Annotated in this window: 114 protein-coding genes and 1 pseudogene (2 of these 115 running past the window's edge); 51 read left to right on the top strand and 64 right to left on the bottom strand. The window is 64.7% G+C overall.

Annotated features, from left to right (window positions below; genetic code table 11):
- Together cysS and AC3G2C_RS01055 are read left to right on the top strand one after the other, a co-directional pair.
- A protein-coding gene (gene cysS / locus AC3G2C_RS01060) for a cysteine--tRNA ligase (RefSeq protein WP_488382752.1) crosses the window boundary here: on the top strand, window positions 1–788 show its 3' portion. Its footprint begins 601 nt before the window's first position; 788 of the gene's 1,389 nt are visible here — the last part of the coding sequence; its start codon lies beyond the left edge, outside the window; it ends in the stop codon at window positions 786–788.
- A gap of 83 nt (window positions 789–871) precedes the next feature.
- Complete coding sequence (locus AC3G2C_RS01055; RefSeq protein ID WP_488382751.1) at window positions 872–1,306, top strand: SufE family protein; 435 nt, start codon at window positions 872–874, stop codon at window positions 1,304–1,306.
- A gap of 108 nt (window positions 1,307–1,414) precedes the next feature.
- Here AC3G2C_RS01055 and dksA read toward each other — a convergent pair whose 3' ends face one another.
- Window positions 1,415–2,536: an RNA polymerase-binding protein DksA gene (dksA, locus tag AC3G2C_RS01050; protein WP_488382750.1), complete on the bottom strand. Its 1,122-nt coding sequence runs from the start codon at window positions 2,534–2,536 to the stop codon at window positions 1,415–1,417.
- A gap of 125 nt (window positions 2,537–2,661) precedes the next feature.
- On the opposite strand from dksA, the gene yidD reads away from it, so the two are divergent.
- The 3 genes from yidD to AC3G2C_RS01035 all read left to right on the top strand — a co-directional run bounded on the left by yidD (window position 2,662) and on the right by AC3G2C_RS01035 (window position 6,028).
- Window positions 2,662–2,922, top strand: a complete 261-nt coding sequence (gene yidD / locus AC3G2C_RS01045) for a membrane protein insertion efficiency factor YidD (RefSeq protein ID WP_488382749.1) — start codon at window positions 2,662–2,664, stop codon at window positions 2,920–2,922.
- Window positions 2,912–4,249, top strand: a complete 1,338-nt coding sequence (locus AC3G2C_RS01040; protein ID WP_488382748.1) for a dihydroorotase — start codon at window positions 2,912–2,914, stop codon at window positions 4,247–4,249. Before yidD ends, AC3G2C_RS01040 begins: the two co-directional genes overlap by 11 nt.
- A 234-nt stretch (window positions 4,250–4,483) precedes the next feature.
- A complete protein-coding gene (locus AC3G2C_RS01035) occupies window positions 4,484–6,028 on the top strand; it encodes a methyl-accepting chemotaxis protein (protein WP_488382747.1) in 1,545 nt (514 codons plus the stop codon).
- A 39-nt stretch (window positions 6,029–6,067) separates the two neighbouring features.
- Here the strand turns inward: AC3G2C_RS01035 and AC3G2C_RS01030 are convergent, their stop codons facing one another.
- From AC3G2C_RS01030 to efp, 8 genes are all read right to left on the bottom strand, one after another.
- Window positions 6,068–6,532, bottom strand: a complete 465-nt coding sequence (locus AC3G2C_RS01030; protein WP_488382746.1) for a YbaY family lipoprotein — start codon at window positions 6,530–6,532, stop codon at window positions 6,068–6,070.
- Window positions 6,533–6,595: 63 nt separating this feature from the next.
- Window positions 6,596–7,549, bottom strand: a complete 954-nt coding sequence (gene folE2, locus AC3G2C_RS01025; RefSeq protein WP_488382745.1) for a GTP cyclohydrolase FolE2 — start codon at window positions 7,547–7,549, stop codon at window positions 6,596–6,598.
- A 113-nt stretch (window positions 7,550–7,662) separates the two neighbouring features.
- Window positions 7,663–8,502 carry a squalene/phytoene synthase family protein gene (locus AC3G2C_RS01020; RefSeq protein WP_488382744.1) on the bottom strand — a complete coding sequence of 280 codons (840 nt, stop codon included), beginning with the start codon at window positions 8,500–8,502 and terminating at the stop codon, window positions 7,663–7,665.
- Window positions 8,499–9,170, bottom strand: coding sequence for a phosphoglycolate phosphatase (gene gph, locus AC3G2C_RS01015; RefSeq protein ID WP_488382743.1), 672 nt, complete (start codon window positions 9,168–9,170; stop codon window positions 8,499–8,501). The genes AC3G2C_RS01020 and gph overlap by 4 nt, the downstream gene beginning before the upstream one ends.
- A complete protein-coding gene (ubiG, locus tag AC3G2C_RS01010) occupies window positions 9,167–9,889 on the bottom strand; it encodes a bifunctional 2-polyprenyl-6-hydroxyphenol methylase/3-demethylubiquinol 3-O-methyltransferase UbiG (protein ID WP_488382742.1) in 723 nt (240 codons plus the stop codon). Before ubiG ends, gph begins: the two co-directional genes overlap by 4 nt.
- A gap of 31 nt (window positions 9,890–9,920) precedes the next feature.
- Window positions 9,921–10,175 (bottom strand): YciI family protein, encoded by a 255-nt coding sequence (locus AC3G2C_RS01005; protein WP_488382741.1) that lies wholly within the window; start codon window positions 10,173–10,175, stop codon window positions 9,921–9,923.
- 10 nt (window positions 10,176–10,185) lie between these two features.
- Window positions 10,186–11,526, bottom strand: coding sequence for a TRZ/ATZ family hydrolase (locus AC3G2C_RS01000; RefSeq protein WP_488382740.1), 1,341 nt, complete (start codon window positions 11,524–11,526; stop codon window positions 10,186–10,188).
- Window positions 11,527–11,848: 322 nt separating this feature from the next.
- Window positions 11,849–12,418: an elongation factor P gene (gene efp, locus AC3G2C_RS00995; RefSeq protein ID WP_488382739.1), complete on the bottom strand. Its 570-nt coding sequence runs from the start codon at window positions 12,416–12,418 to the stop codon at window positions 11,849–11,851.
- A gap of 83 nt (window positions 12,419–12,501) precedes the next feature.
- Here efp and epmB point away from each other — a divergent pair, with 83 nt between their 5' ends.
- From epmB to AC3G2C_RS00980, 3 genes are all read left to right on the top strand, one after another.
- Complete coding sequence (gene epmB / locus AC3G2C_RS00990; RefSeq protein WP_488382738.1) at window positions 12,502–13,512, top strand: EF-P beta-lysylation protein EpmB; 1,011 nt, start codon at window positions 12,502–12,504, stop codon at window positions 13,510–13,512.
- 159 nt (window positions 13,513–13,671) lie between these two features.
- The gene (locus tag AC3G2C_RS00985) at window positions 13,672–15,720 is read left to right on the top strand and encodes an EAL domain-containing response regulator (protein WP_488382737.1); all 2,049 of its coding nucleotides are present in this window, start codon (window positions 13,672–13,674) and stop codon (window positions 15,718–15,720) included.
- A 139-nt stretch (window positions 15,721–15,859) separates the two neighbouring features.
- Entirely contained in the window at window positions 15,860–16,657 is a 798-nt protein-coding gene (locus AC3G2C_RS00980) for an alpha/beta fold hydrolase (RefSeq protein ID WP_488382736.1), read from the top strand.
- 72 nt (window positions 16,658–16,729) lie between these two features.
- On the opposite strand, the gene rplS is transcribed toward AC3G2C_RS00980, so the two are convergent.
- From rplS to ffh, 5 genes are all read right to left on the bottom strand, one after another.
- Window positions 16,730–17,125, bottom strand: coding sequence for a 50S ribosomal protein L19 (rplS, locus tag AC3G2C_RS00975; protein ID WP_488382735.1), 396 nt, complete (start codon window positions 17,123–17,125; stop codon window positions 16,730–16,732).
- A 32-nt stretch (window positions 17,126–17,157) separates the two neighbouring features.
- Window positions 17,158–17,928, bottom strand: a complete 771-nt coding sequence (trmD, locus tag AC3G2C_RS00970; protein WP_488382734.1) for a tRNA (guanosine(37)-N1)-methyltransferase TrmD — start codon at window positions 17,926–17,928, stop codon at window positions 17,158–17,160.
- A 34-nt stretch (window positions 17,929–17,962) separates the two neighbouring features.
- Complete coding sequence (gene rimM / locus AC3G2C_RS00965; protein ID WP_488382733.1) at window positions 17,963–18,478, bottom strand: ribosome maturation factor RimM; 516 nt, start codon at window positions 18,476–18,478, stop codon at window positions 17,963–17,965.
- Between the two features lie 2 nt (window positions 18,479–18,480).
- Window positions 18,481–18,735, bottom strand: coding sequence for a 30S ribosomal protein S16 (gene rpsP, locus AC3G2C_RS00960; protein ID WP_199096083.1), 255 nt, complete (start codon window positions 18,733–18,735; stop codon window positions 18,481–18,483).
- A gap of 142 nt (window positions 18,736–18,877) precedes the next feature.
- Window positions 18,878–20,260 carry a signal recognition particle protein gene (gene ffh / locus AC3G2C_RS00955; RefSeq protein WP_488382732.1) on the bottom strand — a complete coding sequence of 461 codons (1,383 nt, stop codon included), beginning with the start codon at window positions 20,258–20,260 and terminating at the stop codon, window positions 18,878–18,880.
- A gap of 131 nt (window positions 20,261–20,391) precedes the next feature.
- Here ffh and AC3G2C_RS00950 point away from each other — a divergent pair, with 131 nt between their 5' ends.
- The 3 genes from AC3G2C_RS00950 to AC3G2C_RS00940 are packed head-to-tail and all read left to right on the top strand — an operon-like array spanning window position 20,392 to window position 22,671.
- Entirely contained in the window at window positions 20,392–21,189 is a 798-nt protein-coding gene (locus tag AC3G2C_RS00950; RefSeq protein WP_488382731.1) for a cytochrome C assembly family protein, read from the top strand.
- Window positions 21,186–22,046, top strand: a complete 861-nt coding sequence (gene purU, locus AC3G2C_RS00945) for a formyltetrahydrofolate deformylase (protein ID WP_488382730.1) — start codon at window positions 21,186–21,188, stop codon at window positions 22,044–22,046. The genes AC3G2C_RS00950 and purU overlap by 4 nt, the downstream gene beginning before the upstream one ends.
- A 13-nt stretch (window positions 22,047–22,059) precedes the next feature.
- Window positions 22,060–22,671, top strand: coding sequence for a glutathione S-transferase family protein (locus tag AC3G2C_RS00940; RefSeq protein ID WP_488382729.1), 612 nt, complete (start codon window positions 22,060–22,062; stop codon window positions 22,669–22,671).
- 7 nt (window positions 22,672–22,678) lie between these two features.
- Here the strand turns inward: AC3G2C_RS00940 and AC3G2C_RS00935 are convergent, their stop codons facing one another.
- From AC3G2C_RS00935 to AC3G2C_RS00895, 9 genes are all read right to left on the bottom strand, one after another.
- Window positions 22,679–23,242 (bottom strand): hypothetical protein, encoded by a 564-nt coding sequence (locus AC3G2C_RS00935; RefSeq protein ID WP_488382728.1) that lies wholly within the window; start codon window positions 23,240–23,242, stop codon window positions 22,679–22,681.
- A 116-nt stretch (window positions 23,243–23,358) separates the two neighbouring features.
- The gene (radA, locus tag AC3G2C_RS00930) at window positions 23,359–24,738 is read right to left on the bottom strand and encodes a DNA repair protein RadA (protein WP_488382727.1); all 1,380 of its coding nucleotides are present in this window, start codon (window positions 24,736–24,738) and stop codon (window positions 23,359–23,361) included.
- 268 nt (window positions 24,739–25,006) lie between these two features.
- On the bottom strand, window positions 25,007–26,095 hold the full coding sequence (gene alr, locus AC3G2C_RS00925; RefSeq protein WP_488382726.1) for an alanine racemase: 1,089 nt from the start codon (window positions 26,093–26,095) through the stop codon (window positions 25,007–25,009).
- Window positions 26,096–26,286: 191 nt separating this feature from the next.
- A complete protein-coding gene (locus AC3G2C_RS00920; RefSeq protein ID WP_488382725.1) occupies window positions 26,287–26,439 on the bottom strand; it encodes a DUF3309 family protein in 153 nt (50 codons plus the stop codon).
- A gap of 145 nt (window positions 26,440–26,584) precedes the next feature.
- Complete coding sequence (locus AC3G2C_RS00915) at window positions 26,585–28,030, bottom strand: replicative DNA helicase (RefSeq protein ID WP_488382724.1); 1,446 nt, start codon at window positions 28,028–28,030, stop codon at window positions 26,585–26,587.
- Between the two features lie 207 nt (window positions 28,031–28,237).
- On the bottom strand, window positions 28,238–28,687 hold the full coding sequence (gene rplI, locus AC3G2C_RS00910; RefSeq protein WP_488382723.1) for a 50S ribosomal protein L9: 450 nt from the start codon (window positions 28,685–28,687) through the stop codon (window positions 28,238–28,240).
- Window positions 28,688–28,790: 103 nt separating this feature from the next.
- Complete coding sequence (rpsR, locus tag AC3G2C_RS00905) at window positions 28,791–29,021, bottom strand: 30S ribosomal protein S18 (protein ID WP_111983860.1); 231 nt, start codon at window positions 29,019–29,021, stop codon at window positions 28,791–28,793.
- A 15-nt stretch (window positions 29,022–29,036) separates the two neighbouring features.
- Entirely contained in the window at window positions 29,037–29,438 is a 402-nt protein-coding gene (gene rpsF / locus AC3G2C_RS00900; RefSeq protein WP_488382722.1) for a 30S ribosomal protein S6, read from the bottom strand.
- Window positions 29,439–29,609: 171 nt separating this feature from the next.
- Complete coding sequence (locus tag AC3G2C_RS00895) at window positions 29,610–29,936, bottom strand: HesB/IscA family protein (RefSeq protein ID WP_488382721.1); 327 nt, start codon at window positions 29,934–29,936, stop codon at window positions 29,610–29,612.
- A 134-nt stretch (window positions 29,937–30,070) separates the two neighbouring features.
- On the opposite strand from AC3G2C_RS00895, the gene asnS reads away from it, so the two are divergent.
- The 7 genes from asnS (at window position 30,071) to AC3G2C_RS00860 (ending at window position 36,147) form a co-directional block, all read left to right on the top strand.
- Entirely contained in the window at window positions 30,071–31,486 is a 1,416-nt protein-coding gene (asnS, locus tag AC3G2C_RS00890; RefSeq protein WP_488382720.1) for an asparagine--tRNA ligase, read from the top strand.
- A gap of 15 nt (window positions 31,487–31,501) precedes the next feature.
- Window positions 31,502–32,371 carry a MalM family protein gene (locus AC3G2C_RS00885; RefSeq protein ID WP_488382719.1) on the top strand — a complete coding sequence of 290 codons (870 nt, stop codon included), beginning with the start codon at window positions 31,502–31,504 and terminating at the stop codon, window positions 32,369–32,371.
- Window positions 32,372–32,406: 35 nt separating this feature from the next.
- Complete coding sequence (locus AC3G2C_RS00880; protein WP_488382718.1) at window positions 32,407–32,721, top strand: hypothetical protein; 315 nt, start codon at window positions 32,407–32,409, stop codon at window positions 32,719–32,721.
- A 24-nt stretch (window positions 32,722–32,745) separates the two neighbouring features.
- A complete protein-coding gene (locus tag AC3G2C_RS00875) occupies window positions 32,746–33,534 on the top strand; it encodes an SDR family NAD(P)-dependent oxidoreductase (RefSeq protein ID WP_488382717.1) in 789 nt (262 codons plus the stop codon).
- A gap of 63 nt (window positions 33,535–33,597) precedes the next feature.
- Window positions 33,598–35,049 carry an aldehyde dehydrogenase gene (locus AC3G2C_RS00870; RefSeq protein WP_488382716.1) on the top strand — a complete coding sequence of 484 codons (1,452 nt, stop codon included), beginning with the start codon at window positions 33,598–33,600 and terminating at the stop codon, window positions 35,047–35,049.
- A 10-nt stretch (window positions 35,050–35,059) separates the two neighbouring features.
- Window positions 35,060–35,728, top strand: coding sequence for a carbonate dehydratase (gene can, locus AC3G2C_RS00865; protein WP_488382715.1), 669 nt, complete (start codon window positions 35,060–35,062; stop codon window positions 35,726–35,728).
- Window positions 35,725–36,147: a RidA family protein gene (locus AC3G2C_RS00860; protein WP_488382714.1), complete on the top strand. Its 423-nt coding sequence runs from the start codon at window positions 35,725–35,727 to the stop codon at window positions 36,145–36,147. The genes can and AC3G2C_RS00860 overlap by 4 nt, the downstream gene beginning before the upstream one ends.
- A gap of 61 nt (window positions 36,148–36,208) precedes the next feature.
- Here the strand turns inward: AC3G2C_RS00860 and AC3G2C_RS00855 are convergent, their stop codons facing one another.
- The 4 genes from AC3G2C_RS00855 to AC3G2C_RS00840 all read right to left on the bottom strand — a co-directional run bounded on the left by AC3G2C_RS00855 (window position 36,209) and on the right by AC3G2C_RS00840 (window position 40,195).
- Complete coding sequence (locus tag AC3G2C_RS00855; protein ID WP_488382713.1) at window positions 36,209–36,463, bottom strand: hypothetical protein; 255 nt, start codon at window positions 36,461–36,463, stop codon at window positions 36,209–36,211.
- A gap of 186 nt (window positions 36,464–36,649) precedes the next feature.
- Window positions 36,650–37,429, bottom strand: coding sequence for an N-formylglutamate deformylase (gene hutG / locus AC3G2C_RS00850; protein WP_488382712.1), 780 nt, complete (start codon window positions 37,427–37,429; stop codon window positions 36,650–36,652).
- Window positions 37,430–37,530: 101 nt separating this feature from the next.
- On the bottom strand, window positions 37,531–38,877 hold the full coding sequence (gene gorA / locus AC3G2C_RS00845; protein WP_488382711.1) for a glutathione-disulfide reductase: 1,347 nt from the start codon (window positions 38,875–38,877) through the stop codon (window positions 37,531–37,533).
- Between the two features lie 58 nt (window positions 38,878–38,935).
- Complete coding sequence (locus AC3G2C_RS00840; protein ID WP_488382710.1) at window positions 38,936–40,195, bottom strand: NAD(P)/FAD-dependent oxidoreductase; 1,260 nt, start codon at window positions 40,193–40,195, stop codon at window positions 38,936–38,938.
- Between the two features lie 53 nt (window positions 40,196–40,248).
- On the opposite strand from AC3G2C_RS00840, the gene AC3G2C_RS00835 reads away from it, so the two are divergent.
- The 4 genes from AC3G2C_RS00835 (at window position 40,249) to AC3G2C_RS00820 (ending at window position 43,206) form a co-directional block, all read left to right on the top strand.
- Window positions 40,249–41,580 (top strand): hypothetical protein, encoded by a 1,332-nt coding sequence (locus AC3G2C_RS00835; protein WP_488382709.1) that lies wholly within the window; start codon window positions 40,249–40,251, stop codon window positions 41,578–41,580.
- Between the two features lie 88 nt (window positions 41,581–41,668).
- Window positions 41,669–42,238: a C40 family peptidase gene (locus AC3G2C_RS00830; protein WP_488382708.1), complete on the top strand. Its 570-nt coding sequence runs from the start codon at window positions 41,669–41,671 to the stop codon at window positions 42,236–42,238.
- Between the two features lie 76 nt (window positions 42,239–42,314).
- The gene (locus AC3G2C_RS00825; protein WP_488382707.1) at window positions 42,315–42,773 is read left to right on the top strand and encodes a MarR family winged helix-turn-helix transcriptional regulator; all 459 of its coding nucleotides are present in this window, start codon (window positions 42,315–42,317) and stop codon (window positions 42,771–42,773) included.
- A 4-nt stretch (window positions 42,774–42,777) separates the two neighbouring features.
- On the top strand, window positions 42,778–43,206 hold the full coding sequence (locus tag AC3G2C_RS00820; protein WP_488382706.1) for an organic hydroperoxide resistance protein: 429 nt from the start codon (window positions 42,778–42,780) through the stop codon (window positions 43,204–43,206).
- Window positions 43,207–43,304: 98 nt separating this feature from the next.
- Here AC3G2C_RS00820 and AC3G2C_RS00815 read toward each other — a convergent pair whose 3' ends face one another.
- A complete protein-coding gene (locus AC3G2C_RS00815) occupies window positions 43,305–43,790 on the bottom strand; it encodes an FKBP-type peptidyl-prolyl cis-trans isomerase (protein WP_488382705.1) in 486 nt (161 codons plus the stop codon).
- A gap of 49 nt (window positions 43,791–43,839) precedes the next feature.
- Window positions 43,840–45,087: an MFS transporter gene (locus AC3G2C_RS00810; protein ID WP_488382704.1), complete on the bottom strand. Its 1,248-nt coding sequence runs from the start codon at window positions 45,085–45,087 to the stop codon at window positions 43,840–43,842.
- Window positions 45,088–45,236: 149 nt separating this feature from the next.
- Here AC3G2C_RS00810 and AC3G2C_RS00805 point away from each other — a divergent pair, with 149 nt between their 5' ends.
- The 3 genes from AC3G2C_RS00805 to AC3G2C_RS00795 all read left to right on the top strand — a co-directional run bounded on the left by AC3G2C_RS00805 (window position 45,237) and on the right by AC3G2C_RS00795 (window position 47,346).
- Entirely contained in the window at window positions 45,237–45,545 is a 309-nt protein-coding gene (locus tag AC3G2C_RS00805; protein ID WP_488382703.1) for a class I SAM-dependent methyltransferase, read from the top strand.
- A 37-nt stretch (window positions 45,546–45,582) separates the two neighbouring features.
- Complete coding sequence (locus AC3G2C_RS00800; protein WP_488382702.1) at window positions 45,583–45,891, top strand: class I SAM-dependent methyltransferase; 309 nt, start codon at window positions 45,583–45,585, stop codon at window positions 45,889–45,891.
- A gap of 132 nt (window positions 45,892–46,023) precedes the next feature.
- Complete coding sequence (locus AC3G2C_RS00795) at window positions 46,024–47,346, top strand: DEAD/DEAH box helicase (protein WP_488382701.1); 1,323 nt, start codon at window positions 46,024–46,026, stop codon at window positions 47,344–47,346.
- A 22-nt stretch (window positions 47,347–47,368) separates the two neighbouring features.
- Here AC3G2C_RS00795 and rimJ read toward each other — a convergent pair whose 3' ends face one another.
- The 3 genes from rimJ to AC3G2C_RS00780 are packed head-to-tail and all read right to left on the bottom strand — an operon-like array spanning window position 47,369 to window position 49,566.
- Complete coding sequence (gene rimJ, locus AC3G2C_RS00790; RefSeq protein WP_488382700.1) at window positions 47,369–47,923, bottom strand: ribosomal protein S5-alanine N-acetyltransferase; 555 nt, start codon at window positions 47,921–47,923, stop codon at window positions 47,369–47,371.
- Complete coding sequence (gene fghA, locus AC3G2C_RS00785) at window positions 47,920–48,768, bottom strand: S-formylglutathione hydrolase (protein ID WP_488382699.1); 849 nt, start codon at window positions 48,766–48,768, stop codon at window positions 47,920–47,922. Before fghA ends, rimJ begins: the two co-directional genes overlap by 4 nt.
- A 48-nt stretch (window positions 48,769–48,816) precedes the next feature.
- On the bottom strand, window positions 48,817–49,566 hold the full coding sequence (locus AC3G2C_RS00780) for an SDR family NAD(P)-dependent oxidoreductase (protein ID WP_488382698.1): 750 nt from the start codon (window positions 49,564–49,566) through the stop codon (window positions 48,817–48,819).
- Window positions 49,567–49,687: 121 nt separating this feature from the next.
- Here AC3G2C_RS00780 and AC3G2C_RS00775 point away from each other — a divergent pair, with 121 nt between their 5' ends.
- Window positions 49,688–51,559, top strand: coding sequence for a DEAD/DEAH box helicase (locus AC3G2C_RS00775; RefSeq protein ID WP_488382697.1), 1,872 nt, complete (start codon window positions 49,688–49,690; stop codon window positions 51,557–51,559).
- Between the two features lie 129 nt (window positions 51,560–51,688).
- Complete coding sequence (locus AC3G2C_RS00770) at window positions 51,689–52,489, top strand: dioxygenase family protein (RefSeq protein WP_488382696.1); 801 nt, start codon at window positions 51,689–51,691, stop codon at window positions 52,487–52,489.
- Between the two features lie 76 nt (window positions 52,490–52,565).
- Here the strand turns inward: AC3G2C_RS00770 and AC3G2C_RS00765 are convergent, their stop codons facing one another.
- Both AC3G2C_RS00765 and AC3G2C_RS00760 read right to left on the bottom strand, forming a co-directional pair.
- Window positions 52,566–52,880 (bottom strand): cupredoxin domain-containing protein, encoded by a 315-nt coding sequence (locus tag AC3G2C_RS00765; RefSeq protein WP_488382695.1) that lies wholly within the window; start codon window positions 52,878–52,880, stop codon window positions 52,566–52,568.
- On the bottom strand, window positions 52,877–53,812 hold the full coding sequence (locus AC3G2C_RS00760; RefSeq protein ID WP_488382694.1) for a metallophosphoesterase family protein: 936 nt from the start codon (window positions 53,810–53,812) through the stop codon (window positions 52,877–52,879). Before AC3G2C_RS00760 ends, AC3G2C_RS00765 begins: the two co-directional genes overlap by 4 nt.
- Before the next feature lie 147 nt (window positions 53,813–53,959).
- Here AC3G2C_RS00760 and AC3G2C_RS00755 point away from each other — a divergent pair, with 147 nt between their 5' ends.
- Together AC3G2C_RS00755 and AC3G2C_RS00750 are read left to right on the top strand one after the other, a co-directional pair.
- Window positions 53,960–54,523 carry a sigma-70 family RNA polymerase sigma factor gene (locus tag AC3G2C_RS00755; protein WP_488382693.1) on the top strand — a complete coding sequence of 188 codons (564 nt, stop codon included), beginning with the start codon at window positions 53,960–53,962 and terminating at the stop codon, window positions 54,521–54,523.
- Window positions 54,510–55,286, top strand: coding sequence for an anti-sigma factor family protein (locus AC3G2C_RS00750; RefSeq protein ID WP_488382692.1), 777 nt, complete (start codon window positions 54,510–54,512; stop codon window positions 55,284–55,286). The genes AC3G2C_RS00755 and AC3G2C_RS00750 overlap by 14 nt, the downstream gene beginning before the upstream one ends.
- A gap of 3 nt (window positions 55,287–55,289) precedes the next feature.
- On the opposite strand, the gene AC3G2C_RS00745 is transcribed toward AC3G2C_RS00750, so the two are convergent.
- A complete protein-coding gene (locus AC3G2C_RS00745) occupies window positions 55,290–55,682 on the bottom strand; it encodes a YkgJ family cysteine cluster protein (RefSeq protein WP_488383204.1) in 393 nt (130 codons plus the stop codon).
- Window positions 55,683–55,813: 131 nt separating this feature from the next.
- Complete coding sequence (ypfJ, locus tag AC3G2C_RS00740) at window positions 55,814–56,674, bottom strand: KPN_02809 family neutral zinc metallopeptidase (RefSeq protein WP_488382691.1); 861 nt, start codon at window positions 56,672–56,674, stop codon at window positions 55,814–55,816.
- A gap of 109 nt (window positions 56,675–56,783) precedes the next feature.
- Between ypfJ and AC3G2C_RS00735 the strand changes: the two genes are divergently transcribed.
- A complete protein-coding gene (locus AC3G2C_RS00735; protein WP_488382690.1) occupies window positions 56,784–57,179 on the top strand; it encodes an MAPEG family protein in 396 nt (131 codons plus the stop codon).
- A gap of 16 nt (window positions 57,180–57,195) precedes the next feature.
- Here the strand turns inward: AC3G2C_RS00735 and AC3G2C_RS00730 are convergent, their stop codons facing one another.
- Window positions 57,196–58,752 carry a TerC family protein gene (locus AC3G2C_RS00730; RefSeq protein ID WP_488382689.1) on the bottom strand — a complete coding sequence of 519 codons (1,557 nt, stop codon included), beginning with the start codon at window positions 58,750–58,752 and terminating at the stop codon, window positions 57,196–57,198.
- Between the two features lie 209 nt (window positions 58,753–58,961).
- Between AC3G2C_RS00730 and AC3G2C_RS00725 the strand changes: the two genes are divergently transcribed.
- Complete coding sequence (locus AC3G2C_RS00725) at window positions 58,962–59,774, top strand: CPBP family intramembrane glutamic endopeptidase (protein ID WP_488382688.1); 813 nt, start codon at window positions 58,962–58,964, stop codon at window positions 59,772–59,774.
- 192 nt (window positions 59,775–59,966) lie between these two features.
- Here AC3G2C_RS00725 and AC3G2C_RS00720 read toward each other — a convergent pair whose 3' ends face one another.
- From AC3G2C_RS00720 to AC3G2C_RS00680, 9 genes are all read right to left on the bottom strand, one after another.
- On the bottom strand, window positions 59,967–60,536 hold the full coding sequence (locus AC3G2C_RS00720) for a Maf family protein (protein ID WP_488382687.1): 570 nt from the start codon (window positions 60,534–60,536) through the stop codon (window positions 59,967–59,969).
- Window positions 60,537–60,565: 29 nt separating this feature from the next.
- Window positions 60,566–62,077, bottom strand: a complete 1,512-nt coding sequence (gene scpC, locus AC3G2C_RS00715) for a succinyl-CoA:acetate CoA-transferase ScpC (protein ID WP_488382686.1) — start codon at window positions 62,075–62,077, stop codon at window positions 60,566–60,568.
- A 107-nt stretch (window positions 62,078–62,184) separates the two neighbouring features.
- Entirely contained in the window at window positions 62,185–62,634 is a 450-nt protein-coding gene (locus AC3G2C_RS00710; RefSeq protein ID WP_488382685.1) for a GNAT family N-acetyltransferase, read from the bottom strand.
- Between the two features lie 113 nt (window positions 62,635–62,747).
- The gene (gene rlmH / locus AC3G2C_RS00705; RefSeq protein WP_488382684.1) at window positions 62,748–63,218 is read right to left on the bottom strand and encodes a 23S rRNA (pseudouridine(1915)-N(3))-methyltransferase RlmH; all 471 of its coding nucleotides are present in this window, start codon (window positions 63,216–63,218) and stop codon (window positions 62,748–62,750) included.
- Between the two features lie 84 nt (window positions 63,219–63,302).
- Window positions 63,303–63,647 carry a ribosome silencing factor gene (gene rsfS, locus AC3G2C_RS00700; RefSeq protein ID WP_488383203.1) on the bottom strand — a complete coding sequence of 115 codons (345 nt, stop codon included), beginning with the start codon at window positions 63,645–63,647 and terminating at the stop codon, window positions 63,303–63,305.
- A 122-nt stretch (window positions 63,648–63,769) separates the two neighbouring features.
- The gene (locus tag AC3G2C_RS00695) at window positions 63,770–64,837 is read right to left on the bottom strand and encodes an NAD(P)H-dependent flavin oxidoreductase (protein ID WP_488382683.1); all 1,068 of its coding nucleotides are present in this window, start codon (window positions 64,835–64,837) and stop codon (window positions 63,770–63,772) included.
- A gap of 105 nt (window positions 64,838–64,942) precedes the next feature.
- Window positions 64,943–65,266, bottom strand: coding sequence for a hypothetical protein (locus AC3G2C_RS00690; RefSeq protein WP_488382682.1), 324 nt, complete (start codon window positions 65,264–65,266; stop codon window positions 64,943–64,945).
- Between the two features lie 477 nt (window positions 65,267–65,743).
- On the bottom strand, window positions 65,744–66,403 hold the full coding sequence (locus AC3G2C_RS00685) for an NrsF family protein (protein WP_488382681.1): 660 nt from the start codon (window positions 66,401–66,403) through the stop codon (window positions 65,744–65,746).
- A gap of 5 nt (window positions 66,404–66,408) precedes the next feature.
- On the bottom strand, window positions 66,409–66,933 hold the full coding sequence (locus AC3G2C_RS00680) for an RNA polymerase sigma factor (RefSeq protein WP_488383202.1): 525 nt from the start codon (window positions 66,931–66,933) through the stop codon (window positions 66,409–66,411).
- A 262-nt stretch (window positions 66,934–67,195) separates the two neighbouring features.
- On the opposite strand from AC3G2C_RS00680, the gene AC3G2C_RS00675 reads away from it, so the two are divergent.
- Together AC3G2C_RS00675 and msrB are read left to right on the top strand one after the other, a co-directional pair.
- The gene (locus tag AC3G2C_RS00675; RefSeq protein WP_488382680.1) at window positions 67,196–68,917 is read left to right on the top strand and encodes a cytochrome c biogenesis protein DipZ; all 1,722 of its coding nucleotides are present in this window, start codon (window positions 67,196–67,198) and stop codon (window positions 68,915–68,917) included.
- A gap of 27 nt (window positions 68,918–68,944) precedes the next feature.
- A complete protein-coding gene (gene msrB, locus AC3G2C_RS00670; protein WP_488382679.1) occupies window positions 68,945–69,565 on the top strand; it encodes a peptide-methionine (R)-S-oxide reductase MsrB in 621 nt (206 codons plus the stop codon).
- Between the two features lie 5 nt (window positions 69,566–69,570).
- On the opposite strand, the gene nadD is transcribed toward msrB, so the two are convergent.
- From nadD to AC3G2C_RS00640, 6 genes are all read right to left on the bottom strand, one after another.
- On the bottom strand, window positions 69,571–70,227 hold the full coding sequence (nadD, locus tag AC3G2C_RS00665) for a nicotinate-nucleotide adenylyltransferase (RefSeq protein WP_488382678.1): 657 nt from the start codon (window positions 70,225–70,227) through the stop codon (window positions 69,571–69,573).
- Window positions 70,227–71,234, bottom strand: coding sequence for a DNA polymerase III subunit delta (gene holA, locus AC3G2C_RS00660; RefSeq protein ID WP_488382677.1), 1,008 nt, complete (start codon window positions 71,232–71,234; stop codon window positions 70,227–70,229). Before holA ends, nadD begins: the two co-directional genes overlap by 1 nt.
- A 6-nt stretch (window positions 71,235–71,240) precedes the next feature.
- The gene (locus AC3G2C_RS00655) at window positions 71,241–71,804 is read right to left on the bottom strand and encodes an LPS-assembly lipoprotein LptE (protein WP_488382676.1); all 564 of its coding nucleotides are present in this window, start codon (window positions 71,802–71,804) and stop codon (window positions 71,241–71,243) included.
- A gap of 5 nt (window positions 71,805–71,809) precedes the next feature.
- Window positions 71,810–74,449, bottom strand: a complete 2,640-nt coding sequence (gene leuS, locus AC3G2C_RS00650; RefSeq protein WP_488382675.1) for a leucine--tRNA ligase — start codon at window positions 74,447–74,449, stop codon at window positions 71,810–71,812.
- A gap of 127 nt (window positions 74,450–74,576) precedes the next feature.
- A complete protein-coding gene (locus AC3G2C_RS00645) occupies window positions 74,577–75,188 on the bottom strand; it encodes a PqiC family protein (RefSeq protein ID WP_488382674.1) in 612 nt (203 codons plus the stop codon).
- The gene (locus AC3G2C_RS00640; RefSeq protein WP_488382673.1) at window positions 75,185–76,867 is read right to left on the bottom strand and encodes a PqiB family protein; all 1,683 of its coding nucleotides are present in this window, start codon (window positions 76,865–76,867) and stop codon (window positions 75,185–75,187) included. The genes AC3G2C_RS00645 and AC3G2C_RS00640 overlap by 4 nt, the downstream gene beginning before the upstream one ends.
- 355 nt (window positions 76,868–77,222) lie before the next feature.
- Here AC3G2C_RS00640 and terL point away from each other — a divergent pair, with 355 nt between their 5' ends.
- From terL to AC3G2C_RS00615, 5 genes and pseudogenes are all read left to right on the top strand, one after another.
- On the top strand, window positions 77,223–77,837 hold the full coding sequence (terL, locus tag AC3G2C_RS00635) for a phage terminase large subunit (RefSeq protein ID WP_488382672.1): 615 nt from the start codon (window positions 77,223–77,225) through the stop codon (window positions 77,835–77,837).
- A 725-nt stretch (window positions 77,838–78,562) separates the two neighbouring features.
- Window positions 78,563–78,895: pseudogene (locus tag AC3G2C_RS00630) on the top strand (glycoside hydrolase family 24 protein); the annotation flags it as partial.
- A 148-nt stretch (window positions 78,896–79,043) separates the two neighbouring features.
- Window positions 79,044–79,184, top strand: a complete 141-nt coding sequence (locus AC3G2C_RS00625; RefSeq protein ID WP_488382671.1) for a hypothetical protein — start codon at window positions 79,044–79,046, stop codon at window positions 79,182–79,184.
- Entirely contained in the window at window positions 79,181–79,738 is a 558-nt protein-coding gene (locus tag AC3G2C_RS00620; RefSeq protein ID WP_488383222.1) for a hypothetical protein, read from the top strand. The genes AC3G2C_RS00625 and AC3G2C_RS00620 overlap by 4 nt, the downstream gene beginning before the upstream one ends.
- Window positions 79,632–79,931: a tyrosine-type recombinase/integrase gene (locus AC3G2C_RS00615; protein WP_488383201.1), complete on the top strand. Its 300-nt coding sequence runs from the start codon at window positions 79,632–79,634 to the stop codon at window positions 79,929–79,931. The genes AC3G2C_RS00620 and AC3G2C_RS00615 overlap by 107 nt, the downstream gene beginning before the upstream one ends.
- A 123-nt stretch (window positions 79,932–80,054) precedes the next feature.
- Here AC3G2C_RS00615 and AC3G2C_RS00610 read toward each other — a convergent pair whose 3' ends face one another.
- Window positions 80,055–80,678 (bottom strand): paraquat-inducible protein A, encoded by a 624-nt coding sequence (locus AC3G2C_RS00610; protein ID WP_488382670.1) that lies wholly within the window; start codon window positions 80,676–80,678, stop codon window positions 80,055–80,057.
- Entirely contained in the window at window positions 80,675–81,316 is a 642-nt protein-coding gene (locus tag AC3G2C_RS00605; protein ID WP_488382669.1) for a paraquat-inducible protein A, read from the bottom strand. Before AC3G2C_RS00605 ends, AC3G2C_RS00610 begins: the two co-directional genes overlap by 4 nt.
- Window positions 81,317–81,458: 142 nt before the next feature.
- Between AC3G2C_RS00605 and trxA the strand changes: the two genes are divergently transcribed.
- On the top strand, window positions 81,459–82,325 hold the full coding sequence (gene trxA / locus AC3G2C_RS00600) for a thioredoxin (protein ID WP_488382668.1): 867 nt from the start codon (window positions 81,459–81,461) through the stop codon (window positions 82,323–82,325).
- Between the two features lie 63 nt (window positions 82,326–82,388).
- On the opposite strand, the gene AC3G2C_RS00595 is transcribed toward trxA, so the two are convergent.
- From AC3G2C_RS00595 to acnD, 3 genes are all read right to left on the bottom strand, one after another.
- The gene (locus AC3G2C_RS00595) at window positions 82,389–84,389 is read right to left on the bottom strand and encodes an alpha/beta hydrolase family protein (RefSeq protein ID WP_488382667.1); all 2,001 of its coding nucleotides are present in this window, start codon (window positions 84,387–84,389) and stop codon (window positions 82,389–82,391) included.
- A 154-nt stretch (window positions 84,390–84,543) separates the two neighbouring features.
- The gene (gene prpF / locus AC3G2C_RS00590) at window positions 84,544–85,734 is read right to left on the bottom strand and encodes a 2-methylaconitate cis-trans isomerase PrpF (protein ID WP_488382666.1); all 1,191 of its coding nucleotides are present in this window, start codon (window positions 85,732–85,734) and stop codon (window positions 84,544–84,546) included.
- A 177-nt stretch (window positions 85,735–85,911) separates the two neighbouring features.
- A complete protein-coding gene (gene acnD, locus AC3G2C_RS00585) occupies window positions 85,912–88,506 on the bottom strand; it encodes a Fe/S-dependent 2-methylisocitrate dehydratase AcnD (RefSeq protein WP_488382665.1) in 2,595 nt (864 codons plus the stop codon).
- Window positions 88,507–89,069: 563 nt separating this feature from the next.
- Between acnD and AC3G2C_RS00580 the strand changes: the two genes are divergently transcribed.
- Window positions 89,070–89,573: a DUF4442 domain-containing protein gene (locus AC3G2C_RS00580; protein WP_488382664.1), complete on the top strand. Its 504-nt coding sequence runs from the start codon at window positions 89,070–89,072 to the stop codon at window positions 89,571–89,573.
- Here AC3G2C_RS00580 and AC3G2C_RS00575 read toward each other — a convergent pair.
- Window positions 89,531–90,193, bottom strand: a complete 663-nt coding sequence (locus tag AC3G2C_RS00575) for a hypothetical protein (RefSeq protein ID WP_488382663.1) — start codon at window positions 90,191–90,193, stop codon at window positions 89,531–89,533. The genes AC3G2C_RS00580 and AC3G2C_RS00575 overlap by 43 nt on opposite strands.
- Window positions 90,193–90,717: an RNA polymerase sigma factor gene (locus AC3G2C_RS00570; protein ID WP_488382662.1), complete on the bottom strand. Its 525-nt coding sequence runs from the start codon at window positions 90,715–90,717 to the stop codon at window positions 90,193–90,195. The genes AC3G2C_RS00575 and AC3G2C_RS00570 overlap by 1 nt, the downstream gene beginning before the upstream one ends.
- A 179-nt stretch (window positions 90,718–90,896) precedes the next feature.
- Here AC3G2C_RS00570 and AC3G2C_RS00565 point away from each other — a divergent pair, with 179 nt between their 5' ends.
- Window positions 90,897–91,571, top strand: coding sequence for a DUF502 domain-containing protein (locus AC3G2C_RS00565; RefSeq protein ID WP_488382661.1), 675 nt, complete (start codon window positions 90,897–90,899; stop codon window positions 91,569–91,571).
- A gap of 199 nt (window positions 91,572–91,770) precedes the next feature.
- Here the strand turns inward: AC3G2C_RS00565 and AC3G2C_RS00560 are convergent, their stop codons facing one another.
- The 4 genes from AC3G2C_RS00560 to AC3G2C_RS00545 all read right to left on the bottom strand — a co-directional run bounded on the left by AC3G2C_RS00560 (window position 91,771) and on the right by AC3G2C_RS00545 (window position 96,645).
- Complete coding sequence (locus AC3G2C_RS00560) at window positions 91,771–93,393, bottom strand: multicopper oxidase family protein (RefSeq protein ID WP_488382660.1); 1,623 nt, start codon at window positions 93,391–93,393, stop codon at window positions 91,771–91,773.
- 342 nt (window positions 93,394–93,735) lie between these two features.
- On the bottom strand, window positions 93,736–95,424 hold the full coding sequence (locus AC3G2C_RS00555; RefSeq protein WP_488382659.1) for a phospholipase C: 1,689 nt from the start codon (window positions 95,422–95,424) through the stop codon (window positions 93,736–93,738).
- A 131-nt stretch (window positions 95,425–95,555) separates the two neighbouring features.
- On the bottom strand, window positions 95,556–96,245 hold the full coding sequence (locus tag AC3G2C_RS00550) for an LrgB family protein (RefSeq protein WP_488382658.1): 690 nt from the start codon (window positions 96,243–96,245) through the stop codon (window positions 95,556–95,558).
- A complete protein-coding gene (locus AC3G2C_RS00545; protein ID WP_488382657.1) occupies window positions 96,235–96,645 on the bottom strand; it encodes a CidA/LrgA family protein in 411 nt (136 codons plus the stop codon). Before AC3G2C_RS00545 ends, AC3G2C_RS00550 begins: the two co-directional genes overlap by 11 nt.
- 77 nt (window positions 96,646–96,722) lie before the next feature.
- On the opposite strand from AC3G2C_RS00545, the gene AC3G2C_RS00540 reads away from it, so the two are divergent.
- The 3 genes from AC3G2C_RS00540 to AC3G2C_RS00530 all read left to right on the top strand — a co-directional run bounded on the left by AC3G2C_RS00540 (window position 96,723) and on the right by AC3G2C_RS00530 (window position 101,357).
- A complete protein-coding gene (locus AC3G2C_RS00540; protein ID WP_488382656.1) occupies window positions 96,723–97,607 on the top strand; it encodes a LysR substrate-binding domain-containing protein in 885 nt (294 codons plus the stop codon).
- Window positions 97,608–97,732: 125 nt separating this feature from the next.
- Window positions 97,733–99,862, top strand: a complete 2,130-nt coding sequence (locus AC3G2C_RS00535; RefSeq protein ID WP_488382655.1) for a M13 family metallopeptidase — start codon at window positions 97,733–97,735, stop codon at window positions 99,860–99,862.
- 229 nt (window positions 99,863–100,091) lie between these two features.
- Window positions 100,092–101,357, top strand: a complete 1,266-nt coding sequence (locus AC3G2C_RS00530) for a patatin-like phospholipase family protein (RefSeq protein WP_488382654.1) — start codon at window positions 100,092–100,094, stop codon at window positions 101,355–101,357.
- Between the two features lie 330 nt (window positions 101,358–101,687).
- On the opposite strand, the gene panE is transcribed toward AC3G2C_RS00530, so the two are convergent.
- A complete protein-coding gene (gene panE / locus AC3G2C_RS00525; protein WP_488382653.1) occupies window positions 101,688–102,608 on the bottom strand; it encodes a 2-dehydropantoate 2-reductase in 921 nt (306 codons plus the stop codon).
- A 285-nt stretch (window positions 102,609–102,893) separates the two neighbouring features.
- On the opposite strand from panE, the gene AC3G2C_RS00520 reads away from it, so the two are divergent.
- The 7 genes from AC3G2C_RS00520 to AC3G2C_RS00490 all read left to right on the top strand — a co-directional run.
- Window positions 102,894–105,197, top strand: coding sequence for a catecholate siderophore receptor Fiu (locus tag AC3G2C_RS00520; protein ID WP_488382652.1), 2,304 nt, complete (start codon window positions 102,894–102,896; stop codon window positions 105,195–105,197).
- A gap of 40 nt (window positions 105,198–105,237) precedes the next feature.
- Window positions 105,238–105,915 (top strand): Fe2+-dependent dioxygenase, encoded by a 678-nt coding sequence (locus tag AC3G2C_RS00515; protein WP_488382651.1) that lies wholly within the window; start codon window positions 105,238–105,240, stop codon window positions 105,913–105,915.
- Window positions 105,916–106,206: 291 nt separating this feature from the next.
- Entirely contained in the window at window positions 106,207–106,809 is a 603-nt protein-coding gene (locus AC3G2C_RS00510; protein ID WP_488382650.1) for a GspH/FimT family pseudopilin, read from the top strand.
- The gene (gene pilV, locus AC3G2C_RS00505) at window positions 106,806–107,336 is read left to right on the top strand and encodes a type IV pilus modification protein PilV (RefSeq protein WP_488382649.1); all 531 of its coding nucleotides are present in this window, start codon (window positions 106,806–106,808) and stop codon (window positions 107,334–107,336) included. The genes AC3G2C_RS00510 and pilV overlap by 4 nt, the downstream gene beginning before the upstream one ends.
- A gap of 5 nt (window positions 107,337–107,341) precedes the next feature.
- The gene (locus AC3G2C_RS00500; protein ID WP_488382648.1) at window positions 107,342–108,076 is read left to right on the top strand and encodes a PilW family protein; all 735 of its coding nucleotides are present in this window, start codon (window positions 107,342–107,344) and stop codon (window positions 108,074–108,076) included.
- A 46-nt stretch (window positions 108,077–108,122) separates the two neighbouring features.
- Window positions 108,123–108,695, top strand: coding sequence for a pilus assembly PilX family protein (locus tag AC3G2C_RS00495; RefSeq protein WP_488382647.1), 573 nt, complete (start codon window positions 108,123–108,125; stop codon window positions 108,693–108,695).
- Window positions 108,695–111,043, top strand: partial view of a PilC/PilY family type IV pilus protein gene (locus AC3G2C_RS00490; protein ID WP_488382646.1) — the 5' portion only. 1,770 nt of this gene lie beyond the right edge of the window; the window shows 2,349 of its 4,119 coding nt (coding positions 1–2,349); the start codon lies at window positions 108,695–108,697; its stop codon lies off the right edge, out of view. Before AC3G2C_RS00495 ends, AC3G2C_RS00490 begins: the two co-directional genes overlap by 1 nt.

Genomic DNA, 111,043 nt, shown 5'->3' with positions numbered 1-111,043 from the left:
GCCGCCCCGGCTGGCACATCGAGTGCTCGGCCATGAGCGAAGCGCATCTGGGCGAGACCATCGATATCCATGCCGGCGGCGTGGACCTGCAGTTCCCGCACCACGAGAACGAGATCGCCCAGTCCACCTGCGCCCACGGCGGCAAGGTGTTTGCGCGCTTCTGGCTGCACAACGGCATGCTCACCTTCAGCGGCCGCAAGATGTCCAAGTCGCTGGGCAACGTGATGCTAGTGCACGAGTTGCTCAAGGAGCATCCGCCCGAGGCGCTGCGCCTGTTGCTGCTGCGCGGCCACTATCGCCAGCCGTTGGATTGGTCCGATGCCGCCCTGACCCAGGCCATCAGCACCCTGGACGGCTGGTATCGCGTGCTGCGCGATCTGGCCCACGTGACCGTGGACGCTGGCGATCTGCCGATACCCGCCGCCGTGGAAGCCGCGCTGTGCGATGACCTGAACACGCCGCTGGCGCTGGCCGAACTGTCTCACCTGGCCGATATCGCCCGCCAGGCGGACAATGATGATTCCCGGCGCCACGCCAAGGCGGCCCTGCTGGGCGCCGGCGCCCTGCTCGGCCTGCTGCAGCAAGACCCTGAAGCCTGGTTCAAGCAGGCGGGCGGGGACACCACGGTGGACGAGGCCCGCGTCGAGGCCTTGCTGCAGGAGCGCCGGTCGGCACGCGCGGCACGCGACTTCAAGCGGGCCGATGCGATCCGCGAGGAACTCTCGGCCATGGGTATCGTGATCGAAGATGGCGCCCAGGGCACGCGCTGGAGCGTCGCCAAGGGCTGATCCGCCCCACCTTGGCAGGCATGGCCCTTTTCCGTCGAAGGGCCATGCCGGCGAGGATGAGCCAAACGCGCGATAATGCGCAGATGAATGCGATTGCCACCTCCAGCGCCGAGCAGGCGCAGCAAGATATCGTCGAAGAGTTCGCTTTCTTTGGCGATTGGACCGAGCGCTACCAGTACCTGATCGATCTGGGCAAGCAACTGCCGCCCTTTCCCGAAGAGCTCAAGACCGAGGATTTCCGCGTACACGGCTGCCAGTCGATGGTGTGGCTGGTGCCGAGCGGAAGCGCCGAGCGCCTGCATTTCCAGGCTGCCAGCGATTCGGCGATCGTCTCGGGCCTCATCGCCCTGGTGCTGCGCGTGTATTCCGATCGCCCCGCCAGTGAGATCGTGGCTACCGAGCCGCGCTTTATCGAAGCCATTGGCCTGGCCAAGCACCTCTCCCCCACCCGCTCCAACGGCCTGGCAGCCATGCTCGCCAAGCTCAAGGCCTACGCGGCCGCGTCGCTGAAGGGCTGAAGTTCGCCCCTCAACCCACGCAGGAAGCACCTCGCTATACCCAAAAACGACAAGGCCCCGCTCGATGGCGGGGCCTTGCGTTAGCGCGAGAGCAGCGATGAGGCGCGATCAGTCGCCCATCTGCTTCTGCAGGTGCTCCCGACGCTCCTGAGCGTCGAGCGAGAGGGTGGCGATGGGACGCGCGTCGAGGCGCTCCAGGCCAATCTCCTCGTCGGTCTCTTCGCAGAAGCCGTAGCGGCCTTCTTCGATGCGGCGCAGTGCCTTGTCGATCTTGGAGATCAACTTGCGGTAACGGTCGCGGGTACGCAGCTCCAGCGAATTTTCCGTTTCGCGCGTGGCACGCTCGGCCTCGTCGCCCACATCGCGCACTTCGTCACGGAGGTTTTCCATGGTCTGGCGCGACTCTTCCACCAACTGCTCGCGCCATTCGCGCAGCTTGTTGCGGAAGTAGGCGAGATGCTTGGGGTTCATGTACTCCTCGTCATTCGAGGGGCGGTAACCCTTGGGCAGATCGATCGTGGTGGTGGAAGGCAGCGCGTAACGGCCGTCTTCGCGGGTGATGCCATTGTCGAGAGTTGCAGATTTGTTCATCGAGGACTGCTGGGCTTTCTGTGTCTTGATGGGGGTGTGACGCGCGGTCGCACTGGCTACTTTACCTGCAAGCAGGCTTGCTGCGGGCGTAACCGGCGCGATGGGGACCGGCGCCGCCTTGACCGGAGCCGGAGTCGCCTGCCGCGCCGCGGCGGGCTTAGCTGGCGCGGGCTTCGCGGCCACAGTTTTCTTTTCCACCGGTGCGGGCGTCGCCTTGGGGGCGGGCTTGACCGGCACCGCCGGCTTGGCCACGGCCTTGGGCGGCTGCTTCTTCACCGGCGCCGGAGCCGCTTTCTTGGCGACCGGCTTCGGAGCGGGCTTGGCCGCCGGCTTGGCGACCTTTTTTGCGGGAACCTTGGCTGCCACCGGCTTCTTGACCGGCGCGGCCTTCTTGGCGATGGGCTTGGGCGCCGCTTTCTTGGCGGCTACCGGCGCTTTCGCCACCTTTTTCACGGCGGCCTTCTTGGGCGCCGCCTTCTTGGCGACGACTTTGCTGGTCACGGCTTTCTTGACTGCTGCTTTCTTGGCCGGCGCGCTCTTGGCGGCGGCCTTCTTGCCGAGCTTGACGTCTTTTACCTTGCCGGCAGGCTTTCCCTTCTGCGGCTTGGTGGCTGTCGCACTACGCGTCGTTTTCGCCATTTCCCTTCACCATTTTGGCCTTGGCGGCCCGGTGTTATAGCCCATGCGGCTTACACCAGCAACCATGCTTCTGGAATACTTGTGGCACTACAAGCCGCAAGCTGTCTCGGCAGCGTCAATCCGTCGTGACCCGACTATTACTTTTACTGCTCGGCTTCTACAAGCGCTGGCTCAGCCCACTGCTGGGTCAACGTTGCCGCTTTTACCCTAGCTGCTCGGATTATGCACGGATTGCAGTCACCCGCTTTGGTCCATTGAAGGGCAGCGCGCTGGCCGGCTGGCGGCTGCTGCGCTGCCAACCCCTGTGCGAAGGGGGCGAGGACCCCGTCCCCGAGCAGTTCACTTTCCGCCGCTGCCGCCCCCCTGGAGAACATCATGTCCACTGACTGGCTGATCAAGAACGCCGAACTGGTCAACGAAGGCCGCCGCTTCCACGCCGATGTGCGTGTCCGCCAAGGCCGCATCGACGCCATCGGCGGCGACCTGAACGCCCGCCCCGGCGAGCAGGTGGTCGATGCCAGTGGCCTGTGGCTGCTGCCCGGCATGATCGATGACCAGGTGCACTTTCGCGAGCCTGGCCTGACCCAGAAAGCCGACATCGCGCACGAGTCGCGCGCCTGCGCCGCCGGCGGCATCACCAGCTTCATGGAGATGCCCAACACCAAGCCGCCAGCGCTCGATCGCGAGACTCTGGAGGCCAAGTACGCGCGCGCGGCGGAAACCTCCGCCGTGAACTACGCCTTCTACATGGGCGCCAGCAACGACAACTTGGAGGCCATCCGCCGCCTCGATCCGCTGGCCGCCCCGGGCATCAAGGTGTTCATGGGCGCCTCCACCGGCAACATGCTGGTGGACAACCCTGAAGTGCTCGATGGCATCTTCCGCGAGGCGCCCACGCCGATCATCACGCACTGCGAAGACACGCCGATGATCGATGTGAACCTGGCCAAGGCGCATGAAAAGTACGGCGACGCCATTCCGGCTTTCGAGCATCCGCTGATTCGCTCGCGCGAAGCCTGCATCAAGTCCACCCGCCTGGCGATCGAGTTGGCGCGTCGCCACAACAGCCGCCTGCATGTGCTGCACATTTCCACCGCCGACGAACTGGCGCTGTTCGAGCCGGGCCCGATCAAGGGCAAGCGCATCACCGCCGAAACCTGCGTGCACTTCCTGCATTTCGACGATCGCGACTACGAGCGCCTGGGCTTCCTGATCAAGTGCAATCCGGCGATCAAGACCGCCGCCGACCGTGAAGCCATCACCAAGGCGCTGGCCGAAGGTCGCCTGGACGTGCTGGCGACGGATCACGCGCCGCACCTGCTTGAGGAGAAGGCCCAGCTGTACGACAAGGCACCCAGCGGCCTGCCGCTGGTGCAGTTCGCGCTGCAGGCAGCCCTGCAACGCGTGTTTGAAGGCAAGCTGACCCTGGAGCGCGTGGTCGAAGCGGTCACGCATGCGCCGGCCACGCTGTTCGACGTGAAGGAGCGTGGCTACCTGCGCGAGGGCTACGCGGCCGACTTGGTGCTGGTTAACCCCAACAAGCCGCACACCGTACGCCGTGAAGAGGTGCTCTCCAAGTGCGGCTGGTCGCCGTTCGAGGGCTACACGTTCAACACCTCCATCGCCGCGACGTTCGTAAACGGCCATCGCGTGTGGGATGGCAACGCCGTCGACCAGGGCGTGCGCGGCCAGCGTCTGGCCTTTGATCGCTGAACATCCCAGGCCGGCGCGCCATGCGCCGGCTTTCCCGCTGCCTGCGGCCGCATGACGCAGGCAGCGCGGCTCAAGAACCGGCCACACGCCGCCGAAAATCCTGAGAGCCTGCTCACGCGCGTACACCGAACGTATGCAGGCGATAGCCCGTCTATGGGCGCGACGCCGCAAGTGGATTGACCGCAAGTACGGAGCTCATGGACGCGGCACAGCCGTCTCTCGAGGATTCCAGTCATGCGCAACAACCAGCCGGTTACCCAACACGAATTCGTCGTACCTGACGACGCCACGCTGATGTCGGTCACCGACCCGCACAGCCACGTCACGTACGCCAACGCCGCCTTCGTGGAGGTCAGCGGCTTTTCCCAGGATGAGATCCACGGCCAGCCGCACAATCTGGTGCGCCACCCCGACATGCCGCGCGAAGCCTTTGCGGACATGTGGGCCACCATCAAGGGTGGCGAACCCTGGACCGCACTGGTCAAGAATCGCCGCAAGAACGGCGATCATTACTGGGTGCGCGCCAATGCTGTGCCGGTCGTGCGGGAGGGCAAGCAGGTCGGCTACATGTCGGTGCGCACCAAGGCATCCCGCGAGGAGATTGCCCGCGCCGATGCCCTGTATCGCGACTTTCGCGAGGACAAGGCCGGCGACCGGCGCTTTCACAAAGGGCTGATCGTGCGCAGTGGATGGCGCGCCGTCGCCTCGCTACGCCAGACCATGTCCGTGCGCTGGCGCATCCGTTCCGCCCTGCTTGCCACCGTGCCGTGCATGACGCTGGCCGCCTGGCTGCTCGGCACGACGCCAGGCCGTATCGCCGCGATAACCGCCATCACCGCCGCCATGGCGGCACTCGTTTCCTGGTGGCTGGAGCGGCAGATCGCGCGTCCATTGGAAAGCATGCTGCAAGAGGCACTGCAAGTCGCCACCGGCGCCAGTCAGCAATGCGCCCACCTCGATCGCGTGGACGAGATCGGCATGACCCAGCGCACCATTGGCCAATTGGGCCTGATGTTTCGCTGGCTGATCGCCGATGTCGCTCACCAGGCCATCGCCGTGCGCTCCGCCAGCAGCGATATCGCCGATGGCCACGCGGACCTGCATGCCCGCACCGACCAGGCAGCCGATCACGTGCAAACCACGGCGGCATCCATGACGCAGATGTCCGCCACGGTCAGCGGCAATGCCGATACCGCCGCGCAGGCCAGCCAGCTCTCGGCGGCCGCCAGCCAGGCGGCCGCACAGGGTGGACAAGCCGTTGCCGAGGTGGTCGACACCATGAACGGCATTCGCACCAGCTCCCATCAAATTGCGGAGATCATCGGCGCCATCGACAGCATCGCGTTCCAGACCAATATCCTCGCGCTCAACGCGGCGGTGGAGGCGGCGCGCGCCGGCGAGCAAGGGCGTGGCTTTGCCGTGGTGGCCGGCGAGGTGCGCGCGCTCGCCCAGCGCAGCGCGCATTCGGCGCGCGAGATCAAGGCGATCATCGGCGCCAATGTAGAGCGCGTGGAGGCCGGCGCACGCCTGGCCGATGAGGCGGGCCAGGCCACCGGAGAGATCGTGACCCAGGTGCGTCGCGTGACTGAATTGCTGGCCGAGATCAGCGCCGCCACGGATGAACAGAACAAGGGCATCACCCAGATCGACCGCTCGGTAAGCGACCTGGATCGCATCACCCGCCACAACGCCGCCCTGGTGGCCGACGGCGCGTTGGCTTCCGATGGTCTCAAGCAGCAGGCTGGCCGCCTGGCCGAAGCGGTCGGCGTATTCCGCTGAACCACGCCGTCGTCCCTCGGGGCGACGGCGCCTGCGCTGTTACGGCACCGCCTTGAGCAGCACGCTCACCGGGCCGTTCTCACCGGAACGGCCCAGCACGCTGATGCGCGTATCGTTGATCGCCAGCAGCTTGTCGCCTTGCTGCAGGCGAACGTTGATGGCGAAATCCACCCCGTCGCGCAGTTCGGCCGGGTCATAGGCGATCAGGAAATCCACCGGCGATGCGCCCACGGGCTGCACGCGCTCCTCGGCCACGGTGCGCGCCGGCGCATCCTGCATACTGACATCGGCTAGCGTAATCAGCAGCACCGCATCGGCAGGCACCGGCTGCGGCAACTCATAGCGCACATCGCCCACGATGGATTTCATCAGTGTCTGGTGCACCAGCGGTGCCTGCGTGGCAGCTGCGGCCGGGGCGGCGTCCTTGGCGGCGCGATGCGGGAGCCAGGAGCAGCCCGCCATGGCGACCAAGGCGACGGCGAGCAGGGAAAGACGGGGCGACATGCATTTCTCCATGAGGGGTCCAACAGACGCCCTCATGCTAACAGCCGCCCCTTGAACGTCGACTCAGGCGCAGCCTTTGCCGGCGAAACCACCTTCCACGCCCTTGCTGGCATAGGCCACGGCATCGTGCGGATGCAGGCTCTCCTGATGCTCCACGCGAATGTGGAAGTCGCTCAGGCTGGCGTCGGCATCCAGCGCCTTCTGCAGGCGGCGGGCGGCATCTTCGCAGAACATCAGGTTGCCACCGTTGGCGCGGGCAAAGGCTTGTTCGTCCTCGCGCTTCACGGCGGTCTGCACGGGCGTACCCAGGGCCTGCTCGGCCTCATCGATCAGGTGGATCAGGTTGAAGCTGGCGCCTTCGGCCAGGCGCACCCGCAGGCGCGCCACGCTGCGCTGGGCATGCGGCGTGGCCACGATGCCCTTTTCGCTGCCCAGCCACGCCAGCACGGCGGCGTGATCCACGGGCTGGCCGGCGTCGAAATCCTTGGCAAACTGATCCTGGATCAACTGGCGCGACAGCGCCGCCGAGGCCGGACAGGTGGAGGAGTAAACCACCTCGGTGCCGAACTCCAGCAGCAGCTCATCACCCACCATGCTGGCCTCGATGCACACCGGGTAGGCACGCCAGCCACTGTTGCCGCTGCGCAGCGCGGGACGGCGCACGAGGTGCTCGAAGCGGATGCTCAGGCAGGCGCGATCGGAGAGATCCTTGTGCGAATCCAGGAAGGCGCGCAGCAGCTCGCGCAGCGAGCCAACGCTCAGCGTCTGCGTGCTCAACGCCTGCTCGACCAGCAGGTACAGGCGCGACATGTGGATGCCGCGCTTGTCGGGACGGCGCAGGTTGACGAAGGCGCCGACACGCGCGCTCGCGCGCTGCACGTCGCCATCGCCGGCGTCGAAGCGCACCGGCACCTCGATGCCGTTCATGCCAACCCAATCCAGTTCGCCCGCCAGGTGAGGCTGGGCATGTACCGCCACGTCGGGGAGCAAGCGGGCGGTGTTTTCCTCGGTATGCATGGGAAATCCTGTCATTCAGCGGGCGACCGGGTCGCCGCGTGAGCCAACAATCTTGGGGCAGCGCACCGTGCTCGCAATAGTGGCGTGGGGGAAACGCTGCGTCCCTGCGACGCTCAATCGACCTGCCGGCGCCACGCCCGGGCCGCCCGCCAGGCCTGCCAGACCACGCCCGGCCCCTGCCGGCCCTGGCCCTTGCGCAGCACCTCGAGCGGCGCCTTGGCCTTGCGGGCTTGCGCCACGAGGGTGCGGCCATGACGCGACTCCAGCCCGCGGAAGGCACTCAACGGCCCCGGCAGGCGGTCGGCCTCGCGCCAGGCCGCGTGCAGGTCATCCAGCTGGGCGCGGATGGCCTCGTCGCGGGCCGGGCTGGCCGTTCGCAACTGGTTGCGGCTCAGACCGTGCCGGGCCAGTCGCGCCATGGGCAGCGCCAGGCGATCGCGCTCGGCGTCTTCTTCCAGGCGCAGCAGGGCAAACAGCAGATGCGACAGCGTCGCCACCCGGGTGGCGCGCTCCGAAGGAGCCGCCTCGCCAAACCACCAGGCCGTTTCCAGCCTGGCGATGGCGCCATGCAGCAGCGCACCCGCCGCCAGTTGGGCCGGGAAATCGGAGGCCGTGCCCTCTTCCAGCTGCGCCATGGCGGCCAGCACCGGGTCCACCCAGCGTGCACTGGGCAGGGCATGGGCGCGCTCGTCATCGAACAGCACCTGGGTCAGCGGATGCCGCCCGCCGCTGGCGGCGGCGGCGGAAAGCTCCTCCGCCCACCAATTGAGCTTGGTCGCCGCCACCTGGGGCTCACGGATGCCGTAGGCCGCCGCCAGCCACTCCTGCTCCAGGGCGGCCAGCGCGATATGCCCGGGGTAAGTCTGCTGATCGACAAAGACCAGCGCGAGACGCTGCTGCGGCTGCACCGCCAGCCACTTGTCGATATAGCTCTGCAGCGCGGCCTCGCTCATGCGATGACCTGCAGGCGACTGGTGAGGTCCACCGGGTGATCGAGCACCATATCCGCGCCCCATTCGTGGGGATTGCCACCGTCGAGGTAACCCCAGCGCACGGCGACGGTGTAGAGGCCAGCCGCCTCGCCCGCCATCACGTCGCGCCGATCATCGCCCACGAACAGGCAGCGTGAAGGATCGAGCCCGGCCTGCTCGCAGGCCAGCAGCACGGGGGCGGGGTCAGGCTTCTTCACCGGCAGCGTGTCGCCGGACACCACCGCCGCGGCACGCGACGCCCAGCCGATGCGCTCGACCAGTTCGTCGGTAAGAAAACCCGGCTTGTTGGTCACGATGCCCCAGCGCAGGCCCTGCCCTTCAATGGCCGCGAGCAGTTCGTCGATGCCGTCGAACGGATGCGTGTGTTGCGCCATCACGGCCTGGTAGAGCTCCAGGTAGCGCGGCACCAGTTCGAGCAGCTCGGCATCGGTGACATCGGGAAAGGCGCAACGCAGGATGGCGCGCGAGCCACGCGACACCACTTCGCGAACCATCGCGTAAGGAGGGGCTGCCACGTTGCTCTCATCGCACTGCGTTTTCAGCGCGGCGTAGAGATCAGTGGCGCTGTCGAGCAAGGTGCCGTCCAGGTCGAACAACACACCTTGCAGGGAAACGGGAAACGACTTCATGCGGGCTTGCGTGCGCTGATCAGGTAATTGACGGCGGGGATGCGGCTGAGCCATGCCTTGCGGCTGAGCGGGTTGTATCCCAGGCCCGAAACGTCATCCACCTCCAGGCCGGCGTGGCGCATCAGGCGCCCCAGCTCGGACGGCTTGAGAAACTGGGCGTAGTGATGCGTGCCACGCGGCAGCATGCGCATGATGTATTCGGCGCCGAGAATCGCCGCGCCAAAGGCCGCAGGCGTGCGATTGAGGGTGGACATCACCACCACGCCACCCGGCTTGACCATGCGCACGAGGTCCTGCACCAGCGCGGCCGGATCGGGCACGTGCTCGATCAGCTCCATGCAGCACACCGCATCGAAGCTTTCCGGTTCCGCCGCGGCCAGTTCGGCCGAGGACTGCACGCGGTAATCGATGCTCAGGTCTGGGGAATTCAGTCGCGACTCGTGCAGATGCAGGCGAGCGATCTCGATGACCTTTTCACCCAGGTCGATGCCGGTGACCTGGGCGCCGGCCTTGGCGAGCGCCTCGCTGAGCAAGCCGCCACCGCAGCCCACGTCGGCCACGCGGGCGCCGCGCACATTCAAACGCGCAGCCACGTATTCGGCGCGCACCGGGTTGAGGTCGTGCAGTGGACGGGACTCACCGTCCGGATCCCACCAGCGCGCGGCGAGCTTGCCGAAACGGGCGATCTCTTCGGGACTTACATTGGCTGCGGCTTGCATCGAAAGCATCCTCGGAAGCTGGGCACGGAGCTTAACGCGCCTGCCATTCGTAGACGGTGATGTCCCAGCCGCCACTGGTGTGGGCCGGGTCCTGGTGGGCGATGGCCAGCGCCTGCTCCATCGACTCCGCGCGCATCAAATAGGCACCGCCGGACTTGTCGCTGAAGCCGCCGGCCATTTCCAGCGTGCCGCCGGCGCGCAGTCCCTCAAGGAAGTCCTTGTGGGTCTGGACCACGGCGGGATCGAAATGCGGACGGCGCATGGCCATCACGAGGTAACGGTTCATGGGGTGCTCCTCAGCCGGCGTCGATGGCGGCGATGCGCTCGCGCCAGGCATGGGTCTTGGTCAGCACGGCATCGGTGTCGATGTCGGTGAGCTGGCGATCGGCGAGCTTGCGTACGCCGTTGATCCACACATCGCTCACCTGGTGGCGACCGGTGGCATAAGCCAGTTGCGAGGCGATATGGAACAGCGGCTGGGTTTCCAGGTCGGACAGGCGCACCGCGGCAAGATCCGCGCGCTTGCCCACTTCGATCGAGCCGATGCGATCTTCCAGGCCCATCGCGCGCGCACCGTTGAGCGTGGCGGCACGCAGCGCATACGCCGCATCGAACGCCGCTGCGTCGTTGGCCACGGCCTTGGCGAGCAAGGCGGCGGTGCGCATTTCCCCGAACATGTCCAGATCGTTGTTGGAGGCGCAGCCATCGGTACCAAGCGCCACATTCACGCCGGCGCGGCGCAGCTTTTCGGCGGGACAGAATCCGGAAGCCAGCTTGAGGTTGGATTCGGGGCAATGCACCACCGACACCCCGGCTTCGGCGCAGGCAGCGATTTCAGCGTCAGTGAGCTGGGTCATGTGCACGGCGATCAGACGGTCATTGACCAAGCCAAGTTTTTGCAGGCGCTGGAACGGACGCAGGCCGCTCTTGGCCTTCTCCTCTTCCACTTCGTGCGCCGTCTCGTGCGTGTGCAGGTGCACCTGAATATCGAGCTGGTCCGACAGCACGCGGATGCGCTCAAAGCTCTCGTCGGACACCGTGTAGGGCGCATGCGGCGCAAACGAGGTGCTGACCAGCGCGTCGCCGAGGAAGCTGTCGTGCACCTCGATGGCGCGATCGAAATATTCGTCCTGGGTCTTGGCCCAGGACGTGGGAAACTCGATCACCGGCAGGCCCACCACGGCACGGAAACCCATGCGGCGATAGGTGGCGCCGATCACGTCGGGGAAGAAGTAGTTTTCGTTGGCGCAGGTGGTGCCGCCGCGAATCATTTCCGCCACGGCCAGCTCCACGCCATCGCGCACGAACTCCGGCCCGATCACCTGGCCTTCCACCGGCCAGATGTGCTTTTGCAGCCACACCATCAACGGCAGGTCGTCCGCCAGGCCGCGCAGCAGGGTCATCGGGTTGTGCGTGTGCGTGTTCACCAAGCCCGGAATAAGCACATGCTCACCCAATGCCACGCGCTCACGCGGTGCATAGGCCGTATGCGCATCGGCCTGGGGCAGCAGCGCCACGATGGCGCCTTTGTCCACGGCCACGGCGTAGTGCTCAAGCACGACACCATGCGGCTCTACGGGCACGACCCAGCGCGCTTCGATCAACAGGTCGATGGTTTGCGGGGCGTTCTGGCTCATCCGTTGGCTCACTTTTCGATATTGGATATGACATGGGGCGGATCACCTTGCGGTGGCCGCCCCATGCTTGCCTGATTTCATGACGCTTCAGGCATCGTCGCTCCAGAGAGGCGCCCTTCAACTACCGGGGCGCGAATCAAGCTGGCATGTCGCCCGTCAGGCCCGCGCACCCCCAGCCGGGGGCAAAGGCCGGAATCCAGTGAGTTTCCGTTGCATGGTGTGAAGAGCAGGCCATGTGCTTGGCACACCATGTTTCACTGGACCCCTGCCCATGCAGGGACGACTAGCCGACAAAGGCGCAGGCATGGCCCGCGCCGACTCGTCACTTGCCGACGCGACTGACGTATTCGCCCGTGCGGGTATCGACCTTGATCACTTCGTCCGTGCTCACGAACAGCGGCACGCGCACCACGGCACCGGTTTCCAGGGTCGCCGGCTTGCCGCCGCCGCCCGAGGTGTCGCCACGCAGGCCCGGATCGGTCTCGGTGATCTTCAGTTCGACGAAGTTCGGCGGCTGCACGGCGATGATTTCGCCGTTGAACAGCGTGACCACGCACTCTTCCTCGCCCTTGAGCCACTTGGAGGCGTCGCCCATGCCGACCTTGCTGGCCTGGTGCTGCTCGAAGCTTTCCTGGTGCATGAAGTGCCAGAACTCGCCGTCCGAGTACAGGTACTGCATGTCGGTGTCCACGACGTCGGCGACTTCGAAGGAATCGCTGGACTTCATGGTCTGTTCGGTGGTGCGGCCGTTCTTCAGGTTGCGGATGAAGATACGAGTGAACGCCTGACCCTTGCCGGGCTTGATGAAGTCGGCGTCGGTAATGACCCACGGGTCATTGTTGTGAAGGATCTTCATTCCCTTCTTGACGTCGTTGAGACCGACGGTGGCCATGCGCTCTGCTCCAGATGTAGCGCCGCCGGGAGGCGGCTAGAATAGGGGTTTGCCCGGGCCTTCGGCCCGACTCAAGACCCCCTATGATAACCGCAAGCCCCGCTGCCCGCCTATCTCCGCCCGGAACCGACTGGCGCACGCTCTGGCGTGCCGCCATCACCGACCCGCGCGAGTTGCTGGAGGCCGTTTCCCTGGGCCACCTCGCCGGACGCCTGCCGCCGGGCGATGCGGGCTTCGCCCTGCGCGTCCCGCGAGGTTTCGTGGCCCGTATGCGGGCCGGCGACCCAACCGATCCCTTGCTCCTGCAGGTGCTGCCCCAGCTGGCCGAACTGGACCAGGTGCCCGGCTTTGCCACCGATGCCGTGGGCGACATGGCGGCCCGTTCCGCCCAGGGCGTGCTGCACAAATACCAGGGGCGTGCCCTGCTGATCGCCAGCGGCAGCTGCGCCATCAATTGCCGCTACTGTTTCCGCCGTCATTTCCCCTACGGAGACGAGATGGCCGCAGCCGGCCAATGGCGCAAGGCGCTAGAGCACGTGCGTCAGGACAGCTCGATCAGCGAGCTGATCCTCTCCGGCGGCGACCCACTGTCCCTGGCCACCAGCAAGCTGGAAGAACTCAGCAAGGGCCTGGCCGAGATTCCGCATGTGACCCGCCTACGCATCCACACCCGGCTGCCGGTGGTACTGCCCGAGCGCATCGATGATGCGTTCATCCAGTGGCTGTCGGCCTTGCCGCTGCAGAAAGTGGTGGTGCTGCACGCCAACCACGCCAACGAATTCGATGCCTCAGTGGACGCCGCCTGTGCCCGCCTGCGCGAGGCGGGAGCCACCCTGCTCAACCAGGCCGTACTGCTGCGCGGGGTGAACGACCACGCCGACACCCTCGCCGCACTCTCCGAGCGACTGTTCGCCGCCGGTGTACTGCCCTACTACCTGCATCAGCTCGATCGCGTGCAGGGCGCGGCGCATTTCGAGGTGGCCGACGCCGACGCGTTGGCGCTGGTGGAATCCGTGCGTCACTACCTGCCCGGCTACCTGGTGCCCAAACTGGTGCGCGAAGTGGGTGGCGAACCCTCCAAGCGGCCACTGTAACGAGCACGCATTCGCCGTAGCCCACAGTTGTGGGCCATGTCACCTCCGGAATATTTCCGCTAGCAGAGACTGGCGGAATCCGCTAAAACCTTGCATGGCCGCAGCCCTGCTGTCACGGCAGGCTTGACTCGGCAGCGGCAACTCAATGGATAGCCCGACGTGCCCACCAAAACCGACCAGGTCATCAAGATCCTTTTCGTTGAAAAGTCGATCGAAGACGCGGAACAAATCATCAGTCTGCTGCGCAACAGCGGCATCGCTGTTCGGCCCGCGCGCGCCACGAGCGCCGAACAGATCACCGCTGCCCTGGACGAACTAGGACCGGACATCGTGCTGTTCGACCCCGCCGTGGGCACGCTGGAGCTGCGCGAAGTCGCCCGCCTGCTCGACGCCCATGGCCGTGACCTGTCACTGATCGCGCTGGTCGGCCAGGTGGACAACGCCATCATCACCGAGCTGTTCGTTAATGGCGCCCGCAGCGTGGCGCTGCGTCCGCAGCCCAAGCAGCTGATGGCCGTGATCCAGCGCGAGTTCGATGCGCTCAACGCGCGTCGCCAACTGCGCCGCCTGGAAACCGCGCTGCGCGAGTCGGAGCGTCGATGCGACGCGCTGCTGGACTCATCCACCGACGCCATCGCCTACGTGCACGAAGGCATGCACGTGCGCGCCAATCACGCTTACCTCGAAACCTTCGGCTACACCGAGTTCGATGACCTGCTCGGCTTGCCCGTGCTGGACATGGTCGGGCCCAGCGACGCCGAAGAGTTCAAGAACACACTCAAGGGATTATCCCGCGGCGAAAAGCCCAATGGCCCGATCGAGCTTCAGGCGCGCCGTGCCGATACCAGCACCTTCAAGGCCAGCGTGGAATTCGCCCACGCCACCTTCGAAGGGGAACCTTGTCTGCAGGTGGTGTTCCGTCGCCAGCAGATCGACGCCAACGTGATCGAGCAACTGCAGCGCGACCAGGTTACGGGCCTGTTCAATCGCGCACGCATGGTCGAGTGCATCGACCAGGCGGTGGCCGCCGCCACCGAGGGCACCAAGGGCCAATCGCTGCTACTCATCGAGCCGGACAACTGGCAGGCCATCGTCGGCGGCATCGGCCTGGCAAAAGCCGACGAGCTGCTGGCGGCGTTTGCCGCCCGAGTGGAAGGCCAGCTTGGTGCGCACGACACAGCCGGCCTGCTCGCCGAACACACCATCGGTGTGCTGCTGCATACCCGCAACGACGACGCCATCAAGCAATGGATCGCCACGCTGCAGCAAGCCATCGCCGGCGGCATCTTCGATCTGGGCACGCGCTCCATCACCGTCACCGCCAGCATTGGCGGTAGCCTGCTGGGCGAGAAGAACGCCAATACCGAGCTGTTGCTCAACCAGGCCAGCCAGGCCCTGCGCAATGCCCAGAGCCAAGGCGGCAACCGGAGCGAGCTGCATGACCCGGCAGCACGCGAGAAGGCCGACGAGGAGCGCGAGCGCTACTGGCTCAACGTGCTGCAGCAGGCGCTGACCCAGAACGATTTCGTGCTGTATCACCAGCACACGATCAGCCTGCAGGATGCCGAGGGCGAGTTCTCGGAGATCCTGCTGCGACTCAATGGCCCTCAGGGCGAAGTGCTTCCCGGCTTCTTCATGCCCATTGCCGAGAAGCACAACCTCACGCCGGCCATCGATCGCTGGGTGCTCAACCAGGCCATCGAAGCCCTGCGCGCGCGCGACCGCATGGGCACACCCACCACGTTCTTCGTCAAGCTCACGTCCAGCTCACTGGAAGACGCCGAACTGCTGCCCTGGCTCGGTCAACGTTTGAAGGACGCGGCACTCAAGCATGGCCAATTGGTGCTGGAAACCACAGAGAGCAAGGTGGTGACCGCGCTGCGCCCCGCCCAGGAGTTCATTCGCGCCTGGAAGAAGCTCGGCGGCCAGTTCGCGCTGGAGCAGTTCGGCTCGGGCCTCAACTCGTTCCAGTTGCTCAACCATATCGATGCGGACTATCTGAAGATCGACCGCAGCTACATGGCCGACCTGCCGCAACAGCAGGAGAGCCAGAAGAAGGTCGCTGAGATCTGCCGCCAGGCGCGCGAACTGAAGAAGCTCACCATTGCCGAATGGGTCGAGGATGCCGCCAGCACCTCGCTGCTCTTCGCCTGCGGCGTGGACTTCGTGCAAGGCAACTTCCTGCAGGAACCGCAGCGACTGATGTAAGCGTCCAGCCCTGGGCGTGTGCGCCATTGATACGGCGCACGCCAGCCAGTACGATGGCCCCGCTTTCAGCACGCCCTTCCGGACCACCGGGAGGGCGTTTCTTTTTTGGTTCCTCCACACCAAAAAAGGAACGCTGCCCATGCATCCTCACGACCACTCCGCCCTCGCCTCGGCCACCGGCCTTGGCTTTACGTCACACGGCACGGGGCCCGAGCACGTTCTCGTGCTGCACGACTGGTTGGGCGCGCACGATACCTACGATGCCATTCGGCCCTATCTCGATGCCGAGTACTTCACCTATGTCTTCGCCGACCTGCGCGGCTACGGGCATTCGCTGACCCTGCGCGGGTGCTACTCCATCGAGGAGATTGCCAGCGATTGCCTCGCGCTTGCCGATCGCCTCGGCTGGCAGCGCTTTCATCTGATGGGGCACTCGATGACAGGCATGGCCGCGCAGCGGATCGCGGCGGACGCGCCCGCGCGCATCAAGAGCATCGTCGCCACCTGCCCGCTTTCCGCAGCCGGCAACCCACTCGGAGAGGATGCCCTGGCCTTCTTCGCCAGCACACGTGACGACGACGACGCTCTGCGCCGCCTGTTTCGCTTCGTGGGCGGAGATCTCGGGGAATCCTGGGTCAACGCCAAGCTACGCCAGCAGCGACGATCCGTGGCGCGCGAATGCGTGCATGGTTATCTGCGCATGTTCACCACCACGCATTTCCTGGAGGACGTGCGCGGGCTGGCAACGCCGATGCTGGTAATCATCGGCGACAAAGATCCAGGGCTAGGCGAAGAAGCCATGAAGGCCACCTTTCTGGCTTGGCACCCCGGTGCGCGGCTCGTGATCATGCCGCACTGCGGGCACTACCCCATGCAAGAGCGCCCGCCCTACTACGCGCAATGCGTGGAGGGCTTTCTGCGCGAGCACGCCGACTGAGCAGCGGGCTCTAGACAACAAAAAACCCGCGGATCACTCCGCGGGTTTTTCTTGAACCGATAAGACGTCCGATTACTCGGCGGCAGCGGCGGCCTTCTTGGCGGCCTTGGCAGCCGACACGGCGGCGACGTCTTCCTTGATGCGGGCAGCCTTGCCTTCCAGGTTACGCAGGTAGTACAGCTTGGCGCCACGCACCTTACCCTTACGCTTCACTTCGACCGAGTCGATGGCCGGGCTGTGAGCCTGGAACACGCGCTCCACGCCGGTGCCGTGCGAAATCTTGCGCACGGTGAAGGCCGAATGCAGGCCGCGGCTACGCTTGGCGATGACGATGCCCTCGAACGCCTGGACGCGCTCGCGGTTACCTTCCTTCACCTTGACGTTAACCACCACGGTGTCGCCAGGGCCGAATTCCGGCAGCTGGCGGGTGATCTGCTCGGCTTCGAACTGTTCGATGATCTTGTTCATGGCAACACCTGTCTAAATTTCAGTACCTGCGGTCACTGCTCGGCCGCGTCGTGGAGCCGCGTCTGCCGTACATGCTCGCGGCGGAATTCTTCTAGCAACGCTCGGGATTCCGCATCCAATTCGCGCTGCGCCAATAGATCGGGACGCCGCAACCAGGTACGTCCCAGCGATTGCTTCAGGCGCCAGCGGCGAATGGCCGCGTGATCACCGGAAAGCAGAACCTCCGGCACGTCTCCCAGTGCGTCATGCACCGGTTTCGTGTAGTGCGGGCAATCCAGCAAGCCGTCCGAAAACGAATCCTGCTGCGCCGACTGTGCATCGTTCAATGCACCGTCCTGTAAGCGGCCCACGGCGTCAATGATAACAGCCGCACCCAGCTCACCGCCGGACAGCACATAATCGCCGATAGAAAGCTCTTCGTCGACCTCGTGCGCCAGCAAACGCTCGTCCACACCTTCGTAACGTCCACAAAGCAAGGCGATGCGCGGCAACTTGGCCAGTGCTTCCACCCTACCCTGCGTCAGCCGCGCACCTTGCGGGCTGAGGTAAATCACATGCACCGGTTCGGGTGCTGCCTCGCGCATGGCCTTGAGAGCGTCGCGCAAAGGCTGAATCAGCATCACCATGCCGGGGCCACCGCCACAGGTGCGGCCGTCCACGGTGCGGTAATTGTCGGTGGCGTAATCGCGCGGGTTCCAGGTTTCCACCTGCAGCAGCTCGCGCTGCTGAGCACGCCCCACGACACCAACGGCAGCGCACTGACGCATGAAGTCGGGAAACAGCGTGACGACATCGATGCGCATGAACCCTCAACCCTTTAGACCGCGCCAGGCGCGTTTAGAATTCAGGATCCCAATCCACCACCATGCGCCCGCCGGACAAGTCCACCGAACGCACATAAGAACCCTGGACGAAGGGAATCAGCCGCTCGCGCGTGCCGTCCTTCACTACCACGACGTCGTTGGCGCCGGTGGCGAACAGGTGACTGACCCGCCCCAACGCCACGCCTTCCGTGGTGACGACCTCAAGACCCTCGAGATCGACCCAGTAAAACTCATCCTTGCCGGGGGGCGGCAACAACTCGCGGGCGACGTAGATGTCTTGTCCCACCAGTGCTGCCGCTGCGTCTCGATCATCGATGCCGGGCAACTGGGCGATAAGCCCTTTGCCCTGCGGACGACCCTTGACTCCCGTGATCTCCTGCTCCATACCCGGCGCCGATGTAAGCAGCCAGGGCTGGTAACTGAAGATCCGCGTGCGGGGCTCGGTCCAGGATTCGAGCTTGACCCAGCCCTGCACGCCGTACAGCCCGACGATGCGCCCAACCAGGACGCGCCGACCGGCTGCCGTCATGCTCAGGCAGCCTGCTGCTTGCCGGCTTCCTTGACCAGGGCGGCGACCTTGTCGGTCAGCTGCGCACCCTTGCCCACCCACTCCTGCACGCGGGCGAGGTTCAGCTCAAGGCGCTTGTCCTTGCCCGAAGCCACCGGGTTGTAGAAGCCCACGTTCTCGATGCTGCGACCGTCGCGCTTGCTGCGCTGGTCGGTCACGACGACGTGGTAGAACGGACGGCCCTTGGCGCCGCCGCGCGAAAGACGAATCTTGACCATAAGTAAAAGCTCCAGAGTTGCCGGATGCCGGCAGCACGCACGAGTGCCGTGCGCGGTAAACGCGGCATTTTAATGAATTTTGTGGAAAAAGGAAGAGCTGACGGATAAATCCGGCCAAACCAGCTGACCAGACCGTTCAGCCTCAGCGCATCGGGGGGAACCCGCCGCCCATGCCGCCCATGCCCTTCATGGCACCGCGCATCTGCCGCAGCAGGCCCTTGGTGCCGCCCTTGGAGAGCTTGGACATCATTTTTTCCATCTGCATGTATTGCTTGAGCAGACGGTTCACGTCAGCCGGCTGCACGCCCGCACCACGCGCCACGCGGGCGCGGCGCGAACCGTTGAGCAGGTCCGGATGACGGCGTTCTTTCTTGGTCATCGAATGGATGATCGCGACCATGCGCTTGATCTCACCATCGTTGACCTTGGATTTGACGTTGTCGGGCAGGCCGGAGACACCCGGCAGCTTGTCCATCAGGCCGGCCAGGCCGCCCATGTTGGTCATCTGCTCGAGCTGGTCGCGCATGTCGTTGAGATCGAAGCGCTTGCCCTTGATGACCTTCTCGGCCAGCTTCTGCGCCTTCTCGTGGTCGACCTTGCGCTCGACCTCTTCCACCAGCGACAGCACGTCGCCCATGCCCAGGATGCGCTGGGACACACGGTCGGGGTGGAACGGCTCCAGCGCATCGGTCTTTTCGCCAGCGCCGAGGAACTTGATCGGGCGACCGGTGACATAGCGCACCGAAAGCGCCGCACCGCCACGGGCGTCACCGTCGGTCTTGGTGAGCACCACGCCGGTGAGCGGCAGCGCCTCGGCAAAGGCCTTGGCCGTGTTGGCGGCATCCTGGCCGGTCATGGAGTCGACCACGAACAGCGTTTCGATCGGGGTGATCGCGGCGTGCAGCGCCTTGATCTCCGCCATCATGGCCTCGTCCACGTGCAGGCGGCCGGCGGTATCAACCAGCAGCACGTCCACCACTTCGCGGCGCGCCGCGGCAATGGCGTTCTTGGCGATATCGACCGGGTTCTGGCCTGCCTCTGACGGGAAGAACTTCACGCCCACCTGCTCGGCCAGCGTGCGCAACTGCTCGATGGCGGCCGGACGGTACACGTCGCAGCTCACCACCATCACCTTTTTCTTTTTGCGCTCCGTGAGAAAGCGCGCCAGCTTGGCCACCGTGGTGGTTTTACCGGCACCTTGCAGGCCCGCCATGAGCACCACGGCCGGCGGCTGCTGGGCCAGGTTGAGCTCGCTGTTGGCGGTACCCATCACCGCGGTCAGCTCGTCGCTCACCACCTTCACCAGGGCCTGGCCCGGCGAGAGGCTCTTGAGCACTTCCTGGCCAACCGCACGCACCTTTACGCGCTCGATCAGCGCCTGCACCACCGGCAGGGCCACGTCGGCCTCCAGCAGGGCAATACGCACCTCACGCAGCGACTCGCGGATGTTCTCCTCGGTCAGGCGACCACGGCCGCGCAGGCGGTTGACGGTGGCGGAAAGGCGTTGGCTGAGCGACTCGAACATAAGCGGCGGATGACCTAAGAGGATCGCAGAGTATAGCGGACCTTGGCCCCCGGGCAGGCAAGCCTGCCCCAACCGCGTCAGATGGCCGCCGGCTGCACAGGAGGCGGGCTTACCCCCTACACTCCGGCCCCATGGCCATTACCGTCTTCACTCTGCTTGCCATCGTGCTCTACCTCACCGCCGCGGCCGGATTGGCGCGGCCGCTGCTGAGCGGTGGCCAGCCGCTCAATCGCATGGCGCTGGCGTTGGCGGGATCGGCGGTGCTGATTCACTCGGGGCTGCTGCTGAGCATCCATCGCGGCTCGGTGGACCTGCACTTTTTTTCGGCCTTGTCGCTGGTGGCCTGCGTGGTATCGGCACTGACACTGGTGGTGAACGTGTCACGCCCGGTGGCGGCCCTTGGGGTCATCGTGTTTCCGCTCACCGCCCTGCTGCTGGCCGCCGACACCTTCCTTGCGCCCACCACGCTGCCCGAACCGCTGGGCTGGCAGATCAAGCTGCATGTCACTGTGGCATTGCTGGCCTTCAGCGTTCTCTCCATCGCCGCCGTCCTGGCCCTCTTGTTGGCCGTGCAGGAGCGCGCCCTGCGCCATCGGCAGCTCGGCCCATGGTTGCGTGCACTGCCGCCGCTGACGCTTACCGAAATGCTGCTGTTCCGCCTGATCGGCGCGGGCTTTGTGCTGCTCACGCTCACGCTGCTCAGCGGCATCCTGTTCGTGGACAACCTGTTCGGCCAGCACTTGGTGCACAAGACGGTGTTGTCGATCATCGCCTGGCTGGTGTTCGGCGCGCTGCTGTTCGGCCGCTGGCGCTACGGCTGGCGCGGACGCCGCGCGGTGAACCTCACGCTCTTCGGCATGGGCGTGTTGCTGCTGGCCTTCTTCGGCACCAAGCTGGTGCTTGAACTGATACTGCATCGCACGCCATGAGCGGCATGGGCCAGTACGTGCTCACCCTGTCCTGCCCGGATCGCTCGGGCATCGTGGCGGCGGTGTCCAACCACTTGGCCCAGCAAGACTGCAACATCCTCGAAGCCCAACAATTCGGTGATGCGGAAACCGGCCGATTCTTCATGCGCCTGGTGTTCGACAGCGCCAGCCTCTCCATGAATGCGCTACGTGATGGGTTGCACGCATTCGCGCCGGCCCTGCAACTGCAATGGACGCTGCGGGATCGCGCCGAACGGCGCCGCGTGCTGCTGCTGGTATCGAAGTTCGATCACTGTTTGGCGGACATTCTCTACCGCTGGCGTATCGGCGAACTGCCCATGACGATTGTCGGCGTGGTCGCCAACCATCCACGCGAAACGTACCGCCACCTGGACTTCGACGGCATCCCGTTCCATTACCTGCCGGTGGATCGCGCGTCCCGCGAGGCGCAAGAAGCGGCGCTGTGGTCGCTGATCGAACAAAGCGGCGCCGAACTCGTGGTGCTTGCCCGTTACATGCAGGTGCTGTCCACGTCGCTGGCGCAGCGCCTGCAGGGCCGCTGCATCAACATTCATCACTCGTTCCTGCCCGGTTTCAAGGGCGCGCGCCCGTATCACCAGGCGCACCACCGCGGGGTCAAGCTGATCGGTGCCACGGCGCATTTCGTCACGCCCGACCTGGACGAAGGCCCGATCATTGAGCAGGACATCGAGCGCGTGACGCATGCCGATACGCCCGACGACCTTATCCGAATCGGCCGCGACATCGAGCGGCGCGTGCTGGCCCGCACGCTCAGGCTGTACCTGGACGACCGCATTCTTCTCAACGGCGGCAAGACCGTCGTTTTCCATTCCTGACCGGGAGCACCCTGTGGAACTGATCGGTATGCTCGACTCGCCCTTTGTGCGACGTGCGGCGATTTCGCTGCACATGCTGGGCCTATCCTTTACGCATCGGTCGCTGTCTGTCTTTCGCAACTTCGACGAGTTTCAGTCCATCAACCCGCTGGTCAAGGCCCCCACACTGATCGGCGACGATGGTGAACTGCTGGTGGATTCGTCGCTCATCATCGAATGGGCGGAATCGGTGCGCACCGCCCCCAGCCTGATGCCGAGTGCCGCGGATGAGCACTTGCAAGCGCTGCGACTGATCGGCACTGCGCTGACCGCCAGCGAAAAGTCCGTGCAGATCGTCTACGAGCACAAGCGAGTACCCGAGCGACGGGACGTCGACTGGCTGGCTCGCGTACAAGGCCAACTGTGCGCGGCTTACGACACACTGGAGCGCCACGCGGCAGCCGCCAACGGCCATTGGCTGGTCGCCGGCACCTTCAGCCAAGCCGACCTGAGCACCGCCGTCGCATGGCGCTTTACCCAGCTGGTGGCGCGCGATGCGCTCGGGCAACGAACGTATCCAGCCCTGGCCGCCCTCTCGATGCGCGCCGAGCAGCTGCCCTCATTCCAGGCGCTACCGCCGGAGTGAGTACCGCTCAGCGTGCCAGATGCGACGCCATGGCGCCGTAGAAACGCTCGTAAGTTGCCGCATCACTGAGCACGCTGGTCCGAGCGTCGCCGTTGCTGTCCCACACGGTTCGACGAAAACGCGTGCGCGCCAGCACGCCATGCCCATCGGTGGCAGGCATGAGTAACACGAGCGCTTCTGTGGTTTGGTGATCGGGCTTGCCGGGCAAGGACATCTTCGACTTGAGAACGCCGCGAAGAATCTCCCGCCCCTTGCTGATCAGCACTTCGTCGTGGCGCGCTTCGATCAGGTGAAACTCCCGGTCTACCGTGGTCGCTTCGTAGCCCTGCTCTCGCAAGGTCGCCAGCACGGCATCCAACGCTGGATCCAGGCGGGTGTCGTAGCGATGATCACGAACGCGCTGGTAGGTCTGCTTATCCTGCTCGGTCAAACCCACGTCCACTTGGGTGGAGCTGTAATGCAGCAGGCGCCCGCCGCTGCCGGTGACCTGCTCGTCAGGCTTGGGCGCATCCTCGCTGCATGCCGAACCAACGAAGGCCACACCGGCCAGCGCGACCATCCAACCTGCCATTGCGCACGTCCACTTGCGATACATACAGCATCCTGCCTGATCGACCTGGGGAAGCGCAGGCTACACGTTCCTTGATGGCGGCTCGCTTGCCGTCGCCATGGTCGCTTGCTCCGCGTTCAGCGAACTGCGTCGATGGCCTGCGAGAGACGCTCCACCGGCACCACCTCCATATCGCCGACCCTGCCCTTCTTGGGCGCATTCGCCTTGGGCACGACGGCCTTCTGGAAGCCATGGTGCGCGGCTTCCTTGAGGCGCTCCTCGCCATTGGGCACCGGGCGGATCTCGCCGGAAAGGCCCACTTCGCCAAAGGCAATGGTCTTCTCCGGCAATGGCCGGTCACGCAAGCTCGACAACACCGCGAGCAACACCGGCAAGTCAGCCGCGGTTTCCTGCACGCGAATGCCACCGACCACATTGACGAACACGTCCTGGTCGTACGCGGCCACGCCACCATGGCGATGCAGCACCGCCAACAGCATCGCCAGGCGGTTCTGCTCCAAGCCCAGCGCCACGCGGCGCGGGTTGCCAAGCGAGGATTGATCCACCAAGGCCTGCACTTCCACCAGGAGCGGCCGTGTTCCCTCGCGGGTGACCATCACCGCGCTGCCCGAGGTCGGGCCGCTGTGCGCCGAAAGAAAGATCGCCGACGGGTTGGGCACTTCGCGCAGGCCCTTTTCCGACATGGCGAACACGCCCAATTCATTCACCGCACCGAAACGGTTCTTGAAGGCGCGCAGCACGCGGAAGCGACTGCCCGACTCGCCCTCGAAATAGAGCACCGCATCGACCATGTGCTCCAGCACGCGCGGGCCGGCAATGCCGCCCTCCTTGGTCACATGACCCACGAGAAACACTGAAGTGCCCGTTTCCTTGGCGAAGCGCGTGAGCTTGGCGGCCGATTCGCGCACCTGGCTCACCGAACCCGGGGCCGCCGTCAGCAGTTCGGTCCAGATTGTCTGGATGGAGTCGATCACCAGCACACGTGGCTTGCTCGCCAGCGCCTGCTCGATGATGCGCTCGATACAGGTTTCCGCCAGCGCATGCAGCGGCCCCAGCGGCAGATCCAGACGCTGAGCGCGGGCGGCCACCTGGGCCAGCGATTCTTCGCCGGTGACATACACGCTGGGCACCTGCGCGCCCAGTGTGCCCAGCATCTGCAGCAGCAGGGTCGACTTGCCGATGCCGGGATCACCACCGATCAACACTACCGACCCATCGACCAGCCCTCCACCGAGCACGCGATCCAACTCGCCAATGCCGGTGAGCGTGCGCGTTTCGGCCGTGAGCGCCACCGCCGTCAACGGCGTGACCTTGGGTGAGCCCGCTGCGCCGCCCGCATAGCCGGTACTGCGCGCGGCACCGGCCGACTTCACCGCCGGCTGCAGCACGATTTCGCTTAGCGTGTTCCAGGCATTGCACTCCAGGCATTGGCCCTGCCACTTGGAATGCTCCGCACCACAATCGGTGCAGACATAGGCGGTCTTGGCTTTGGCCATGCGTGGAATCCTGGGCAACGATGCGATAGCGAGAGCTTAACCGGCCGCCATCGCAGACGGCGAGACGCCAAGCGAACCTCAGAGCCTCTTCACCATCTCTGCGTGGCCCGCGCCGGAAGCAATGTGCCGGCAGATCAAGCAAGAATGACGGTTGTACTTCCGTCCACAACTGAGTAGTGACGCGGAATTGCGGGCAAAGCACCCCGGCCCCAAGGGCTGCGCGGGTATGCCCACGCAACACGGCCACGCGGAGATCGTGAGCGGGCTGCTAGCCCTCGTCCTCAACGAACAACACGCGTCGAGTCATACCGCAGGTCAGGTCGTAGGAGATTGTACCGGCATGCGCGGCGATGACCTCGACCGGCAACTCCGGCCCCCACAGGGTGACGCTGTCACCGACCTTGGCCTCAGGGGCGCCACGCAAATCAAGCGTGATCAAATCCATCGATACCCGACCGATCAGCGGCACCCGCTGCCCACCCACCAGCACCGGTGTGCCGGCGGCGGCGCTGCGCGGGTAGCCGTCGCCATAACCCACGGCGGCCACGCCCACCGGCATGTCTTCCGGACAGGTCCAGGTGCCGTTATAGCCAATCCGCTCGCCGCGACCGATGTGGTTGATGGCGATCAGGCGGGTACTCAGCGTCATGGCGGGCCGGAAGCCGAAATCAGCACCGGACTTGCCATCCACCACGGAAAGACCGTACAGCAATCCACCCGTGCGCACCCAATCGCCACGCGCGGCCTCCCAGCCGAGCACAGCGGCGGAGTTGGACAAGGAGCGCGGCCCACGAAGACCTTGCGTGGCCGCGGTGAAGCGCTCGATCTGGGCGGGCGTCTGCACGCCATCGAACACTTCCGACTCAGAGAAATGGGTGAGCAAACCGATATCCGGATCGATCCCGGCCATGGTGGACAACTGCCCGTGCACAAAGGGCACGGCCTCCGTCGCAAAGCCCAAGCGATGCATGCCGCTGTCCACCTTCAGCCACACGCGCAATAAGCCTCGCGAAGGCGAAGCCTCGCGCAGCCACTGCAATTGCGCCTCGTGGTGAATGGCTGCATCCAGGTTCAGTCGCTGCATCTCCGCGATGTCGCTGGCCCGATCCGGGCCCGACAGCACCACGATGCGCTGCCGATGCCCAGCCGCCCGCAGGCGCAGGCCATCACCCAGGGCCGCAACCGCAAACGCATCGGCCTCGCCATCCAGCGCGCGCGCCACACGCTCCAGGCCATGCCCATAGGCATCGGCCTTGACCACTGCCATTACCTTGGCCGGCGACGCCATGGCCTTGATGCGGGCGAGATTGTGGCGCAGTGCGCCCAGATGGATGGTGGCGACGGTTGTACGACTCATGCCTTTAGGTGGCGCCACGCGTGCGCAAGATGTTTGGAGTGAAAACGACGAACCGCCGTACTGAACCAAGCACCAAGCTTAGCAGCCAGCCCAAACAGCGATCCGTCTCCCGCACTCAGCATAGCCGGAAAAGCGGGCCATCTCAGGGTAATGCCCTGGCAACCCCGAGACAGCCCATCGTCTGCATGCCCTTAGACCACACCAAGCACCAGCAGCACGATCACGATGATCAGCACCAAGCCCAAGCCACCACTCGGGCCGTAACCCCAGTTGCGACTGTACGGCCAGGACGGGAGTGCACCAAGCAGCAGCAAGACGATGACAAGCAGCAGAAGCAGCGACATGGCGGATCCTCGCGTGGGAAACAGGAGCCCACGGTGCACGGCATGTCGTGAACGTCAGTGCGCCGTTATGTGTACGGCATGCATAGAGCGGCCATGGAGACAGGCGACGTTCCGCTACTGGAACGTCGCCTGAAGAACTGCCTGCTTACTCAAACGCACCGACGAAGGAATCGGGCGCGTAGTTCTCGAACTTTGTGTAGTGACCCAGGAAGGTGAGCTTCACCGTGTCGGTGGGGCCATTACGCTGCTTGCCGATAATGATTTCGGCCAAGCCCTTATCCGGCGATTCCTTGTTGTAGTACTCGTCGCGGTAAATGAACATGATCACGTCCGCGTCCTGCTCGATAGCGCCTGATTCGCGCAGGTCGGACATCATGGGGCGCTTGTCGGCGCGCTGCTCCAGCGAGCGATTCAACTGCGATAGGGCGATCACCGGACAATTAAGCTCTTTCGCCAGGCCCTTCAGCGAGCGCGAGATCTCCGAGATTTCCGTCGCGCGATTTTCCTTCATGCCTGGCACCTGCATGAGCTGCAGGTAGTCGATCACGATGAGGCCAAGGCCACCGTGCTCGCGATGCAGGCGACGAGAGCGCGAGCGCATTTCCACTGGCGAGAGGCCCGGCGTGTCGTCGATAAAAATCTTCGCCTCGGACAGCAATGCGATGGCATTGGTGACGCGCGGCCAATCCTCTTCGGCCAGATCGCCGTTGCGCAGGTGCTGCGCATGGATGCGACCTACGGACGAAATCATTCGGAAAGCCAGCTGCGAGGCTGACATTTCCATCGAGAAAATGGCCACGGCCTTCTTGCCACGCATGGCCGCGGCTTCGGCGATGTTCACCGAGAAAGCCGTTTTACCCATGGAGGGACGTGCCGCCACGATGATCAGGTCCGACGGCTGCAGGCCGGACGTAAGCTCGTCGAGGTCGGAAAAGCCGGTCGAGATACCGGTGAGCTGGCCGCGATTTTCATAGCGTTCGGAGAGGATGCGGAAAGCGTCCTTTACCGCATCGCGCATGGACACGGTGTCCTTCTTGCCGCGCGCGCCCGACTCGGCGATTTTGAACACGCGCTGTTCGGCACGCTCCAACACCTCCTGCACGGTCTTCCCGTCAGGCAGGTAGCCGTCCTCGGTGATTTCGGTGCCGGCGTCGATCAGCATGCGTAGCACGGACTTTTCGCGCACGATCTCCGCGTAGGCCGCGATGTTCGCGGCGCTCGGCGTAGTGTTGGCGAGCTCAATCAGATAAGCCGCGCCACCGACCATTTCGGCCAGGCCGTTGGCCTCGAACCAATCGCCCAGGGTCACCGCATCACAGGGCATGCCCTTGGTGGCCAGCTCGGTGATGGCGCGCCAGATCATGCGATGGTCGCGACGATAGAAATCCTGCTCGCCCAGGCGGTCAGCCACTTTGTCCAGCGAATCGGGGGACAGCATCAGGCCGCCCAGCACCGCCTGTTCCGCCTCGATGGAGTGCGGCGGCATACGCAGAGCGTCGAGCTGTGGAGAGGACTTTCGCTCGCCGCGACCACGCCTGTCGGAACGCCCGGGGCGTTCGGGTCGGTCGGAAGAGTCTGGAACGAAAGACATCGCGATTCCTCGCAGCTTGCCGGTGAAGGCCACCAGCGGCATGACGTTGGGTCAAGAGCATACGCGGCGCCATCGCAAGCCGCGAGACAATAACTCTGTGGATAACCTGTGTGTGACGGGCCAGGCACGGATGGAGCCCCGTGCCGCCGCCAAAACAAACGGGCGCCCGAGGGCGCCCGTCTGGGTGTTGCAAGCGAGCGGGCGGGCTTACTTCTCGCCGACCACGATCACCTTGATCTGCGTCTGCACGTCAGCGTGCAGGGCGATCACGACGTCGAACTCGCCGGTGTTGCGGATCGGGCCTTCGCCCTGGATCACTTCGTTCTTGTGCACGTCGTAACCGGCGGCTTCCAGAGCCTCGGCGATTTCGCGCGGACCGACCGAGCCGTACAGCTTGCCTTCCGGGCTGGCGTTCACGGTGATGGTCACCGAGACGTCTTCCAGCTTGACCTTGCGGCCTTCGGCGCCCGTCAGGGCGGCAGCAGCCTTGGCCTCGTACTCGGCGCGGCGCTTCTCGAAGGCTTCGAGGTTGGCAGCGTTGACCGGCACAGCCTTGCCCTGCGGCAGGAGGTAGTTACGGCCGTAACCCGGCTTGACCTTGACCTTGTCGCCCAGGTTGCCGAGGTTGCGGACTTTTTCGAGAAGAATCAGTTCCATGGTGGTTCCTTTTCGTTAGCGCCGGTGTGGCCCGACGCAGCCGTGGACGGTTGTCCGAAGAGTGGGACTGCGCGCCAGGCCGAGGCCCGGCGCGCGCCACGACTTAGACGTCGTGGTTGTCGGTATAGGGCAGCAGGGCCAGGAAGCGGGCGCGCTTGATAGCGGTCGCCAGCTGACGCTGGTAGCGGGCCTTGGTACCGGTGATGCGGCTCGGCACGATCTTGCCGTTCTCGGTCACGTACTGGCGCAGCGTGTTGAGATCCTTGTAATCGATCTCTTTCACGTTTTCAGCCGTGAAGCGGCAGAACTTGCGGCGGCGGAAGAACTTGGACATGGCTTAGGCTCCTGATCAGTCGTCGCTGTCGCGATCGTTGTCGTCACGCGCTTCGTCATCGCGGCGACGCGAGGACTTGGCGTCATCCTTTTCCTTGGACTTCAGGATGAAGGACTGCTCGGTATCAGCGGCATCGCGCTTGATGACCAGGTGACGCAGCACGGCGTCGTTGAAGCGGAAACCCGACTCCAACTCGTTCAGCGCGTTCTGGCTCACTTCGATGTTGAGCATGACGTAGTGAGCCTTGGCCAGGTTCACGATGGGGTAAGCCAGCTGGCGGCGGCCCCAGTCTTCCAGGCGGTGGATCTTGCCGCCGTCGGCTTCGATCAGCACCTTGTAGCGGTCGATCATGGCCGGGACCTGCTCGCTCTGGTCAGGGTGGACCAGGAACACGACTTCGTAATGTCGCAGGGACATTTTGTGGTAACTCCTTGTGGATGCGGCCCTTTTGGGGCCTGACAGCCTCCCGCACTATGCGGTGAGGCAAGGTTCCATCCCGACCCAAGGGGCCTGGACAGAAGCGGAAGTGTAAGAGATTTCAGGCGTTTGGGGCAAGCGGCTTGCTGCCGACACCCCTGGAGCCGGCGTTCAGCCGACCGTGAAGCTCTCGCCGCAACCGCATTCGCCGGTGGCATTGGGGTTGTGGAACACGAAGCTGGCGTTGAGGCCCTGGCGCTGGAAATCGATCACCGTGCCATCGACAAGCGGCAGGCTCTTGCTGTCCACGATCAGGGTCACGCCGTCGATCTCGACCCGCTGGTCGTCCTCGCCCAGGGTGCTGGCTAGATCCACGACATAGCCGAAGCCCGAGCAGCCGGTGCGCTTGACGCCAAAGCGCACGCCAGCGGCGCCGGGAGTACCGGCAAGGAAGCTGCGCATGCGTTCGCTGGCGGCGGGAGTAATGGTGATGGTCATGGACGATGCAACTTGCTGAAGGGTTCAAGGGTCCGAAAGGAGGCGAAAGGGTCGCTACCTGAACGAAACGTTCGTTATTATGCCCCATTCGACTTATGCGCCCGATATGCGGCGCCCAGCAGGAGTTTCAATCCATGGCGGTGGTTAGCCCGATTCTATCGAGCGTGAAGCAGGCACTTTCCGGCAGCATCGAGGCCGGCAGTGTGGTCACGGTGCGCGGCTGGGTGCGCACGATCCGTGATTCCAAGGGCGGCCTGTCCTTTGTGAATGTCACCGACGGCTCCTGCTTCGACCCCATCCAGGCGGTCGTGACCGACAAGGTGGGCAACTACGAGAGCGAAGTGAAGCACCTCACCACCGGTGCCGGCGTGATCGTCACCGGCACGCTGGTGCCTTCGCAGGGCAAAGGGCAGCGTTTCGAAATCCAGGCCGATACCGTCGAGGTGACCGGCTTCGTGGACGATCCGCTGACCTATCCGATCCAGCCCAAGCCGCACACCATGGAGTTCCTGCGCGAAGTGGCGCACCTGCGCCCGCGCACCAACTTGTTCGGCGCGGTGACCCGCGTGCGCCACACCATGATGACGGCGATCCATCGCTGGCTCACCGAGCAGGGGTTCTTCTGGATCAACACGCCGATCATCACCACGTCCGACGCGGAAGGCGCGGGCGACATGTTCCGCCTGTCCACCCTGGACCTGGCCAACCTGCCGCGCACGCCGGAGGGCAAGGTCGATTTCCGCAAGGATTTCTTCGGCCGCGAAGCCTTCCTTACCGTGTCCGGCCAGCTCAACCTGGAGGCGTACTGCCTGGCGATGAGCAAGGTGTACACCTTCGGCCCGACCTTCCGCGCCGAGAACTCCAACACGGCGCGCCACCTGGCCGAGTTCTGGATGGTGGAGCCGGAGATCGCCTTCGCCGACCTCAACGCCAACGCCGACTGCGCCGAAGGCTTTCTCAAGGCCATCTTCAAGGCCGTGCTGGAAGAGCGCGCGGATGACATGGCGTTCTTCGCCGAGCGTGTACAGCCGGATGCGATCAGCCGTCTGGAAGCCTTTATCACCCAGCCGTTCGAGCGCATCGATTACACCGAGGCGGTGGAGATTCTCAAGAACTGTGGCCAGAAGTTCGAGTTCCCGGTGGCCTGGGGCATCGACCTGCAAACCGAGCACGAGCGCTATCTCGCCGAAAAGCACGTCGGTCGCCCGGTGGTGGTGATGAACTACCCCGAGCAGATCAAGGCGTTCTACATGCGCTTGAACGACGACGGCAAAACCGTCGCCGCGATGGACGTGCTGGCGCCGGGCATCGGCGAAATCATCGGTGGCAGCCAGCGCGAGGAGCGACTGGATTACCTCGACCGCCGCATGGCTCACTTCGGCCTCGATCCGGTCACCTACAGCTGGTACCGTGACCTGCGCCGTTACGGCACCGTACCCCATGCCGGCTTTGGCCTCGGCTTCGAGCGCCTGCTGGTGTATGTGTGTGGTTTGTCCAACATCCGCGACGCCATTCCCTACCCGCGTGCGGCGGGAACGGCGGAGTTCTAACAACACGGTCAGCCCATGCGCCATCGCCCGATCCTTGCCACTGCCCTTGTCGCCGCCGCCGTGATGGTGGGCGGCTGCCACAGCGTGAAAACGCTGGTGCCGCCGAACCTGCGTGCGCCCGAAGACGCACAGAAGAGCCTGGATCAGGCCAAGAAGCAGTTGCAGCAGGCCACCCCCTGCTGCACCAACTTCGCGGATTTCTCCTACCAGAACACCCTGCCCTGGCAGCCGCGGAAATTCGTGCTCGGCCCGGGCAGCATGGTGGCGAGCCTCAATGGCGAACGCAGCTATTTCCTGGCGTTTGCTCTACCTCGCGAAACGCAGTTCCCGTATCGCATCGCCTTCAAGTCCGAGCTCAACGGGCGCTGGCTGCGCGCGAGCTATTTGTTCGCGCCCACCATCGTGCTGTTGGACGAGGCCTTCCAGCCCATCAACAGCCAGGACGTGGGCCTATGTGAGCACATGGGCTGGACCGACGAAACCACCGGCGCCTTCGGCAGCGTGGAAGTGACCGACAAGCGCGCACGCTACATGGTGCTGTACAGCTCGGCCAAACAGCAGTCGAGCAATACGTACTGGGAGCAATCGCCCGCCGCATTCTCGGCGGAAGCCCCGGTGAAAATGGCCGCGGCCGGCACGTTCAAGGTCCCCCACGGACCGGATGGCACCGTGTGGATCGGCATGATGGACAAGACCTACAAGGACGCCGTGGACAACGCCATCTGTGCCAAGCCGACGCAAGGAAACGGTGTGCTCAACACCCTGCGTGACACCATTCCGTTGCCGGGTATTGGCGAAAGCAGCAAGCCTGCCGCCACCAAGAGCGACACCGGCGCCGATGGCAAAACCCCGACACCCGTGGCAGGCAGCGCAACCAGCGGTTGAGCGCCTACCCAAGCTTCATTGGAACCCCCTCGCCCATGGTCGAGCTTTATCTATCCTTCTTGCTGGCCGGCGTGGTCTGCTTCGTGCTGCACTTTTTCGCGCAATACCGCGTAGCCGCGGTGCTGCGAAAACAGCATCCGCGCGAATGGCAGATCATCACCGACACCGAGGGCCGCCCCACCAACCCGGTGCGGACCTGGATGCGACTGCAGCTCGCCCTGCGCTCGCCCGTGTTGCCCGCACTGGAAGACCGCGCCATCACCAACTGGCGTCGCGTTTGGCGTTTCAGTCTATGGTTGGCATGGCTGTGCTGGTTCGCCGCGCTTGGCGTGCAGTTCAGCGCCCGCTAGCCCCAACCATCATCGGAGTCGCCCATGCAGTTGGACCTCAGTGGACACCACGCCCTGGTATGCGGTGCCTCGCAAGGCATTGGTCATGCCAGCGCGGTCGAACTGGCCGAACTAGGCGCCACCGTCACGTTGCTGGCCCGCTCGGCCGACACGCTTGCCGCCGCCGCGGATGCGCTGCCACGCGCGCATAACCAGCAGCATCGCTGGTTCGCGGTCGACATGCAGCAGACCGAATCGCTGCGCACGACCCTTGCGAACATCGTGGGCGAACAAGCGCAGGACATCCTGATCAACAACACCGGCGGCCCGCCGGGCGGCCCGGCGCATGTCGCCGAAGCGGCCGCGTACGAGGCCGCCTTCCGCCAGCATCTGCTGGCCGGGCAAACCCTGGTTCAGGCCCTTTTGCCCGTCATGCGGGCGCGTGGCTACGGTCGCATCGTCAACGTCATTTCCACCTCGGTGAAAGAGCCCATCGCCGGCTTGGGCGTGTCCAACACGGTGCGTGCGGCGGTGGCCGCGTGGGCCAAGACCCTGTCCTCGGAACTGGCGTCCGATGGCATCACCGTCAATAACGTGCTGCCGGGTTACACCCGTACTGCACGCCTGGATGGCCTGATCGCCGCCCAGTCCCGCGCCAGCGGCCGCAGCGAGCAGGACATCGCCCAGGGCATGCTGGCCACGGTGCCCGCCCGGCGATTCGGTGACGCCGCGGAAGTCGCCTCGGTGGTGGCCTTCCTGTGCACACCGGCGGCGGCCTACGTCAACGGCGTGAGCATCGCGGTGGACGGCGGCCGTACCCGCGCACTGAGCTGAACAGGCCAGCGCATACGGCGGCGTCCGGTGCAATTGGACGCCTCAGGCCTTAAGCTTGTACCGATGCCAAGCCTGCGCCTCGCCAACCTGATCGATGGTCGCCTGCAGGCGCCGCGCGACGACCGTTGGCTGGACGTGTACGAGCCCGCCACTGGCGAAGTCTTTGCGCGGTGCCCCGACTCCTCTTCGTTTGATGTGGACGCCGCGGTGCAGGCCGCGCGGCGTGCCGCGCCGGCGTGGAGCACCACCTCGGCCGAACAACGAGCCAGGCTCCTGCACCGCCTGGCCGACCTGATCGAAGCTCGTCTCGACGAATTCGCTGCACTGGAATCGCGCGATTCCGGCAAACCCGTCAGCTTGGCGCGTAGTCTGGACATTCCTCGCGCGGTGGCCAACCTGCGTTACTTCGCCGCCGCCATCGTGCCGTGGAGCAGCGAATCGCACGCCATGGAAACCGGTGCCATCAACTACACCCTGCGCCAGCCGCTAGGTGTCGTGGGTTGCATCAGCCCGTGGAATCTCCCGCTGTATCTCTTCACGTGGAAAATCGCCCCCGCACTCGCGGCCGGCAATGCCGTGGTGGCCAAGCCCTCGGAGATCACGCCCTGTACCGCCGCCTTGCTCGGTGAGCTGAGCATCGAGGCTGGCTTTGCGCCGGGCGTACTGAACATCGTGCAAGGACGCGGGCCGAACGTGGGCCAGGCCATCGCGGAGCATCCGCAGGTCAAAGCGGTGTCCTTTACCGGCAGCACGCGCACAGGCGCACAGATCGCCACCGCCGCGGCGCCGCAGTTCAAGAAGCTGTCGTTGGAGTTGGGCGGCAAGAACCCCGCCATCGTCTTCGAGGACGCCGACCTCAGCGACGCCAACCTGGACACTATCGTTCGCTCCGGCTTCGCCAACCAGGGCGAAATCTGCCTGTGCGGTTCGCGCCTGCTGGTGCAGCGCTCAATCTATGAGCGCTTTCGCGAACGCTACCTCGAGCGCGTGCGCGCCCTGCGGGTGGGCGACCCCAACGACCCCGGCAGCGACTTGGGCGCGCTGGTATCGCAGGCCCACTTCGACAAAGTCATGGGTTGCATCGCACAGGCCCGCGCCGAGGGTGGCCAGATCCTGTGCGGTGGCGACGCGATAACGATGGATGGGCGTTGTGCGAACGGTTGGTTCGTCGCGCCTACCGTGATCGAAGGTCTCGCCAACGACACGCTTACCAACCAGCAGGAAATCTTTGGCCCGGTGGTCTGCCTCATTCCCTTCGAGGACGAAGCCGAGGCGCTGATGCTGGCCAACGGCACCGGCTACGGCTTGGCCGCATCGGTGTGGACACGCGACTTGTCGCGCGCACACCGTTTCGGGGCGCAACTGGATACCGGCATCGTCTGGATCAACTGCTGGCTGCTGCGCGACTTGCGCACGCCCTTCGGCGGGACCAAGCAATCGGGCCTGGGCCGCGAAGGTGGCGTCGAGGCGCTGCGCTTCTTCACCGAACCGAAAAACATTTGCATTCGCTACTGAGAGTACTGCCGTGAAAAGCCCCCTCCAGAATCTGCTCGACAGCAATCGCGCATGGTCGTCCGCCGTCTGTGCGCAGGACCCGCGTTTCTTCGAACGACTCGCGCAGCAGCAAGCGCCAAAGTATCTCTGGATCGGTTGTTCCGATTCGCGCGTGCCCGCCACGCAAATCGTGGACCTGCCGCCCGGCGAGATTTTCGTGCAGCGCAACGTTGCCAACGTGGTGTCGCACACCGACCTCAACTGCCTCAGCACCATCCAGTTCGCCGTGGACGTGCTCAAGGTCGAGCACATCCTCGTCGTCGGCCACTACGGCTGCGGCGGCGTGCAAGCGGTACTGGACGAGCGTCGCATGGGCCTGGTCGATAACTGGCTGCGTCACGTGGGCGATGTGGCCCAGAAGCACTCCAAGCTGCTCACCGGCATCGACATGATGAACCTGCGCAACGCTCGCCTGTGCGAACTCAACGCGATGGAGCAGGTAGTCAACGTGTGCCACACCACCATGGTGATGGATGCCTGGGAGCGCGGCCAAAAGCTCTCCGTGCACGCCTGGTGCTACAGCCTGTTCGATGGTCATGTGAACGATCTGGGCATGCACGTGAGTTCGCGCGAAGAACTCAAGCCTGCATACGAACATGCCCTGCAGCGCTTGGGCACCATCCCCGAGTTCAATCGATGAGCGACATCGTACGCACCGATCGCGCGCCCGCGCCGGTCGGCGCGTACCCTCACGCGCGTCGCGTGGGCGACCTCTTGTTCCTCTCGGGCGTGGGGCCGCGCGAACCGGGCAGCAACGCCATCCCTGGCAACATACACGACGCCGAAGGGCGCCTGGTGGGCTACGACATCAAGGCGCAATGTCGTCAGGTGTTCGCCAACGTGCGGGCCGTGCTGGAAGCCAGTGGCGCACGCTGGGAGGATCTCGTTGACGTCACGGTGTTTCTCACCGATATGGCACGTGATTTCCCTGCCTATAACCGGCTCTACGCGGAGTATTTCGCCGGGGTGGATGCCTGCCGCACCACGCTGGGCATTACCGCGCTGCCCACACCCATCGCCATTGAGCTGAAGTGCGTGGCTGTGCTGCCGCCCCAATGATCAGCCCTGCATAAAAAAAGCCGGCGCAGAACGCCGGCTCTTTTTGCTTGACCGTAGTCGATCAGTGGCTCGGCTCGGTCGCCGGCAAGGGCGCCTTGGCGGTGCGCTTGGCCGAGTGACTACCCTTCTGCTTGGTGCTCTTGGGCTGACCGTTGTTGGACTTGTTCTTCTTGTGGTGGTGCGACGTAGATGCTGCCGGTTGAGCGGCTGCCGAAGGAGTCGCGGGCGCCGCCTGCGGAGCGGCATTCTGAGCCAGCGCGGAACCAGAGAGAGCCACACCCGCCACAAGCAGAGAAGCGATCGCGAACTTACGCATGTCGTTGAACCTCGAATCGAATGTCGCGGACCCGGCCGGAACCCGGCAAACGCGGGCGGCGCGACGGCTAAAACATGGCATGTTTCAATGCACGCCGAAACTATCCATCCGCTGCGAAGCCATGCGATTTCGGTCGCAGACGGCTTGACATTGCAAAGCCCTAACGAGTGTCGATATTTCTTGCGCTCAAGTCAGGCACTGGCGCAGTAGTTGTTCGATCAACGACTGCAATGGCGTTGCCTTGGCCTCGTCGTAAGCGAAGCTCTCCTCGTCCATGTAATTGAGCTGTGCCAACTCCAATTGCACCGCTTGCACATTGTTCCCCGGCTGGCCGTAATGGCGGGTGATGTAGCCACCCTTGAAGCGTCCATTCACGACGAAGCTGTAGCGAGACTGCGCATTCAGCACGTCCTGAAGCTTTTGCTGCAGCCCAGACGAGCAACTCGCGCCATCGGCGGTGCCGACGTTGAAGTCAGGCAACTGCCCTTCGAACAACATGGGTACTCGACTGCGAATGGAGTGACCCTCCCACAGCACGACACGCCCGTGCTCCGCGCGCAGGCGATCAAGTTCTTGCGAGAGCGCGTTGTGATACGGATGCCAGAACTCATTCACCCGCTGTTGAATTTCCTCAGCCGTCGGTTCGGCGCCCTCGAGATATAGCGGCTCTCCATCGAAACCGATGGTGGACACCAAGCCGGTTTCGCGACGCCCCGGATACAGCGCCTGCCCATCCGCGGGACGATTCAGGTCGACCACGTAGCGCGAAGCCAGTGGACGCAAAAGGCTCGCGCCCAGCGCCTTGGCAAGCGGCTCGTACAGCCGACCGACGTGCCAGTCGGTGTCCACGGAGCGGCGCGCCTGGGGTTGCATGCGCGCGGCGACGGCCTCGGGGATGAAGCTGCCGTCATGCGGCAGGCTGATCAGTAGCGGCGCTGTGCCGCGATGCAAAGTCACGAGTTCCATCCCGCCAGTCTAGAGCTTGAGGCGTGCTTCGCGTAGTCGGCAGGTACTGACCACGCGCGGCGCCGGTTGGCGATCTCCGGGCGGCCACGCAAAGATCGTGATCAGGACATCAGCACCAGCTCTTCGGCGGAACTGGGATGGATGGCCACCGTATCGTCCAGGTCTCGCTTGCGCAGGCCCATCTTCATCGCCACGGCGAAGCCTTGCAGCATCTCCTCCGCGCCAGCGCCCAGGACATGAATGCCCACGACCCGTTCGTCCTCGCCCACGCAGACGAGCTTCATCAAGCTCTTGCCCTGTATCCCGGCCACCGCGAACTGCAAGGGAGTGAAGCGGCTGCGGTATACGCGAACGTCTTCGCCGAACCGCTCGCGCGCCTCAGCCTCGCTCACGCCCACTTGCGCCAACGGTGGCTCCGCGAAAACGACACTGGGGATGTGCTCGTAGTCGAGGCGACTGTCGGGCTGGCGGCCGAACAGGCGATCGGCAAGCCGCCGCCCAGCAGCCACCGCTACCGGGGTCAATTCGACCCGCGCGGTAATGTCACCTACGGCGTAGACGCCCGCTACCGAGGTGTTCTGCCAAGCATCGGTGACCACATGCCCCCCGGCGTCCAAGGCCACACCCGCCGCGCCAAGATCCAACCGATCGCTGTTGGGGTCTCGTCCGACCGCCCACAGCACGGCGTCAAAAGGTGGGCAGTCATCAAAGGCATCGCCCTCCAGCACGCGGCTTTCGCCGTCCCGGCGCAAACCCCGCGCATGAGCGCCATGCCGAACATCGATGCCTTGGTGGCGCATGCGTTCCTCCAGCGCGTCGACCAACTCCCCATCAAAGCTGGTGAGCAGCCCCCGACGTGCGAACAGGCTCACGTCGCTGCCCAGCGCGCGCAGCAAGCCGGCGAACTCCACGGCGATGTAGCCACCGCCGACGATCGCCACGCGCCGCGGCAACACACGCATGGCAAAGATGTCGTCCGATAGCAGGCCCAGGTCAAACCCGGGGATATCCAGCCGGCGCGGGCGCCCTCCCGTCGCGATGACGATGTGCGCCGCGCAAAGCTCTTCTCCCCCGGCGGTGGCGACACGATCGGCCGCCACGAAGCGCCCGGTTTCCGCAAAGACCTGCACACCGGCGTCCGATAGCCGCGCGGCGTAGCGCTGGCGAATGCCATCGATGTATCCCTGGCGCAGCTGCCGAAAGTGCTCCCAGTCCAACGGACCTGGTTGCAAGGCGAACCCATAGTCACGCGCCAGCTGTTGTCCCTGTGCCAATTGCGCGGCGAACCACAGGGCCTTCTTGGGCACGCAGCCCACATTGACGCAGGTGCCGCCCAATGCATGTGGCTCCAGCAAGGCAACGCGCGCGCCATAGCGAGCAGCGCGCAACGCGGTAGCCAGGCCTCCGGAGCCACCGCCCAGCACGATCAGGTCAAACGTGTCCGACATCGTTCACTCCTCTCCATGCCGGTACCGTAGCGGTCGCCACGATCAGGCCGCGTCAATGTCACACGCCAAAACGTGCGGGCGCATAAGGCGCCGGGTCGATGGCCGGCGTACCGCCGCGCAGTAATGCGGCTACCAGCTCGCCCGTGGCGGCCGACATGCTCACGCCCAGCATGCCGTGGGCGGTGGCCAACATCAGGTTGGCATAGCGCGTACTCGCACCGATGATCGGCACCTCATCCACACTCATGGGTCGCCAACCCCACCATTCCTCAAGCAGCTCCGGGCCTTCTGGCTGATGCAGGCTTTGAGCCGCGCCACGTCGCAAGGCGTCCAGCCGCGTTCGGTTGAGACCTTCGGCGTAACCTGAGAATTCCATGGTGCTGCCCAGTCGGTAGCCGCTCTCCCAGGTGGTGACGCAAACAGCCGCCTCTCGCAGCACCAGCGCGTGCCGGGGCGCCAGCGATGGTCGTGAATAGGTCATCGAGTAGCCTTTGCCCGGCTGCATCGGCAACCGCAAGCCAAGCAGGCGCCCCATGAGCGGCGACCATGCACCCAGCGCCATCACTACGTGCTCTCCACGAAACACGCCTCGCGTCGTGCGCACGAAGTCGATGCGTCCGCGCTCGGCCCCGAAGTGATCGATGCGCGCAGCACTCTCGATGACGCCCCCCAAGTCGGTCACTCTCCGCGCCAGCTCGGCCACGTAGCGATCAGGCCGCAGCCGTGCGTCGCCAGGGTGGAACAACCCTCCTGCCACACCCGGTTTCAGGGCCGGCTCGCTGGCTGCCACCTCTGCTCCGCTCCAGCGTTGCACCTCTACGCCAAGACGATCGAGCAACTGGGCGTGGTGACGCTCATCCGCCTTAAGGGCACGCGTCGTGCGATAAACGTAGAGTTCCCCCTCCTCCCCGAACTCGCAATCGAGGCGCTCGCTGCGTACCAGTTCACCTAACAGGGCTCGCGAATGTTGCAGGATGGCCGAGCGTGCCCGCGCGGCGCGTTCGAAATCCCGCCAGTTGCAATGGCGCGCGAAACCGAGCAGCCAGCGCAGTCGCGGCCCGTCGAAACGAGGGTTGAGGTAAAGCGGCGCGTCGGAACGCACCATCGAGCGCAACGCCACACTGAGCATGCCGGGCATGGCCAGGGGGGCGGCGTGGCTGGGGGTAATCGTTCCACAATTGCCGTGCGAACTGCCGCAACCCGGGTTACCCTGCTCCAGTACGCGCACGGTCGCTCCGGACTTCAGCAGGTAATAAGCACAGGCCAGGCCGATAACGCCGCCGCCGAGAATCAACACATCACTGCGTGAAGCATCCATAGAGCCATTGTAGCGTCGCGACAGCCCGACCCTAACCCCGAGGGATCAGCGCAATGGATAGGACGAATGTGAAGTACGGCAGGATGTTGTATTTCCCGAGCCTCTGTCTGGGTTACGCGATGGCACTGGGCTCGGTGAATCTCGTGCATGCGCAGTCGGCGCCAGGCAGCGTCGCGGCGCCGGCTACTGCGTCCAGCGGAACGCAGGTGTCGCGCGACCTGTTCAAGGAAACGGCGCACATGAAAAACGAGCTCGAGCGCTACATTTACCTGCGTCAGGTGATGCCACAGCTCAGCCGTGACGACCGCCTCATCGACCAGCAACTGCTTGCCACCACCGAAGCGGAGCTTGGCCTCTATGACGAGGCCGTGATCGACTTTCCCTTCGACAATCGCGCCCATTCGGCCATCACGCTGCCGGTGCCCGGCGACTGGCAGGCTACCGACGCCGTGGAGCAAATCGCCCAACTGGCCATCGATCGTCACATCGTGATGATCAACGAGGCCCATCACGACCCCCACACTCGCGTGTTGACCCTTGCCCTGCTCCCCAAGCTAAGGGCCGAGGGTTTCACCTACTTCGCCGCGGAGGCGCTCAATAACAGCGACACCGGATTGACAAAGCGCGGCTACCCCACGCCCAGCTCGGGCAGCGAATACATACGAGAGCCGCTCTACGGCGACATTATTCGCGAGGCCATCCGGCTCGGTTTTCACATTGTGACGTATGAATCGGATGCCGACGTATTGGCCGATCGAGAGGCCGGCCAAGCGAGCATGCTCTACCGCAGGGTGTTCGCCAAGGATCCCAAGGCCAAGCTATTCATTCACGCCGGCTACGCCCACATCGACAAAGCACCGGGCAACCTGGGTGGCGATATCAAGCCCATGGCCATGCAGCTCAAGCAATTGAGCGGTTTTGACCCCTTGTCGGTCGATCAAACGCGTTGGCGCGACATCGGCCCCATGCCCAAGACCGATCAGTACGCACAGCTCATCGCAGCGTTTCCCGTGGATCGCCCTTCGGTGCTGGTGAGCCGGCAGTTGGGCAGTGTCTGGTCGTCGGACCCTACCCGCCATGATGTCGATGTGATCCTGCCGCCCTCTGGACACCAGCGTCGTCCGCATTGGCTGAGCCTGGACGGGGCGCGGCAAACACGGCTGGTTTCGAGCGAAATGTGCCAGCGCCAGCTGCCTTGCGTGGTGGAGGCTCGCTATGCCGGTGAAGGCGATGATGCCGTGGCGGCCGATCGCTATGTCTTTACCGCCGATAACACGGTCAACACGCTGTATCTGCGTCCAGGCGACTATCTGCTGGTGTCTTGGGACCGCGAAGGGCACACCTTGACCAAGCGCAACCTCACCGTGGGAAAACCCGGCTCATAAACGGTGAGAAAATTCAGGTGAGCACTTAATTCTTCCGCCCAAACCTTTGATTTGATAACCTCCCCTTGGCCTGAACTGGGGGAGCCCCATGAATTCGGATGATCTCGCTCCTACCTCACCGCGCAAAGCATGGGTGGCCGGACGACACGTTCTCGTAGGTACCACGGCCCTGCTGCTCGCCGCCTGCGCCAGCGGCCCGCGCAAACCTGAACCTACCTACCGTGAGTCACGCTCGAGCCTGGCCGGCCTGCCCGCCCGCGCCCCCGCAGGCAATGCGGGCACGGCCAACGACGTGCTGTTCCGCGCCATCGCCCTGGTAGGCACGCCCTATCGCTGGGGTGGCAACACGCCTGATGGCGGCTTCGACTGCTCTGGCCTGGTCGACTACATCTACCGCAATGCGGCGGGGCTGCAGCTACCGCACAGTTCGCGTGAAATGTCCCAGATGAGTGGGCAGCAAGTGCGTCAGATGGACGACTTGATGAGCGGGGACCTGGTCTTCTTCGGGGGTAACGGTGGCATCAGCCATGTCGGCGTCTACGTAGGAAAGGGTCGATTTGTACACGCCCCCAACAGCGGCGGCACCGTACGCTTGGACGACATCGACGGGCCCTACTGGCGTGACCACTTCGCTTTCGGCAAACGCCTCCTCGATTGAGTGAAAGACGGGGCCTATCGATTCAATTGGAAAATTGAATTGTACACAATTTAATTTTGAGCATAGGATGCCAAACATGAAACGGACCCCCACGCCCAACCAACTGCTACTGGACCAGCAATTGTGTTTTGCGTTGTACGCCGCCTCGCGCTCGGTTACCGGCCTGTACCGGCCACTGCTCGAACCGCTGGGGCTGACCTACCCGCAATACCTCGCCATGCTGGTGCTCTGGGAGCGCGACGGCCTCACCGTCCGCGAACTGGGTCAGCGGCTGCAGTTGGACTCGGGCACGCTCACCCCGCTGCTGAAGCGACTGCAGGCCGCCGGTCTGGTCAGCCGACAGCGTCGCGAGGAAGACGAGCGCGAAGTGGAAATCCGCCTCACCGACGCCGGCCTGGCTTTGCGTGAGCAAGCCAGCGCGGTACCCGAATGCATGGCGCAGCGGTTGCAGCTATCGATCGACCAGATGCAATCGCTACGCGATGAACTGAAGCGACTTTCACGGCAACTCCAACTCTCCCCCAGCGAGGAATAACCCCATGAACATCAGCAAGATTCTCTATACCGCCACCGCCACCGTCACCGGCGGCCGCGAAGGCCACGCCAAGAGCGACGATGGCGTGCTCGACCTGCAGTTGGTCGTACCCAAGGGCCTGGGCGGCCCAGGCGGCGCAGGCAGCAACCCCGAGCAGTTGTTCGCCGCTGGCTATGCGGCCTGCTTTGAAGGCGCGGTGCGTTTCGTGGCCCGTCAGAAGGGCGTGACGCTGAAGGATGCATCGGTCACGGCGCATGTGGGCATCGGCCCGCGCGAACCGACCGGCTTCGGCATCGCGGTCAAGCTGGACGTCAGCCTGCCGGGCCTGGACCGCGCCGTTGCGCAGGAACTGGTGGACACCGCGCACCGCGACATCTGCCCGTACTCGCACGCCACCCGCGGCAACGTGGACGTGCAGATCAACCTGGTCTGATCCAAACGGCCTGACGCAGAAACGACAACGGCGCCCAAGGGCGCCGTTGTTCGGTGAGGGGCAACCGCTCACCCGTCGTGATAGGGACGAACCCCGGCTCAGTGAGCCTCGGCGCCCGGCGGGTGCGCGTGGCCGTGCTGGATCTCTTCCTCGGTACCGTCGCGCACTTCGTTGACGGTCACGTCGAAGTTCAGCGTCTTGCCGGCCATCGGGTGGTTGAGGTCGACGTCGACGGTGCTCATGCCCACCTTCTGCACCACCACCACGCGGTGGCCGCCTTCCTTCAGGGCCAGCACGGTGGTCATGCCGGGCTTGAGCTTGGCAGCCTGCTGGAAGTACTTCTTCGGCACGCGCTGGGTGAGCCCGTCCTGGCGCTCGCCGTAACCTTCGGCCGGAGCAATCTCGGCCTGCAGGTTCTCGCCGGCTTCGCGGCCTTCCAGCGCCTTTTCCAGGCCCGGAATCAGCTGGCCGTGGCCCAGCAGAATCCACAGCGGCTCGTTGCGATCGAGGGAGCTCTCGACCTTTTCCCCGTCCACCGTCAGCGTGTAGTGAAGCGAGATGACCTTGTCCTTGCCAGCCTTCATTGCGTGTCTCGTGATGGATCTAAAAACGCGATTCTAGCACCGCTGGACGCTAAGACCCCTGGCCACCCGCCCCGCCCTGGCCAAAGCGCACCCCGTGCGCCTCCGGGCCCAGCAAGGCCAGGGCCGCCAGCAGCAACGCCACGGCAGCAATCCACAGCGACATGGCAAACGACAGATCCCCGCCGTGCCGCCCGGCGATCCAGGTCTGCGCAGTGGCCGTGATGGCCGCCAGCAGGTTGCCCATCTGGTACGCAAAGCCCGGCAAGGTCCCGCGCACCTCATCGGGGGCCAACTCGTTGAGGTGAGTGGGTACCACGCCCCAGGCGCCCTGCACCATCACCTGGATCAGGAAGGCGCCCAGACCCAGCAACAACAGCGAGCCGCCGTGCATCCACAGCGGAATCGCCGGGATGGCGAGCAAGGCCGCCAGGATGATGGCACGGCGCCGCCCGATGCGCTCCGATAGCGAGCCGAAGAACAACCCGCCCACCAGAGCGCCGATATTGAGCAGGGCCGTCAGCAGAAAGGCGGTGCCCGAGCCGCCCGGGATATGCAGATCCGACTGCAGGAAGGTCGGGTACATGTCCTGCGAGCCGTGGCTGAACATGTTGAACGCCGCCATCAGCAGCATGAGGTACAGCGCCAGCTTCCAATGGCCGCGCATGGCCTCGAACAGGCCGCGCTTTTCACGCACCGCCCGCCCCTGCAGCCAAACCTCCGATTCGGGCACCGTGCGGCGGATATACAGCACCAGCAACGCCGGCATGGCCCCCACCACGAACAGGCCGCGCCAGCCGATATGGTCGACCAGCAGCCAGTTCACCAGCGCCCCCAGGAAGAATCCGCACGGATAACCACTCTGCAGCAAACCCGAAACGATGCCGCGTGCTTTCGGCGGAATCGACTCCATCACCAGCGACGCGCCGATGCCCCATTCGCCACCCATTGCCACGCCGAACAGAAAGCGCAGCACCAGCAACATGGTCAGTGAGGTGGAAAATGCCGTGGCCAGTTCGAACAGCGAAAACAGGATCACGTCCAGCATGAGGATGGGACGCCGCCCGTAGCGGTCGGCCAATCGCCCAAACAGCAAGGCGCCTAGCGGCCGTGCCGCCAGTGTCAGGAACAAACCGAAGGTGACATCGGCCTTGCTGGCATGGAATTCGTTCGCCACCCCGATGACCACAAACGTCAGCAAGAAGTAATCGAACGCATCCAGCGTCCAGCCAAGAAAGCTGGCCATCACGGTGTGACGCTGGGTAGTGTTGAGCTCCCGCAGAGGCGCGAACGGCGACATGACAACTCCATCCGGATGATCGCGTCCGCCCGCGCGGCTCGCAGGCCGCAAGCGAACCATCAAGCCGGCCATCGCGCAAGGGCAACCTTGGGCGAGTCGTTGCAACCGCCAACACGTCTTCACTTCACGCCGTCAAGGAATCGGCTGATATGCCCAACATGGATGCGTCCACCCGTCACCGCATTGCCGACTCGTACGACCACTGGTTTCAGCGGCGCTACGTGAGCGGGAAGCTCGCCACCGACCCCGCCTACGCGGCGGCCGCCGAACTGGTGGCCCATCGCCCCATGCCCCTGCTCGACATCGGCTGTGGCATTGGGCTGCTTGGGCAATACCTGCATGCGCGTGGCGTGCTCGCCGGCTACCTGGGCGTGGATCACGATGCGCGAAAAATCGAAGCCGGCCAACGCGCCCTGCGCCATGCAGGGCTGGATCGCATGCTGACCCTGCGGCCTTGAACCGCAGCCTGTACGCGGGCATGTCGCCCTGCTCGACGTGCTGCATTACCTGCCAGCCAACCAGCAACAGGCCTTGCTGCGCCACGCCGCCTCGCACCTGGCGCCCGGCGGGCGTCTTATCGTGCGCAGCGTGTTGCGCGAACGCAGTTGGCGCTACGTGTACACCCGGATATCGGAGTTCTTTCTGCACGCCAGCGGCTGGATGCGGGTGGGCGCTCAGCACTACCCATCCGCCGCTGAACTGCGCACGGCGCTGGAAGGCATCGGCCTGTCGGTGCAGGTGCGTTCACTGCATGGCCGCACGCCGTTCGACAGCTATCTCATCGTGGCTGAACGGCCTTACTGAACGCGATTGGGCATCCATAAGGCGCAACGCACGCATTTGCGCTACAATCGGCGGCTACGGCCCCGCCGTACCCTCCCCTTTTGAATCAAGCAACGCGGTTCGATGAACGCTCCGAGTTGCACTGGAGCCTCCATGTCTTTCGAATCGCTGGGCCTCGCGCCCGCGTTGTTGCGTGCGCTTGCCGAACAAGGCTACGCCGAACCCACCCCGATCCAGGCCGCCGCCATTCCGGTGGTGCTGGAGGGCGTCGATCTGCTGGCCGCCGCGCAGACCGGCACCGGCAAGACCGCCGCCTTCTCGCTGCCCCTGCTGCAGCACCTTTCGCGCGGCGCACCCGCCACCACGCGCCGCCCCCGCGCGCTGGTGCTCACCCCTACCCGCGAACTGGCCGCCCAGGTGCATGACAACCTGCGCGACTACGGCAAGCACCTGCGCCTGACCAGCACCACCATCTTTGGTGGCGTGGGCATGGGCCCGCAGATGCAGGCACTGCGTCGCGGCGTGGATATCGTCATCGCCACGCCCGGCCGCCTGATCGACCACATGCAGCAGCGCTCGGTGGACTTGTCCGGCGTGGAAGTGCTGGTGCTGGACGAAGCCGACCGCATGCTCGACATGGGCTTCCTGCCGGCACTCAAGCGCATCCTGGCCGCCCTGCCGCGCAAGCGTCAGACCCTGCTGTTCTCGGCCACGTTCGCACCGCCGATCAAGGCGCTGGCATTGCAGTTCATGCATGAGCCGCGCGAAGTGTCGGTGACGCCGCCCAACACCATCGCCACCACGGTGACCCACCACGTGCACCCGGTGGACGCTGCCAATAAGCGCGACCTGCTGCTGCATGTACTGTCGCAGGACAGCCGTCGCCAGACGCTGGTGTTCAGCCGCACCAAGCACGGCGCGGACAAGCTCGTGCGTTACCTGGAAGCCGCCGGCATGCGTGCTGCTGCCATCCATGGCAACAAGAGCCAGAATGCGCGCACGCGTGCGCTGGCCGACTTCAAGTCGGGCCGCATCACGGTGTTGGTCGCTACCGACATCGCCGCACGCGGCATCGATATCGATCAGCTGCCCATCGTGATCAACTTCGATCTGCCGATGGTGGCCGAAGACTACGTGCATCGCATTGGCCGCACCGGCCGCGCGGGCGCCGACGGCATGGCCGTATCGCTGGTGAGCCACGAGGAATCGGGCCTGCTGCGCGATATCCGCAAGCTGCTCAAGCAGGACATCGCCGTCAGCAACGTGGCCGGCTTCGAGCCGTCGCATCCGTTGCGCCTGGATGCCGGCGCACCGCGTCCCGCCCAGGGCCAGCGACAGCCGCGCCAGGGTCGCCCGCAGGGCTCCCAGCGTCCGCATGGCTCCAGCCATGGTCATGGTCATGGTGGTGGCAGCGAGCGTCCGGCCGAAGGCAACCGCCAGCGTCGCCGTCGTCGTCGCCCGGCGGCAAAGGCCTGATCGAAACACCTGCCCCGAACGCTCAGCGTTCGGGGCGCACCAGGGCCGTGAGGATGTGATCTTCCCAGCGGCCCGCGATCTGCAGATACGCCTTGGCGTAACCTTCGCGCTCGAAACCCATGCGCTCCAGCAAGCGGCCGCTGCGCTCGTTGCGCGGCATGTAGTTGGCCATCACGCGATGCAAGCCAAGCGTGTGAAAAGCCCACGGCAACGCAGCGCCGAGCACTTCCTGCATCAACCCCTGCCCTTGCCACCGCTCGGCCACGCTGTAGCCGAGGTGACAGGCCTGGAACGAACCGCGCACCACGTTCGAGAAGTTGATGCAGGCGAGCACTTCGCCCCCGGTCAGGTCGAGTGCAAGCAAGGGGTAGGCGCGATCCTGCCGCACCGTATCGCGCATCTCCGCCAGCGTGCGCATGCAATGGTCCACGGAAAAGTAGCTCACCTCGCGCAGCGGCTCCCACGGCGCCAAGTGCTCGCGGTTGGCGATGCGGTAGCGCCACAAGCGTGACGCATCCGCAGGCTCGGCCAGGCGCACCAGCGCACGCGGCGTGGTGAGCGGCTGCAACAGGTTCACAGACGCCCCAGCGCCTGAGCGTGATGGCGCAGGTGATCCTCGATAAAGCTGGTGATGAAGTAGTAGCTGTGGTCATAGCCGGCATGGCGACGTAGCAGCAAGGGTTGCCCCGCTTCCGCGCAAGCCTGGTCGAACAATTCCGGGCGCAGTTGGTTGGCCAGGAAGCTATCGGCCTCGCCTTGGTCGATCAGGATGCTGCCGTGAAAGGTCTGCCGCCTCACCAGCTCGCACGCATCGTAGTCGGCCCAGGCCTCCTCGTTGTCGCCCAGGTAGCGCGGCAAGGCCTTTTGCCCCCAAGGCACTTGGGTCGGCGCGACGATGGGAGCGAAGGCCGAGACGGAGCGATAACGGTTGGGATGACGCAAGGCGATCGTGAGCGCGCCGTGTCCGCCCATGGAATGCCCGGTGATGCCGCAGCGGGTGTTGTCGATGGGAAACGCCCGCGCAAGCAGCGCAGGCAGTTCAGAGGATACGTAGCTATGCATGCGAAAACGCGACGACCAGGGCGCCTGCGTGGCATCCACATAGAAGCCCGCCCCTTCGCCGAACTCCCAGTCACCGGTGGCGCCGTCAATACCGGTGTTGCGGGGGCTGGTGTCGGGCATCACCAGGATCATGCCCAGCTCGGCCGCCAGCCGCTGCGCGCCGGCCTTGATGGTGGCGGTTTCCTCAGTGCAGGTGAGGCCGGCGAGGAAGTACAGCACCGGGCACACCTCGAACTCGGCCTGTGGCGGCTGGAACAGTGCAAAGCGCATCGGGCCACCGCAGCTCGTCGAGTCGTGTCGGTAAAAGCCCTGCACGCCGCCGTGACAACGCTGCTCGGAAAGGGTCTCAATGCCCGTCATCATCCTGTTCCCTGGTTGGCGAATCCGCCCATGATAGTGCGACGGAGCTCAACGCTCCTGGTCGGTCGGGCGCATCAATACTTCGTTGATGTTGACATGCGCCGGTCGCGTCACACAAAACAGGATGGTGTCAGCCACGTCGCGGCTTTGCAGTTGGCGCATGCCCTCGGCCCAGGCATTGGTGGCCGCCTGCACTTGCGCATGCTCGATATGCTCGCGCAACTCCGTTTCCACCACGCCGGGCTCGATCACGCTGACGCGAATGTTGTGCTGGTACACCTCGCGGCGCAACGCCTCGGAAAAACCGACCACGCCGAACTTGGTCGCCGCGTAACCGGCCGCATTCGGGTTGGCGGTGCGGCCGGCGGTGGAGGCGATGTTCACGATGTGGCCCTCACGGCGCGCGCGCATGCCGGGCAGCGCGGCCTGGGTGGAGGCGATGAGACTCAGCACGTTGAGCTCAAGCATGCGTCGCCAGCGACCCAGGTCGGCCTCTTCCACCGGCTCCAGATACATCACGCCGGCGTTGTTCACGAGGATATCCAGGCGTCCAAAACGCGCCTCGGTATCGGCCACCACGCGCTGCGCCTGCGTCTCATCGCCAAGGTCGGCGACCAGCACGAGGGGCTCGGCGCCCAGCGCGGCCAAGCGCTCGGCGAGCGCATCGAGGCGATCGCGCCGACGTGCGGCCACCGCCACCTTGGCGCCCGCCTCGGCCAACGCCAGCGCCGTGGCTTCGCCAATGCCCGATGAGGCACCCGTGACCAGCGCTACACGACCGTCAAGACGTCCGAACATGAATCTTCCTCTGTAAATGATGCAAAAGCCGTAAGAAAAACCCCGGCTTGACCGGGTCAGCCTGTTACAATACCGCCATTCTCCCGCATGCCGCCGTGCATGCCATGTCGAGGTTCCCCCCATGTCCTCCCCGTCTTCCGATTCCCAGCCGGCAGCCGCCGGTTTTGCTGCGCTTGGCCTTCATCCGGAGGTGCTGCGCGCGCTGACCGATGTCGGCTATGAATCTCCGTCGCCCATCCAGGCGGCCACCATCCCGCCGTTGCTGGAGGGTCGCGATGTGCTGGGCCAGGCCCAGACCGGCACCGGCAAAACGGCCGCATTCGCGCTGCCGATCCTGTCGCGTCTCGATCTGCGCCCGGGCAAGCCGCAGGCGCTGGTGCTTGCACCCACGCGCGAACTGGCCATCCAGGTGGCTGAAGCGTTCCAGCGTTACGCCGCCCACCTGCCGGGCCTGCAAGTGCTGCCGATCTACGGCGGCCAGAGCTACGGCCCGCAGCTGCACTCGCTCAAGCGCGGTGTGCACGTGGTGGTGGGTACGCCCGGTCGCGTCATCGATCACCTGGAGCGCGGCACGCTGGATCTGTCCGAGCTGAAGTACCTGGTGCTCGACGAAGCCGACGAAATGCTGCGCATGGGCTTCATCGACGACGTGGAAAAGGTGCTGCAGGCAACGCCGTCGACCCGTCAGGTCGCTCTGTTCTCCGCCACCATGCCGCCGCCGATCCGCAAGATCGCGCAGCAGCACCTGAAGGAGCCGGTGGAAGTCACCATCAAGACGGCGACCACCACCAACACCAATATTCGCCAGCGCTATTGGTTCGTCAGCGGCATGCACAAGCTGGATGCCATGACGCGCATCCTCGAAGCCGAGCCGTTCGACGCGATGATCATCTTCGCGCGCACCAAGCAGGCCACCGAAGAGCTTGCCGAAAAGCTGCAGGCACGGGGCCTGGCCGCCGCCGCCATCAACGGTGACATCGCCCAGCCGCAGCGCGAGCGCGTGATCCAGCAGCTCAAGGACGGCAAGCTCGACATCCTCGTCGCCACCGACGTGGCCGCGCGTGGCCTGGACGTGGAGCGCATCAGCCACGTCATGAACTATGACATTCCGTATGACACGGAAAGCTACGTGCACCGCATCGGCCGTACCGGCCGTGCCGGCCGCAGTGGCGAGGCGATCCTGTTCGTCACCCCGCGCGAGAAGGGCATGCTGCGCGCCATCGAGCGCGCCACCCGCCAGCCCATCGATGAGATGAAGCTACCCACGGTGGAAGCCGTCAACGACCAGCGCATCTCCAAGTTCAAGCAGCGCATTACCGACACGCTGGCGCTGGGCGAGTTGGACCTGTTCCAGCAGCTCATCGAGCAGTACGAGCAGGAACACAACATTCCCGCCATCGAGATTGCCGCCGCCCTCGCCCGCATTGCCCAGGGCAGCCAGCCTCTGCTGCTGGCGCCGCCGCCCAAGCGCGAGTTCGCACCGCGCGAGCAGGGCCGCGAGCATGGTCGCGAGCGTGGCGAGCACGAGCATCGTGGTGAGCGCGAACACCGTTCGCGCGATCGCGACAGCGCGCCGCGCGACTTCACCCCGCGTCCGGTGCGTGCGCACCAGACCGAGGAAGGCAAGCGCACCTACCGCATCGAAGTGGGCCACGAACACGGCGTGAAGCCCGGCAACATCATCGGCGCCATCGCCAATGAGGCCGGCCTGGAGAGCCAGTTCATCGGTCGCCTGAGCATTCGTGGCGAGTACAGCCTGATCGACCTGCCCGACGGCATGCCGGCCGAAGTGTTCCAGCACCTGCAGAAGGTGTGGGTGAGCCAGCAACAGCTGCGCATCAAGGCATGGGATGGTGATGACAGCGGCGCCGGTGAAGCACCGCCGCGTCGTCCGGGTGGCTTCCGCCCCGGCGGCGGCGGCTTCAAGAAGCACGGCGGCGGAAAGCCCCGTCCGCACGGCCAGGGTGGCGGCAAGCCGCCGCGCCGCAAGTAAGACCCAAGGGCTCCGCGTCACACCGGAGCCCTTTTATCGTTCCCTTGGCGCAACGATTCGTTCGCCGCGCGCACGTCGCAGGCACGCGTTAAAGCCCTAATCTTAGGGCGGTCCCCTTAGGTGTCCGCCATGAGCACGCTGCCCAGCCTCTTCATCTCCCACGGCTCCCCCATGACCGCGATCCAGCCGGGCGCGGTGGCCGAGCGTTTGGCGGAGCTTGCCGCCAGCCTGCCGCGCCCGCGCGCGGTGGTGATCGCCACGGCGCATTGGTTGGCCCGCCAGCCCACCGTGGGCGGTGCCGCGCGACCGGAAACCATCCACGACTTTTATGGGTTTCCGCGTGAGCTGTTCGAGATCCAGTACCCCGCGCAGGGCGATCCCGCGCTGGCCGCACGCGTGACCGAGCTGCTGGACAAGGCCGGCCTGCCCACCGCGCTGGACCCCACCCACGGCCTGGATCATGGCGCCTGGGTACCGCTGCGCCTGCTCTATCCCAAGGCCGATATTCCGGTGGTGCCGCTGTCGATTCAACCCCAGTTGGGGCCGACGCACCAATACGCCGTGGGCCGCGCGCTGGCGCCGCTGCGCGACGAGGGCGTGCTGGTGATTGGCTCGGGCAGCATCACGCACAACCTGCATGACTTTCGCGCGGGTTACAGCGAGGAGCGCGAAGCGCCCTACGTGCGCCCGTTCATTGGCTGGGTCGAGCAGAAGCTGGCCGAGGGCGATGTGCCCGCCCTGCTCGATTACCGCCGTCAGGCGCCGGGTGCCGAGCGCGCGCACCCCACGGACGAGCATCTGCTGCCGCTGTATGTCGCACTCGGTGCAGCAGGCGACGCTGCGCACGCGCAGCGCATCGATGCCGGCATCGAGTACGGCCTGCTGGCGATGGATACCTATCGCTTCGACAGCGCGACCAAGCCGCACTGAGAAAACGCGTCCATGCCGCGTGCACTTTCCCGACAGACGTCGGGATAGCCGCGCCATTCACGAACGACGCACCGCCTTACTGCACAACGATGGTGCCCACCATCATCGGGTGGATCGAGCAGTAGTACGCATACGTGCCCGGCTTGGTGAAGGTCACCGCATAGGTGTCGCCCGTATCCAGGGCGCGCGAGGTATCGAACTGCTTGCCGGCACTGGTGACGACATGCGGTTCGTCGTCGCGATTGGTCCACACTACGCGCGTGCCCGTCTGCACCGTGAGCTTGGCCGGCGCAAAAGCAAAGTTGCGGATGTCCACGGACACCGAGGGCGCCGCCTGTGCGACGACACTCCACGCCAGCAGCAGGGCCAAGATTCCCAGGCGCGCGCTCATGACAGCGCCTCCTCGGTGATAGCCAGTGTCTGGGTTCCGCGCACGTGCCGCACATCGCGAATGCCCAGGTAACGATGCAATGCTCCCGGCGGCACATCCTTCAACGGCCCGGGCGCGGGCGCCGTGCCCGGCGCGGGTTGTGGATATGCTGTCGAGCGTGCGGTGTAAAAGGTGATGCTGCCCTCCACCTTCTGCTGAATCTGGTGGATATGCCCATTGAGCACGCTCACCGAACCAAAGCGGCGCAGATAGCTCATGGCCTCTTCGCTATCGTCGGTGCCCCAGCCCCACGGCGTGTACAGCGGCCATAGCGGCATGTGCGCAAAAATCACCAGCGGTGTATCGGGCGAGCGACCTGCCAGGTCATTCTTGAGCCAGGCAAGCTGATCGGCACCGAGCGAACCCAGGCCGCCCGCCTTGAGGTTGAGCACATTGATCAAGCCGACGAAGTGCACGCCACGATGGTCGAAGCTGTACCAGCCACCCGCCTGCTGGCGCTCACCGAAGCGACGGAAGAATTCCGCCCCGTTGTCGCCGATCACATCGTGCTCGCCCGGCACATAAAACACTTTGCCGACGCGCGCCTCGCCCATCAGTTGCGCCAGCGTGTCGAACTCCTCGGGACGTGACAGATGCGTCAGGTCACCCGTGTGCAGCAGGAAATCCGGGCGCGTGTGCGTTGTCTGAATCTTCTGCAAGGAGGCCCGCAGCGTGGCGGCCACATCCGGGTTGGGTTCCTTGTGAAAGCCAATATGCGAGTCGCTGATCTGCACAAAGCTGAAGCTGGCATCGGCCGTCGTGTCGGCGGCGCCCAAGGGTTGGGCCTGCAACACGCCGCCTTTCATCAGCCACAACGTGCCGGCGCCGGCCCAGGCCATGCAGCCCAGGAAATGACGTCGACGTTCATCGGTAGGATCGTTGGTATCGCGCATGGCAGCTCTCCGGCAAGGGACGAAGGGCGGCGTGCCCCTCACCCACTCCTACCGCGCCGTAAGGCGACTTATTCCCTTGCCGCACCTCTTCGCATCAAGGCGACACACGTACGGAATAAAGTGGCGACCAACCAGGTATAGGTCGATATGCCCACCGATCCGCCAGCCATCAGCTCCAGCCGGCACGACACCCCGAGCGCGCGTTTCGAAGCGCAGGTGTTGCCATGGCTGGATGCAGCCTACAACCTCGCCCACTGGCTGGCCCGCAACCCCAGCGACGCGCAGGACGTGGTGCAGGAAGCCATGCTGCGCGCCCTGCGCTACTTCGACAGCTTCCGCGGCGGCGATGCCCGCGTGTGGCTATTGGCGATCGTGCGCCACACCTTCTACGACTGGCGTGCACGCAGCACGCACGAAGCGCCCTGGGACGACGAAGCACATCCGCTGGTAGACGACGGCCCCTCACCCGAAGCGCTCACCCTGCTGGCGGTGGATGTGGATGCATTGCGCGAGGCTCTGAACCGCTTGCCGCCACCCCTGCGCGAAGTGCTGGTGCTGCGCGAACTCGAAGAGTGCTCGTACAAGGACATTGCCGCCATTACGGAACAGAAGATCGGCACCGTTATGTCACGCCTCGCGCGCGGCCGCGAACGCCTGAGGGCCGAACTCACCCGGCATCCCAAGGAGGTACGTCGCCATGACGTGCGATGAGACTCAATGGCTTCTGCACGCCTACCTCGACGACGAGCTCGATGCCGCTCACAGCGCCGCCGTGGCCCAGCACATGCAGGACTGCGCGGGTTGCACCGCGCGCTATGGCACCTACACCATGCTGCGCAAGGCCATGGCGCAGCCCGCGCTCTATCAGCGCGCGCCCGATGCGCTGCGCCAGCGCTGGCAGGCGCCAGCGCCCTCCGCGCCCCCTTCGATGACTCCCGCACGGCCATCGCGTCCGCTGCTGCTGGCGGCCCTGGCCGCTGGCTTCGTGGGCGCGCTGTTGCTGACCAGCCCGCTATGGTGGAACGCGCTGCGCCCCAATGCGGGTGGCGACGCCGTGGTGGCCCAGGTGGTGTCGGGCCACGTGCGCTCGCTGCAAGGCGCGCACCTGATGGATGTGGTGTCCACCGATCAGCACACGGTGAAACCCTGGTTCGAGGGCAAGCTGGACTTTGCCCCGCGTGTGCGCGATCTGGCCGACGAGGGATTCCCCCTGGTCGGCGGGCGACTGGACGCCATCGACGGGCATACCGTGGCTGCACTGGTCTACAAGCGCCGCCTGCATGTGATCAACCTCTACCAGTGGCCTGTCGCAGCGCATGACACCACGCAGACGCTGGCACAGCGCCAAGGCTTCACGGTGATTCGCTGGAGTGCCGACGGCATGAGCTATGCCGCCGTATCCGATGTGGCCGAAAGCGATCTCAGGCAGTTCGTGCTGGCCTTCCAGAATGGCGCCAGCGCGCCACCGCGTTGATGCCTACGCTGCCGGCGTCGATTCGTCTGTCGCGGCGTTGGCGGCGGCGAACGCCACCCAATCGTCGGGCGTTAGCAGGGGCATGCCATGAGCCTGGCGCGCCCTGTCGCACTGCGAACTGGCGCGACCGAACTCCCACGACGGTTCCACCTCCCGGCATACCGACGGGCGTCGAGGGTGGATGCTGCAATAGGCGGATTTGCCCAGCTCGCCGCGCAAGGCGATGCAATGCGGCTTATAGGCCTGGGTGCCGCGCATGACCAGACGATGCGGATCGAGCGGCTCGGTAAGCTCGACCGGCACCACGCCGCCCAGCGACGGCTCCGCTTCGGACCAGTGGAACGCCACGCGATATTGGGTGCAGCAGACACCACAGGTCAGGCAAGGATGAAGCATGGATGTCAAGTATAAGCGCACCCAAGGGTGCGAAGACCGTACATTGTAGGGTGGCTATAACCTACATGCAGCAAAGTCATTCACGACTTGCCCTGGCAAAATCTCACCCCGGGACGAGACACTGATCATCCTCAAGGTGTGCCTGCGAAGGTATTGCAAGTCCCCATGTCGCCGCTTTCGAAACCCGCCTTGAACCACTTCACGCGTTGCTCCGACGTGCCATGGGTGAACGAATCGGGCACCACCCGCCCCTGCGCCTGCTGTTGCAGGGCGTCGTCGCCGATCTTGCTGGCGGCATTGAGCGCCGATTCGATGTCGCCGGGCTGCAGCCATTGCAGGCGCTGTTGCGTATGGTTGGCCCACACGCCGGCAAAGCAGTCGGCCTGCAGCTCCTGGCGCACCGAGAGGCCATCGGCGCCCTCCATGCGCGCGCCGCGACGGCGTGCCTGTTCCACCTGGTCGAAAATCCCCAGCAGGTTCTGCACGTGGTGGCCCACCTCGTGAGCAATCACGTAAGCACGGGCAAAATCGCCCGACGCATGAAAGCGGCTATCCAGCTCCTGGAAGAACGACACGTCCAGGTACACCTTCTGGTCACCCGGGCAATAGAACGGCCCCACCGCGGTGGATGCCGAGCCGCACGCAGTATTCACGCCACCGGTGAATAGGTCCAGCTTGGGGTCTACGTACTGACGGCCATGGGCGGCGAACAGGTCGCCCCAGGTCTTCTCGGTGGAACCGAGGATGGCACTGACGAAATCCTTGGTCTGCGGATCGACCTGCGCGGGCTCGCCGCTCTGCGGCGCCGCGACCTGGCCGTCGCTGCCACCCTGGCTGAGCAGCGCGGTCGGGTCCTTGAAGAACACCAGTCCGAGGATGGCCAGGATCACGATGCCGCCCAGGCCCAACCCACGCCCGCCGCCAAAGCGCGGGCCGCCACCGCCGCTGTCGACCTCGACATTCTGACTGCGCTCGCCTTTTTGCCAGTCCATCGGAGATCCCTCGACAACGCACCGCAGCGGTGCCACCCAATCACAATACCCCCTCGCCCCTCGCGCAGTCGATGGCTACAGTGGGCCACCTTTTTTCCGAGAGACCACCATGCTCCAGCACCTGCCCGCCATCGTTGTCCTGCTCACCGTTCTGCTGCAGTTCGGCACCATGTGGGCCGTGGGCCACGCCCGTGAGAAATATGGCGTCAAGGCGCCGGCGATCACAGGACACCCAGCGTTTGAGCGGGCCTGGCGCGTGCAGATGAATACGCTCGAATCCACCGCGGTGTTCCTGCCCACGCTGTGGCTGGCGGTGCAGTACGGCATGCCCCTGTGGGGCAGTATCGCGGGCTTGGTCTGGGTGTTTGGCCGCGTGTGGTACGCGGTGGCCTACCTAAAGGATCCGGCCAAGCGCGGCCCGGGCTTCATGGTGTCCAGCGTGGGCTGGGGCGCGCTGCTGTTGATGGGCGTGATCGGCCTGGTGCGCGCCCTGTTGGCGGGCTAAAACCCCAAGACGCAGGTCACTCGACCTGCGTCACCTTCAGGCGCTCGATGCGCGCGCCATCCATGGCCACCACTTCAAAGTGCAGCCCTTCACTGGTGAGCGTATCGCCCTCGCGAGGCAAACGACCCAATTGTTCCAGCACGTAACCCGCCAGGGTGGAAAAGCTGTCATCGCCGCTGAGCTTGTGGCCCAGCAAATGCTCCACGCGGCGCAGGTCCAGGCTGGCGTCCAGCGTCCAACTGCCATCAGGCGCCTGCACGGCCGAGGGGTCGCCGCTTTCCTCGCCGGGGAACTCGCCGGCGATCACTTCCAGCACATCGGTCGGGGTGACCAGGCCGAGCACGCTGCCGTACTCGTCCACCACCAGGGCCACCTGCGACGGCTGACGGCGGAACTCCTCAATCAGGCGTAGCACGCTGAGCGATTCCAGCACGGTGAGCGGCTTGCGCACCACTTGATCGGTATCGATACGGCCATGCTCCAGCAGGCTCGCCAGCAGGTCACGGGAGGAGGCCACGCCGATCAGCTGATCCAGGTCATCCCCGGCCACCGGCAGCCAGGCGTGGCTGGATGCGGTCACTTCCGCGCGCAACTGCTCGGCGCTTTCGCGCGGATCGATCCAGTTAATTTCCGGTCGCGGCGTCATGATCGAGCGCACCGGACGATGCGCCAAGTCGAGCACGCCCTGCACCATCGCCAGCTCGTCCTTGCCGAACACGGCCACGCTGCCTTCGCTGGACGACGTGGCGGCCTTGGGTGTCGCGTCTTCGTCCTCCCCGCCGGCGCCACCGAGCAGGTTGAGTACCGCCATGGCGGTACGGTCGCGCATGGTGCGCGCACTGCCCAGCAGGCTGCGCTGGCGATTGCGGCGCATGGTCTGGTTGAACACCTCGATCATGATCGAGAAGCCGATGGCCGCGTACAGGTAGCCCTTCGGGATATGGAACCCGAAGCCCTCGGCCACCAGGCTGAAGCCGATCATCAGCAGGAACGAGAGGCACAGGATCACCACCGTCGGCCGCGCATTGACGAACGCGGTGAGCGGCTTGCTGGCGCTGATCATCAGAACCATCGCCACCACCACGGCAATCATCATCACCGAAAGGTGATCGACCATGCCGACGGCGGTGATCACCGAATCCAGCGAAAACACCGCATCCAGCGCCACGATCTGCGCCACAACCAGCCAGAAGCGGGCCGGCGCGCGCTTGGCGGCGTCATGGTCGTCGCCCGCCTCCAGCCGCTCGTGCAGCTCCACCGTGGCCTTGAACAGCAGGAAGGCGCCACCCAGCAGCAGGATGATGTCGCGCCAGGAAAGCGATATCGCGCCCCACTCGACGATGGGTGTGGTCAGTTTGACCAGCCAGGACATCGCCCCCAACAAGGCCAGGCGCATGACCAGCGCCAGCGACAGGCCGAGCACGCGCGCCTTGTCGCGCTCGCGCGCCTGCAGCTTGTCAGCGAGGATCGCGATGAAAACGAGATTGTCGATGCCGAGGACGATCTCCAGCACCACCAGGGTGAGGAGACCGGCCCACGCGGTAGGGTCGGCCAGCCAGTCGAAAGCGAACATGGGTCGGCACCTAGGCGCCGGATTCCTCCTTGGAATGAGACGCCACTATACAGGGCAAGGCCGTGAACGCGGTGCAAGCTATGGCCTGCACCGTGCCAAAGGGCAGGATTGCGCCCCCGCGCTGGCAAGGGCTAGCGTTGGGGCGTCAGATGGCGAATGCGCCGCGTCCTGGCGAAATCATCATGCTGCGCCCGCTGGACCCTCCTGCCATGGATGCGAATCACCTTGACCCTGCCGTCATCTCGCCCTCCCTCGCCGCGCCGCGAGCGCCAGGGCTGTGGCCGGCGCTGGGGTTGATCGCCCTTTATTTCGTACAGCAACTGGCGGTCTACAGCCTGCTGGTCATCGCCGCGGGCTTACTCGACCTGGCGACACATGGCGGTTCGCTGCTGGACGTGCTTTCACGTGGGCACGCATGGCTCTCCCACCACGGAGCCAATGCCGTGGTAGTCATCGTCACCTTGCTGGTATCGGCCAGCATGATTCTCTACGTGACGCGACGCACCTGGCCCGCGCAATGGGCTCAACCGGCACCGCCCGGCCTGGGCTTCACTATTCCTCGACCGTTTTCCATCCTGCTGGTGGCCCTGATATTGGGTGCCCTGATGCCCATGATCGGCGGCCTGCTCACCCAATGGCTGGCGCAAGGTCACGAGGTAAGTCAGGACATCAAGCAGTTGGGCGCACATATCCCGCTCTCGTTGCGCGTGCCGCTGGCGGTACTGGTGGTGACGCTGGGGCCGTTGGTGGAAGAGGTCATGTTTCGCGGGGTGCTGCTGTCGGCCGTCAGCCGTTATGTCGGGAACGGCTGGGCGGTGATGCTCACCGCCGCGCTGTTCGCCGTGGTGCACCTGCCTGATCTTTCGTTCCTCTGGTACGCCCTGCCCAATCTCGCCCTGCTCGGCGTGATGCTGGGTTGGCTGCGCGTGCAGTCAGGCTCGATCTGGCCGGCGGTGCTGGCGCATGGCGCCAACAACCTGCTGGCCGTGGTGTCCTGGTTCGTGATGGTGCCGGGCCAGTGACGTGGGCATAGCCTGATGCGTGATCGTCATTCGTGCAAAAGCGGATACGACCGCATCGCAAAGGCCGGCTCAAAGGTACCCGTCGACCTTCGCCTGGTCGGATGACCGCGGTACGATCATCCGTCAGTCGCTGGGCTCCTTACGCCGCGCACACCTGCGCAACGCGAGCCAAGCGCAGGCCGTGGACGGCTCTCAGGCCGCGATGAGCCCGTGACTGCGCAGCAGGCGCGCAGTTTCGTATATCGGCAAACCCATCACTCCCGAATGACTGCCTTCCAAGTGCTCGATCAGCTTGGCGCCATGCCCCTGGATCGCATACGCCCCGGCCTTGCCGAAAGCTTCTCCAGTGGCGATGTAAGCGGCGATGGTGGCCTCGTCCAATGCCGGCATGTGCACGCGCGAAAGGCTGGTGTCACTCCACTCCCCTTGCGCACTCACCAGCCACACCACGGAGATCACCTCGTGCACGCGCCCGGACAAGCGATGCAGCATGGCTGCCGCGTCGGCGGCATCGGCCGGCTTGCCGAACACCTCGTCGTGCAGCACCACTTCGGTATCCGCTCCCAGCACGAAGGCGTTCGGTTCATTGAGGGTGGCCAACCCCGCCCTCGCCTTGTCACGCGCCACGCGGCTCACGTAGTCGCGCGGCGATTCGCCGGGGGCACGCTGCTCGGGAACATCCACATCCACGACGCGGAACTCCACGCCGATCTGCTCCAGCAACTGGCGACGGCGCGGCGATTGGGATGCGAGATACAGCATGGTGAGCCTTCCGGTGACCTAGGGATGCCTTACGGTCTCATATCGCCCGTGTCGAGGAAACGCTGATGCCATGAGAGCGCCTCATTCAGCAGATGCGGCGTGTGCTTGCCCCGGCTATCGCGCAGCGACCGCTCGAAATAATCCTGCAACATCGGACGATAGCTCGGATGCGCGCAGCGCTCGATGATTACCTTGGCACGCTGGCGCGGCGACAGGCCACGCAGGTCGGCCAGGCCTTGCTCGGTTACCACCACGGCCACGTCGTGTTCGGTGTGATCTACATGGCTCACCATCGGCACGATGCACGAGATGGCCCCGTTCTTGGCCGTGCTTGGCGTGAGGAAACACGAGAGGAATCCGTTGCGCGCAAAGTCGCCCGAACCGCCGATGCCGTTGATGATGCTGGTGCCGGCGACATGCGTGGAGTTGATGTTGCCGTAGATATCGGCCTCCACCATGCCGTTCATGGCGATGCAGCCGAGTCGACGCACCAGCTCCGGATGATTGGAGATCTCCTGCGTGCGCAGAATGATGCGCTCGCGGAAAAAATCGATATCGCCCAGGAACTGCTCGATGCCTGCCGGGCTGAGCGAGAACGACGTGGCCGACGCCACATCGAGCACGCCCTTGGCGAGCAGGTCGAGCATGCCGTCCTGGATCACTTCGGTATAGGCGGTAAGCCCGCGGAAGCCGCCTTCGTTCAAGCCCGCCAGCACGGCGTTGGCGATGTTGCCCACGCCCGACTGCAACGGCAGCAGCTGCGGGCTCAGTCGGCCCTTGGCGATTTCGTGGCGGAAGAACTCGATGAGGTTGCCGGCGATCTGTCGCGACGTTTCATCCGGCGGCGAAAACGCACTGTTGCGATCGGGTGCGTTGGTTTCCACCACCGCGATGACCTTGGACGGGTCCAGTCGCAGGTAAGGCTCGCCGATGCGATCGTCGGGCTTGAGCAACGGAATCGGCTTGCGATGCGGCGGCAACGCCGTGCCGTAATAGACGTCGTGCATGCCGTCCATTTCCATCGGCTGCCAGTGATTGACCTCCACGATCACCTTGTCGGCGAGATCCAGCCAGGTCTTGTTGTTGCCGACCGACGAGGAGGGCAACAGGCGACCATCCGGCATGATCGCGGTGGCTTCGACAATGGCCAGATCCAGCTTGCCGAAGAAACCGAACCAGGCGTACTGGGCGACATGGCTCAGATGGATATCGAGGTAATCCATCTCGCCACGGTTGATGCGCCCGCGCAGCTCGGGATCGGACTGGTACGGCAAACGCAGATCGATGCCATCCGCCTTGGCCAGCGCGCCATCGAGTTCAGGCGCGGTGGAGGCACCGGTGAGCACGCGCACGCGAAAGCGCTCGCCGCGGTCGTGGCTCGCCATCATGCGCGAGGCCAGCGCCTGCGGAACGGACTTGGGATAGCCCGCGCCGGTGAAACCGCTCATGCCGATCGTCATGCCCGGCTCGATCAGTTCCGCCGCCTGGGCCGCCGTCATGACCTTCTCGGCAAGTCCCGCATGGCGGATGCGCGTACTCATGGTGCTGTCTCCTGGTTGCGATCCGCCCATGGTAGCGCCCGATCACGTCAAACCTTTGGCAAGTTAGACGATGGTCGGTGGGGCCAGGCGCCAGCAAAACCGCATGCCTACCAGGTAATGGCGTACTCGCGAAACGTGGTGTCGCGCACCCAGCCCAGCGACTCGTACAACCGCTGCGCCGATTCGTTGGTGTGCGCCGTGGTAAGCGACATGCCGACGGCACCTACGGCCTTGGCGTATGCCTCCGCTTCGCGCATGAGCGCCACTGCTACGCCCTTTCGCCGTGCGGCGGGCGCCACGAACAGGTCGTTGAGCAGATACGTGCGTGCCGCGCGCACTGAGGAAAACAACGGGTACAGCTGCACGAATCCGGCGCCCTCGCCTTCGGCGTCGACGGCAAGCAGCACTACCGATTCGTGGTGTTGGAAACGCTCGCGCAGGAACGCCCGCGCGCGCGCGACATCGGGCGCTTGGCCATAGAACTGCCGATAGCCATCAAATAGGAGCGCCAGCGGCTCCAGGTCGTGAATGGTCGCTTGGCGCACGCTGATCGACATGTCTGCTGTCCCCGCCTGGATGAGTTCCATCGCAGTATCGAACAGCACGCCTCGCCCACCCTATGACCACTTTGCCGCGCCCTTGCGACCAGTACCGCCGCGTGCGCCAAGCCTCAGGCGCGGTGGTATGGATGCCCGGAGAGCAAGGTGGTGGCGCGATACAACTGCTCAGCGAGTACCAGCCGCACCAGCATATGCGGCAAGGTGAGCGGGCCGAGCGACCAGCTCTGATCGGCACGCGCAATCACGTCAGGCGCATGCCCATCGGGGCCGCCGATAAGAAACGCCAGGTCGCGACCGGACATACGCCATTTCGCCAACTGCTGCGCAAGGTCTTCACTCGACCAGGTCTTGCCGCGTCCATCCAGGGCGACCACATGAATGTCGCGCGGCAGCGCCGCCAGAATGGCCGCGCCTTCGTCCTGGATGGCGCGCGCGTCATCGCGCCCCTTGCCGCGCACGCCGGGCTTGAGTTCGATCAGTTCCAGGGGCAGCTCGTGCGAGAGCCGCTTGCGGTATTCGGCGAAACCTTCCGCCACCCAACCGGGCATGCGCTCACCGACGGCGATCAGGCGCGCGCGCATGCAGGGCCACTCCAGAACACGACAGCAAAGGAAACCGCGCGCGCCTGATACGTCGCGCGTGGCAAACACCGCCAAGGCACGGGCTCAGCCCGCGCTGACGGCTTCGGCGTCGATCTCGCGATCGCCCACGGTCCACAGCCTTTCCAGGCCATAGAACTCGCGGATGCGCGGCAGCATGACGTGGACGATCACGTCACCCAAGTCCACCAGCACCCACTCCGCTTCCTGCTCGCCTTCCACACCGAGCGGCATCACGCCCGCCTGCTTGGCGAACTTGACGACTTCGTCGGCGATGGATTTGACATGGCGCGCGGAAGTGCCGGAGGCGATGACCAGCAGATCGGCGATGGAGGTTTTGCCGCGGACGTCGATCTCGCGTACGTCCTTGGCCTTCAGTTCATCCAGCGCGTTGATGACTTGCTGGCGAATGACCGCCGTGGTGGCGGATTTGGTGTTGCGAGCTGAGGTCTGACTCAAGTGCGGTTGCCTCGATATGAATCGATGCGCGGGAGCGCGCGGCGCCAGTATAACGCCCCCGCCTCAAACCCACGTCAAGCAAAGCGCCCGCGGGCCTGCTCGTACTCCTGCAACAACTGCGCCACCAACTCGGCGGCGGGCATGGGCCGCAGCAACGACACGCCCTGGCCGCACCATTCGGAGATCAGGTCGCCCCGGCCGGCCGCCGCCGCTGCGCGGCGCAGGGGCGAGGTGAGCGCGTTCGTGACCGGATACGGCGGCAATTGCCCTTCCACGGCCGCCATGGCCTTCACATAGGTATTGTGCAGACCACGCGCCGCCCGGCCAGAGAAGCTGCGGATGGTCGTGACATCGGTGTCTTGCGCCTGGGTGAGATCCTGCTTCCAGGCCTGGGCGGCGGCTGATTCCGGGCAGGCCAGGAAGGCCGTGCCCAACTGGCTCACATCCGCGCCCATCACCTCGGCGGCCAGCATGGTGCGCCCGTTCATGATGCCGCCACCGGCGATCAGTGGCAGCGACACCGCCTGCGCGGCCTGCGACAACAGGGCAAACAGGCCGATCATGGCCTGCTCCGGTCGGTGCAGAAAACTGCCTCGATGACCGCCCGCTTCACTTCCCTGCAGGCTGATCGCATCGGCGCCACGTGCGGCCCACGCCTTCACTTCGGCCAGCGAGGTGGCGTTGCCGATAACTGCAATGTCGCGTCGCTTGAGTTCCCTTACTTGGGCGTCGCTCAGCAGGTTGAAGGTGAAGCTGGCCGCCACCGGGCGTGCCTCGCACAACGCGGCGAACTGATCGGAAAAGCGCGGCGCCCAGCGCTCCGGCAAGCTGGTACGCGCAGCCAGCCCTTCGCGCTCCATCAGCTCGTCCAGCGCGGCGCGCGCCCGGTCGATAGCGGGCTCGTCGGCATCGAACTCGTCCGGCAAGACGAACAGGTTCAGGACAAAGGGGTGATCGGTGAGGGCCCGAATCTTGGCGGCATCATCAAGAATGGCCTGCGGCGACAGGTAGCCGACGCCATGAGACCCCAGGCCACCCGCCTGCGATACGGCGGCTACCAACGCCGGCGTGGAGGCGCCCGACATCGGCGCCAAGACGAGCGGCTGGGCAACACCCAGGCGCTGCAAAAACGATGAGGGCATGGTGTGAACTCCGCAGCGTGCTGCGTCGTATTACACCATGCCCTCGATGACGCTCCGTTCAATGCAGGCTCATGCCGGCCCGCTTGCACGGATCAACGCATGACATCAGCCGCCAGCGGTGCCGGCATGTGCCGGTTCGGTCTTCTTGCCGCCATGCTGCTTCTTGTGATGCGTGCCAGTCTTGGTGCCTTCGCTCTTCATCGCGTCGCCCGACTTCATCTCCTCCGAGCTGGATTTCATCGCATCGGAGCTCGACTTCATGGCATCTGAGCTGGACTTCATCGCATCGGAGCTCGACTTCATCGCGTCCTTGCTGGTGTCCTGGGCAGACTGCGTGGGGGTCGTGCTCTGCGCCATGACCGGCGACATGGCCATACCGAAGACGACGGCGGTCGCGAGGGCGAGTACGGCGTAGCGGGAAACTTTCATGGGTGCCTATCTCCTGGAACGGTGAGGTAACCGTGCGGCCTGGCCGCACTTCCTGTGGAGCTGCCTTCGTCATCCATCATGGTCGACTCCGGCCCCGTCGCCGATGCTTCGCATCGGCGACGGTCACACCGCATCGGCCGTCCTGTCCGATGCGAGCAGTCCATCCCTGGTCCGCGCTGCTACATCCACCACCAGGCACCCACCTTGATCAGAGGCCCGGATCGGCGCAAGCGTATACCCGCACATGCCAAGGAAACGTGGCGTGCATCAATCGGCGTTCAGCCAGAATATCGACAACGACCCATGTCGATGCTCGATTGCTGCGGTGCTCACAGGGGCTCTTGTTGAGTGCCCGCACCGAGGATGAATTGCAGGGGTCTAAACGCGGCGGTTCTCTCGGCTCGCCGTGCCGACGCGTCTTTGTGACCAAGAAGAATTGTCGCAACGCAACAACACGGCAAGGGCGGGACGATGCGGCTATTTGAGTGCGGGTTGCAGCAACCGACCGCCCATGGCGGCATTGGCGAGCACCACGATACCCACCGCCAGCCCATGCATCAGCAGGTCAGTGGCCGCCACGGCAAAGCCATGGCAAATCTCCAGCAGCGCCGCCGATGCCGCGGCGCTGGCCAAGCCGATCATCACTGCGGTACGCACAGGTCGCAGCGGGCATGCACGACGCAGTAACGCGATAAGCAATACCGACAGCGGCACGGAAAAACTGATGATGAAGACCAGGCAATCGCCCGCCTGATGCGCGCTGGCCACGGGTGCAATGGGCGCCACGAGGTCACGCAGGCAACCCAGCCCGCTCGCGCCTACCCACAACATCAAGCCAGGCAAGGGCAGCCATGCCCAATGCGGCGAACGCCCGGGCACGCCCAGCGTGAAAGCCGCCCAGGCGGCGCAGACCGCCGTGATGACGGCACCGATGCCAGCCACGGCAATGTCCGGCTCCAGCGCCCAGCGATGCAGCATGTGCTCCGTGCCGTAATGCATCAGCAGACCCGCTGCGACGACGGCCACCACGAGCAACCAGCCGGCCGTGCGCAGCCACGGCGGCGGCAGGCGCCGCACCGGGGTAAGTTGCGCACCCAGCGACTGGATCATGGACTCGGGGAGTCGCGGTTCGGCCATGACGCTCAGGAATCTCCATGGAAACGGGCACGCAGCGCCTTCATGGCGCGGTGCAGGTTGACCTTGAGGGCGCCGCTCTGGCGTCCGGTTTGCGCCGCGGCCTCCGCCAACGAGTGCTCTTTCAGACCCAATTGCTCTATCGCCTCGCGCTGGCCCGGCGGCAGGCTGGCGATGGCCTCGCGCAGCCGCTGTGCCTCTTGGTGCCGCTCGGTCGCCGCGGTGGCGTCGTCCACTTCGGGCGCCGTGTCATAGGCGTGCTCATCGTGCAATTCGCGCCGCCCCCGGCGCCCTTGGCTACGCAGGGCGTCAATGGCCCGCCGGGTGGCGATGGCGCTGAGCCACGCATCGTAGGAGCGCGAGGGGTCGTAGGTGTGGCGCACCTTGTGCACGGTCAGGAGCGTCTCCTGCACCACGTCGTCGAGTTGGTCGGTTGGCACGCCCTGCCGGCGCGCCGCGACGCGAATCAACGATACGGAGTCGCCCAGCACGCGCTCGTAAGCCACGCGGTCGCCCCCCTGGGCCGCCGCCATCCAGGCCGCACGACGCCGTTCCGGCAATTCGCTGGCGCTGAGGTCGGCATCGGTCACAGAGGCGGGGATCCTGGCCCAGAAGGAAAGGCCACTATCTAGAACCATCGTGCCGGCAGTGGTCAAGCAGGAAGACATGGGCGCAGGTTAGGAGGAGTCTCCCTGGTATTCGCCCGAGCAGCGCGAGGCGTTACCTCCCGATGGCAGGTAACCGATCCGGACCCGTCAACGAATAGCTCATCGAACCCTTAAGGACGCTGCCCAAATGCTCGTGCTGATCCTCGCCTATCTCGGTGGTGTGCTGACCATCCTCAGCCCGTGCATTCTGCCGGTGCTGCCCTTTGTGTTCGCACGCGCCGACCGACCGTTCGCACGCAATGGCTTACCGATGCTGCTGGGCATGGCGCTGACCTTCGCCCTGGTGGCCACCCTGGCAGCGGTGGGCGGCGGCTGGGCCATCCGCGCCAACCAGTACGGCCGCATCGTGGCCATGGTGGTGCTGGCGCTGCTGGGCCTGACCCTGCTTTCCAGCCACCTTGCCGAATGGATCAGCCGCCCCTTCGTGGCGCTGGGTAACCGGCTCTCGCAGCGCTCGGAGGCCGATGGTGAGTCGGTCTGGTCCGCCGCAGGCCTGGGCGTGGCGACGGGGCTGCTGTGGGCGCCTTGCGCCGGCCCCATCCTGGGCCTGCTGCTCACCGGCGCCGCCCTCAACGGAGCCAGCGTGCAAACCACCTTGCTGCTGCTCACCTACGCCGCTGGTGCGGCCACGTCGCTGGCGCTGGCCCTGGCCATCGGCGGCCGCGTGTTTGCCGTGATGAAGCGCTCGCTGGGCGCGGGCGAATGGGTGCGCCGCGGCCTGGGTGTGCTGGTGTTGGCCGGTGTGGCGATGATCGCGTTCGGGCTGGATACCGGCCTGCTGACCCGCGTGTCGCTGGCCAGCACGGGTGGCATCGAGCAAAAGCTGATCGACGCCGTGCGACCGGCGCCTGCGCCGCAGCCCGTCGTGAAGGCGGGCGAACCTCTGCCGGTCGAAGGAACGCTGCCGTCGCTGGATGGCGCGACGCAATGGCTCAATACGCCGCCGCTCACCGCCAGCGCGCTGCGCGGCAAAGTGGTGCTGGTGGATTTCTGGACCTACTCCTGCATCAACTGCATCCGCTCGCTGCCCTACGTACGCGCCTGGGCCGACAAGTACAAGGATCACGGCCTGGTGGTGATCGGCGTGCATGCACCGGAGTTCGCCTTCGAGAAGGAGCCGCAGAACGTGGTGCGCGCGGTGAAGGACCTGGGCGTGAATTACCCGGTGGCGCTGGATAACGACTACGCCATCTGGAAGGGCTTCAACAACGAGTACTGGCCGGCGCACTACTTCGTCGATGCGCAGGGCCGTATTCGCCATCACCACTTCGGCGAAGGCGAATACGCGCAGAGTGAGGACGTGATCCGCCAGCTGCTCACCGAGGCCGGCCAGAAGGATTTGCCGGGCGGCTACGTGCAGCCGGGCGCGCAGGGCGCCGAGGCCGCCGGCTCGGGCGACGACACCCGCTCACCGGAAACCTACGTGGGCTATGCGCGCGCGGAAAACTTCGCCGGTGGTCAGGTGGCGCATGACGATGCGTGGACCTATCACGCGCCCGCTACGTTGATGGCCAATCAATGGGCATTGGACGGCCGCTGGACCGTGCGCGATGAAAGCGCTCGGCTCGATGCCGCCAATGGGCGCATTGTGTATCGCTTCCGCGGCCGCGACCTGCACCTCGTGCTGGGCCCGGATCACGACGGTAAGCCCGTGCGCTTTCGCGTGACCATCGACGGCAAGGCGCCCGGTGGCGATCACGGCATGGACATCGATGCCGAAGGCAACGGCACCGTGACCGCACAGCGTCTCTATCAGTTGGTGCGTCAGGCCAACGGCACGGGTGAGCGCACCTTCGAGATCACCTTCCTCGATCCTGGCGTACGCGCCTACGCCTTCACTTTCGGTTGATCGGCTTAGCTTCCGCTGGAGGTCGCCATGACCCGCATGCAGGACATTACCCGACTGGAACGCCGCCGCTTCCTGCGCGCGGCACTCACTGGCAGCGCCGCCGCAGCCGTAGGCTGGCTGGCGCTACCCGGCTTGCTTCGCCGCAGTAGTGGCAGTGGTACCGCGATGGCCGCCACGCCAGCGGCCACCGGTGGAGAGGTGTTGCTGGAATGCTTCGCCGACGACGGCCACCGCCTTGGCACCTGCCACGTACGCAAGCTGGTGCTCAACGATGCGCAATGGCATCAACGGCTCACCGATGAAGCCTACGAGGTGATGCGTCGCAACGGCACCGAACGGGCCTTCAGCGGCGCACACGAGAAGCCGCCGGTGCCCGGGCTGTACCGTTGCCCTGCCTGCGATACGGCGCTGTTCGACGCGGCCACGCAGTTCGATTCCGGCACCGGCTGGCCCAGCTTCTGGCAGCCCATCGCCAAGGCCAACGTCATCGAGACGCGTGACACCAGCTTTGGCTGGGAACGCACCGCCGTGAGCTGCGCCGGCTGCGACAGCCACCTGGGGCACGTATTCGATGACGGCCCGCCGCCGACGGGGCTGCGTTACTGCATGAATTCGGTGGCGCTGCGTTTCGTGCCGCGCACCTCGTGAATCGGCTACGCCGAAGGGCCTGCCTCGCGATACGGCGCCAGCAGCGCCGGATCGTCGAACAAGCCGCAAGGCAGCAGGTAGCGTGGATCGCGACCTTCGGCCAGCAATTCGCGAATGCGCGTGGCGGAAATCTCCAGCGGCGTCACCGCCAGCTCGATCACCCGGCCTGCCGGCAACGCACGCAAGGCACCAGCCTCGTGCACGCGACGCGGAGCCACCTCCTGCTCCAGCTCGGCGGGAATCTGCGCTTCCACGCCCGGCCGGCTGAGCACGCCGATATGCGCCACATCGAAGAGTTCGCGCCAGCGATGCCAGCTGCGCAAACCCGCAAACGCATCGGCGCCGATTAGCAGCACCAGCGGTCGGTCGCCCTGCTCGCCCCGCAGTTCGCACAAGGTGTCGTAGGTGTAGGACGGACCGCTGCGCTTGAGCTCGCGCGTATCGAGAGTGAGTCGCGATTGACGCTCCAGCGCCGCCCGTAGCATCGCCACGCGTTGCTCGGGCGTGGCCAGCGGTGCGGGCCGATGCGGCGGCACGTTGGCCGGCATCAGGCGCACTTCGGCATCGAGCAGCTCGGAGGCCTCCCAGGCCACGCTGAGGTGCCCCAGGTGCACGGGGTCGAAGGTACCGCCAAACAGAGCCAACGGGCGTTGCGTATGCATCACAGTGCCTGTGCGGCCCGCGGCTCGGCAATGGCGGCAATCAGACGCTCCGCCTCCAGCCAGGGATCGCCTTGCTCGCGGCCCTTGGCCATGCGATCGATGCGCGCCGCTCGCGCCAGGCATTGCAGCCAGTGCTCACGCGGAGCGCGCCGCAGCGCCTTGCGGAACAATTGTTCGCGCGCCGGCCACAGGCGCTCGGCCTTGGCCTGGGCGGCAAAATCCCGCGCATTGGCCAGGCGCAATGCCAGTTGCAATTGATTGACCAGCCAGCCCATCAGAGCAATGAGTTCATCGCCCTCGGCATGCAGGCCATGCAGGATGTGCAGGGCGCGGCGACCTTCGCCGCCAAATGCGGCGTCGGTGAGCCTGAAGGCGTCGTAGCGGGCGCTATCGGCTACCAGGTTTTCCATTTCGGCCGCGTCGATCTTGCCCTGGCCGTGCAGCACGACCAGCTTGTCGATCTCCTGCGCGGCGGCGAGCAGGTTGCCCTCCACACGTTCGGCGAGCAACGCGGCGGCATCGGGTGTGGCGGACAGTCCGCGCGAGGCGAGCCGCCCGCCGATCCAGCTGGCCCACTCGTTGGGACGCGGTGCGTTGAACACCACCAGCGCGCCGGTGGCGTCGATGGTCTTGGTCCAGGCGCCCTCGTGTTTGCTGCTCCACTCGGTCGCGGTGATCAGCAAGGTCACGTCCGGCGGCGGATTGGCGCAGAACTCGCCGAAAGCCTTGGCGCCCTCGGTGCCCGGACGGCCCGTGGGCAACCGCAGATCCAGCAGGCGGCGCGTGGCGAACAGCGACATGCCGGCTGCCGCACGCGCCAAATCATCCCAATCGAAATGATTGCCCACGTCGAGCACTTCGCGTTCGGCATAACCCAGCCGACGCGCCTGCGCCCGCAATGCATCGGCGGCTTCCAGCACCAACAGTTCCTCGCCGGCCAACAGATAGACCGGCTGCAACTGGTCGGCGGCCAGCGCCTTCTGCCATTGGGCGGCGTTGAGGGGCATCGGCGATTAGTGCGTGCTGGAGGCCGAGGCAGGGGCGGGTTCGGCGGCGGCGGCCGCGGCAGCCGTCTGCGCGGGATGCTTGCCGGCTGCTTCGAGGCGGAACAGGATCGCCGTGACCATGTCGTCGTACAAGCTGTTGTGGATAGCGTCCACCTGGGCCTGCGTACCGATGGTATTGGTCGCGTCGTAACTGAATTCGCGCTGCATATCGATGCGCTGATGCGGCACCAGCGGCTGGCCGGCGCCATCGTGCACGTCGAACTGCACTTGGTAACGCACGGTGTATTCGGTGACTTGCGCCGCGCCGCTCACCGAAAGCGTATCGGTGGTGAAGGCCGAAACGGGCACGTTGAACTCCGCGATGCCAGCACCGCCGTGATCTTCCACCGAAACACCCGAGGCGGCGAGCGAGCGCTCCAGGCGGCGCTGCAAATCGGGGCTGCTCGGCGCGCTCACGTGAACCTTCTGCATGGCCGGCGGCAACGCCACGCTCTGACGCAGATGGAAGCCGCAGGCCGCCAGGGCCAGGGTGGACATCAACAGCAGCGAAGCTTTGAAAGCACGGCTCATGGATTTCATCCTGCGACGATGTTGACGATCTTGCCGGGAACCACGATCACTTTACGAATGGTCTGCCCTTCCAGGAAGGCCGCCACGTGCGGATGCGCGCGAGCGAGTGCCTCGGCTTCTTCCTTGGAGGCGTTGGCGGCCACCTCGATGGTGCCACGCAGCTTGCCATTCACCTGTACCGCGAGGGTGAGCGAATCGCGCACCAGCGCTGCCGCATCCACCTGGGGCCAGGCTTGATCTTCCAGTACGGCCTCGGCATGGCCCAGCACCTGCCACAGTGCATGACTCGCGTGCGGCACCACCGGGTTGAGCAGCAGCACCATCACTTCCAGCGCCTCATGGCGCACGGCGCGGCCCTGGTCGCTCTGGTCGTTGAACTTGCCCAGTGCGTTGAGCAGCTCCATCAGCGAGGCGATGGCGGTATTGAAGGCGTGGCGGCGCCCCAGGTCGTCGCTCACCTTCTGAATGGTTTCGTGCACCTGGCGGCGCAGGGCCTTCTGGCCGGCGTCGAGCGCGGACGGGTCCACCACCGGATGGTCCGGGTTGGCCGCATGCGTGGTCACTTCGCGCCAGAAACGGCGCAGGAAGCGCGCCATGCCTTCCACGCCGGCTTCGCTCCATTCCAGCGACTGTTCCGGCGGCGCGGCGAACATGGAGAACAGGCGCACCGTATCGGCGCCGAACTTGTCCACCATTGCCTGTGGATCGATGCCGTTGTTCTTGGACTTGGACATCTTTTCGGTGCCGCCGATCTTCACTGGCTGGCCATCCTGCTTGGAGCGGGCGCCGACCACGCGGGCCTTGTCGTCGCGCTCGATCTCCACGTCGGCCGGGTTGATCCAGTCCTTCGAACCATCGGCGTTGTCGCGGTAGAAGGTCTCTGCGATCACCATGCCCTGGCACAGCAGGTTGGTGGCCGGCTCATCGGCCTTCACCAGCCCCGCGTCACGCATGAGCTTGTGATAGAAGCGGAAGTACAGCAGGTGCAGGATCGCGTGCTCGATGCCACCGATGTACTGGTCCACCGGCAGCCAGTAATTGGCGCGCTCGTCGACCTGATCGTGTGCGCCCGGGCTGGTGTAGCGCGCGTAGTACCAGCTCGACTCCATGAAGGTGTCGAAGGTGTCGGTTTCGCGCTCGGCCGCGCCGCCGCACTGCGGGCAGGTGGTCTTGCGCCATGCCGGATCGGCCTTGATCGGCGACTGCACGCCGGAGAACGCGACGTCTTCGGGCAACACCACCGGCAGCTGGTCTTCCGGCACGGGCACGGCGTCGCAGGTGGGGCAGTAGATCACCGGGATCGGGCAACCCCAGTAGCGCTGGCGGCTCACGCCCCAGTCGCGCAGGCGCCAGTTCACGCGACGATGGCCCTTGCCCTCGCCTTCCAGCGTGCTGGCGAGGAAGTCGAACGCCTCGCGGTAGTTCTTGCCATCCAGCGCGCCGGAGTTGATCACGCGCATGTCGGCACGGGTCTTGTCCGAGTACCAGTCCTTCCAGTGAGCCGCGTCGTACGCCTCGTCACCGGCGGCAATCACTTGCTTGATCGGCAGGCTGTACTTGTGGGCGAACTCGAAATCGCGCTCGTCATGACCGGGCACAGCCATCACGGCGCCGGTGCCGTAGCCCATGAGCACGAAGTTGGCGACCCACACCGGCACCTTTTCGCCGGTGATCGGATGAATGGCGCTCAGGCCGGTGGCCATGCCGCGCTTTTCCTGGGTTTCCAGCTCGGCCTCGGACACGCCGCCGTGCTTGAGCTCGTCCAGGAAGGCCGCCAGCGTGGCGTTGTTCTTGGCCGCCTCGATCGCCAGTGGGTGTTCGCCTGCGATGGACACGAAGGTCACGCCCATCAAGGTATCGGGGCGCGTGGTGAACACGGTCAGCGGATCGCTGGCGCCTTCCACCGCGAAATGGATCTCCAGCCCTTCGGAGCGGCCGATCCAGTTGCGCTGCATGGTCTTCACCGCGTCGGGCCAGCCGGGCAGCGTGTCCAGGCCGTCGAGCAGTTCCTGCGCGTAGTCGGTGATCTTGAGGAACCACTGCGGGATCTCGCGCTTTTCCACCAGCGCGCCGGAGCGCCAGCCGCGGCCGTCCACCACCTGTTCGTTGGCGAGCACGGTCTGGTCCACCGGATCCCAGTTCACCACCGCGTTCTTGCGGTAGGCCATGCCCTTTTTCATCAACCGCGTGAACATCAACTGTTCCCAGCGGTAGTACTCGGGGCGGCAGGTGGCGAACTCGCGGGTCCAGTCGTAGGCAAAGCCCAGGCGCTGCAGTTGGCCGCGCATGTGCTCGATGTTCTGGTAGGTCCACTTGGCCGGCGCGGTCTTGTTCTTGATCGCAGCGTTCTCGGCGGGCAGGCCGAACGCGTCCCAGCCCATCGGCTGCAACACGTTCTTGCCGTTCATGCGCTGATAACGGCTGATGACGTCGCCGATGGTGTAGTTGCGCACATGGCCCATGTGCAACGCACCGGAGGGGTACGGCAGCATGGAGAGGCAATAGAACTTGGGTCGCGAAGGATCTTCCTTCACCTCGTAGGCGCGCTGCTCGCGCCAGAACTGCTGCGCGGCGACTTCCAGCGCCTGCGGCTGATAGCCCTGCTCGTTGCCCTCGTGGGAACCCTGATCCTGAATGTCCTGCATGTGTCCGGCGCCATGTGTGTTGCGGGCTGCCGCCGGCCTCTCCGGCGGCAGCTTGGGAACTGGGCAGACTAGCAGAATTAGGGGGCGATCCGCGCCAAACGGCGCAAAAACGGCCGGCCAACGCGCCTTAGTTGGCGGGGCAATGCGCGCCCGTGCCGTTCACCATGGCCGAGGCCACCGCCCCCACCTGACCGGCGAGTTGGGCCAGCGCCTGCTGGTGCCCTTGCACCAGGGCGTCATACCCCTCACCCACCGGCTGGCTGATGCGGCTGGTGCATGCCAGCGGCTCCCCGCCCTTCAGCGGACGCACGCTCCAGGCAGCATCCACGTAGGCCGCGCTGCCCGGCACCGAGTCGAAGCGACGCACGTCCACCTTGATGCGCACCGTGCTCTTGCCCTGGCTGGGCAGGCCGCTCACATCCTGGGCGTGAAAATCGCGAGTCAGTGCCGCCGCCAGTGCCCCACGCACCTCGTCACCCAGTGGCGCGATCCATCGCTGGCCTTGCAGCACGGCAATGCCCTGGGCGCCCTGGCGCACCACCAGTTGGGGCTGATCCACCTGGGCCGGCACGCCGACCGGCAACAACTCGAACTGGAAGCCGCCCGTGGTGGAAGCGGACGTTTCGCCGACCGGCGGCACCAGCGTGTAATAACGCACCGGCGGCACCGAACTGCAGGCAACGGCGACCAGCGCCAGCAGGGCCACGCCAAGGTTTAGGGTTCGGGTACGTAGAATCATGGCTTGCTCCCTTGTGGCGGCGTACCCGGCGGCGGAGGCGGCGGTGGCGTCTGCAACGGCTTGTCGTCGGCGCGGCGCCCGCGCAACAAGGCGTCCGGGTGGTCGCCCAGGTAATCGGTGAGTACGCGCAACGACCGCGCGGCGCGCTGCAGTTCCTGCAGGGTGCCGCCCAGGTTCTGCTGCAGCGGCGAGTCGGGTGCGAACGCGGTATTGGCGTTGCCCAAGGTCTGCTGAGCACCCTTGAGGGTATGGGTCACTTCCGGCAGTACGTTGGTGTTGACCTGCTTGAGCGTGCGGTTGAGCTCGCCCAGCGACTGATCGAGGTTCTTGCCGATGCTGTCGAACGGCACCTTCTGCAGCTTGGCCACGATATCCGAGAGCTGCTCCTGGATTTTTTCGAAATCGCCCGGCGCCGTGGGAATCTCCAGCGGCTTGGCCGTGCCGTCGAACGCCACCTTGGGCGCCTTGGGCAGGAAATCCATGGCGATATAGAGCTGGCCGGTGAGCAGGTTGCCGGTGCGCGCCTGCGCGCGCAGGCCATGCTCGACCAGACGCCCCATCATCTGCGACATCTGGTCGTCGTCGCCGCGCGCCTTGGCCAGGGCCATCAGCTTGTCATGCGCCTTGCCCAGCCGTGCCGGATAGACCACCGCACCCACGATGGTGGGGAAGGTCTGGGTTTTCTCATCGAAATCCAGGTTCACCGACACCACGCGGCCAAACGGCACGCCCAGGAACTCCACCGGGGCGTCCACGGCCAGCCCGCGCAGCGACTGGTTGAACCGCATACGGATGTACTTGGGCTCGCCGTCGGGCGGCGCCATGGCCGTAGCGCGATCGTTGAACAATGTGTACGCGGCATCCTGTGGCGCCGGCGTAGCGTCGTGCGGACCCGGCGGGTCCTGGAAGGCCACGCCACCCGCGAGCACGGTAGCCAACGACTGCGTGTTCACCTTCAGGCCATCGGCACCCAGCGACACATCCACGCCGCTGGCGTTCCAAAAGCGCGAGGCGGTGGTGACGTATTGATCGTTGGGCGCGTCCACAAAGATCTGCAAGCTCACGCTCTTGCCGTCGTCGTCCAGATGGAAGGACGACACGCGACCCACCTGGATGCGCCGGTAATACACGGGCGAACCGATATCCAGCGAGCCCAGATCCTCCGTGTGGAGGTTGAAGGTTTTGCCTGGCGCGTCATGGGTGACCGTCGGCGGCGCCTCCAGCCCGGTGAAATCACTCTTAGACTCTTGCGACTGCCCCACATCCGCGGCAATGAACGCACCGGACAGCAGTGTGTCGATACCCGACACGCCACCGAGGCCAATGCGCGGGCGCACCACCCAATAGCGGGTATCGGCCGTGGCAAATCCCTGCGCGCTCTTCTCCAGCGCCACCTTGGCGATCACACGGGAGCGATCTTCGCTCAGGCGCACATTGGTGACGCGGCCGATCACCACGTTCTTGTACTTCACCGGCGTCTTGCCCGGGTCCAGTCCCTCGGCACTGAGGAAGCTGATGGTGATGGTGGGGCCCGCTTCGATCCACGCGTGGATCACCAGCGAGAGGCCCACCAGGGCCGCGATGATCGGCACCAGCCACACCAGCGAGGCGTTGATGCGCGGTCGCTTGACCACGGGTTCGGGCAGGTCATCCCCGATCGGCTTGTTGTCGTCAGTCATCGAAGTCCCTGCCATCCCAGATTCATTTCGCAAGCAAGCTATTCAACGGCTTAGTCTAACAAGTGACGCTATGGGTGTCGTTCTGGCGACACCTCGGCATTTTCAGGCGTCACTCGGGTGCCATTCATGCTCCAGTTCGTGCTGGACACCACCCTGTCCGACGCTGAGCGCTACCCGCTGAAGCTCAATGACCTGGTGGTCATGGACATCGACCGTGAAGCCGCCCCCGTCCGCGTGATACGGTCCTTCGCCCCCGAGTACGTCTACCAAGACATCCCTTCCGTGGGATTCACTGGAGACCGCCTGTATCGCACTATGTACGTCGCGAAGGACGGGGAGGAGCACGGGTTCGGTTATGTCCATCGACCCGTCAGGACGCGGTGGAGACGAAACAGGCTATGCCGTGGCGAAGCTGCTGCGGGGCATGGTGTTCCTTCGACGCGCTGGGGGCATCAAGGGTGGCTACGACGACGCAGCGCTTGAGCAGATCGCGCACATCACACGCGCCGAGAAGGTGAAGACGATCCTGGTCGAGAGTAACTTCGGTGACGGCATGTTCGTGAAGCTGCTGGAACCCGTCCTTCGTCGAATCTGCCCGTGTGTGGTGGAGGAAGTCCGCAGCATCGGCCAGAAGGAGCGTCGCATCATCGACACCCTGGAGCCCATGATGAACCAGCATCGCCTCGTGGTGGATGCAGCAGTTCTCCGCGCGGACCAGAAGGACGACTCGCAGCTCCAAGTGTTCCACCAGATGACGCGCATCACGCGCGACCGAGGCGCTCTGCGCCACGACGACCAACTCGACGCGCTCGCAATGGCCGTCAAGTATTGGACCGAGCGACTGGGTCGCGACGTCACCCGTGAGGAAGACCATCGCAACGAGGAGCTGTTCGAGCAGCCGTTGCGTGACTTCGAGGACTACGTCCTAGGGCGTTCGCGCGAGCCCGACAACTTCTACGACAACTTCTGACGGTATGTATCTAGCCGTCTAATCGTCGCCTCCTGCTCATGCGGTGAAAAACAGTCACGGCGACAACAACGCCAACCGCGTTTACCGCAGACATCAGAAGGAGGTGCGCATGAAGGTAGAACGCAGAGAGCGTGGCGACGACTGCGAGAATTGCGAGAGCCATCAGAAGCGGCTTAGCCATACATGCTCCGTATCCATGTCCACTGAGGCACTGATGAAGCAACCGACTCCATCAGTGCCAGCGTAGCAGTTACAAAATCAAAGCTGCGTTCAGGACAACAAGATGTCTTAACGCTGGCAGAGCCTATACCCGATACCCGCAAGAGAGCCGCCGACAAAACCAACGAGTCCACCAGCAAGACCGCCAACAGGGCCAGCAGCCACCAAACCAACCCCGGCTCCCGTTACTGCGGCACTCCAACCGATAGCGAGGCCAATAGCAACGTCGCCACCGATAGAGCCGCCGCCGCCAACCACCTGGATTTCATTAGCTGTCAGTTCGCGCATAGTCTACTCCTTATCAACTTGACGGAATGCCTCCGCCGGGCACAGGCAAGCTAGCAGCGGGGCCCGCCAGTCCGCCTTGTGTGTATACAAGTAGCCGTGCGGCAAGTCGGTCAACAATTGGACAATTCCTAGAAAACACCTCCGATTCTCCCGTCGCCCAACAGCAGCGTCATTGAGCCGGCAAGGAACCGAGAGTTACCAATCATCCATCCACTCGACTGTCCGCCACTGAAGCGGGCGGCGCTAACGTCGTCGCGTTCTTCGACGTCCCGAGGTACTCCGAAGGAACCTCCAAGCTCGGCCAGAACGGCTACAACGTTCTGGTCGGCGGAGCCACCTTCGACAGCTACGCGGATCACCCGCGCAAGCTGGTGTACCTGCCCAAATACAACATCAACTCGTCGGCCGCTGGTCGCTATCAGTTCCTCAGGGCCACCTGGGACGACCTGAAGACCTGACTGAAGCTTCCCGACTTCTCTCCACGCTCCCAAGACCTCGCCTGTATCGGACTCCTGAAGCAGTGCGGCGCGTACAGCGACATCGTTGCTGGTCGCTTCGACTCCGCAGTGAGCCGTGCGCGCTCCCTGTGGGCGTCTCTGCCAGCGCAGGTTACGGCCAGCGCGCGAGGTAGCCCTCGACAAGCTGCGCTCGCTCTTCACCGCCGCAGGCGGTTCTCTCTCGACCAAGTAAGGAAACCCCATGAAGACCATCATCGCTCGCATCAAATCCTTCTTCGCCCGCCTGTTCGGCAAGAAGACCTCCACGTCGCCTAACGGTATCCCCGGTGGCATCCCGAGTGGCGGCCACGTCGGCGTGAATCCCCCGAAGCAGGCCAAGTGACCACCGTAGCGTGGGATGGCCGCTACCGACGCCTCGCGACGCTGAGCGGTGCCATGCGGGCCTTCCCGAACGAAGTACCGATACCGCTGAAGTTCAAGTACCTGCAAGAGAACACAGCGCGCACGTTCGTCTTCAGCTACGAGCAGGAAGACAGGCCGTTCACTGAGCTGCTGAAGCTCGACAGCGCTCCTCCGCCGAAGCAGGGCGGCAAGGGCCGCATGAAGGACGCACACCGCTACCACAAGCTCTGTGTGGTCCTCGTGGAGTCCGGCATGCGCCTCAGTGAGGCCCTGAACATCCGGTGGACTGACCTGATGCTCCCCGATCTCAGCGAGGCAGACTCAGAGGGTGACATCGAGTACGGCCTCATACGCCCCTGGCGTGCCGCTGAGCTGAAGACCGGCAAGATACGCACCGTACCCATTACCAATGGCGTGCCGCGCCGCCCTGGACGCCTGCCTGGGCATCCCAGGCGGTCCCTTCACCGACCTCAACAAGTTCCGGGCCAGTCATATATGGCTCGACGCCAAGACCAAGGCGGAGATCGACGATGACGACTGCGCGATCCACAGCCTCCGCCATACGTGCGCCACGCGTCTTCTCACTGCCTTCGGGGATATCAAGCTGGTTCAAGAGTGGCTGGGCCACACCGCGCTCGCCACCACGCCAGCCGTCAATGCCCACGTACAGACAAGCCAGATGGTTCGCGCGGCGGGAGCCCTCAACCGCCTACGTCACGGCACCTGAGTTGATTCAAGGGGAGCCACCCGAGACAGGAAGGCTCCATTTGAGTCATATCAAAGGCCCGTTCGAGTACCTAAGTGACTGTAATTTCGGGAAACGATGGGGCGCGACTCAATTGCGGGATGGTCAGTCATCGAAGTCCCTGCCATCCCAGATCAATCGCGGATCGAACGTCATCGAGGCCATCATGGTAATGACCACGGTGAGCCCAAAGAACACCACGCCAGGCAGTGGTTCCACCTGGCTGAAAAAACCGAACTGCACCAACGCGGTAAGCAACGCCACCACGAACACGTCCAGCATCGACCAATAGCCGATGAACTCCACCAGCCGGTACAGCTTGCCGCGCTGCCGCTGAGCCCAACCGCTGCCGCGCTGCGAGCTGATCAGCAATAGGCCCAGGGCGAAGAACTTGAGCACCGGCACCACGATGCTGGCCGTGAACACGATGATCGCCAGGTCCGGCGAGCCTTTCACCCACAGCTCGATCACGCCGCTGAGGATGGTGTTGTCGTCCACGTCGCCCACGCTGACCGTGCGCATGATCGGCAACACATTGGCGGGTATGTAGAAAAAGAAGGCGGCAATCAGCAGCGCCCAGGTCTTGGTATAGCTGGCTGCCTTGCGCCGGTGCAGCGCGCAACCGCAGCGCGGACAGGCGGCATCGGGCACGCTGATGTCGCGACAAACCAGCCCACATACATGGCAGCCGATCACGCCCAGCTCCCTGGCCCGCGGTAGCCGACTCATGCGGGCCGCTCCTCGGTCAGGTCCCATAGGCGCCGCACATCGATGCTGGCGAACGCGGTGATGATCAGCATCAGTACACCGTAAGCAAACACGCCGGCGTTGGGGATCACATCGAAATACATGTGCGCCTTGACGATGGCTACCAGGGTGCCCAGCACGAACACCTCGCTCATCGTCCAAGGTCCGATGCGATACAGGGTCACCATGGCCAGGCGAAAGCCCGGTGCACGCCGCCCCGAACGGGCATACAGAAGCACCCAACCCAGCAAGAGCATCTTGCCGATGGGAAAGAAGAACAGGGTGCAGGCGGAAATCACCGCCACCACCTGCGAATGGTCCTTCCACATCATCACGATGCAGCCCCAGAGGGTGGTGCTGATCAACTGACCATTGAGCCCCAGGGTGACGATCGGCCAGATATTGGCCTGGGTAAAGGCGATCATCGCGGTGATCACCAGGGCCAGCATGCCCCGCACCCCCAGACTGTGGTGGCGCGCCAGAATGGCGTCGCACCTCGCGCAACGGGCTACCTCGCCGCAGGCCAACTCGCGTCGCTGATACACCGTATCGCAATGCTCGCAGATCCAGAGCCGGGGCGGCGCGATATCGGTTGGTCGGCACTGCACTGGCGTGGTCATCGGGGGATTTTCGCAAATATCGAGGGCAAACGCCGATAGGCCGTTAGACACCGTGTTCAGCATCCCGACCGTGCAACCGGGCGACCTTGATATGCTTCCCGGCGGCCCTGATGTGAGGGCCATTCGTCAACGGGAGTTCCCAGTGAGTACCACGACCGCCGATACGCATGTCTTTGACGTGCGCGAGGACAATTTCGAAGCCGAGGTACTGCAAGCCTCGCTGACCACCCCGATTCTGGTGGACTTCTGGGCCACCTGGTGCGGCCCCTGCAAAACGCTGGGCCCGATGCTGGAAAAGCTGGCCGCTGAATTCAACGGCGCGTTCCGCCTGGCCAAGGTGGATGTGGACAAGTCGCAGCAGTTGGCCGGCATGTTCGGCATCCGCAGCATCCCCACCGTGATGCTGGTCAAGGACGGGCAGATCGTGGACGGGTTTGCCGGCGCGCTGCCGGAAGGCCAGTTGCGTGAGTTCCTGACCCGTCACGTGCAGCCGCTGGACGGCGCCCCGGGCAGCGATACCGCCGAAGCGGCCCCGGAGTCGCCGACCGACGCCATCAACCGACTGCAGCAAGCCATTGCCGCCGAACCGGACAACGCCGAACTGAAGCTCGATCTCGCGCTGGCCCTGATGCGCGTCGGCCAGGCTAGCGCCGCCGAAGCCGAACTGGCCGCCCTGCCCGCCAACCTGGCCACCGACGCCCGCGCGGTGCGCCTGCGCAACCAGCTCGACCTGGCCCGCGCGCTCGAAGGCGCCCCCACGCTGACCGAACTGCAGCAACGCGTGCAGGCCAATGCCGCCGACTGGGAGGCGCGCGACCTGCTGGGCGTGCGCCTGCTGTTGGAAGGCGAGGAAGCCGCCGGCCTGGACCAGTTCCTGGCCGTGCTCGAACGCGCCCGCGACTGGAACGACGGCCAGGCCAAGAAGCGCCTGCTGGCCGCCTTCGCCACGCTGGACGACGCCGAGCTCGTCGGCCGCTACCGCCGCCGCATGGCGTCGCTGGTGTTCTGATAAGAACAAGCGGGGCGCCAAGGGCGCCCCGCTTGGAATTCAACCCCAGCGAGCACTAGCCGACTAGTTCGAACCCACCGCACTACCGGACGCAGCGCCGATGTTGCGATCCAGAAACTGGTTCACCCGCTCGAACATCTCTGCGGTGTTCTTCTCGCTGTAGAAGCCATGCCCTTCGTCGGCCTTGTACAGCCACTCGTGGGCAATACCGCGACTTTGCAGAGCGGCGTGCAGTTTCTGGCCGTGCTCTGGCGGCACCCGCGTATCTTGCCCGCCCACAATCAACATCACGTTGGCCTTGAGGCTCTCCAGCTGGTTGATCGGCGAGCGAGCCGCCAGCACCTGTGCATCGTCGCCCAGGCGTGATCGCAGATAGTTCTTGCTGGAGGTGACGTTGGACGCGTCGCCCTGCGTGTACATCAGGCTGAGGTCGTACACGCCGACGTAACCAATCGCACAGCGATAGAGCGACGGCTCTTTCACTGCACCCTCCAGCGCAGCGTAACCGCCGTAGCTGCCGCCGAAAATGCAGATGCGGTTCGGGTCCGCAATGCCCTGGTCGATGGCCCAATGCGTGGCATCGGTGACATCGTCCTGCATCTTGCCGCCCCACTCGCGATAACCGGCACGCTCAAAGCCGTATCCATAACCGCCCGAGCCGCGATAGTTCACTTGCAGCACCGCGTAACCCCGTGTCGCCATCATCTGCACGCTGGGGTCGAATCGCCAGTAATCGCGAACACCAAACGGGCCGCCATGGATGTAGAGCACCAACGGCAAGTGCTTGGCCTCTTCGCGACCCGGCGGCATGCTCAGGTACCCATGTAGCGGCACACCATCGCGTGCTTTGATGTCTACGGGCTGCATCGCGGCCATTTGATCCGGTTTGATCCAGGCAGCTCGTTTGAACAGCAACGTTGCCTTACCGGTCGCGCTGTTCCATAGGTAGAACGTGCCCGGATCCATGTCTGAGGCAGCGAGCGCGATAGCCTTACTACCATCCCGTGTACTGGAGACGATACGCACACTTTGGCCAGGCAAAGCGCGCGAAAGCGTAGCAATGGCTTTAATGGCATCGGAGTCGGCAACGAAGGGCTCGATCGCCGGTGTGCCGGGCTCGGTGTAAACACCGACCACATCGCGTCCATCAAGGCTATATACGAGGCGCTCAACAACGCTCGTCGCACTGCTCCAAACAGGGGCCTTCAGCGTCTGCGTGGCGGTGTCCCATGGACACAATGCGGCCACCTTGCCGGCGGCTCCACAGGTCATGTACACCACGCTGTCGTCGCGACTGAATTCGAGCGGCCAATCTACGCTGTGATCATTCGTGCCCACCGCAATCTGCTTCCAGGGCTTACCCTCGGCCTCGCGGTAGAACACCTGCGGCTGTCCCTGGCTGGACATCCCTCCAGCAAAGCGCACCTGCCCGTGATTATCGGCCAACAACGTGGCATTGCGGATAGGCGCCTTGCCGACCATGCGCTTTGAACCGTCGCGCACATCCATCACATACGCTGTGGTGAACGAGCCATCCGCACCGTCGTCCCAGGGATTGACGGCAATCAAGACATGGTTGTCGTCGTCGCGCAGCGTGGAAACCACTTCGGCGCTGGCACGCTCCGACTGAACGTGCTTGATCATGGTGGCGCTGTTGGAAGTACCACCCGCGCGATAGCCAAACAGCAGAGCCGCACCCGTACCGTCCGCATTGATCCCGAAGATTTCGCCCGTGCCGAACGGCCGATCGAAACCCGAGACCTTGGTACCCTCGGTATACAGCACGCGATTGTTGTTAGCCCACCAGAAGTCGACCACTTGATTGCCTTCGCGCGGCGTCACCATGGCACCCTTCTGGGTGTCCAGGTCGATCAGCGCGAGCATCGGCTTGTCCTTGACGACCGTCGTGGCGGCTAAGTGGCGGCCGTCAGCGGAGATCTTTACTTCCCCGTACTGCATGTGCTTGGCCAAGTCCTCGAAGGACACGGTTCCGGCCGAAGCCGCTGCCGTCCAACCAAGCCACATCATCAACGTAGGCGCACGGCGTCCGAGCATCCACTTCATCATCATCCCTCCCCTGTTGCGCAACGTCCCACGTAGCGCTTGATGCGGGAGTATGAGAGAGCCCTTGACGGCCGTCGATACTCCCTTCGCTACAGAGCGGCAAAGGATGACGGAGCGGCGCACCGGTGTCGCCGCTTCAGTCTGCCAACGTGTCTTAGAACGAGTCGCCAGGCACGCGCACCCAGCCTTCCATCAACACGCGGGCGCTACGGCTCATGATGGCCTTGGTAACGATCCAGGTGCCGTCGACCTGGCTTGCCTGGGCGCCCACGCGCAGCGTGCCCGAGGGGTGGCCGAAACGTACCGCCTGGCGTTCGCCGCCACCGGCGGCAAGGTTCACCAGGGTGCCCGGAATGGCTGCCGCCGTGCCGATGGCGACGGCCGCGGTGCCCATCATGGCGTGATGCAGCTTGCCCATGGACATGGCGCGTACCAGCAAGTCGATGTCGCTGGCGGAAACCGACTTGCCGCTGGAAGACACGTAGTCGGCCGGCTTGGCGACAAAAGCGATCTTCGGCGTGTGCTGGCGGGTGGCGATTTCGTCGAGCGAGGCGATCAAGCCCATGCGCAGCGCGCCGTGCGCACGGATGGTCTCGAACATGGCCAGCGCCTTGGCATCGCCGTTGATCGCCTCCTGCAATTCGGTGCCGGTGTAGCCGATGGCCGCCGCGTCCACGAAGATGGTGGGGATGCCCGCGTTGATCATCGTCGCCTTGAGCGTGCCGACACCCGGCACCTCCAGGTCGTCCACGAGGTGCCCGGTAGGAAACATGGCGCCGCCCGCCCCCTCTTCCTCGGCCGCGGGGTCGAGAAATTCAAGCTGTACCTCGGCGGCGGGAAAGGTCACGCCATCGAGTTCAAAGTCACCGGTTTCCTGCACCGCGCCGTGTGTCATGGGCACGTGGGCGATGATGGTCTTGCCGATGTTGGCCTGCCAGATGCGTACCGTGGCCACGCCGTCGCGCGGTACGCGCGCGGCGTCCACCAGACCGCCAGCAATCGCGAACGGACCCACCGCCGCCGAGAGGTTGCCGCAGTTGCCGCTCCAATCCACGAATGCCTTGTCGATGGCCACCTGGCCGAACAGGTAGTCCACGTCGTGATCCGGGCGGCTGCTCTTGGAGACGATCACCGTCTTGCTGGTGCTGGACGTTGCGCCACCCATGCCATCGATCTGCTTGCCGTACGGATCGGGGCTGCCGATCACGCGCTGCAGCAGCGCATCGCGCGCGGCGCCGGGCACCTGGGCGGCCTCTGGCAAATCCTGCAGGCGGAAGAACACGCCCTTGCTGGTGCCACCGCGCAGGTACGTGGCGGGAATGCGGATCTGGGGAAGCGATGCCATCGGTGTTGTCCTGTCTTGACGGGGCCTAGCCTGCGCACAGACCGCAGGCTTGGTGACGAATACGAGTGATGCTATCGGGCCTCGCCTTCCACTTGCCATGCCAGCCAGGAGGCCATCATTCCCGCTTTCGCGGAAATCACGTGTGGATCGGCGAGTACCCGTAACGCAGGCAGCCGATCACGCCGCCTGCGAGGCCTCCAGGAAGTCCTGCGCAAAACGCTGCAGCACGCCACCGGCTTCGTAGATCGACACTTCCTCGGCGGTATCCAGGCGACACGTCACCGGCACCTCGACGGTTTCGCCGTTCTTGCGATGAATGACCAGCGTGAGCTCCGCGCGCGGCGTGCGCTTGCCGACCACATCGAACGTTTCGGTGCCATCGATGGCCAGCGTCTTGCGGTTGGTGCCGGGCAGGAACTCCAGCGGCAGCACGCCCATGCCGATCAGGTTGGTGCGATGGATGCGCTCGAAGCCTTCGGCCACGATCACCTCGACACCCGCCAGTCGCACGCCCTTGGCCGCCCAGTCACGCGACGAGCCCTGGCCGTAGTCGGCACCGGCGATCACGATCAAAGGCTGCTTGCGGTTCATGTAGGTTTCGATGGCCTCCCACATGCGCATCACCTGGCCCTCCGGCTCCACGCGGGCCAGCGAACCCTTCTTCACTTCACCATCCACCACCGCCATTTCGTTGATGAGCGTGGGGTTGGCGAACGTCGCGCGCTGCGCGGTGAGGTGGTCGCCGCGATGGGTGGCGTACGAATTGAAGTCCTCTTCCGGCAAGCCCATCTTGGCGAGGTATTCACCAGCCGCGCTGTTGAGCAGGATTGCGTTGGACGGCGAGAGATGGTCGGTAGTGATGTTGTCGCCCAGCACGGCCAGCGGACGCATACCCTTGAGCGTACGCTCGCCGGCCAGCGCGCCTTCCCAGTACGGCGGACGGCGGATGTAGGTGCTTTGCGGACGCCAGTCGTACAGCGGAGCGGCGCTCGTACCGGTGTGCCCCGTGCGCGCGAACATCGGCTCGTACACCTTGCGGAACTGCTCGGGCTTCACGCTGGAGGACACGATTGCATCGATCTCCTCGTCGCTGGGCCAAATGTCCTTGAGCGTCACCGGTTGACCGTTGGCATCGACGCCAAGCACGTCCTTCTCGATGTCGAAGCGGATGGTGCCGGCGATGGCGTAAGCCACCACCAGCGGCGGCGAGGCCAGGAAAGCCTGTTTGGCATACGGGTGAATGCGGCCATCGAAGTTGCGGTTACCGGAAAGCACCGCCGTGGCGTACAGATCGCGGTCGATGATCTCCTGCTGGATCTTGGGATCGAGCGCGCCGGACATGCCATTGCAGGTGGTGCAGGCAAACGCGACGATGCCGAAGCCGAGCTTTTCCAGGTCCGGCAGCAGGTTGGCTTCTTTCAGGTACAGCTCCACGGCCTTGGAACCGGGGGCGAGCGAACTCTTCACCCACGGCTTGCGCGTCAGGCCGCGCGCGTTGGCATTGCGTGCCAGCAAGGCAGCGGCGATCACGTTGCGCGGGTTGCTGGTGTTGGTGCAGCTGGTGATGGCGGCGATGATCACCGCGCCATCGGGCATCTGGCCGGGCTGCTCTTCCCACTGGCCGGCGATGCCGCGTGCCGCGAGGTCGGACGTGGGCAATCGCTTGTGCGGGTTGGACGGCCCAGCCATGTTGCGCACGACGGAGGACAGATCGAAGCTCAGCGTGCGCTCGTACTGCGCGTGGGCCAGCGTGTCCGCCCACAGGCCGGCGGCCTTGGCGTAGGTTTCGACCAGCTTCACCTGCTCGTCGCTGCGACCGGTCAGGCGCAGGTAGTCGATGGTCTGGCCGTCGATGAAGAACATCGCCGCGGTAGCGCCATATTCCGGTGCCATGTTGGAGATGGTCGCGCGGTCGCCCAGGGTCAGGCTGGCAGCGCCTTCGCCGCGGAATTCCAGGTAAGCGCCCACCACCTTTTCCTTGCGCAGGAACTCGGTGAGGGCCAGCACGATATCGGTGGCCGTGATGCCCGACTGGCGCTTGCCGGTGAGCTCCACGCCCACGATATCGGGCAGGCGCATCCACGAGGCACGACCGAGCATGACGTTTTCCGCCTCCAGGCCACCCACGCCGATGGCGATCACGCCGAGCGCGTCCACGTGCGGCGTGTGGCTGTCGGTGCCCACGCAGGTATCGGGATAGGCCACGCCCTGCTGCATCTGGATCACCGGCGACATTTTCTCCAGGTTGATCTGATGCATGATGCCGTTGCCCGGTGGGATCACGTCGACGTTCTCGAAGGCCTTCTTGGTCCAGTTGATGAAGTCGAAGCGATCCTCGTTGCGGCGATCCTCGATGGCGCGGTTCTTGGCGAACGCGTTCGGGTCAAAGCCGCCGCACTCCACCGCCAGCGAGTGATCGACGATCAACTGCACCGGCACCACCGGGTTCACCTTGGCCGGGTCGCCGCCGCGCTCGGCAATGGCGTCGCGCAGGCCGGCGAGGTCCACCAGCGCGGTCTGGCCGAGAATGTCGTGGCACACCACGCGCGCAGGAAACCACGGAAAGTCGCGCTCGCGCTTGCGTTCGATGAGCTGCTTGAGCGAGTCGGTGAGGATCGCGGGATCGCAGCGACGTACCAGATTTTCGGCAAGCACGCGCGAGGTGTAAGGCAGCCCGTCATAGGCGCCCGGCTGGATCGCATCCACAGCGGCGCGCGCATCGAAATAGTCCAGCGACGTGCCAGGCAAGGAGGTGCGGTAGGCGGTATTCATGATGTGGGGAACCCTAGAGGTGACGTTCGGCGGAGCACAGGCCGACACACGGCGTACGCCCGCCGGCTGCGCCAACCGCTGTTCGACCGGCGCGTGCGGCGAGTCCCGGGGACCCAAGCCGCGCGCGCCAGGGCGGATGAAAGCGCGGCCTGCACGACCTCCGGCAGCTGGGCGAGGCCCATGCGTCGGCGAGGGAGGCGAACACTTCACCCATGACGAAGGCACGGTAAACCACCCGCGCCTTCAGCCCGCGATTGTAGCGCAGCCGCCCGTGACTGACCCAGCGCAACGCAGCGCATGCATCGCTTCGTCACGTTGTGTTCTACACGCAACTCCGCGCTTTTCTTGCCTTTTGCACATCGACGCATCGCGGCGCGCTAGACCAAGGTCGTGGTGACGACGCCAACAACTCGACCCGCCGCGACGACACCCGCGCGGAGCACAGCATGTCGTCCGCCTACTCCGCCCAGGCCAGGAAACGCGCAACACGGGGCGACAAGGCAAAACATACGCAACCGTATGCTTGAGGTATGCTAGCCCGCCCGATGCTCGAACGACCTGCTATGCGCGCTTCCACCTTCCGCCGCCTGATGAACCTGTGGCCGCCCTTCCTGTTCAACAGCATTCGCGTGCAATACGTGTCCGAGGACTGGTCCGAGCTCAAGGTGGTGCTGCGCCTGCGCCCCTGGAACCGCAACTACGTAAAGACCCAGTTCGGCGGCAACCTGTTCGCTATGACCGACCCGTTCTGGATGTTGCTGGCCATGCACCAGCTGGGTAACGACTACTTTGTCTGGGACAAGGCAGGCAGTATCGATTTCGTGGCGCCCGGCCGGGAGGATGTCTACGCCCACTTCAAGCTGGAACCGACGGTTGTTGCGGAACTGCGCGAGGCTGCCGCCCAGGGCGAGAAGGTGCTGCGCTGGTTTGATGTGGACATCACCACGCGCGGCGGCGAGGTGGTGGCCAAGGTACGCAAACAGCTCTACGTGCGACTCAAGCCGAAGGCGCGCGCCGGCGAGGATCAATCGCGCTCGAACCGCAGCACGTCCGCCAGCGCGGCCTGAGCCCGCGCAATACTGCCGCCCGCCGCTTCGCGGCCCAGGGCGGCAGCGAAACGCTCCCTCCCGGGTCGGCGCGACCAGGCCACGATGCCCAGCAACACCAGCAGGCAGGCCACGCCACTGGCAAAAAAGCCCCACACCACCGCTGGCGCGTGCGCCCACAGGTCCACGCCCCACCACACCTGGAACAACACCAGCACCAGCGGTATCCACACAAAGCAGCCCAGCGCACCGAAACCCGGCGCCTCCACGCCCACGCGCCAGGCGCGAAGCGCGGCCAGGCGCTTCTGAATGGTCACCACCGGCTCGCCGTAATCCACGCGTCCGATCAGGTAAAGGTTGCGCGCCGCCGCCAGCACCATCAGCAAGCCATAGACGTGCAGCGACACACCACTGAGCAACAAGTGCACGTTGTCGCGATGGGCACTCCAGAACCCGGCCGCCCACACGATCAAGGCCACGCCACCCAGAATCTGCACCACCTGCCCCCAGCGCAGCGGGCGCAGGCGGCGCCGGGCCCGATCCACCCCGGCCTCCTCGACGCGGTGAAGCTCCAGTGCGTATTGGCGATCCAGCCGGCGATCCAGTGCCTGCCAGGCCGTTTTGAGGTCATCGAGTTCCATCAGTGCGCTCCTTCCGCCAGGTTCGATTGGCTGGCCTGTGCCCGCAGGCGCTGCTTGATCCGGCCGATCTTGGTGGCGACGTTGGTGATGCTGATGCCGAGCACTTCGGCGATATCCGCATAGCTGCGGTCTTCCAGGTAAAGCAGGATCAGCGCGCGATGCAGCGGATCGAGCTCACCGATAAAACGGTGCAGCGCGGCCATGCGCTCGTCCGGCTCGTCCACGCCCTCGGCGCCGACGTGTTGCAGATGGTCGGTATCCAGTGATTCCAGCAACACCGGCGTATCGCCTGTGCGGCGCCGCTGGGAAATCGCCACGTTCAGCGCAATGCGGTACATCCAGGTCGAGAAGCGCCCACGCGTCTCGTCGAAGCGGGGAAACGCCCGCCACAACTGGGCGCAGATCTCCTGCGCCAGGTCGCGCCGGTCTTCCGCATCGCGCGTGTAGACGCCGGCCACCTTCCACACGATGCCCCGGTGTTCGCGCAACAGGCTCTCGAAACGCTGGTGATCGTGCTTGTCCATCCGCCGCATCCGCTCGCTGATGATCAGGTGATTCGCTGGCGCCCGGAAAAAATCACACCTGGCAAGCACCGCCCGCCCGATCCACGGCCCGAACGCCCTCCCCGGCATTCAGGTGAACCGGCGATCCCAACACAGGCTCTCCCCTACAATGCCCGACTCCGTCCCCGGATGCCCCACCCATGCCCCGCCTGCGCCTCAAACGTTACCTGCTTACCGGCCTGCTCACCGTCATTCCGCTGTGGGTGACCTGGGTTGTCTTCAAATTCGTGCTCAGCCTGCTGGCCGGCATCGGCGCCCCGCTGGTGTCCGCCCTGCTCGCCTCCCTGGCGACCACCTCGCCCAAGGCGGCCGCGGCCCTGGATAGCGCCGTGGTGCTGTTCGTGCTGGCGTTGCTGCTGACCCTGCTGGCACTTTATGGCATCGGCTGGCTGGCCAACCGGGTGATCGGCCAGCGCCTGATCGACGGCTTCGATGCCCTGCTCGCACGCATTCCGCTGGTGCAGACCATCTACGGCGGCACCAAGAAGCTGATGGCCGTGCTGCAACAGAAGCCCTCCGGCGTGCAACGCGTGGTGCTGATCGATTTCCCGCGCAAGGGCATGAAGGTCGTGGGTTTCGTCACCCGCGTGATGACCGAGGAAGGCACGGGGCGCGAGATGGCCGCCGTCTATATCCCCACGACCCCGAACCCGACCGGTGGCTATCTGGAGGTGGTGGCGGTGGAAGAGTTGACGCCTACCGACTGGACGATGGATCAGGCGATGGCCTTCATTATTTCCGGTGGCGCGGTGGCCCCGGATACGTTGCCGGCTTCGCCGGCGGCGTTGCGCGATGGTTTGAAGGATGACGCGTAGGGTTGGTGGTTGGCGGCATCGAGGGCGTCGTGGCGCATAGGACTCAAAGCATGCGACGTGGCATGTCTTGATTCACGATTCCCGCAAAGATAGGGCACCAGTGACTTAGCTCCTTTCGCGGGGCGTTGGCCTTCGGTGGCGATGGTTGGGCGATTGGGCCGCTCGCGCAGAGCAAAGCACCTTTTCCAAAACAAAAAACCTACCCCACCACCTCAAACGGCCGCATCATCTCATTCGACGCATGCTCCAGCAGATGGCAATGCCACACATAGCGCCCCACATACCCCTCGAACCGGATGATGTAGCGCGTCACCATGCCCGGATACACCTGCGCCGTATCCTTCCACCCCGCTTCATGCGCCGCCGGCGCTTGCGCTGGCCCGGTATAGCGCAGCGTCTTTGAATCCAGATACGCATCCACATCGAACGGCCGGCGATCCAGAACCTGGAAACGCACCAGGTGCAAGTGAACAGGGTGCGTGTCCTCCGTAAGGTTCACCAGGCTCCAGATTTCCGTGCTGTTGAGGCGCGGCTTTTCGCTCACCGGGTCATGCCAGCGCTTGCCGTCCAGCAACATCAGCATGGGCTCGGCCGCGCAATTGGCGTACTCGTCGATGGTCAGCACACGCGTGTTGGTTGCCGATGATTCCGCCATGCGCGGCACATCGCGCAACGTAGCTGGCACACGGCTGTCGTCGCGCTCTTGTCCTGCGGCGACATCGAACCGCATCAACGGCAGCGCATCGTTCATCAACTCGATGCTGCCGCCGGCCAAGCCAGCGAAGTCAATCACCAGATCGGCCCGCTCGCCTGGGGCCAAGAAGAGACTGGTCTGCGTGACCGGCGCGGCCAGCAAACCCTGGTCGCTGCCAATCTGCTGGAACGGACGCTGGCCGCGCAAGCTCAGACGAAAGAATCGACCGTTCGCCGCGTTGAGCACTCGAAAGCGGTAACGACGCGCACGCACGCCGCACTTGGGCAGCAACGCGCCATTGACCAACATGGCGTTGCCGAACACTTCCGGCACCCAGGGAGCATCACGCACGCCGGACACTGGGTAATACAACTTGCCCTGCTCGGTCAGCAGCCGGTCGCTCAACACGAGAGGCAACTCGAACTCCCCTGAGGGCAGGCCGAGCGACAGTTCGTGATCGTCCCGCAGCAGGTACATGCCGAACAGGCCGGCATAAAGATTTAACCGCTCGATGCCCATGGTGTGGTCGTGGTACCACAGCGTGGCGGCATCCTGGCGATTGGGGTACGTCTGGCGACGCGACTGCCCGGGCACGAACCAATCCGTGGGATACCCGTCATCGGCAGCCGGCACGCGGGCACCGTGGACGTGCACCACCGCGCGCACTTCGGGCTGGTCTGCCTCGGCACCGCAAATGCGGTGATCGATCGGCAGGAAATGTTTATGGGGAAGCTGGTTGCGCCACTCCACCGACAACGCCTCGCCGCTGCGTACCTCGATGGTGGGGCCGGGCATGCTGCCGCCGTAAGTCCACACCTGGGCCGGCGCAAGATCGCGATGAAAGCGTTGCTCGGTTTCGCGCATCGCCACATGCAACGGGTGCCCGGCCGTGGCACGCAACACCGGCGGAATCGGCAGCGGATCGACAAATGCTGCGAGCCGCTGTGGATCGAGCAGGCGCGGCATCGTTGCCTGCTCGGCGACATCGTGCGGACACAGCACACCCGCCTGCTTGCCGTGCGCAGCCATGGACATGTGCATAGGCATGGGCATGCCCCAGGCGCGCATGCCCGCCGCGCCAGTGACCCAGCCCATGCCTTGCAGAAAACGACGCCGCGATACCTGCACGCGCGAGATACTCCGACGATGGAAAACGCGAAACGCCCCGGGCCGAATGCCCGGGGCGCCATGGATCACACTGACCTTGCGCCGACACTGATCACTCCAGTGACATTGAAATTGCTTTTCGACAGCCGAAAGGGTCGCCAAAGAACATCTCAAATCGGCAAGCTTGAAGGCACTGCATGCCTGCGTTCACAGGAATGACGAGCAAAAACCCTGCTTTTATCGTCATCCCAGCGAACGCTGGGATCCAGCGCCCGCCAGTGTTTGAGTGCAAGAGCACGCCCCTGCTTTCACAGCATTGACGTGCAACATGTCGCTAAGTCAAACACCCCGCCCAAAGCCGGATCAACCGCGCGGCGCGTGCGGCTGGCTGGCCCACGGCCACGGCGAGGGCTGCTGCACCGGCTCGCCGGTCTGTTCGTCCAGCACCAGCTTTCGATGGCCGGCAAACGGCTGGAAGAAATCGAACATGTGCTCCAGCGTGCCTGCTTCGGCGTCAAACGAGCCGTTGCCGATGCGCTTGCCATGCAGCCAGTTGTCTTCGATGAAGCGGGTAATCGAGCTCTGGTCCGTCACCGAATGGTCCACGAAGTTGCTGCGTGCCCACGGCGATACCACCAACAACGGCAGGCGCGGCCCGTAACCGCAGCGACCCTGCACTGGCTGACCGTTGCCGTTCACGCCCGGCAACGTGCCGCGCGCCTTGCACACGCCAGTGCCATCGAGCGCGTCCTGGCTGCTGTTGGAGGCATTCGCGCGCGGTGCGGCCTGGTGGTCATACCAACCGTCGGAGTCGTCATAGGCGATCACCACGGCGGTATCGCGCCACTCCGGCTGCTGCTGCAGGAAATTGATCACGTGCACGATGAACTGCTGCTCATCCAGCGGATCGGAGTAACCCGCGTGGCCATCCTGATAGCCCGATGCCTTGAGGAAGCTCACCGCCGGGAAGTTGCCCGCACTCACCGCGGCGTAGAAATCGTTGATGTCGTACTGGTGATTCGCCGCATCGCCCTGGTGGCCGATCATCGCCACCGAGGTGGGGCGCGCGTGCGTGAGGTTGGCGGTGGACGTGTAGTACTGGAACGGCTGGTGATGCGGGATGTAATCGGCCTTGGTCACCTGCGTAACCGCCGACTTCGTGCTGCGCTTGCAGCCGGTGCTGCCATTGCCATTCACGTGAGTCAGGTCGAAACCGCCCTCGAAGAAACCCCAAGTGGTGCCGGCGTCATTGAGCAGATCGCCAATATTGCGGCCACCGAGTTGCACTTGGTTGCCCGAGGGCGAGGAACACACGTCGCCAATCGGGTCGGCATCGCTCACCAGCGTCAGGCCGCCCTGGCCATCGTCCACCACCGCGCCGGTGCCGTTGAGCGTTTGCGTTACGCCATTGGTCTGGCCGGACACCAGGTTGATCGCACCCGGCGTCGAGGGGCCGAACGTGGTGTTGTAGCTGTTGTCGCTCATGGCGAACCACTGCGCGTAGTGCCACAGCGCAGTGACGGTGTTGCCATCGTAGTAACCCATCACCTGGCCTACGCCGTTTTCGTCGGCGGGCGCGCCCGGCAGCGTTTCGCCGGTGCCGGTGTATTTGGGAAACAGATCCATGGCGCCGCCGTTGAACGCCTGCTGCTCCGGGCCGTAGTCGTGATCCTGGTCGGCCGTGGCAGACTGTGCGCGCGAAAGACGGAACGGGTTGATCGCACCACTACCGTTGGCGCTGTTGGCCTGGTTCGGGTTGTGCGTGAGCAACGCCGTGCTCAGGCCGTTGATCTTGGGCGTGAAGGGGCGCGCGTAGAAGGTCGGCTCGCCCGGCGCATTGGCTGCGCTGGGATAGGTGCCGAAGTAGTGATCGAACGACACGTTCTCCTGGAAAATAACCACCAGGTGCTTGATCGGCGTGGCGGTGTGCGCTTCGCCATGGTGCCAACGGGCATCGTTGGCGGTTTCGGCATGCACTGGCAACTGCGCCAGAGAGATCGCGGAAGCGCTGAGTACGCACGCGGCAATGCAGACAGCGAGCTTGGTTCGCATGAAAGGCCCCTTTCGGTCGCGGTGGAGCGCTTCCCCTCAAGCGCTGATTGGCGCGGACCTTAGGCGCTCAAGGTGACAGGCGAATAACAACACGTCATCGCATTTTCATGCGACTGACGCACTTATCTGCGTTAACGAAGCAACGTGGCCAAGCACGGCGCGATTACGACATTGAGCAAACCGGCAAGCACCATCGCCAGGCTCGCCACACTGCCCTCTTCCATGCCCACGTCATACGCCTTCGCCGTGCCCGCGCCATGCGCGCCCACGCCGAACAATGCGCCGCGCGCCAAGGCCGAACGCAAGGGCAGGCAGCGCAACAGCAACTCGCCGAGGGCGATGCCCGCCACGCCGGTGATCACCACGAACAACGCCGTAAGCTCCGGCACACCACCGATATCGGCCGAAACCAGCATCGCCAGCGGCGTGGTGATCGACCGGGCCAGCAGGCTTCGGCGCACACTGTCATCAAGCCCGCATGCCGTTGCCAGTACCCAGGCACTGCCGATCGCCATTGCACTGCCGCCGAGCACACCGACCAGCAACGCCGGCCAATGGGCACGGATCAAGCCGCGATAGCGAAAGATCGGCAAGGCGAACGCCGCCGTTGCCGGCCCCAGCATCAGCACCAGCCAATGCGTATCGCGGATGTACACCGGATAGTTCATGCCAAGCAGCAGGCCAAGGGCAGCCAACAGCAACGGCACCGTGAACAGCGGCGAGGTCCACCAGCGAGGCAGGCGGCGATACACGGGCTTGAGCGCGTAATAGCCCAGCACGGTAAGCAGCAGCCACACCGGCGAAAGGAGTTCAGCGCGCACGGTGCTGCCTCCAGCGAAACATCAGGTCGACCAGCATGGCCGTGGTCGCCATCACCAGGACGGTACCCACGAGTATCACCAGCACGATGCGCAGACCTTGCTGTCGCAGCAACGGCAGGTGCTGCCACACCGCCATCACGGCGGGAATGAAGAACAACAACATTTCCGCCAGCAACCAGTCGGCACCGCGACGAAGGCCCGCGGCCGGTACCACTCCGGCGAGCAGCAACGCCAACAGCAGGCCCAGCGCCAACACGCTGCCCGGTACCGGCCATTGGCAGCGACGGCTCAGCTGGTCGCAGGCGAACCAGAACACCACGATGGCGGCCACCTGGGTCCAGCGCGCCGTGAGCGGCCAGTGCCAGGCGAACCAGCGCAAACGGGCATGCAGGGTCTTCATGCCGGGCACGGTAGTCCTGGCCGTTCTATGATGGAAATGAATTGTTTTTATCCAATCCATTCCATTTTGGAATAGTCATGGACCTGCGCAACCTGCGTTACCTGGTGGAAGTGGTGCGGCACGGCGGCTTTGCCCGCGCCAGCGAGCCGGCCCACGCCAGCCAGCCCACCTTGAGCAAGGCCATTGCCCAGCTGGAAGAAGAACTGGGCAGCCGGCTGCTCGAACGCGGGCGGCAAGGCGTACGCCTCACGGCGGCGGGTGAGGTGGTGCATCGACACGCATTGGCCATGCTCGCCGAGTCCGCACGGCTGCGCGAGGAACTGGACGCCCTGCGCGGCCTGCAACGCGGCGAACTGCGCCTGGGCGTGCCGCCACTGGGCAGCAGCGTGCTGTTCGCCCCACTGCTGGCGCAGTATCGCCAGCAACATCCGCGCATCGACATTCAATTGCAGGAACAAGGCAGCCGGCGGCTGGAGCAAGCCGTGCTGGCGGGCGAGCTGGAGGTTGCCGCCACGCTGCAGCCGGTCAGCGATGGGCTCGCTCACCAACCGGTGTGCGACGAGGCGATGCTCGCGCTGCTACCGCAAAACCACCCACGCGCAGGCGCCGCCCGCTTTCGCCTGGAGTGGCTGCGCGACACGCCATTGATCCTGTTCGAGGAAGGGTTTGCCTTGAATCGGCTGATTCGCGAAGCCTGTGCGCGGCGCGGCATCGTCCCCCAGGAAACCGTGCGCAGCGCCCAGGTGGATTTCATCCTGGCCTTGGTCGCGGCCGGCGGCGGCATTGCCCTGCTGCCTCGGCTGACCGTGCGCGAGCGCACGCTGAGCGGCCTGGCCGCGCTGCCACTGGCCGGCACGGACCTGCGCTGGCGCCTGGTGCTGGTCTGGCGGCAAGGTGCTGCGCTATCCCCTGCCGCACGGGCCTGGCTGGAGCTGGTTGCGCGAACCGCCCCTGACCTTTGACACTGTCTGGACCGTGACTTGCGGCCTAGCCTGAAAGGTCACGATGGCGACACGGAGGTTTGGTGCCCCGCGCTCGCTCGTCTTCCTGCCGCCCATGCGGGCACCGACCCAACAGAGGGAAATCCATGACCAAGCCGTATATGAAGCCCATCGCGCTCGCCGTGAGCCTCGCGCTGTCGCTTACCGCCTGCGGTAAGCACGAGGAGGCCCAGCAGGCCGCCCCGGCGCCCGCCGGCACCGCCCCGGCCGCCGCCAGCACCACCGCTGCCGCTGCCGCTGCGCCCAAGAGCGTGTTCGACATCAGCGAGCTGGATAACAACATCCAGGCTTGCCAGGACTTCAACGGCTTTGTGAACAGCAAGTGGGTTGCCGCCAACCCGATCCCGAACGATCGCAGCCGTTGGGGCGCGTTCGACAAGCTGGCCGACGACAGCCTCAACACCCAGCATGAGATCGTCGACGCCGCCGCCAAGGACGCCGCCACCGCCAAGTCGGGTTCGATCGAGCAGAAGATCGGCTACCTGTACGCCGCCGGCATGGACGACGCCGCCATCGAAAAGGCAGGCTTTGACCCGATCAAGCCGCGCCTGGACCAAATTGCCGCGCTCAAGAGCGGCAAGGACGTGGCCGACTTCATCACCAAGAGCTTTGCGCAGGGTGACATGCAGGTGTTCCAGTTCGGCTCCAACGCCGACTTCAAGAACGCCAAGATGCAGATTGCCTATGCGTTCCAGGCTGGCCTGGGCCTGCCCACCCGCGATTACTACCTGGACGACAAGTTCAAGGACATCCGCGACGCTTACGTGGACCACATCGCCAAGGCGCTGGAGCTGACGGGCGTGGCCGAAGCCGATGCCAAGAAGCAGGCCGGCCAGGTGCTGGCATTCGAAACCGAACTGGCCAAGGCTTCGCTGGCCCCGGTGGAGCTGCGCACCCCGGAGAACCAGTACCACTTCGTGACCGTGAAGGAAGCGGACAAGATCACCCCGCACTTCAACTGGGATGAGTTCTTCAAGGCCCAGGGCGTGACCGTGGACAAGGGCTTCTCGCTGTCGCAGCCGAAGTTCTTCGCCGAGTTCGACAAGCTGCTGGCCAGCGCGCCGGCCGACCAGTGGCAGGCCTACCTGCGCTTCCACACCATCGACGACGCCTCGCCGTTCCTCAGCAAGGCCTTCCAGGACAACAAGTTCGATTTCTACGGCAAGACCCTCGCCGGCCAGCCGGAGCAGAAGCCGCGTTGGAAGCGCGTGCTGGGTGGCGTGAACGAGTCGATGGGCGAAGCCCTGGGCCAGCTGTACGTGGCCAAGGTGTTCACCCCGGAAGCCAAGGATCGCGCCAAGGAACTGGTGGACAACGTGCGCAATGCGCTCAAGGCGCGCATCCAGAACCTCGACTGGATGAGCGACGAGACCAAGGCCAAGGCCATCGCCAAGTGGGACACCTTCCTGCCCAAGATCGGCTACCCGGACAAGTGGCGCGACTGGTCGGGCCTGGACATCAAGCCGGGTGACTACTACGACAACGTGATGGCGGCCGCCAAGTTCAACTACCAGTACGACCTGTCCAAGATCGGCAAGCCGACCGATCGCCTGGAGTGGGGCATGACCCCGCAGACGGTCAACGCGTATTACAACCCGACCGACAACACCATCAACTTCCCGGCCGCGATCCTGCAGCCGCCGTTCTTCTATGCCAACGGTGACGACGCCATCAACTACGGCGGCATCGGCGCCGTGATCGGCCACGAAGCCAGCCACGGCTTCGACGACGAAGGCAGCCAGTTCGACGGCGAAGGCAACAACGTCAACTGGTGGACGAAGGCCGATCGCGAGAAGTTCGACGCGCGCACCGACAAGCTGGTGCAGCAGTTCAACGACTACACCCCGATCAAGGACAAGCCGGATGCGCACGTCAACGGCAAGCTGACCCTGGGCGAGAACATCGCCGACCTGGGCGGCCTGAACGTGGCGTACGACGCCCTGCAGGAAGCCCTGAAGAAGAACTCGCAGGAAGCGGCCGGCAAGATCGACGGCTACACCCAGGACCAGCGCTTCTTCCTCAACTGGGCCCGCGTGTGGCGTGGCAGCGTGCGTGAGAAGGAGGCGCTGCTGCGCCTGAACACCGACCCGCATGCTCCGGCTTCGCTGCGTGCTGTCGGCGCGCCGTCCAACATGGAAGCCTTCGCCAGCGCCTACCAGTGCAAGCCGGGCGACACGATGGTGCGCTCGGGCGATAAGCAGGTGAAGATCTGGTAAGCCCTGTCGCCGCACTCCGGTGCGGCGATACTGTCGAAAGACCTAAGGCGTCGTGCTTCGGCACGGCGCCTTTTTCGTTGCGCCACCGCCGGGGAGGGGCTGATCGAGCAACATCAGCGCATGCCAGGCCCCTGACCTGTCGCCTGACACATCGTGCGCCCATACACGCCGTGCACCGGGAGCGTGCTTACCTGTGTGCACGGGCATTCTTCGGGGAACATCGATGCGCATGGGCGTGATTCTGCTGCTGGCCTTGGTGGCGTCGGGCTGTGCATCGGCGCCGCGACTGCCCGCGCCACCACGGCTGATCTCCGGCGCCATGCCCGAGGGTTACGACACCAACGTGCGCTTGTTGGCCTCGGACATGGAGCAGTTCGCCAAGCGCTCGCCCGAGTTCTTCCAGGGCATCCGCGCCTCGGCGACCGATGGTTCACTGGATATCCTGGCGATCTCTGGCGGCGGCTCCGGTGGTGCCTTTGGCGTGGGTGCGCTCACCGGCCTCAGCCGCGCCCACCAGCGCCCCCAGTACGAGTTGGTAACCGGCGTGAGTGTCGGCGCGTTGATGGCGCCTTTCGCCTACTTGGGCAGCGACTGGGACGATGCGATGCAGCAGGCCTTGGGGGGCGACAAGACCGCCGCTTTGCTGCGCTCGCCCAAGCGCACGCTGTTCGCGCGCCTGCTGGTGCCGATGGGTTTTCATCACGGCCCGCTGTTCAAATTGGTGGACAACTTCGTGACGCCGGCCATGATCGAGGCCGTGGCTCGTGAGGATGCCAAGGGCCGGCGACTACTGGTTGCCACCACCGACATCGACAAGCAGGAAACCATGCTGTGGAACATGGGCGCCATCGCGGCGCGCGGTGGCGAACGCGCACGTGAAACCTTTCGCGATGTACTGGTAGCGTCGGCCAGCGTGCCGGGCATGTTTCCGCCGGTGTTGATGCACGTGCAGGACGGCGCGCACCACTACGACGAGTTGCATGTGGATGGCAGCGTTACCGCGGCGGTGTTCACTACGCCGCTCATCGCCGAGCTGCACCCGGAAACGTTGTCCTCGCTGCGCGGCGCGAATATCTACATGATCGTCAACGGTCAGGTGCATCGCTTTCCCAAGACCACGCCGATAAAGACCATCAACATTCTTACCAACAGCTTCGCCTCGGGGCTGGTGTACAAGACACGGGAGGCGGTAGCGGAAACCATCGCGCTGGCGCGGCAGTTGGACATGCGTTTCTCGATGTCCTCGATACCGATGGATTACCCCATGGGCAACTTCATCGATTTCGACCCGACGAGTCTCCGCGCGCTGTTCGACTACGCGTCCGATTGCGCCGCGCGTGGACGGCTATGGGTAACACCCGAACAAGGGCTGCGACGCAACCTGATGGCACGCAGCATGCCGGTGAACGGCCCACCCTCGTGCCCTACGGACGACCCGGATATCGGCGATGGTAAGCCGCTGGTGGGGGTTCAGCCCTGGGGAAGGCCTGATTAATCGACACGTTGCTCGTCATTCCTGCGAACCCCCAAACAGGGGGCAAGAGCAGGAGGGGCTTTTCAACAGCCGAAGGGCTGGTTATCTCGTGTATGTATCTTCAGCGCTTTGCTGGCGCTGGATCCCAGCATTCGCTGGGATGACGATCAAAATCAAAGCACCCCTAACGAAACGACATGTTGCTTGTCGTTCCCGCGAAAGCAGGTGGCGCCTTTCAACAGTCGACGGGCTGGGCATCGAGCGTTTTTCACTCAATGAATGGCAGAGACTGACCCCCAGCGCCTGCACCTTTTGCGGTTCGCTGGGGCGACGATCTGCCTCCAAGCACCTTTAGCGCGCGCGACGAGCCTCATAGGCTTTGAGGTGCGCATAAGCCGTGCGCAGCATGACGAGCGATTCCGCGGCGTCGCCAGCGCGCGCCAGTAGATCGCCAACCACGTGATCAGCCTCCACCAGGCCGCCCTGCTCCAGGTCGCGCATCATGGATGCGCTCAGCGCGGAGCCCGCTTCGGTAAGTATGCCGCGCGCGCGTGCAAGCACCGGGTCGCTGGGTGCATGTTGATTCAGCGCCGCCACGCGCTGGCAATTTTCCAGCATTTGCAGCATCGCCCATTCGCCGCCGGGCGCGGCGACGATGTCGCCCACGGGCGCGCGCATCAGGCAGGTCATGCCGGCTAGCGAGGCGAGGAACACCCACTTGTCCCACATGTCCTGGAGGATGGTGGTGCTAAGGCGCGGCTCGAATCGCGCGCCATCCATCGTGGCCAGCACGCGCTCTACGCGTGCCGAGCGCGAGCCGTCGCGCTCGCCGAAGGTCAGGCCGTGCGATGCATTGAGATGGCGCACGACGCCTTGCGCGTCCAACGTGGCGGCAATGACGCATTGGCCGCCAAGCACACGGTCGGCACCAAAGCGCGCATCGAGCAGGTCCAGGTGCCGCATGCCGTTGAGCAAGGGCAGGATCATGGTGCCCGGCCCCACGGCCGGCGCCATGTCCTCGATCACCTGCGGCAGGTGGTAGGCCTTGCAGCTCAGCAGAATCAGGTCGTAGGCCGCGTCGATGGCGCCCGCCTGCACGGTGGGCGCCTTTAGCGTGGCATCGCCGTAGCCGCTGCGGATGGCCAGGCCGTCGCGGGCGAGTTGGGCAGCCCGTCGCTCTCGGACCAGAAAGCTCACATCCTGGCCCGCCTCCAGCAGACGCCCGCCGAAGTAGCCACCCGTGGCGCCCGCACCGATCACCAACACTCGCATCGCGTTGTCTCCCATCGAACCAAGCGGGGAAGACTACCCCACGCCCCCGCCATGCCGACACCCGCATCGGCCCCGCTCGCCACAAATAATTGCAACTCATTCTCATTAACAATAACATTACGGTAATAGGCACCGGGGGCTGACGTCCATGCACGCCAGCCGCCGCGCCTCAACCACCGTTCCACCTACCTATGTCGCGATCGACGCCCGCCAACGCCAGCTCGTCGTTTCGCCCGGTTCGGCACCGTTGCCCAGCCGGTTCACTACCGCACTGACGAGCACCCCATGGCACCTATCAAGAGTCGCAAGCACACCGTTACCCGCAGCGCCCTCGCCACCACCTTGTTGACGAGCCTGGCGCTCGCCCAATCCGCGCTGGCCGCAGATGCGCCGACGGACGCCACCACCACCCAGGCCAAGACCCTGCCCGGCATGCAGGTGGAAGCCACCGCCGCCAGCGATTACAAGGTGGACCACCTGTCGTCCCCCAAGTACACCCAGCCGGTGCTGGACACCACGCAGACCATCAGCGTGATCGGCAAGGATCTGTTCCTGGAACAAGGCGCCACCACGCTTACCGATGCGCTGCGCAACAGCCCCGGCGTGGGCACGTTCTATGTGGGCGAGAACGGCAGTACCTCTACCGGTGATGCCATTTACATGCGTGGTTTCGATACGTCCGGCAGCATTTTCGTGGACGGCGTGCGCGACCTGGGCACGATCTCGCGCGACATCTTCAACACCGAGCAGGTGGAGGTGATCAAGGGCCCGGCCAGCACCGACAACGGTCGCACCGCGCCCACCGGCGCCATCAACATGGTGAGCAAGCAGCCGGAGCTGACCAACAGCCTATCGGCATCGTTTGCCTACGGCAGCGCCGAACAGCGCCGCGCCACGGCCGACTGGAACCAGGCGGTGAACGACTACGCCGCCTTTCGCCTCAACGTCATGGGCCAGGACAGCGGCGTGCCCGGCCGCGACCAAGTAGCGAACAATCGCTGGGGCGTGGCGCCGAGTTTCGCGTTTGGGCTGGGTACGGCCACGCGCGTGTACCTCAACTACCTGCACGTGAAGCAGGACAACACGCCCGACGGCGGCGTGCCGACCATTGGCCTGCCCGGCTACAGCTCGCCCGACCCCAAGCGCCCATTCCTAACGGATGCACCCGAGGTGGATTCCTCCAATTTCTACGGCACCACGGCCGACCATGATCGGGTCAAGGCCGACATGTTCACCGCGCGCATCGAGCACGACCTCGACGATCGCGTGACGCTGCACAACACGCTGCGCTGGGGCCGCACCACTGAGGATTACGTGCTTACCTCGTTCATGGGTAGCGCGGCGAACCTGCTCACGCCCGATCCGGCGGACCCGTCCACCTGGACCATCGCGCGCAGCAACCCCACTTTCAAGCATTCGGCCAACCGCATCCTCACCGATCAGGCCAACCTCACTGCAAATTTCGACACGGGCGCCATCGCGCACAACCTGAGCACCGGTATCGAACTCATGCAGGAAAAGGCCACCACCATCGGCATGGCCTCGCTCCATGGCGCGCTGTGGCCCGTCGCCAACCTGTACGACCCGAACTGGAACGTCAGCGTGCCGGCTTACGGCCCCACCGGCGCCTATACCAACGGCAAAACCGATACGGCATCGGCGTATGTGTTCGACACGCTCAAGTTCGCCGAGCGCTGGCAAGTGAATGCGGGTGTACGCATGGATCACTACACCACCGACTACAGCAGCGCGGTGCCATGCGGCACGCGTGGCAACCCGGTTTGCGGCACGCTGCCCAACGGCACCATCGTGCCGGGTCTTGCTGCCCGCACCGGCGACAACCTGTGGAACTGGAAGCTCGGCGTGCTGTACAAGCCGGCCGCCAATGGCTCCATCTACGCCAACTATGCGGTGTCCGCAGAGCCGCCGGGCGGCAACACGCTCACGCTGAGCAGCTCCGCCAACAGTCCGGACAACCCGAACCTTGAGCCCCAACGCGCGCGCACGTTCGAGGTGGGCACCAAGTGGGAGTTGCTCGATCAGCGTCTGCTGCTCACCGGCGCGCTCTACCAGACCACGGTGAGCAACGACCTCGTGCAAGATCCGGTGACCCTGCTCTACTACCAGATCGGCAAGAAGCGCGTGCAGGGCGTGGAAGTGAGCGCGGTAGGCAAGCTCACCGACAACTGGGCGGTGAGCGCGGGCTTCACCACGATGAATGCCAGCGTGATCAGTGGCACCTCGGTGACGCAGAACGGCTCGTCCGACCTGGCTTATACGCCCAAGAAGGCCTTCACCAGCTGGACCAGCTACCTGTTGCCGTTTGGCCTCACCATTGGCGGCGGTGCCCGCTACAGCGGCGAGATGCAGCGCGGCACGGATGGCGCCATCGGCACGCCGGCCTACACCAAGGCCTATTGGGTGGTGGATGCCATGGCGTCCTACCCGATCAGCAAGCACGTGGATCTGCGCTTGAACGTGTACAACCTGTTCGACAAGGATTACGTCGCGGCCATCAACAAGAGCGGCTACCGTTACACGCCAGGCACGCCGCGCTCGGCGATGCTCACCGCCAATATCCGTTTCTGATCCGCTGACGCACCAGCCACCTTCCGTTCGAGGCTTCGACATGTTGCTGCACATACCCAACATACTCGCGCCCGAACAGGTGGCCGCCATGCGCACCAAGCTGGATACCGCCGAGTGGACCGACGGACGCGAAACCGTCGGCCCACAAGGCGCCAAGGTCAAACGCAACCTGCAACTGCCCGATAGCTCGCCGCTACGCGCCGAACTGGCGCGCGAAGTGCTCGGCGCCCTGTCGCAAAACCCGCTTTACCACGCGGCCACCTTGCCGCTGCGCACGCTGCCTCCGCGCTTCAATCGCTATGCGGGCGGCGGCGAATACGGCTTCCATGTGGATGGTGCGGTGATGGCGCTTGGTCAGGGCGAGCAACTGCGCAGCGACATCTCCTGCACGCTGTTCCTGGCCGAGCCGGAGGAGTACGACGGCGGCGAGCTGATCATCAGCGACACCTACGGCGAGCACGAGGTAAAGCTGCCCGCCGGCGACATCATCATTTACCCCTCCAGCAGCCTGCATCGCGTGGCGCCGGTAACGCGCGGGGCGCGTATCGCCGCGTTCTTCTGGGTGCAAAGCCTGGTGCGCGACGACAGCCAGCGTCGCCTGCTGTTCGAGCTGGACACGGCCATCCAAACCCTTACCCGCACCGGTGCCGATGCACAGGCCGTGCTGCAACTCACCGGCACGTACCACAACCTGCTCAGGCAATGGGCCGAGAGCTGAAGCCACCACGCCCCGGCCACAATCGGCAGCTTCTTGCGGCAAACCGTATGAAGTTGCCATTTATTGTTTGAACTCAGTCACTTGTCCGCGACAAGCGGCAAGGTTTCCCCGACAAACGGCCATTCCATTGGCCTAGCTGCGCTTCCACACTATTTCCGCGAGCAGCACGCACTGCACTGACGTTCCTACAGGAAAGTTCAGAGCTGGGCGCGAGCTGCCAGCGCCGGGGGCAAGGGGGCTGGACCATCTCCAGCAGCGGAAGAACGGCAGTCAAACACCACGGGGGGCACGATGCACACGCATCGCGGGCCGAACAGGGGCTTCACCATCATCGAGCTGGCGGTGGTCATCACCATCGTTGCCATTTTCCTTGCGCTGGCCATCCCCTCGTACAAGAGCGTGATGACGCAGAACCGGTTGAGCAGCGAGATCAACGATCTCAACACCGACTTGGAGATGGCGCGCTCCGCCGCCGTCAAGCAGGGCGTGCCGGTAATGATCTGCCCGTCCACCAACCCGACCAACAGCTCGCCCAGTTGCAGTGGCGCCAGCAACTGGGAAACCGGCTGGATCATCTTCACCGACATTGCCAACAACCAGACGTACGCCGCCGCCTCGGGCGATACGCTGATTCGCATCCATGCGCCGTTGCAGGCGGGCGACACGCTGGCGGGCACCGTCGGCAAGACGGCGACCGGCAGCTTCTCTGGCAGCCTCACGCAGCTGGAATTCAATCGCATGGGTGGCGTGGCGCTGGGTTCCACCAATCCCTACGCCGCACTGAGCGCGCACGACAAGGCGAGCACCACCGCATGGCGCCGCTGCGTGGTTCTCTCCGACGTGGGCACCACCAGTGTGGTCTCGCAAGTTCTAAGCCCGGGAGTTTGCCCATGAGCCGAACGTTTCATTCGCGCAGCCGTGGCTTCAGCCTGCTCGAAGTGCTGGTGGCGCTCGTGGTCATTTCGCTGGGCGCGCTCGGTATTGCCGCCATGCAGGCATCGGCCATTTCCAGCACGCACTCCTCGCAGCAGGAATCGCTGATTGCGCTGGAGGCCCGCAGCATGGCCGACGCCATGGTCGCCAACGCGGGCTATTGGGCCGCCGGCCTCGCGCCCGCCTCGCTCACGGTGACCAGCACGAGCCTCAGCGACGCCACCCTGCAGGGCTACACCACCGATTGCTCGTCCACCACCTGCAGCGCCTCGCAATTGGCCAGCTACGACGCGAAGAACTGGGGCAAGGAGCTCAACAACCAGGTACCCGGCGCCCAGGGCTTGATCACCTGCGTGGCAGGCGCTCCGGTGATCTGCAGCGTGAAGATCTCCTGGAAGCCGCTGGCCAACATCGCAGTGAACGGCGGCACGCAGAGCGCACCGGCCAGCGCATCCACTGCGACCTACACGCTCACCAACCAGCTGTGATCGCCATGACCAACATCCACAGCCAACGCGGCGTCAGCCTTATCTCCCTGATGGTGGCCATGGCCATCGGTGTGTTCCTGCTGGCTGGCCTGTTCCAGATATGGTTCCAGACGCGCCAGACTTTCAGCGCGCAGGGCCAGTTGGCGCAGCTGCAGGACAACCAGCGCATGGTGCTGACCAATATGGCGAACACCATCCAGACGGGCGGCTTCTATCCCGTCTATCTGAATTACCCCACGCCATCGGGCACCACCTACTCCACCTCGCTGTTTACCTCGGCAAGCCCAATGGTGTTGGGCCAGTATCTCTACGGCACGCACAACACCACGACCAATGCCGACACGCTGGTGGTGCGTTTCATCGCTGACAAATCATCCGCCGACAGCACCACCTTGGATTGCCTGGGCCAGAGCGAAGCCACCGGCACGCTGGTGACCAATACGTACCAGCTCACCTCGGGCCAACTGACCTGCTCCACGGATGGCACCACCTTCCTGCCGGTGATCCAGGACGCGGTAAGCACCATGGCCATTACCTATGGCGTGGACACGCTCGGTGATGGAACCGCCCTGCAATACCTCACCGCCGACAAGGTGCAGTCGCTAGGCGTGTGGTCGCGCGTGCTCTCGATAAAGATCGCGCTGACCTTCGGCAACCCGCTCTACGGCCAACCGGGCAACGCAGGCCAGAGCGCCACATTACCCACCATCACCCGCGTCGTCGCCATTACCCACTCCTGATACTGCGCTCGCTGCGCTTTCCCGAGCGCACGGCAAGGGCATCGATATGAAGCAGTCACTGCACAACACATATAACCGACAGGGCGGCTACATCATGATCGCCGCCCTGGTGATGCTGGTTGTACTCACCCTGCTCGGCATCAGCATGTATCACAGCTTTACCTCACAGGAGAGCATGGCCGCCAACTCCAAGGAGAAGGCGCGCTCGTTCCAGGTGGCGCAAAGCACGTTGCAGTACGGCGAGTACCTGCTCGCGACCACGCAGTCGTCATTGGTGCAAGGCGGCGCCTGCGCCAGCACCACGCCACTGACCGTGGCCACCATTTGCACCACCACTGTGAACATTGTTGCGGCCACTTCGTCGGCACCGATGCTGCTGGGCAACGGCCTCACCTACAGCACGATGAATCAGCCGCTCACCCTTTCCACTACGGGTGGCCAGGGCACGTACTACAAGAACCCGCAGCTCTATATCCAATACCTCGGTATCTCGCCGGATGGTGCCGGCCAGCTCTACAAGGTCACCGCGCTGGCGTACGGCGGCAACGCCAATGCCGTCAGTGTGGTGCAGAGCACGTATGAGACATCGAGCGGCATCAAGAATCTGGGAGGTCTGTGATGAAAGCGATTCGCATGGGGGGAGCCAAGATCGCTTGGGTGGCCGGACTGGTCATGCTGGAGCTGATGACAGGCGGCTCGGTGGCGCAGGCCCAATCGTCGTCCAACGTCATCCAGGACAGTTTCACGGGCACCTCGGCACAGTTGCCGTGGAAGGCCTTCAATGGTGCCTGCCTTACCGCCGGCAACAATGTGGCGGGCTCGTCCGGCGGTTTCATTCCGTCGTGCGCGGCCATCCAGCCAGCGGGCCAGTACTACAACGGCCAATCCCTGGTCGGCCTCGGCAGCAGCAGCGCCGATGCGGCTGGCAGCGGTGCGCTGCGCCTCACCAATAGCTTTAGCCAGAACGGCGCGATCATCGACACGCAGCCGTACGCCTCCAACCTGGGTATCCAGGTGACCTTTACCACCTACACCTACGGCGGCAACTCCGGTGGTACGGCCAAGGATGGTGCGGACGGTATCGGCTTCTATCTGCTTGGCGCCACCTCCAGCAACGGCGTGGCCAATACGCTGAGCAATGCCGCTGCCGTGCCCAGCATCGGTTCCTGGGGTGGCAGTCTTGGCTACAGCTGCTCCAACACCAACAGCCCCTATGACGGCATGGCCGGTGCGTACATGGGCCTGGGCATCGACGAGTTCGGCAACTTTCTGAACTCGCCCGACAACACCAGTTCGGGCGACCAGGCCGGTACGTCCAACGGTGGTAACGGCCAGCAATACCAGCCGGGCCGTATCGGCCTGCGCGCCTACGGCAACGTCAATCTGGCCGCCTTGCAGGCGTACAACCCCAACGCCACCAAGACCGACGTGCAGAACACCTGCAAGAACGGTGGCACGTATTCGTGGTCTACGTCGACCACGCAGTACAACCTTTCCTACACCTACAAGACTGGCAACAACGTCGTCACTCCTTTCCTCTCCGTGACCACCACGACAACGACAGACAACGTTAGCTGGACCAGCGCCACAAAGAATGGCAAGTCAACCAGCACGAGCAGCTGCCCGACTCAGAAGGGAACGACCAGCTCCAGCACTACGACGAGTGGCGGACCGCAGACGAACAACAACGGCACCACCACCAATTACTCTGGCGCGTTGTATCAGATGAGCACCAGCTCGCAAGCGCCCACAGCGACCACCACGAACAGCACTCTAAGCGCGAGTTACAGCAAAAGTGGGCTCGTTTGTACGGGAACTCAGGCCCAACAGGTTGTCGTGACAACGACGGAAACCGATTACACCTTCACCGCCGCTGGCAGCACCAATGCCACGCCGTCCACGTCGAACACCAGTGGCTATACCGGTACGGGCCAGATGTATGGCCTGGCCTCCGACGGCAGCTATTACCCGATCACCTTCTCCGCCCAGCCGACGACGGTGACCAACAACTTCACCCAGAGCTTTCCTGACTACGCGGCCATTCCGGGCGCGTTCGTCAACCTCGACCCCTCCACGCCCATCGCCAAGGAAACCGCGACGCAGCGCGGCCAGGCCGTACCCATCTCCTACAAGTTGCAGATCACGCAGGCGGGCTTGCTCAGTCTTTGGTACAGCTACAACGGCGGCACCTATAGCCCCGTGCTGACTGGGCAGGACATTACGCAGGCGAATGCGCCGATTCCGTCGTCGTTCCTGTTCGGCTTCGGCGGCTCCACCGGCGGCAGTAGCAACGTGCACGAGATCACCTGCTTCCAGGTGACGCCCGCCGAAACGTCGGCCAGTTCGGCCGGCCTCAATGTTCAGTCCGGCGAGGTGAAAACTGGTACCCAGGTGTACCTGGCTTCCTACCACACGAACAATTGGTGGGGTCAGCTCACGGCGCAGAACCTGGTGATCAACAACGGCATCGTCACCATCAGCTCCACGGCGAATTGGGATGCCTCATGCGTGCTCACCGGCGGCACCTGCCTGGCCACCAATGGCACCAACACCGCGCAAACGGCCAGCAACCGCGTGTTGCTGAGCTGGCAGGACTCCACCGTTGCCAAATCCACCAGCAACACCGGCATCCAGCTCACCTGGGCGAACCTCACCTCCACCGAGCAGGGCTGGCTCAACGACGATGGCAACGGCCAGAACCGTCTCGCTTATCTCACGGGTGATCGCTCCAACGAAGTGCCATCCAAGAACGCCACCAGCACGCAGATTTTCCGCGATCGCAACAGCGTACTCGGCGACATCATCGACTCCAGCCCCACCTGGGTGGGCCCGCCGTCCGCGCCCTACTCGGACACCTGGGGCGACAAGCTGTATCCCGCGCAGGTCATGCCAGAGAACTCCAGCACCGGCGTGAAGTACTCCGCGTTCGTCAAGAACTCAGGCACACGCCTCAATGTGGTGTATGAC

The organism is Frateuria sp. sgz306004, assembly GCF_057750885.1.
This window is presented reverse-complemented; position numbering and strand designations above follow the sequence as displayed.

Bases quoted from the DNA above. Each gene is read 5' to 3' on its own strand.
- AC3G2C_RS01055 (WP_488382751.1), top strand. From the start codon at position 872: ATGAATGCGATTGCCACCTCCAGCGCCGAGCAGGCGCAGCAAGATATC.
- dksA (WP_488382750.1), bottom strand. From the start codon at position 2,536: ATGGCGAAAACGACGCGTAGTGCGACAGCCACCAAGCCGCAGAAGGGA.
- AC3G2C_RS01040 (WP_488382748.1), top strand. From the start codon at position 2,912: ATGTCCACTGACTGGCTGATCAAGAACGCCGAACTGGTCAACGAAGGC.
- AC3G2C_RS01035 (WP_488382747.1), top strand. From the start codon at position 4,484: ATGCGCAACAACCAGCCGGTTACCCAACACGAATTCGTCGTACCTGAC.
- AC3G2C_RS01030 (WP_488382746.1), bottom strand. From the start codon at position 6,532: ATGTCGCCCCGTCTTTCCCTGCTCGCCGTCGCCTTGGTCGCCATGGCG.
- folE2 (WP_488382745.1), bottom strand. From the start codon at position 7,549: ATGCATACCGAGGAAAACACCGCCCGCTTGCTCCCCGACGTGGCGGTA.
- AC3G2C_RS01020 (WP_488382744.1), bottom strand. From the start codon at position 8,502: ATGAGCGAGGCCGCGCTGCAGAGCTATATCGACAAGTGGCTGGCGGTG.
- gph (WP_488382743.1), bottom strand. From the start codon at position 9,170: ATGAAGTCGTTTCCCGTTTCCCTGCAAGGTGTGTTGTTCGACCTGGAC.
- ubiG (WP_488382742.1), bottom strand. From the start codon at position 9,889: ATGCAAGCCGCAGCCAATGTAAGTCCCGAAGAGATCGCCCGTTTCGGC.
- AC3G2C_RS01005 (WP_488382741.1), bottom strand. From the start codon at position 10,175: ATGAACCGTTACCTCGTGATGGCCATGCGCCGTCCGCATTTCGATCCC.
- AC3G2C_RS01000 (WP_488382740.1), bottom strand. From the start codon at position 11,526: ATGAGCCAGAACGCCCCGCAAACCATCGACCTGTTGATCGAAGCGCGC.
- efp (WP_488382739.1), bottom strand. From the start codon at position 12,418: ATGGCCACCGTCGGTCTCAACGACGTCAAGAAGGGAATGAAGATCCTT.
- epmB (WP_488382738.1), top strand. From the start codon at position 12,502: ATGATAACCGCAAGCCCCGCTGCCCGCCTATCTCCGCCCGGAACCGAC.
- AC3G2C_RS00980 (WP_488382736.1), top strand. From the start codon at position 15,860: ATGCATCCTCACGACCACTCCGCCCTCGCCTCGGCCACCGGCCTTGGC.
- rplS (WP_488382735.1), bottom strand. From the start codon at position 17,125: ATGAACAAGATCATCGAACAGTTCGAAGCCGAGCAGATCACCCGCCAG.
- trmD (WP_488382734.1), bottom strand. From the start codon at position 17,928: ATGCGCATCGATGTCGTCACGCTGTTTCCCGACTTCATGCGTCAGTGC.
- rimM (WP_488382733.1), bottom strand. From the start codon at position 18,478: ATGACGGCAGCCGGTCGGCGCGTCCTGGTTGGGCGCATCGTCGGGCTG.
- rpsP (WP_199096083.1), bottom strand. From the start codon at position 18,735: ATGGTCAAGATTCGTCTTTCGCGCGGCGGCGCCAAGGGCCGTCCGTTC.
- ffh (WP_488382732.1), bottom strand. From the start codon at position 20,260: ATGTTCGAGTCGCTCAGCCAACGCCTTTCCGCCACCGTCAACCGCCTG.
- AC3G2C_RS00950 (WP_488382731.1), top strand. From the start codon at position 20,392: ATGGCCATTACCGTCTTCACTCTGCTTGCCATCGTGCTCTACCTCACC.
- purU (WP_488382730.1), top strand. From the start codon at position 21,186: ATGAGCGGCATGGGCCAGTACGTGCTCACCCTGTCCTGCCCGGATCGC.
- AC3G2C_RS00935 (WP_488382728.1), bottom strand. From the start codon at position 23,242: ATGGCAGGTTGGATGGTCGCGCTGGCCGGTGTGGCCTTCGTTGGTTCG.
- radA (WP_488382727.1), bottom strand. From the start codon at position 24,738: ATGGCCAAAGCCAAGACCGCCTATGTCTGCACCGATTGTGGTGCGGAG.
- alr (WP_488382726.1), bottom strand. From the start codon at position 26,095: ATGAGTCGTACAACCGTCGCCACCATCCATCTGGGCGCACTGCGCCAC.
- AC3G2C_RS00920 (WP_488382725.1), bottom strand. From the start codon at position 26,439: ATGTCGCTGCTTCTGCTGCTTGTCATCGTCTTGCTGCTGCTTGGTGCA.
- AC3G2C_RS00915 (WP_488382724.1), bottom strand. From the start codon at position 28,030: ATGTCTTTCGTTCCAGACTCTTCCGACCGACCCGAACGCCCCGGGCGT.
- rplI (WP_488382723.1), bottom strand. From the start codon at position 28,687: ATGGAACTGATTCTTCTCGAAAAAGTCCGCAACCTCGGCAACCTGGGC.
- rpsR (WP_111983860.1), bottom strand. From the start codon at position 29,021: ATGTCCAAGTTCTTCCGCCGCCGCAAGTTCTGCCGCTTCACGGCTGAA.
- rpsF (WP_488382722.1), bottom strand. From the start codon at position 29,438: ATGTCCCTGCGACATTACGAAGTCGTGTTCCTGGTCCACCCTGACCAG.
- AC3G2C_RS00895 (WP_488382721.1), bottom strand. From the start codon at position 29,936: ATGACCATCACCATTACTCCCGCCGCCAGCGAACGCATGCGCAGCTTC.
- asnS (WP_488382720.1), top strand. From the start codon at position 30,071: ATGGCGGTGGTTAGCCCGATTCTATCGAGCGTGAAGCAGGCACTTTCC.
- AC3G2C_RS00885 (WP_488382719.1), top strand. From the start codon at position 31,502: ATGCGCCATCGCCCGATCCTTGCCACTGCCCTTGTCGCCGCCGCCGTG.
- AC3G2C_RS00880 (WP_488382718.1), top strand. From the start codon at position 32,407: ATGGTCGAGCTTTATCTATCCTTCTTGCTGGCCGGCGTGGTCTGCTTC.
- AC3G2C_RS00875 (WP_488382717.1), top strand. From the start codon at position 32,746: ATGCAGTTGGACCTCAGTGGACACCACGCCCTGGTATGCGGTGCCTCG.
- AC3G2C_RS00870 (WP_488382716.1), top strand. From the start codon at position 33,598: ATGCCAAGCCTGCGCCTCGCCAACCTGATCGATGGTCGCCTGCAGGCG.
- AC3G2C_RS00860 (WP_488382714.1), top strand. From the start codon at position 35,725: ATGAGCGACATCGTACGCACCGATCGCGCGCCCGCGCCGGTCGGCGCG.
- AC3G2C_RS00855 (WP_488382713.1), bottom strand. From the start codon at position 36,463: ATGCGTAAGTTCGCGATCGCTTCTCTGCTTGTGGCGGGTGTGGCTCTC.
- hutG (WP_488382712.1), bottom strand. From the start codon at position 37,429: ATGGAACTCGTGACTTTGCATCGCGGCACAGCGCCGCTACTGATCAGC.
- gorA (WP_488382711.1), bottom strand. From the start codon at position 38,877: ATGTCGGACACGTTTGACCTGATCGTGCTGGGCGGTGGCTCCGGAGGC.
- AC3G2C_RS00840 (WP_488382710.1), bottom strand. From the start codon at position 40,195: ATGGATGCTTCACGCAGTGATGTGTTGATTCTCGGCGGCGGCGTTATC.
- AC3G2C_RS00835 (WP_488382709.1), top strand. From the start codon at position 40,249: ATGGATAGGACGAATGTGAAGTACGGCAGGATGTTGTATTTCCCGAGC.
- AC3G2C_RS00830 (WP_488382708.1), top strand. From the start codon at position 41,669: ATGAATTCGGATGATCTCGCTCCTACCTCACCGCGCAAAGCATGGGTG.
- AC3G2C_RS00825 (WP_488382707.1), top strand. From the start codon at position 42,315: ATGAAACGGACCCCCACGCCCAACCAACTGCTACTGGACCAGCAATTG.
- AC3G2C_RS00820 (WP_488382706.1), top strand. From the start codon at position 42,778: ATGAACATCAGCAAGATTCTCTATACCGCCACCGCCACCGTCACCGGC.
- AC3G2C_RS00815 (WP_488382705.1), bottom strand. From the start codon at position 43,790: ATGAAGGCTGGCAAGGACAAGGTCATCTCGCTTCACTACACGCTGACG.
- AC3G2C_RS00810 (WP_488382704.1), bottom strand. From the start codon at position 45,087: ATGTCGCCGTTCGCGCCTCTGCGGGAGCTCAACACTACCCAGCGTCAC.
- AC3G2C_RS00805 (WP_488382703.1), top strand. From the start codon at position 45,237: ATGCCCAACATGGATGCGTCCACCCGTCACCGCATTGCCGACTCGTAC.
- AC3G2C_RS00795 (WP_488382701.1), top strand. From the start codon at position 46,024: ATGTCTTTCGAATCGCTGGGCCTCGCGCCCGCGTTGTTGCGTGCGCTT.
- fghA (WP_488382699.1), bottom strand. From the start codon at position 48,768: ATGACGGGCATTGAGACCCTTTCCGAGCAGCGTTGTCACGGCGGCGTG.
- AC3G2C_RS00780 (WP_488382698.1), bottom strand. From the start codon at position 49,566: ATGTTCGGACGTCTTGACGGTCGTGTAGCGCTGGTCACGGGTGCCTCA.
- AC3G2C_RS00775 (WP_488382697.1), top strand. From the start codon at position 49,688: ATGTCCTCCCCGTCTTCCGATTCCCAGCCGGCAGCCGCCGGTTTTGCT.
- AC3G2C_RS00770 (WP_488382696.1), top strand. From the start codon at position 51,689: ATGAGCACGCTGCCCAGCCTCTTCATCTCCCACGGCTCCCCCATGACC.
- AC3G2C_RS00765 (WP_488382695.1), bottom strand. From the start codon at position 52,880: ATGAGCGCGCGCCTGGGAATCTTGGCCCTGCTGCTGGCGTGGAGTGTC.
- AC3G2C_RS00760 (WP_488382694.1), bottom strand. From the start codon at position 53,812: ATGCGCGATACCAACGATCCTACCGATGAACGTCGACGTCATTTCCTG.
- AC3G2C_RS00755 (WP_488382693.1), top strand. From the start codon at position 53,960: ATGCCCACCGATCCGCCAGCCATCAGCTCCAGCCGGCACGACACCCCG.
- AC3G2C_RS00750 (WP_488382692.1), top strand. From the start codon at position 54,510: ATGACGTGCGATGAGACTCAATGGCTTCTGCACGCCTACCTCGACGAC.
- AC3G2C_RS00745 (WP_488383204.1), bottom strand. From the start codon at position 55,682: ATGCTTCATCCTTGCCTGACCTGTGGTGTCTGCTGCACCCAATATCGC.
- ypfJ (WP_488382691.1), bottom strand. From the start codon at position 56,674: ATGGACTGGCAAAAAGGCGAGCGCAGTCAGAATGTCGAGGTCGACAGC.
- AC3G2C_RS00735 (WP_488382690.1), top strand. From the start codon at position 56,784: ATGCTCCAGCACCTGCCCGCCATCGTTGTCCTGCTCACCGTTCTGCTG.
- AC3G2C_RS00730 (WP_488382689.1), bottom strand. From the start codon at position 58,752: ATGTTCGCTTTCGACTGGCTGGCCGACCCTACCGCGTGGGCCGGTCTC.
- AC3G2C_RS00725 (WP_488382688.1), top strand. From the start codon at position 58,962: ATGGATGCGAATCACCTTGACCCTGCCGTCATCTCGCCCTCCCTCGCC.
- AC3G2C_RS00720 (WP_488382687.1), bottom strand. From the start codon at position 60,536: ATGCTGTATCTCGCATCCCAATCGCCGCGCCGTCGCCAGTTGCTGGAG.
- scpC (WP_488382686.1), bottom strand. From the start codon at position 62,077: ATGAGTACGCGCATCCGCCATGCGGGACTTGCCGAGAAGGTCATGACG.
- AC3G2C_RS00710 (WP_488382685.1), bottom strand. From the start codon at position 62,634: ATGTCGATCAGCGTGCGCCAAGCGACCATTCACGACCTGGAGCCGCTG.
- rlmH (WP_488382684.1), bottom strand. From the start codon at position 63,218: ATGCGCGCGCGCCTGATCGCCGTCGGTGAGCGCATGCCCGGTTGGGTG.
- AC3G2C_RS00695 (WP_488382683.1), bottom strand. From the start codon at position 64,837: ATGCCCTCATCGTTTTTGCAGCGCCTGGGTGTTGCCCAGCCGCTCGTC.
- AC3G2C_RS00690 (WP_488382682.1), bottom strand. From the start codon at position 65,266: ATGAAAGTTTCCCGCTACGCCGTACTCGCCCTCGCGACCGCCGTCGTC.
- AC3G2C_RS00685 (WP_488382681.1), bottom strand. From the start codon at position 66,403: ATGGCCGAACCGCGACTCCCCGAGTCCATGATCCAGTCGCTGGGTGCG.
- AC3G2C_RS00680 (WP_488383202.1), bottom strand. From the start codon at position 66,933: ATGGCGGCGGCCCAGGGGGGCGACCGCGTGGCTTACGAGCGCGTGCTG.
- AC3G2C_RS00675 (WP_488382680.1), top strand. From the start codon at position 67,196: ATGCTCGTGCTGATCCTCGCCTATCTCGGTGGTGTGCTGACCATCCTC.
- msrB (WP_488382679.1), top strand. From the start codon at position 68,945: ATGACCCGCATGCAGGACATTACCCGACTGGAACGCCGCCGCTTCCTG.
- nadD (WP_488382678.1), bottom strand. From the start codon at position 70,227: ATGCATACGCAACGCCCGTTGGCTCTGTTTGGCGGTACCTTCGACCCC.
- holA (WP_488382677.1), bottom strand. From the start codon at position 71,234: ATGCCCCTCAACGCCGCCCAATGGCAGAAGGCGCTGGCCGCCGACCAG.
- AC3G2C_RS00655 (WP_488382676.1), bottom strand. From the start codon at position 71,804: ATGAGCCGTGCTTTCAAAGCTTCGCTGCTGTTGATGTCCACCCTGGCC.
- leuS (WP_488382675.1), bottom strand. From the start codon at position 74,449: ATGCAGGACATTCAGGATCAGGGTTCCCACGAGGGCAACGAGCAGGGC.
- AC3G2C_RS00645 (WP_488382674.1), bottom strand. From the start codon at position 75,188: ATGATTCTACGTACCCGAACCCTAAACCTTGGCGTGGCCCTGCTGGCG.
- AC3G2C_RS00640 (WP_488382673.1), bottom strand. From the start codon at position 76,867: ATGACTGACGACAACAAGCCGATCGGGGATGACCTGCCCGAACCCGTG.
- terL (WP_488382672.1), top strand. From the start codon at position 77,223: ATGTCCATCGACCCGTCAGGACGCGGTGGAGACGAAACAGGCTATGCC.
- AC3G2C_RS00625 (WP_488382671.1), top strand. From the start codon at position 79,044: ATGAAGACCATCATCGCTCGCATCAAATCCTTCTTCGCCCGCCTGTTC.
- AC3G2C_RS00610 (WP_488382670.1), bottom strand. From the start codon at position 80,678: ATGAGTCGGCTACCGCGGGCCAGGGAGCTGGGCGTGATCGGCTGCCAT.
- AC3G2C_RS00605 (WP_488382669.1), bottom strand. From the start codon at position 81,316: ATGACCACGCCAGTGCAGTGCCGACCAACCGATATCGCGCCGCCCCGG.
- AC3G2C_RS00595 (WP_488382667.1), bottom strand. From the start codon at position 84,389: ATGAAGTGGATGCTCGGACGCCGTGCGCCTACGTTGATGATGTGGCTT.
- prpF (WP_488382666.1), bottom strand. From the start codon at position 85,734: ATGGCATCGCTTCCCCAGATCCGCATTCCCGCCACGTACCTGCGCGGT.
- acnD (WP_488382665.1), bottom strand. From the start codon at position 88,506: ATGAATACCGCCTACCGCACCTCCTTGCCTGGCACGTCGCTGGACTAT.
- AC3G2C_RS00580 (WP_488382664.1), top strand. From the start codon at position 89,070: ATGCGCGCTTCCACCTTCCGCCGCCTGATGAACCTGTGGCCGCCCTTC.
- AC3G2C_RS00575 (WP_488382663.1), bottom strand. From the start codon at position 90,193: ATGGAACTCGATGACCTCAAAACGGCCTGGCAGGCACTGGATCGCCGG.
- AC3G2C_RS00570 (WP_488382662.1), bottom strand. From the start codon at position 90,717: ATGGACAAGCACGATCACCAGCGTTTCGAGAGCCTGTTGCGCGAACAC.
- AC3G2C_RS00565 (WP_488382661.1), top strand. From the start codon at position 90,897: ATGCCCCGCCTGCGCCTCAAACGTTACCTGCTTACCGGCCTGCTCACC.
- AC3G2C_RS00555 (WP_488382659.1), bottom strand. From the start codon at position 95,424: ATGCGAACCAAGCTCGCTGTCTGCATTGCCGCGTGCGTACTCAGCGCT.
- AC3G2C_RS00545 (WP_488382657.1), bottom strand. From the start codon at position 96,645: ATGAAGACCCTGCATGCCCGTTTGCGCTGGTTCGCCTGGCACTGGCCG.
- AC3G2C_RS00540 (WP_488382656.1), top strand. From the start codon at position 96,723: ATGGACCTGCGCAACCTGCGTTACCTGGTGGAAGTGGTGCGGCACGGC.
- AC3G2C_RS00535 (WP_488382655.1), top strand. From the start codon at position 97,733: ATGACCAAGCCGTATATGAAGCCCATCGCGCTCGCCGTGAGCCTCGCG.
- AC3G2C_RS00530 (WP_488382654.1), top strand. From the start codon at position 100,092: ATGGGCGTGATTCTGCTGCTGGCCTTGGTGGCGTCGGGCTGTGCATCG.
- panE (WP_488382653.1), bottom strand. From the start codon at position 102,608: ATGCGAGTGTTGGTGATCGGTGCGGGCGCCACGGGTGGCTACTTCGGC.
- AC3G2C_RS00520 (WP_488382652.1), top strand. From the start codon at position 102,894: ATGGCACCTATCAAGAGTCGCAAGCACACCGTTACCCGCAGCGCCCTC.
- AC3G2C_RS00515 (WP_488382651.1), top strand. From the start codon at position 105,238: ATGTTGCTGCACATACCCAACATACTCGCGCCCGAACAGGTGGCCGCC.
- AC3G2C_RS00510 (WP_488382650.1), top strand. From the start codon at position 106,207: ATGCACACGCATCGCGGGCCGAACAGGGGCTTCACCATCATCGAGCTG.
- pilV (WP_488382649.1), top strand. From the start codon at position 106,806: ATGAGCCGAACGTTTCATTCGCGCAGCCGTGGCTTCAGCCTGCTCGAA.
- AC3G2C_RS00500 (WP_488382648.1), top strand. From the start codon at position 107,342: ATGACCAACATCCACAGCCAACGCGGCGTCAGCCTTATCTCCCTGATG.
- AC3G2C_RS00495 (WP_488382647.1), top strand. From the start codon at position 108,123: ATGAAGCAGTCACTGCACAACACATATAACCGACAGGGCGGCTACATC.